Raw genomic sequence first — 111,608 nt, forward strand, 5'->3', positions numbered from 1 at the left:
GCGAGTGCTGTGCGGTGAGGTCGGGCTCCTCGACGCAGCTCGTCAGCAGTGTGGTGGGGGGGGGGGGGGGGGGGGGGGGGGGGGGGGGGGGGGGGGGGGAAAAACCCCCCCCCCCCCCCCCACCCCCTCCCCGCCTACCGTGGCCTCATGACGACCACCCCCGCCGACATAGACGTACGCCGGATCACCGACGCCGAACTCCCCGCCTGGATGCGCACCGCGAAGACCGGCTTCCTCCGTGTTCCCACCGTGACGGAGGCCGACATCGCGGCCCGCCGCACCGCCCATGCCGGCTCCCGCACCTACGGCGCCTTCGACGCCGGCAGGTGCGTGGCCACCTTCCGCTCCTTCCCCCAGGAGCTGACGGCGGTCGGCGGCACCGCCGTCCCCGCCGACGCCATCTCCAACGTGGCCGTCCTCCCCACCCACCGCCGCCGCGGCATCCTCACCCGCCTGATGACCGAGGACCTGACCGCCGCGAAGGACCGCGGCGACGTCGTCGCCACCCTCATCGCCGCCGAGTACCGCATCTACGGCCGCTACGGCTTCGGCCCGGCGACCAGCGCCGCCGAGTGGACGATCGACGTGGCCCGCACCGGCCTCGACCCGAACTGGCCGGGCCCCGAGGACGGCGGCCGTGTCGACCTCGTCGACACGGAGGAGGTCCGCAAGATCGGCCCCGAACTGCACGAGCGACTGCGCCGCGGCCGGCCCGGCGCGGTCAGCCGTACCGACGTGTGGTGGGAGTCGGAGACCGGCGTGCTGCGTCTGTTCGGCGAGTGGAGCGAGCCGTTCTACGCCGCCTACCGCTCGGTGGACGGCGAGGTGCAGGGGTTGGTCTCCTACAAGGCGGACGACAACTGGGGCGACACCAAGCAGCCGTTGAACACGGTGACGGTGGACTGGCTGATCGCGACGACCCCGGCCGCGGAACGCGCCCTGTGGCGCTACCTCTGCTCGATCGACTGGGTGATGCGGGTCAAGTCGGGTCCTCGTTCCCCCGACGACCTGCTCCCGCACTACCTGCCGGACCCGCGGGCGGCGGGCATCACCACGCAGGCGGACTGGCTGTGGGTGCGGATCCTGGACGTCGTACGGGCCCTGGAGGCGCGTACGTACGCCGGGGCGGGCTCACTGGTGCTGGAGGTGACCGACCGTGCCGGGTTCACCGGGGGGCGTTTCCTGCTGGAGGCGGGCCCGGACGGGGCCTCCTGCACGCCGACCGGCCGTGGCGCCGACCTCACCATGGACGTGACGGCGCTGGCCTCGCTCTGGCTGGGCGACGAGTCGGCGGTGCGGCTGGCGGCCCTGGGGCGGCTGGGAGAGGAACGAGCGGGCGCCGCCCTGGAGGCCGACGCCCTGCTGCGGACGTCCAGGCGCCCTTGGTGCCCGGACATGTTCTGAGTGCTCCTCCCTGCCGGCTGCGAGGTCGTCCATCCGTAGCTGTTCAGTTGTGGCTGTGCTCGTACGGCTGTTCAGTTGTGGCTGTGCGGCGCTCTGAAGTTGTGGCTGTGCGTCGGTGTCGGCCGTCCGGACTCCCGGCTCCCCTCCGGAAGGGGGCCCGAGTGGCCAACCGTCTGAAAGTTTGACCATGTTGTGGAAGTTGGCAGCCAACTTCACTGTACTTATGTCCGCCGGCAAGCGGCCTATAACCATCTCTCCTTGAACTGCCGCAAGATGGCGGGAAGTTGTACTGTTTGGCCGTGGAGCCGGAACATGCCTCCGTCAATGGGCGGAAGAGGCCGGCGCGGTCGACGCGACCGCAGCGGTCCCCCCGTGACGTGGCCGACGAGCTGCGCGCCCGGATCAGGGCCGGTGTGCTGCGGCCGGGCGAGCGCATGCCCACCCAGGCCAGGCTCGCACAGGAGTTCGGTGTCGAGCGTGGCGCGGTCCGCCAGGCCCTGCGCATCCTCCAGTCGGAGCACCTGCTCACCAACGTCTCCAAGGGCGCACCGGCGACGGTCGCTCCCGATCTGGGCGCCGGCGCCCCGCTGACCGGCCCCGGAGCCTCGCCGCAGCCCACCATGGTGGCGCTGACGCCGCGTATCGCGGAGGCCTTCGCCGCCCCGCACGTCGAGATCGACGCCCTGTGCCTGACCGCCGTGTCGCTCACGCTGGCGATCGGTGAGCCGCTGCGCCGGATCCACGCCGGGGAGCTGAAACCGGCCAAGATCGATGTCCGGGTCCTGCTGCCGTCCCGTGACATCGACCTGGCCTTCCCGACGGCGGTGGACGGCGCGGCGACCGAGCGGCTGCAACGGCACTGGCTCGCCCACCGCAACGCGCAGGGCCAGGTGCTGCGGCACAACCTGCTGACGCTGCGCGCCACGCACGGCATCGACGTCCGGGTCAGCTTCCGCGCGCTGCCCTTCACCCCGCCGGTCAAGCTCTACCTCCTCAACGGGACGGAAGCGCTGTTCGCCTACTACACGGTCAAGCGGCACGAGCAGCAGATCGACCACGAGCAGCTCGAGATGTACGACGCCGAGGGCACGCGCTCGGTTCTGTTCGCCTTCGAGCAGGGCGCCGGCGCACGGGACACGACGTTCGTGGAGCAGTCGCTGCTGTGGTTCGACGCCCTGTGGGAGACGATCAGTTCGGAGCTGGTGCTCACGGGCTGAGAGCGGGGCCGGTGACCAGGAGGGCGAGGATCACGGCGCCCGCGGAGCTGAGGGTCGGCCGCCTGGCCCTGACGCCGACGGTGAGCAGGAGCAGGCCGATGGTCCCGGCGGTGCCGTACCTCCACTGGACGGCCTGTTCGAGGACGGCAAGGAGGAGGGTGAGGGCGGGCATGGTGTTCCTCCCTTCGGAGACGGGAAGCGCGGGGGAGGTGCGGGGGAGCGGCAAGTTCACCAACTGTGGCAAGTTGGCAACCAACTCTATTTGAGTTGTCCCCACTTGGCAGTAGTTGCTAAACAACTTGCCGGCAACTGCCGCCAGATGGATCGAAGTTGTAGCGTTTGGTCGTGACTCAGGAGAACGTGGCAGTGAACGGCAGCCCTAGGCTCTCGCCGCAGGAGATCGCCGATGTCCTGCGCGAACGCATCCGGACCGGCCAGCTGAAGGCCGGTGACCGGCTGCCCACACAGGCCGAACTCGCCGACGAGTTCGGCGTGGAGCGCGGAGCCGTGCGGCAGGCGCTGCGCGCCCTCCAGGACGACGGTCTCCTCACCGACGTGACCAAGGGCAGCCCGCCGCGCATCGCGGAACAGGCGCCGGTCCGGGACGAACCCCAGCCCACGATGGTGGGACTGGCCCCCCGGCTGACCGCGGCCTTCTCGGCCCGGCACGTCCGCATCGACGCGGCCTGCCTCACCGCCGAGAGCCTCATCCCGGCCCTCAGCGAGCCTCTACGGCTGATCCACGGCGGCAGCCTCCGCCCGGAGAAGATCGACGTCCGCATCCTGCTGCCGTCCCGCGACATCAACCTCGCCTTCCCGGTCCCCGTCGACGCCCGCGGCAGCGGCGACCCGGTCCACGAGCGCTGGCTGGCGATGCGCAACGCGCAGGGTCACGTCCTGCGCCACAACCTGCTCACGCTGCGCTCGCACGGCATCGACGTGAGCGTGTCCTTCCGGGCGCTGCCCTTCACCCCGCCGGTGAAGCTGTACCTGCTCAACGGACAGGAGGCGCTGATGGCGTACTACATGGTGGTGCGGCGCGAGGAGTCCACCGACGACGGGGTTCTCGACATGTACGACGTTCTGGGCACCGAGTCGCTCCTGTTCTCCTTCGAGAAGGCGACCGGCGCGCGTGACGCCATCTTCGTGGACGAATCCCAGAAGTGGTTCGACGCCCTCTGGGAAACCATCACGTCGGACCTGACACTCTCCTAGTGACTTCTGACGCGGCGCAGACCGAACAGGCGGCATTCAGGACCGAGAACGACAGGACCGTGGCGTTGGGCGCACTGCTCGCGCCCGTCCGCGTGGTCCTCTGGGACTTCGACGGGCCGATCTGCCGGCTGTTCGCCGGCCATTCGGCGGAGCGGGTGGCCCTCGGCCTGGTCGAGTGGCTGGAGGCGCAGGGCCTGCGCGGACTGCTGACCGAGGGCGAGCGGGAGTCCCCCGACCCCCATGCCGTCCTGCGCGCCGTGGACCGGCGCCACCCCGGCAGCGATCTCGTCGCGGAGCTGGAGGAGCGTCTCACCCAGGAGGAACTGAGGGCCACCGCCTCGGCGATGCCCACGGCCTGGGCCGACCCGCTGATCCGCACCCTGACGGCGGTGGGCCGGCGCCTGGCGGTCACGACGAACAACTCCCCGCGCGTCGCCACCAAGTACCTGACGAGCCGCGGCCTCGCCTCCTGTTTCGTCCCCCACGTCTACGGCCGCACCCGCGATCTGCACCTCCTCAAACCCGACCCGGACTGTCTGAACCGGGCCCTGCGCGCCGTGGGCGCCGCTCCGCCCGCCGCCCTGATGATCGGTGACACCCCGTCGGACTGCTTCGCCGCCCGGCAGGCCGGTGTGCCCTTCCTCGGCTACGCGCGCAACAAGAAGAAGGAGGAACTGCTCAGGGACGCGGGCGCGACGAACGTGGTGGACTCGCTGGAGCCGGTGCTGAAGGCGGTCCGGCGTCAGGCCTGAGCCATCGTCGTCACCAGCACGACGGCGGCCCGGACGGCCGGGCCGTTGTGCCGGGTGCGGGCGCACGCCGACCTGGACAGAGGCACCACGCCCAGCGTGCCCGGTCCCGCCCGCGCCAGGACCGCCGCCGTGAGACCGGGCAACTCCCGGATCGCCGACGACGCGAGCGTGTCCCTCCCCCGGTGTGCCCTTGCGTCCGCGCCGAGGCGCTCCGCGCGTCGTACGAGGTGGCCGAGCGGGACATCAGGCTCCAGGGCGGCGAAGTCGTGCCCGTCCCGGACGTGCCGTGTTCGGGGGTGACCCTCACCCGCCACGTCCGGGACGGGAGGACGGCGAGTCACCCGGCTCCGTCTTCGTCGACGGCCGGCAGGACCGGTCCGACCCGGTGGGGAAGGACATCGCCGGGCGGGCCGCGGGCGTGCGCGGGATCCCTCTCACCCCTCCGTACGAGACGGCGATCCGGACACGGCGACCAGGACCTGTCGGGACGATCGGCGGACGAAGCTCTTGACCACCCGTTGGGCCATTTCGCCGCGCCCCCGTTCGTTGGGCGCCCGTCGCGGCACTTAACGTTTGCCTTACCCATCCGATCGAGTGTGAGTAACCGGAGCGGCCAGTGGTCGAGCCCTTCGTTCCCCGTGACCTTCTCGGGGTTCGACCCGCCGATGACCGGTCGGACGCGCTGCTCCGGCGGTTCGTGGCGGCCGCCGAGGCCACCCCCGCGACGAGCGGACACCACCACCACAACCATGTGCTGCCGCTGACGGCGGACGTGGCGGCGCTGTTGGGGCGGGAGGCCGGAACTCCGGTGACCGTGCGGATCCCGCGCTCCGACGCCCTGCCGGTGGTGATCAGGACCTGGCGGGACGAGGCCGCGATCCTCGACGCGGTCCGCGGGGTCCTTCCCCATGTGCCCGAGTGCCTGGTCAGCCGACCGGACTTCGCCGTCCACAGTCATGTGCGAGGCGTTCCGCTCTCCGCCGTCTGCGGGAACGGCAAGCCCGTCGACGCCCTGCTGACGGAGGCACTGGCCGAGCTGCTGTGCCGGATGACCGAGGTGCGCCGGTCGGCCCTGCCGCCACTGCCGGCCGACTGGCCGGGCAACCGCACCGACAGCCAGGGCTTCCTGAAGTCCCTCGCCCACCTCGCGGACCGGCAGATCCGACGCCCCGACTGGGAGCGGTTCGGCGGCCTCTTCACGGCGCTGGGCATCCCCGAGGACGCCCTCCTCGACCTCGCCGACCGGATTCCCCCGATGGCGCGGCGGCCGTACGGTCTGCTCCACACGGACCTGCACCGGGACAACCTGATCATGCCCCACGACGGTTCCCCGCCGCTCGTCTGCGTCGACTGGGAACTGGCCAGCTACGGCGATCCCCTGCACGGACTCGCCACCCACCTGGTGCGGATGCGGTACCCCGCCCACCAGTGGCCCGAGGTGGTCGACACGTGGGCGCGGACCATGGGGCGCCACCGCCCGGCCGCGGTCAACGGTCTGTCCAGGGACCTGCGGCACTACCTCGACTTCGAGCGGGCGCAGTCCGTCTACCCGGACGTCATGCGGGCCGCCCGCGCCGTCCAGGGACCCTTCACCCAGCAGAGCCTGGACGAGGTGACCGCCGAGGTGGGCCGGGCCCTGGAGGCGGCGGCGGAACCCCTGCGGCTGAGGAGCGTGCCGGACCGCGGAGAGATCGAGGGCGCCCTCTTCCGCTGGCTGGCGTCGCGCGGCGACGTGAGCGGCCGGTCCTGGGCCGCGAAGGCCTACGACTGGCGGCCCGACCCGCGCCTGCCCGAACGCGACGACTTCCCCGCGGCCGCCGTCCGCGAGGCCCTGCTCGCCGAGGGGGCCGCCCCGGCCGACCGCGTGTTCAAGGGCACCGCGCACCTCAACTCCGTGGTGTGGGCCGGGAATCCGCGCGTCCCCGTGGTCGTACGGCGCAAGCTGCCGAACGTCACGCGGCGGGAGCCGAGCTACCTGAGCGAGCACAGCGTCCTGGAGGCCATCCAGCAGTCCGGGGCGAAGGTCGCCGCGCCACGGGTCCTCGCACTGGGCGAGAGCTACCCCAACGAGCCGTTCGCGATCCACACCTACGTCGGACCTCCCAGGCATCCGGTGTACGGCCTGCTCCCGCACGAGGCGGACGCCCTCGTCGACCAGCTGTGCGAACTGACCACGGTGGACCACCGCCTGTTCGATCCGGGAGCCGACAACCTCGACTTCCACCGGTGGCTCACGGAACAGCTGGTCGGCCTGGTGCGCAGCCTGCCGAAGGAGTCCCTGCAACTCGCCCGGACCCTCGGACTGCCCGGCGACGAGAGGCTGCGGCAGCTCCTCTCCCGGCACCGGCTGAGCCGCCGGGAGCCCGCCCTGCTGCACGGTGACCTCAACCCGTGGAACCTGGTCCGGCGCCAGGACGAGCTGGCGCTCACCATCATCGACTGGGAGATGGCCCTCGTCGGCGACCCCCTGTACGACCTGGTCCGGCACATGCACCTCACGCCGACCAGGCCGGAGATCAGGCAGCGCATGTTCGCGCGGTGGGAGAGCAGGCTTCCCGCGAAGCACACGCGGGACTGGCACGCGGACTGGCGGGTCTACCGGTGGACCGAGATCGTCCGCTCGGCCTACATCGACCTCGACCGGTTGTGCACCGGCGCCGGCCTGGACGCCCCCAACGTCCGCCGCGCCGTCGACTCCTACTCCGAGACACTCGCCGCCGCGACCGCCTCCCTGGGACTGCCCCTGCCGGCCACCGCCAACCCCTTCCTGGCGCGGGCGCTGGCGTAGGGGGCCAGTGTCGGCCGCCGGAGCCTCAGGATCTCAGACCTTCAGGAGCACCTTGCCGACGAGCTGCCGGCCCTCGACCGCGGCGTGTGCGGCCGCCGCCTCCGCCAGCGGGAAGACCCGGCCGACCACCGGTCGCAGCCGTCCGGCCGCCGCCTCCCGGAGGGCGGCCGTCCGCAGCCGTCGTACGTCGGCCTCGTCGAACTGCACGTCGGCGATGCCGAAGAGGGTGATGTCCCGCCGCTCGGCCTCTGCCGGGTCGACGGGGGCGAAGCCGCCGGTCGGGGCGCCGTGGGCGGAGAAGCGCCCGCCGTCGGCGGCCAACGCGAGGGAGCGTGCTCCCGGTTCGCCCCCGACGCCGTCGAGGACGACGTCCGCGCCGGAGCCGCCGAGGGCCGCCCGGGCCCTCTCGGGCCAGCCCTCGGCCGAGACGTCGACGACCGCGTCCGCGCCCAGGTCCCGCACCAGCGCGACCTTCCGCTCCCCGCGCGCGCAGGCGACGACCCGGGCACCGCGCGCCTTCGCCAGCTGCACCAGCAGTGTCCCCATGCCACCCGAGGCGCCCAGGATCAGCACCCGGTCGCCCGCGCGCACGCCCGTGACGTGGAGGACGCCCTGCGCGGTCACCCCGTCGTGCACCAGCGCCGCGGCCGTGCGCGCGTCGAGGCCGTCCGGGACCCGTGTGAGGGAGGTGACGGCGGCGGCCGCCCGCTCGGCGTAGCCGCCTCGCACGAACGCGGTCACCCGCCTGCCCGTCCAGCGGTCGTCCACCCCCGCGCCGACCGCGGTGACCGTGCCGCAGACGCCGCCGCCGGGGACGTAGGGCGGCTCGGCGTCGAAGTAGTCGCGCCCCCAGCCCGCGCGGATCTGGGTCTCCACGAAGATCGTGTCCACGTGGTCGACCTCGATCACGACCTCGCCGGGTCCGGGAACCGCGTCGGGGAGGTCGACCGTCTCCAGGACCTCCGGCCCGCCGAACGCCTTCGCCTGCACCGCTCGCATGACAACTCCTCGCTGTGTACCGGACGCGTGTGCGTGCACAGCCTTCGACCTCGACTGGGGTTGAGGTCAAGGGCCGTCCCGTCCGGTCGTAGGCTCGGCCCATGAGCGAGACCGGGCTGCGCGAGCGCAAGAAGCGGCGGATGTACCAGGCGGTGTCGGACATCGCCGTCCGGCTCTTCGTCGAGCGGGGCTTCGACGCGGTGTCCGTCGCGGAGGTCGCCGCCGCGGCCGAGATCTCCAAGCCGACGCTCTTCCGGTACTTCCCGGCGAAGGAGGACCTCGTCCTGCACCGGTTCGCCGACCATGAGCGGGAGGCGGCCGAGGTGGTCGCCGCGGGGCGGGCGGAGGGGATCGCGCCGCTGACCGCCCTGCGCCGGAACTTCCTCGACGGCATCACCGCGTCCGACCCGATCACCGGTGTCAACGACCACCCCGAGGTCCGCTCCTTCTGCGCCCTCCTCTACGGCACCCCTGCCCTGGTCGCCCGCCTCCACGCCTACCTGGAGCGGTCGGAGGCCGCGCTGGCGGAGGTCCTCGGCGGCGACCTCCCCGCGCGGCTCGCGGCGGGGCAGATCGTCGCCGTCCGGCGGATCCTCGCCCAGGAGAACTGGCGGCGGATCGAGGCGGGGGAGCGGGTGGCCGACGTACGGCCGCAGGCGCTGGCGGCGGCGGAGCGGGCGTTCGCGGCGCTGGAGGCGGGGCTTCCGGCCCTGACCTGAGGCGCGGGCCCCGGCGCCGAAATGAGTTCGGGTAATAAATTTAACTCAGTTGCATATTCGGGTAGTCTCGCCCGCATGACGTCACCCGACCCCGCCCCCGAGGACCTGGCCGAGCCCCTCCGCGACTCCCTCCACCAGGAACGCGCCCACCACGACGCCTGCCGTGCCGCGCTCGCCGCGATGCGCGAGGGCGCCGACCTCCAGGTCGCCACCGGCGAGGACGTCTCCGCCTCCGGTGCCGACGCCGAGGTCCTCGGACACCGGCTGCGCAGTCAGGCCAAGGCCCTGCGCGAACTGCCCGACGGGCCGCTCTTCTTCGGCCGGCTCGACTTCGCCGAGGGCGGCGGCGAGAACGCCGGCCTCTCCCACCACATCGGCCGGGTCCGCATCAGCGAGCACCCGGCGCTGCCGCCCCTCGTCGTCGACTGGCGCGCGCCCGTCTCCCGCGCCTTCTACCAGGCGAGCGCCCGCGACCCGCAGGGCGTCGCCGTCCGCCGCCGGTTCGGCTGGGCGCCGGGCAGCCGGGGCGACTCCGCATCCCTCACCGGCCTGGAGGACGAACACCTCGGCCGCGGGGAGACGCGGGACAGCGTCCTCGTCGCCCGCGACATCGAACGGCCCCGCGTCGGCCCGATGCGGGACATCGCCGCCACCATCCAGCCCGAACAGGACGACCTCGTCCGCGGCGAGCCGTCCGTGTCGGTGTGCGTGCAGGGCGCGCCCGGCACCGGCAAGACCGCCGTGGGCCTGCACCGGGCCGCCTACCTCCTCTACACCCACCCCCAGCGCGTCCGTCGCGGCGGACTGCTCATCCTCGGTCCCAACCGCACCTTCCTCTCCTACATCGCCGAGGTGCTGCCCTCCCTCGGCGAGACCGGCGTACGGCAGTCGACCCTCGCGGACGAGATCGCCCGCCACCCGGTCACCGGCACCGATCCCGAGCCGACGGCAGCCGTCAAGCACGACGCCCGCATGGCGGAGGTGCTGCGCCGGGGCCTGTACGGCAGGGTGAACGCGGCCGCCGCGGCCGATCTCACCGTGACCGAGGGCTCCCACCGCTGGCGGGTCGCCGGTGACGAGATCGCGCGGATCGTGACGGACGTGCTCGCGGAGCGGCCGCCGTACGACGTGGGGCGCGAGCGGGTGCGCGGCCGGATCGCCCGGCGCCTCCAGGAACGGGCCGAGCGCCACAGCGGGACCCGCCCGGCCTCCTGGCTCCGCCGCACGGAACGCTCGCGGCCGGTCAGTGCGTGCGTGGACGCCGTATGGCCCAGGGTGCGGACCGAGGAGGTCGTCGCCGCACTCCTCGGCGACCCGGCCGCGCTGGCGACGGCCGCGGACGGCCTTCTGGACCCCGGCGAGCGGGACGTCCTGTGCTGGGCTCGCCCGCCGCGCTCGTACCGCTCCGCGCGCTGGTCGTCGGCCGACCTCGTCCTCCTCGACGAGGTGGCCGGCCTGCTGGCCCGTCCGCGGGGATACGGCCATGTCGTCGTCGACGAGGCGCAGGACCTGTCCCCGATGGAGTGCCGGGCCATCGCCCGCCGGGTGCCGTTCGGTTCCCTGACGGTCCTCGGCGACCTGGCGCAGGGCACCACGCCGTGGGCCGCGCGCTCCTGGCCCGTCCAACTCGCCCACCTGGGCAAACCCGACGCGAGCGTGATCCCGCTGACCACCGGCTTCCGCGTCCCCGGCGCGGTCCTCGCCCTCGCCAACCGCCTCCTGGCCCGCCTCGACACCGACGTACCGCCCGCCCGCTCCCTCCGCCGCGACGGCCGGCTCCGCGTCCGGCGGGCCGACGGCGACCTCCTCGCCGCGGTCGTCTCCGCCGTACGCGACGCCCTCACCCACGAAGGCTCCGTCGGCGTCATCGGCGCGGACGCGGACACCCCCCGCATCCGCCACGCCCTCGCCACTGCGGGCCTCGACACCGATCCGCGCCTGACCGTCGTCCCGGCGACGCTCGTCAAGGGACTCGAGTACGACCATGTCGTCGCCGTCGAACCGGCCGCCATCGCGGAGGCGGAGCGACGCGGGCTGAACCGCCTGTACGTGGTCCTGACCCGAGCGGTGTCCCGCCTCGACGTGGTGCACGGGCGGGAGCTTCCCTGGCAGGGGTGAGTCCGGGTGTCCACCGCGAGCCGCGGCCATCATCCTGGGCGGCGGGGCATCTGCGTCCGGCTCGACGACGGGATCATGCCCGTCGGCCGCCGGCATGCCGGCGCCGCTCTCCGGCCCTCCCCGGCCGGAGAGAGCCGGTGGAGTCCCCCGTGGGCGGCATGTGACACCACTGCCGTTGAGCGGATCGGGTGGTTCTCCCCGTGGCGTGACGCACTTTTGCAAGCGGGTGCTTGCAATTGTTAGCGAGGGTGGGGCACTGTGGAGCCATGGCATCGCTCAACGTCGGCAATCTCGGTGAGTACCTGCGCGAGCAGCGGCGGAACGCCCAGCTCTCGCTGCGGCAGCTCGCCGATGCCGCCGGGGTGTCCAATCCGTACCTGAGCCAGATCGAGCGCGGGCTGCGCAAGCCGAGCGCGGAGGTGTTGCAGCAGGTCGCCAAGGCGCTGCGGATCTCCGCCGAGACGTTGTACGTCCGGGCCGGCATCCTCGATGCCGAGCGCGACCGGGACGACGTCGGGACGCGGGCCGTCGTCCTCGCCGATCCCACGCTGACCGAGCAGCAGAAGCAGGTGCTGCTCCAGATCTACGAGTCCTTCCGCAAGGAGAACGGATTCGCGGGCGGCGACGGAGCGGTGGACGCCCGGCAGGGCGAGGATGCCGCGCCCGGCGCCCGCACGACCGGCGGCACCGACGCCGATCCGCAGCAGACGGCCAGTTGACCGGACCAGGGGACCGGCCGCCGACTGCGGACCCGCACCGACCGACATCGACGAACGCGACGAACGCGAATACCGGAGGAACATCACCATGGCCATCTCCGACGACCTGCGCAAGACCCTCAGCGACCCCACCCCGCTCTACTTCGCCGCCGGCGCGGCCGACCTGGCCCTGAAGCAGGCGAAGAAGGTGCCGGGCCTGGTGGAGCAGCTGCGCACCGAGGCGCCCGCCCGCTTCGAGGCCGTCCGCAACACCGACCCGAAGGTCGTCCAGGAGCGGGCCGCCGCCCGCGCCAAGGAGGCCGGCGCCAAGGCGAAGGAGACGCAGGAGACCTTCCAGACGAAGGTCACCGAGTTCATCTCCTCCCTCGACGGCGACATCAAGAAGCTCAGCGACACGCTCGACGCCGATCTGAAGAAGCTCGGCGAGTCCGCCCAGGACATCGCGCTGCGCGGCGTCGGCGTCGCCGCCGAGTACGCCGTCAGGGCCCGCGAGACCTACGAGAAGGTCGCCCAGCACGGCGAGCAGGCCGTGAAGACGTGGCGCGGCGAGGCCGCCGAGGACATCGAGGAACTGGCCATCGCGGTCGAGGGCCGGATCGAGCCGAAGCCGGAGCCGGAGCCGGTCGCCGTCCAGGACCGGCCGAAGCCGGTCGTCGTCCAGGACGAGCCGAAGCCGGTCGTCGTCCAGGACGAGCCGAAGCCGGTCGTCGTCCAGGACGAGCCGAAGCCCACCATGGCCGACGCGGACGCCGCCCTGGGCAAGGCCGCCGCCAAGAAGACGCCGGCCGCCCGCAAGGCCACCGCGAAGAAGGCGACGCCCCCGGCCAAGTGAGACCGGCGGCGTAGACGCGGTACGGACACGAAGACGGCGACGGGCCGGGCACTCGGGGAGTGCCCGGCCCGTTGTACGGGTGACGCGGACGCCGTTGCGGGTACGGTGACCGCGTAAGGACGAGCGATGTGCCGAGTCGGGTGGTGGACGTAGTGCTGATGCAAGGTTTCGCCGGGTTCATGTCTCTGCTGAGCCTGGCCCTGATCGTGTTCAGCGGCTTCGCTCTGCTCGACGCGGCGATCCGCCGTGAGGACGGCTACCGGGCCGCCGACAAGCAGACCAAGCCGTTCTGGATGATCATCCTCGGGCTCGCCTTCGTGGTGAACCTGATCTTTCCCATCCTGTCGTTCCTGCCGATCGTCGGCCTGATCGCGACCATCGTGTACATGGTCGACGTCCGGCCCGCCCTGCGCTCCCTGCCGGGGGGTGGCCGCAGCAGCAGAGGCGGCGGCTCCAGCAGCGACGGACCGTACGGGCCGTACAACGGCGGCCGCTAGCCGCGCCGGACGGGCTTACGGCACCCGGTCCAGCAGGACCACCGCCACGTCGTCGGTCAGCTCGCCGCCGTTCAGGTCGCGGACCTCGTTGACCGCGGACCGCAGCAGATCCTCGCCGCGCAGGCCCGCCGCGAGCTGGCGGCGGATCATCTCCACCATGCCGTCCTGGCCGAGCCGCTCCCGCCCCTCGCCGACGCGTCCCTCTATCAGCCCGTCGGTGTAGAGCATCAGGCTCCATTCCGCGCCCAGCTCGACCTGCGTCCGCGGCCAGCGGGCGCCGGGCAGCAGCCCCAGCGCGGGCCCGTTGTTGTCGTACGGCAGCAGCCGGGCCGGCTGGTCGGGCCGGGCGATCAGCGGCGCCGGATGCCCGGCCAGGCACAGGCCGGCGCGTCGGCCGTCGGGCGCGATGTCCACCGTGCACAGCGTCGCGAAGATCTCGTCGTCGTCGCGCTCGTGCTCCAGCACCTGCTGAAGCGTGCTCAGCAGCTGGTCGCCGCACAGCCCGGCCAGCGTCAGCGCCCGCCAGGCGATCCGCAGCTCCACGCCGAGCGCCGCCTCGTCCGGGCCGTGCCCGCAGACGTCGCCGATCATCGCGTGGACCGTGCCGTCCGGGGTGCGCACGGTGTCGTAGAAGTCGCCGCCGAGCAGCGCGCGTGAGCGGCCGGGGCGGTAGCGGGCGGCGAAGCGCAGCGCGGAGCCCTCCAGCAGCGGCGTCGGCAGCAGGCCGCGCTCCAGGCGGGCGTTCTCCCGCGCGCGCAGCTTGCCCTCGGCGAGCCGCCGCTCGGCGGAGTCCGAGCGCTTGCGCTCCACGGCGTACCGGATGGCGCGGCTCAGCAACCGTCCGTCCAGCTCGTCGCGGAACAGGTAGTCCTGGGCGCCGACGCGCACGGCCTCGGCGCCGCGCTCGGCGTCACCGGACGCGGTCAGGGCGAGCACGGCGTGCCGGGGCGCCAGCTCCAGGACATGCCGGAGTACGGCCAGCTCGTCGTCGGTGTGGCCGGGTGCCGGCAGGGCGAGGTCCAGCAGGATGCAGTGGACGTCGTCGGTGAGCAGGCGCCCGGCCTCGGTGAGGTTGCGGGCGGTGCGCACCCGGATCGGCCTGCCGGCCGAGTCGAGCAGGTCGGGCACGATCGGGGCGGCCGTGGGGTCGTCCTCGATCAGCAGCAGTGTGAGGTTGGTGTGCGTGGGGCTCACGCCGTGGGGGACGCCGTCGCGGGGTGTGGCGTTGTTCTCGACCGTCGCTTCCTTGCGATCGTCGGTCCGGTCGTCCGTGCGGGGAGCCACTTCGGTGGCGGGACCCCCGGCTGCGGGCGCGGCCTGCGCCTGACCACACTCCACGGCCGGGATCGCTCTCTGCCGCGGTACGGGTACGGGCATCGTTTCGGGTTCCTTCCCTCCCCCCGAGGGCATGGCGGGGACGAGGGACCTCGACCCACCGACGGGGACCATAGCGGCAGAAGGCTCCGCAACGGAATGGTGTACACCACGTCTCTTGAACTCTGGCCAGTGTCATATGCCGCGATCCGTACCGCAGTTGGGCAGGGCGGTACGGGGACGGGGATGACGAAGGTCACGTCCGCACGGGGGTCGGCGCCAGGAGGCGTGCCGCGCGTCACGTGGCCGTGGTCACGCGGGCGGGACGGGTGCCACGACGACCCCCGGTTCCGTGTACCGGGCGACCGCCCGGTACCGCGCACAGGTCGCCCAGTCGGCAATTGCACGCGGCTCTTCCGGCGGCCGATGCGGCCCTTCCGGCGTCCCATGCGGTCCAGCCGGCGGCCGGTGCGGCCCTTCCGGAGTCCCCCCTACGCGTCGGGCCGCACCACTCCGAGGATCGGCATCGAACCCGCTCCCGCGAGGGTGACCGTACGGCCGGGTCGCGGGGCGTGGACCATCGTGCCGCCGCCGACGTACATCGCGACATGGCTGGCGTCGTCGAAGTAGATGATCAGGTCACCGGGGCGCATGTCCTTGACGGCTACCTGCTTCAGCCGCCGCCACTGCTCCTGCGAGGTGCGCGGGATGGTGAGGCCGGCGTCCGCCCAGGCCTGGGAGGTCAGGCCGGAGCAGTCGAAGGAGTCGGGACCCTCGGCGCCCCAGACGTACGGCTTGCCGACCTGCGCGGTGGCGTACCGGACGGCCCTCGTGCCCTGGACGGTGCCCTTGCCGGCGGTGGCGCCGTCGAGTATCCCGGTGTCCAGCCAGGCGGTCTGCGCCTTCTGCGCGGCCTGTTCCTGGAGCCGGGCGAGGCGTTCCTTCTCCTCCTTCTCCAGCGCGGACTCGAGCTTCTCGGCCGCCGCGATCTGCTTCTCGATCTTCTTCTGGGCGGCGGCCCTGGCCTTGCGGTTGGCTTCCAGCTTCTGCCACTGGGCGGAGGCGTCCTTGGCGTACTGCTCCAAGTCCTCCTGGGTGCGGGTCATTTCGGCGAGCAGGCCCTTGGTGGCGCGCTGACCCTGGATCACCCGGCCCGCGCCGTCGAGGAAATCGCCCGGATCGTCGCTGAGCAGCAGTTGTGCCTCGTCGGGCAGGCCGCCGCCGCGGTACTGGGAGCGGGCCGCGGCACCGGCGCGGTCCTTCAGGTCGTCCAACTTCTCGCGACCGCTGACGATCTTCTTCGCCAGTTCGACCAGCTCCGCGGACTGCTTCTTCGCCTGCTCCTCGGCCGCGTTGTAGGCGTCGGTGGCGACGGCGGCGTCGTGGTACAGCGTGTCGAGCTTCTCGCGGACCGCCTCGAGGTCCTCGTTGGTCGCGGGCGCCGGAGTCAGGTCGGGGGCGGTCGTCGGGGCCGGGGTGGGGCGCGGGCTCGCGAACGCCGTGCCCGGTACCGCCAGGACGGTGACCGCGCAGACCACGGCCACGGCCGCCGCGAGCAGGCCGCGCTTGCCCGAACCCATAACGCCCCCAAAGCTGATTTACCGTCAGTAACTTACGGTACCCGGGGGATCGTGCCACGTCGTGACGGAAAACGACAGAGGCAGTCCTTCCCCCGGCTCCAGTGTCGGCATGACGCTCTCCCGGTCATTGTGACGAACGCCTCACGGAGATCGTTCCCGAGGGTGGGGGCGGTCGGCGGTGCCGGAGGCGAACGAGGCGTTCTCGGGGGAGGGTTCCGTCCGCTTTCCGCCAACGTTTCGTCGGCGTGTCGGCGTGTCGGCGTGTCGGGCGATGCCTCGCCGGTTCGTCCCACCGTGCCCGCGCCCGGCGTGGCGGACGGATCCCGGCGCCCGGACCCACCTTTGAGATCCCCCGTCCGTCGCCCGCTGCCCCGGGCGCCGACCGCTACCCGACCGGCGCCAACGCCCCCCAGGCCACGGTCGCCTCCCCCTGCCGCCACCGCACCGGCCCGTCGGTCACCGGCCAGTCGGCGGCCAGCGCCCGCACCGTGCGGATCCACCGCTGGCGGGCGCCGTAGGAGGCGTAGGGCGCGGCCGCGGCCCAGGCGCGGTCGAAGTCGCGCAGGAAGGCGTGCACGGGTTCGCCGGGGACATTGCGGTGGATCAGCGCCTTCGGGAGCCGTTCCGCCAGGTCCGAGGGGCGTTCCAGGGATCCCAGCCGGGCCGCGAAGGTGACCGTGCGCGGCCCCTGCGGCCCGAGCGCGACCCACACGTGCCGCCGCCCGATCTCGTCGCACGTCCCCTCGACGAGCAGTCCGCCTCGGGACCCCCGCTCGGGGTCGGCCGGCGCGAGCCGGGAGCACAGCCGCTCCCAGACCGCGGCGACCTCGTCCTCGTCGTACTGGCGCAGCACGTTGGCGGCGCGGATGAGGTGCGGGGGCCGCGCCACCGGGACCTCGAAGCCGCCGTGCCGGAAGACCAGACCGTCGCGCTCGTACGGCTTCGCGGCGGCGACGCGCCCCGGTTCGATCTCGACGCCCACCACGCGCGCGTGCGGCGCGACCGACCGCAGCCGGGACAGCAGCTCGACGGCGGTCCAGGGCGCGGCGCCGTAGCCGAGGTCGACGGCCACGGGCTCGGCGGCACGGCGCAGCTCGGCACCGTGGACCGCGGCGATCCAGCGGTCCATACGGCGCAACCGGTTGGGGTTGGTGGTCCCGCGTGTGACCGTGCCCACGGGGCGGGACGGCGCGCGGGGGGACATGCCTACGAGGGTATGCGGTGGCCGGGAAGCGAGGCCCCACCGTCCCCGGCCGCCCCGGACGCCCTCCGTCATCGAACGGTTGAGCGACAGACGGTAACGGCGAGGCAAAAACCGCCCCGCGGGCGCGGCCGTACGGAATGGGGACACCTCGCTCCGGCGTTGCCTCCCCTTGGAGGGCGCCCCACACCCTCCGTCCGGCATGCCCGCAGCAAGGAGGAAACGCCACGTGAGCCAGTACGTCAGCAGGCTCGGGCGTCGCTCTTCGGCGGCACCCTCACGACTGCGACTGCACCGCCGTCCCCGGCGTGTCGCCATGCTCTCCGTGCACACCTCGCCCCTCCACCAGCCCGGCACCGGTGACGCCGGCGGCATGAACGTCTACATCGTGGAGCTGGCGCAGCGGCTCGCCGCGATCAACATCGAGGTCGAGATCTTCACCCGCGCCACCGCCGGCGGCCTCCCCTCCACCGTCGACCTGGCGCCCGGCGTCCTCGTCCGGCACATCGACGCCGGCCCTTACGAGGGCCTCGCCAAGGAGGAGCTGCCGGCGCAGCTGTGCGCCTTCACGCACGGCGTGATGCAGGCCTGGGCCGGCCACCGCCCCGGCCACTACGACCTCGTCCACTCGCACTACTGGCTCTCCGGCCACGTCGGCTGGCTCGCCGCCCAGCGCTGGGGCACGCCCCTGGTGCACGCCATGCACACCATGGCCAAGGTCAAGAACGCCAACCTCGCCGACGGCGACACCCCCGAGCCCGCCGCCCGCGTCATCGGTGAGATGCAGATCGTCGCCGCCGCCGACCGTCTCATCGCCAACACCGCGGAGGAGGCCGGCGAACTCGCCCGGCACTACGGCGCCGACCCCGGCAAGATCGCCGTCGTCCACCCCGGCGTCAACCTCGACCGCTTCCGCCCGGCCGACGGCCGCGCCGCCGCCCGCGCCCGCCTGGACCTCCCGCAGGACGCCCTGATCCCGCTCTTCGCCGGCCGAATCCAGCCCCTCAAGGCCCCCGACGTGCTGCTGCGCGCCGTCGCCGTGCTCCTCGACCAGCGCCCCGAGCTGCGGTCGCGGATGGTCGTACCGATCGTCGGCGGCCCCAGCGGCAGCGGCCTCGCCAAGCCGGAGGGTCTCCAGAAGCTGGCCGCGCGCCTCGGCATCTGCGACGTCGTACGGTTCCGGCCGCCCGTCGGTCAGGAGCAGCTCGCCGACTGGTTCCGGGCCGCGTCCGTGCTCGTCGTGCCGTCGTACAGCGAGTCGTTCGGGCTGGTCGCCATCGAGGCGCAGGCCGCCGGCACACCGGTGCTCGCGGCGTCGGTCGGCGGCCTTCCGGTGGCCGTCCGCGACGGCGAGACCGGCTTCCTGGTGCAGGGCCACGAACCGGCCCGCTACGCGCGCGTGCTCGCCGAACTCGCCGACCACCCCGAGCTGCCCGCCCGCATGGGCGCGGCCGCCGCCCGGCACGCCCAGTCCTTCGGCTGGGACACGGCGGCCGCCGCCACCGCCGACGTCTACACGGCCGCCGTACAGTCCCACCGCCGTCACGTACGCTCCCAGCATGGGTGAGACCAGCATGGGTGGTGCCGGCATGGGCGAGGCGGAGAAGACGGCCGCGGGGGTCATCGAGGACGTCCTGAAGGACGCCGAGCTGGAGTGGGAGAGCCCCGAGCCGGGCAGCTACGTCGTCCAGCTCCCCGGCACCCGCAAGCTGAGGACGACCGTCTCCCTGATCGTGGGCCGCCACTCCCTGTCGCTGAACGCCTTCGTCATCCGCCACCCGGACGAGAACGAGGCAGGCGTCCACCGCTGGCTCCTGGAACGCAACCTCAAGCTGTACGGCGTGAGTTACGCCGTCGACCCCCTCGGCGACGTCTACGTCACCGCCCGCCTCCCGCTCTGCACGGTCACCCCGGAGGAGACCGACCGGCTCCTCGGGCAGGTCCTGGAAGCCGCCGACGGCGCCTTCAACACCCTGCTGGAGCTGGGTTTCGCCTCCGCGATCCGCAAGGAGTACGCCTGGCGCGTCTCCCGCGGCGAGTCCACCCGCAACCTCGACGCGTTCCGCAACCTGACGCGAGGACCCACCGACTAGACCCCTCCTGACCCGTTGTCAGCCTGCCGCGACCCGAGCCCCGCCGGAAGAAGAGGTCGCGCATGCGCGGGCAGATCCACCACCGTGGCCGCGGGTCGCCGGAGCGCTCGCCCTGACGGCGTTCGCCGCCCCGGCCGCGGAGGCGGCGGACACCGGCGTCACGGTGTCCACGTCGTCAACGGCGGGCGGAGGCGGGGGCCGAGCCGTACCGTCCCGGTGGCACCCCCACCAGTCGGCGGAAGTGCCGGCTGAGATGGGCCTGGTCGTAGAAGCCCGCGGCCACCGCGACCTCGCCCGCCGGCAGCCCGTCGAGCAGCAGCCGACGGGCCCGGTCCACCCGGCGGGCGGTCAGATACTGGTGCGGCGCGATGCCGTAAGCCCCGCTGAACGCCCGCACCAGATGCGCCGGATGCGCCTGGAGCAGCCCGGCCGCCGCGGCCAGCGTCAGCCCCTCCGCCACGCGCGCGTCGAGCAGTTCTCGCAGCCGGCGCGCCAGGACGGGGTCGCGCGACGCGGGCCGTTCGGGCCGGCCGGTCCGCAGCAGGCCGCGCAGCCGCTCGCCGATGAACGTCAGCCGGCTGTCGGCCTCCAGCTCCTCGCCGGGCCGGGACAGCGCGCCGTGCAACTGGCCCACCCGCCGCCGCAGCACCGGATCCCGCAGATCGGGTCCGTCCACGGCCGGCCCGATCAGCTCCTCGCCGAGCACGCTCGCGTCCAGGTACAGCACCCGTTTGCGGAAGCCGTCCGGAGTGACGGCGGACCCGTTGTGCGGCACGTGCGGCGGCAGCAGGGAGACGGTGTCGTGCGGGGTGCCGTGCTCATGCCGGTCGAGGTCGTACCGCACGGCCCCGTCATCGACGATGAGCAGCGTCCACGCCTCGTGCACGTGCATCGGATAGGCGTATCCGGTGAAGTGCGCGTGGAAGACCTCCACGACACCCGGGACCCGCGGACGCCAGGCGGAGACGTCGGCGGTCGGCCGCGGGGCCGGGCGGGAAACGGCCATGCAAAGAACGTACAAGACGCCGCCGTACGCCGGACGGCAGTCTCGTGGCATGAGCACTGAACCCCTCCGCTTCGACACGAAGATCGCCCTCCTGCTGCGCGAGGACCTGGAGACCTGGCAGCGCCTGAACGTCACCGCCTTCCTGGTCAGCGGCCTGGGCACCGAGGTGCCCGAGGTGATCGGGGAGCCGTACGAGGACGCGGACGGCGTCCCCTACCTGTCGATGTTCCGCCAGCCGGTGCTGGTCTTCGAGGGCACCAAGGAGACGCTGGCGGCGGCCCACGCGCGCGTGCTCTCCCGTGCCCTCCCGCGCGCGGTCTTCACCGGCGACCTCTTCGCCACCGGCAACGACCGCGACAACCGCGCGGCGGTACGGGCCGTACCGACCGGCGACCTGGACCTGGTGGGACTGGCGGTGTACGGACCGCGCAACGCGGTGGACAAGGTCCTCAAGGGGGCGCGGATGCATCCGTGAGGGGCGCGGACGGGGAGGGAGGGGCGAGCCGCTCAGGCGGTCGTCGGCACTTCCGCCGGAGTCTCGGCCGGGCGCTCGGCGGTGGGCTCGACCCGGGACCCGAGGGTCGGCTCGGCGCCGGACTCGTCCGAGGGCTCCTCGGCGGGCAGGCGCCGCATCAGCACCGCGTACCCGACGCCCGCGACCGTCCCGACGACCGCGCACAGTCCCCACAGCCACTCCGCGCCGTACCGGTCGATGACGACGCCGGACATCAGCGGGGCGACGAGCGAGGCCACCGCCCACGACATGGTGTACATGCCCTGGTAACGGCCTCGTCCGTGGGCGGGGGAGAGACGGACCACGAGGCCGGTCTGGGTCGGCGCGTTGACGATCTCGGCGAGCGTCCACACGCAGACGGTGAGCGCGAACACGCCGACCGATCCGGCGAAGGCGGTGAGTCCGAAGCCGTACCCGGCGAGCACGGACGAGATCACCAGCAGCCGGCCAGGATCGCGGTGCTGGATGAAGCGCGTGACGGGAATCTGGAGCGCGACGATGAGCACGCCGTTGACGGCGATCGCCATGCCGTAGTCGGCGGGGGTGAAGCCGGCCGCGCCCATCGCCACCGGCAGGCCGATCGCACCCTGCTGGAAGACGAACGCGACCAGGAAGGAGAGCCCGACCACCCCCATGAACCGCCGGTCGCGCAGCACGGTCCCCAGGCCGACGGCCGCCTCCTGAGCGCCCCTGCCGTGCGCGCCCTCCTTGCCGCCCTGCTCCGGCCGGGACTCGGGCAGCTTCAGGAAGACGACGATCGCGCAGGCCAGCGTCATGCCGGCCTCGATCAGGAACCCGGCGAGATAGCTGAACTCGGCGATGAATCCGGCACCCATGGACGAGACGGCGAAGCCGAGGTTGATGGCCCAGTAGTTCAGGGAGAACGCCCGGACCCGGTCCTCGGGCCGCACGATGTCGGCCATCATGGCCTGCACCGCGGGCCGGGAGGCGTTGGAGGCCATGCCGACGAGGAACGCCACCCCGGCGATGGCGAGCGGGTGGTGCACGAAACCGAGGGCCGCCACCGACAGCGCGGTGGCGACCTGTGCGACGAGCATCGTGGGCCGCCGCCCGAGCCGATCGGCCATCACACCGCCGCCGAGGGACGAGACGACCCCGCCGAGCCCGTGCAGCGCGGCGACCAGACCGGCGTAGGAGGCGGAGTAGCCCCGGTCGAGAGTGAGATAGAGCGCCATGAAGGTGGCGACGAAGGCGCCCAGCCGGTTCACGAGGGTGCTGGTCCACAGCCACCAGAACTCGCGGGGCAACCCGCCGACCGTCTCCCGGGCGGCACGCCGGAAGGATCGGACGGAGACGACGGACGGCATGGCTGATCCCCCGATGTAAGTGGCGCAGGCGGTGGCTACAACTTACGAGGGGCCCGGCTCCGACGACCACTCGATTAACAGATCCCGTCAACTGTCCGCCTGCTGTCCGCTCCTCGGGCGGGGGCACCGGCCCCCAAAACCTTGGATTACGCTCATAGCCATGGCCGACGCACCGTACAAGCTGATCCTCCTCCGCCACGGCGAGAGCGAGTGGAACGCGAAGAACCTGTTCACCGGCTGGGTGGACGTCAACCTCAACGAGAAGGGCGAGAAGGAGGCGGTCCGCGGCGGTGAGCTGCTCAAGGACGCCGGCCTGCTGCCCGACGTGGTCCACACGTCCCTCCAGAAGCGCGCGATCCGCACCGCGCAGCTGGCCCTCGAGGCCGCCGACCGCCACTGGATCCCGGTCCACCGCTCCTGGCGCCTGAACGAGCGTCACTACGGCGCCCTCCAGGGCAAGGACAAGGCGCAGACGCTCGCCGAGTTCGGCGAGGAGCAGTTCATGCTCTGGCGCCGCTCGTACGACACCCCGCCGCCGCCGCTCGCCCGCGACGCCGAGTACTCCCAGTTCGACGACGTGCGCTACGCGACCCTGCCGCCGGAGCTGCGCCCCCGGACGGAGTGCCTCAAGGACGTCGTCGTCCGCATGCTCCCGTACTGGTTCGACGCCATCGTCCCCGACCTGCTCACCGGCCGCACCGTCCTGGTCGCCGCCCACGGCAATTCGCTCCGTGCCCTGGTCAAGCACCTCGACGGCATCTCCGACGCCGACATCGCGGGCCTGAACATCCCCACGGGCATCCCCCTGTCCTACGAACTGGACACCGACTTCAAGCCGCTCACCCCCGGCGGCACCTACCTCGACCCGGCCGCCGCAGCGGCGGCGATCGAGGCGGTCAAGAACCAGGGCAAGAAGAAGTAACCCGACACCGGTAAGCCCCCGACCTGCGAGTTTCTCGCGGGGCGGGGGCTTTCTGGTGAGGAGATGGACAACGGAGCCCCGTTGGTAGGGTGCGCCGATGTCATCGATCAAACAGTTCCAAGTCACCTTCGACTGCGCGGAACCCGAGCGTCTCGCCCGCTTCTGGTGCGAGGTGCTGGGGTACGTCGTACCGCCGCCACCGGAGGGGTTCGCCACATGGGACGACTACAAGCGCTCGCTGCCACTGGAGCAGCGGGACGCGTGGTTCGCGTGCGTCGATCCCTCAGGTGTGGGCCCTCGACTGTTCTTCCAGCGCGTTCCCGAAGGGAAGGCCGCCAAGAACCGGGTGCATCTCGACGTGCGCGTCGCCACCGGCCTCGTGGGAGCGGAGCGCCTCGCCGCGCTCGAGGCCGAGTGCGCGCGACTGGTCCCCCTCGGCGCCGTGCACGTGCGAACGCTGTACGACGGCAATGACGCGTGCATCCCGATGCTGGACATCGAGGGCAACGAGTTCTGTCTCGACTGAGCATCCTCGCTGCTGTCGGGTCGCCGTGCTCACACCGACAGCGGCACCGCGTGGATCTCGTCCGCCTTGTGGCCCGCGCGTTCGTGGATACGCTGGACCGCGTCCGCGGAGGGCGCCTCGGAGAGGCAGTAGACGGTGCCGGACTCCGGGTGCCTCAGGCGCTTTCGAAGTGCACGCCCTCCTCCGCCTCGATCGCGAGGTCGGCCTGGTGGAGTTGGTCGGCGGTGGCGCCCTCCATGCCGTGATGGACGTCCATGAACCGGGTCATGGCGGCATCCCCTTTCTCCCGCAGGCAACCCAACTGGGGGAGTGCTGCCGGCCGTTGTCCCCTTCCATGCTGCGCCTGTGCGCACGGGTTCGCGGCAGGGGGACACGCCGACGCCATGGGAAGAGGGGCCCGGCGCACATCGCGTCCGGCCCCTCTCGTCGCAGCGTCTCAGCCGCACTGGCAGGGGCTGCCCGACTGGCAGCCGCAGCCGCAGCCCGAGCCGCAGCCGCACGCCGCGATCAGGGGCAGCTTCCTGATCTCGGCGGGCTGCTCGGTCGGGCGTTCCCGGGTGGGGTCGGGCTTGCTGGGGGCTTCGGCCATGGGTTCCTCCTGGAGGCCTGGAGGCAGGAGCGCCTGTGCCCATCTCATGCCCGTTCGGGTAGGCGCATCAACGGCGCACAGGGGCTCCCAGAAGCCTTCGGCCCGTCCCGGAGCGGGCGGCCCACGCCCCCTCCGGGACGGTGAGGAGCCGGACCAGGCCTTGCGCCGTCCCGTCGCCGGGACGGACCGTGCCACGTCCGGCTCCCTCACCGGCGAGGCAAGGCGACACGGAGGATGCCGCGCCCCTTCCGCCCCTTCACCGAGGCAGACCGCCCCGCCTTACGCCCCCTTCACCGGCGCGCGGGTCGTCCTGCCTTCCGCTCCGGCACCGGCGCAGGCCGCCCCCCCCGCCTACCCCCCTTCACTGGCGCGGGGCCGCCCTGCTTCCCGTCCCGTCACCGAGGCACACCAGGCGGCCTTCCGGTCCCCCGGCCCCGCCCCCGGCCCGCCGCCACCCCCGAGCACGGAGCTGACTAGGCCCCCTCCGCCCCTGTGACCGGCGGGATCTCCGTCGGCAGGTCATGCTGGAGGTTGTCCGCGTGTTCGCCCGTCACCAGGAACACCACCCGCTTGGCGACCGCCACCGCGTGGTCGGCGAAGCGCTCGTAGTAGCGGCCGAGCAGTGTCACGTCCACGGCCGTCTCGATGCCGTGCTTCCAGCGGTCGTCGATCAGGTGCTGGAAGAGCGTGCGGTGCAGCAGGTCCATCGCGTCGTCGTCGGTCTCCAGCTGGAGCGCGAGGTCGACGTCCTTCGTGATGATCACCTCGGCCGCCTTGGCCATCAGGCGCTGCGCGAGCTGCCCCATCTCCAGGATGGTGGCGTGCAGGTCCTGCGGCACCGCCCGCTCGGGAAAGCGCAGCCGGGCCAGCTTCGCCACGTGCTGGGCGAGGTCGCCGGAGCGCTCCAGATCGGCCGACATCCGCAGCGACGTGACGACTATGCGCAGGTCCGTCGCCACCGGCTGCTGGCGCGCGAGCAGCGCTATGGCCCGCGCCTCGAGGTCGTGCTGAAGTTCGTCGACCTTCTTGTCGGCCTCGATCACGCTCTCGGCCAGCTTCAGATCGGCATCGAGGATGGCGGTCGTGGCGCGCCCGATCGCCGACCCCACCAGCCGGGCCATCTCCACCAGACCGTCGCCGATCGAGTCCAGTTCCTCGTGGTACGCGTCCCGCATCAGGGTTCCCTCTCGTACGTCGTTCTCGGGGGTTCCGGGGGCCGGGACCGGCCATGGAACCGGCGCTGCGAACCCCACGGTGCCACGGTCCGCCCCGTACGCGTCGGATTCCGTCCCCCCAAATGAACCGCCCCTGGCTCCAAGGTGAACTCTGGGCGACGAGTGTTCGAGGTCGCACCTCGATGGCTGTGGCCAGGGCGTATCGCATGCCTAACCTGGACGCATGGACGTGAACGCGGCGGTCGCCGCAGCAGCAGCGATCGCCGGGGTGCTCACCGGTGTGATCGCCATGCTGGCGTTCCGTTGGAGTGAGCGCGACCAGAACCGACCCACCAGGACCTCCTTGCACACCGATCCCGTGCTTCCGCCGGGCGTGGACACCGTCCTGTCCGTGCTCCGTTCCTCGGCCGTCGTCCTCGACGAGGCCGACGCCGTCGTCAAGGCGAGTTCCGCCGCGTACGCCCTCGGGCTGGTCCGCGGCGGGAAACTCGCCGTCGAACCGATGCTCCTGATGGCCCGGGACACCCGACGTGACGGCGAGATACGTCAGGTCGAACTGGACCTGCCCCGGCGCGGCACCGGCCGGGGCGAGGCCCTTGCCGTGTCGGCCCGGGTGGCCCCGCTCGGCTCCCGGCTCGTCCTCCTGCTCGTCGAGGACCTGACCGAGGCCCGCCGCATCGAGGCCGTCCGCCGCGACTTCGTCGCGAACGTCAGCCACGAGCTGAAGACCCCGGTCGGCGCCCTCTCCCTGCTCTCCGAAGCTGTCATGGACGCCTCCGAGGACCCCGAGGCGGTGGAGCGCTTCGCCGGCCGCATGCAGATCGAGGCGACCCGCCTGACCAACCTGGTCCAGGAACTCATCGACCTCTCGCGGGTCCAGAACGACGACCCGCTCGAGGACGCCGAACCGGTCCGCGTCGACGAACTCGTCGCCGAGGCCATCGACCGTTGCCGGCACCAGGCCGGTGCCAAACAGATCACCATGGCCGCGAACGTGGCGGCGTCCCCGGCACTGGAGCCGGGTGGTGATGGGCGACGGGCGGCCGACGCCGACGACCTGCGGATCTGGGGCAATCGAGGCCAGCTGGCCGCGGCCCTCGGCAACCTGGTCGAGAACGCCGTCAACTACTCCCCCGCCCGCACCCGCGTCGGCATAGCCGCCCGCAGGGTGACCATGCACGGCGGGGAACTGATCGAGATCGCCGTGACCGACCAGGGCATCGGCATCTCGGACACGGACAAGGAGCGCATCTTCGAACGCTTCTACCGAGTCGACCCCGCCCGTTCCCGTGCCACCGGCGGTACGGGCCTCGGGCTGGCGATCGTCAAACACGTGGCCGCCTCGCACGGCGGGGAGGTCACGGTGTGGAGCGCGGAGGGACAGGGCTCCACGTTTACGCTGCGACTGCCGGAGGCGGGCGCCGCCCGTGACCGCGCCCAGCAGCACCCCGGCCTCGACGACGACGTGGAGGGCGGGTCCGCCGCCGGCACCCCCCATGCCTCACCCCCCGACTCAGCCGCGTACCAGACGCTTTCCGCCCCGGAGGTCCTTCCGTGACCCGAGTGCTCGTCGTCGAGGACGAGGAGTCCTTCTCCGACGCCCTGTCGTACATGCTCCGCAAGGAGGGCTTCGAGGTCGCCGTCGCGACCACGGGTCCCGATGGGCTCGACGAGTTCGAGCGCAACGGCGCCGACCTCGTGCTTCTCGACCTGATGCTGCCGGGCCTGCCCGGCACGGAGGTCTGCCGCCAGCTGCGCGGCCGCTCCAACGTCCCCGTGATCATGGTGACGGCCAAGGACAGCGAGATCGACAAGGTGGTGGGTCTCGAAATAGGAGCCGACGACTACGTCACCAAGCCGTTCTCCTCCCGCGAGCTGGTGGCCCGCATCCGGGCGGTGCTGCGCCGCCGCGGCGAGCCCGAGGAGGTCGCTCCGGCGGCCCTGGAGGCCGGCCCGGTGCGGATGGACGTCGACCGTCATGTCGTCACCGTCTCCGGTTCCAAGGTCGATCTCCCCCTCAAGGAGTTCGACCTCCTGGAGATGCTGCTGCGCAACGCGGGCCGCGTCCTGACCCGCATGCAGCTCATCGACCGAGTCTGGGGCGCCGACTACGTCGGCGACACCAAGACCCTCGACGTGCACGTCAAGCGCCTCCGCGCGAAGATCGAGCCCGACCCCGGTGCCCCGCGGTACCTGGTGACAGTGCGCGGCCTGGGCTACAAGTTCGAGCCGTAGGCCGTGAGCCCCCGGTGACACACGACGGAGGGGCGGCACCCCACGCGGGGTGCCGCCCCTCCGTCGTTCCCACGTGCCAGGGGTACGGCGCTCAGTGGCCGGCCGTCTCCGACTGCGAGGCGCTCGCGGAGGCCGTGTCGCTCGGGGAAGCCGTGCTCTCGCCCTCGGCGCCCGGGGCCCCGGAGGCGGACGCGCCGGCGGACGGCGACTCGGAGGCGGACTCCGCAGGGGCGCTCGGGATGTCGCTCGGGCCCCACTCGGCGAAGTAGTGCTCGGCGGGGACCACGAAGGCGCGCAGGCTGACCTCGCCGGTCTCGCTGAAGGTGAAGGTGACCTTCTGGGCGTTGCCGTCCTGCATCGCCTCAGGAGTGTCGGAGAGGCTGGCGGTGGCGTTGTTCCGGCCGCCGATGACGACGGAGCCGCCGGCCGGGACGGTCAGCTTGCCGTCTCCCTTGGCGGGCTTGATCTCGACGGTGCCGTCGGCGCCGTCCACGGAGATGGACTCCAGCGTCTGCGCCTTCCTGCTGCTGTTGAAGACGGTCGCGGAGATCGCGGCGGGGCCCGTGGACTCCGGGTCGGGCTGGGTGATGATGACGACGTTCTGCAGCTTGATGTCGCCGACGCTGGTGGCGGCGTTGTCCGGCTTGATCTCCAGCGTCTGGGCGTCGTTGCCTGCGCCGCAGGCGGCGAGCGTGGCGATCGAGAACACGAGGGCGGACGCGGCGAGGGCGCCGCGTCGAAGGCTGCTGCTCACGGCGGCGGCAACTCCTTGGGAACGCAGGGGCAGCTCTCCTTGGATAAAGCCGCCCTAAGGGTCTGTCGGCGGCCTTAGGTTACCGAGCCGTCCCCACGGCACCGCACCCGACCCGCCTCTGCGGCGATCCGGCCCCCGTCGGTCGCCGCGAGACGTCCGACGGCGGACGTGCCGCGGCACACCCGTCCCACCTGTCCCGGCAGCCACAAGTGACCGGTGAGTCACATTGGCTTCCGATGACCGCCAGGACGTCGTCGCGCATTCACATAAGCGCCGCTCACCGGGGGTGGGGCATTTTTCGTGAGGGAATGCGCGGCCGTCGCGGGAATTGATCACCGCGTGTTCGGCCGACCGTGTGATCAATTCCGGAAACGGCGCGGATCCGGCTCGGGACACCGAACGGAGTAACGGAAGTCGCACACATGGAAGCGGACATTTGGGGATGTTCGGACCCACGCCAGGGCTTCCGGGGGTGTGTGACGTGCGTGTTTCACTCCCCATGGAGAGCCGCTCCGACCTGCGAATACCTGCTTCCACCGGCCGGTCGCAGCACGTCCCTGTTGCTGTTGTCAAGCCCCGAGATATGCCCTGACCTGCGAAAACGCCATTCAGAACCCGCAGTTTCCGTGTTACTCTGGATAGCCACGGAAGGGGTACCTGTCACATGACGTTCAAGGTTGGCGACACCGTGGTCTATCCCCATCACGGGGCCGCGCTGATCGAGGCCATCGAAACTCGCCAGATCAAAGGCGTGGACAAGACCTACTTGGTGCTGAAGGTCGCCCAGGGTGACCTGACGGTACGTGTGCCAGCGGACAATGCGGAGTTCGTGGGCGTGCGTGATGTGGTCGGTCAGGACGGGCTGGACCGGGTCTTCGAGGTGCTGCGCGCGCCGTATGCCGAGGAGCCCACGAACTGGTCGCGTCGTTACAAGGCAAACCTGGAGAAGCTCGCCTCCGGCGATGTCATCAAGGTCGCGGAAGTCGTGCGTGACCTGTGGCGTCGTGAGCGTGAGCGCGGACTCTCCGCCGGTGAGAAGCGCATGCTCGCCAAGGCCCGCCAGATTCTGGTGAGCGAGCTCGCGCTCGCGGAGAACACGAACGAGGACAAGGCCGAGGCCCTGCTCGACGAGGTCCTCGCGTCCTGACGCCGAGACCGACCGGCCTCAGCTCAGCTCGCTCAGCACAGTGAAATGCCGCGGTGCCCGATGACGCTTTCCCGTCGCCGGGCACTGCGGCATATTCATGCCCAGACGCCGACGCGCGCACCACCCGCGCGGGTACCCGCGCAGCCAGGTACAGCTGTGCGTGTTCACCTCGGACGCAGCCCCCGCAGTCTGTCGTGCCGCCGTGCCGCTCGCCGCCTCGACCGGTGTCACGGAAGGGTCCGTTCAAGGCGTCGCGCCCGGCACGCTGTCTCCGTACCCACGTAGGCCGAGCATACAAACCTGACAGGAACCGATGTCTGACGATTCGCTGCCCACCCCCGTCCCCGTCCGCACGGCCGCGGTGATCCCGGCCGCCGGCCGGGGCGTACGCCTCGGTCCGGGCGCCCCCAAGGCGCTCCGCACACTCGGCGGGACCCCCATGCTGATCCACGCGGTGCGCGCGCTCGCCGCTTCCCGTGCCGTCTCCCTCGTGGTCGTCGTGGCACCGCCGGACGGCGCCGCCGAGGTCAGGTCGCTGCTCGACGCGCACGCCCTGCCCGACCGCACCGACTTCGTCGTCGTCCCCGGCGGCGAGACCCGCCAGGAGTCGGTGAAGCTCGGCCTGGACGCCCTGCCGCCCGGCCACGACATCGTGCTGGTGCACGACGCCGCCCGGCCGCTCGTACCCGTCGACACCGTCGACGCCGTGATCGAGGCCGTCCGTGACGGCGCCCCGGCCGTCGTGCCGGCGCTGCCGCTCGCCGACACCGTCAAGGAGGTCGAACCGGCAACGGACCCCGGCGGGCCCGAACCGGTCGTCGCCACGCCCGAGCGGGCGCGGCTGCGGGCCGTGCAGACGCCGCAGGGCTTCGACCGGGCCACCCTCGTGCGCGCCCACGAGACCGTCACCCGCGACGTCACCGACGACGCCGGCATGGTCGAGCAGCTAGGCCTGACCGTCGTGGTCGTCCCCGGCCACGAGGAGGCCTTCAAGGTCACCCGCCCGTTGGACCTCGTCCTCGCGGAGGCGGTCCTCGCCCGCAGGAGGCTCAACGATGGCTTCTGAGACGACCCCCGTGCCGCCGCCCGTGCTGCCCCGGGTCGGCATCGGCACCGACATCCACGCCTTCGAGGAGGGCCGCGAACTGTGGTGCGCGGGCCTGAAGTGGGAGGGCGAGGGGCCGGGCCTGGCCGGTCACTCCGACGCGGACGTCGTCGCGCACGCCGCGTGCAACGCGCTGTTCTCCGCAGCCGGACTGGGTGACCTCGGGCAGCACTTCGGCACCGGCCGCCCCGAGTGGTCCGGCGCCTCGGGCGTGACCCTGCTGACGGAGGCGGCCCGGCTCGTCCGCGCCGCCGGCTTCGTGATCGGCAACGTCGCCGTCCAGGTCGTCGGTCCCCGCCCCAAGATCGGCAAACGCCGCGAGGAGGCGCAGAAGGTCCTCTCCGACGCGGCGGGAGCCCCGGTGTCGGTGTCCGGAGCGACGACGGACGGGCTGGGCTTCCCCGGCCGGGGCGAGGGCCTGATGGCGGTGGCGACGGCGCTGGTGGTGCGGCGGGGCTGAGGGACCGTCGCGAGGGGCGCGACGTCGTGTCCGCGCCGGCCCGGGCGCAGGGGTGTGGAGCCGGGTTTCCCGGCCCGGTCGTGGCGGCGCCCCCACCCGGCCCCCACCGGTCCGCGGACACCGCACGGCCAAACCGGTGGAAGGTGCCGGGCACTCGCCCACGCCCACTACCCTGGGGTGGTGACTATTCGCCTGTACGACACCAGCGCCCGGCAGATTCGTGACTTCACCCCGCTCACTCCGGGTTGCGTCTCGATCTACCTGTGTGGTGCCACCGTGCAGGCGGCCCCGCACATCGGGCACATCCGCTCCGGCCTGAACTTCGACATCATGCGCCGGTGGTTCGCCCACCGCGGCTACGACGTCACGTTCATCCGGAACGTCACCGACATCGACGACAAGATCATCGCCAAGTCGCGCGACCAGGACCGCCCCTGGTGGTCCATCGGGTACGAGAACGAGCGGGCGTTCGACGACGGCTACCAGGCTCTCGGCTGCCTCCCGCCGACGTACGAGCCGCGGGCCACCGGGCACGTCCCCGAGATGATCGAGATGATGCGCGGGCTCATCGAGCGCGGACACGCCTACGAGGCCGACGGCAGCGTCTACTTCGACGTGCGTTCCTTCCCCGGCTATCTGGCGCTGTCCAACCAGGACATCGACGATCTGCGCCAGCCGAGCGAGGAAGGCATCACCGGCAAGCGCGACCCGCGCGACTTCGCGATGTGGAAGGCCGCCAAGCCGGGCGAGCCCGACTGGGAGACCCCGTGGGGCCGCGGCCGGCCCGGCTGGCACCTGGAGTGCTCGGCGATGGCCCACAAGTACCTCGGCTCCGCCTTCGACATCCACGGCGGCGGCCTGGACCTGATCTTCCCCCACCACGAGAACGAGATCGCCCAGGCCAAGGCCTACGGCGACGAGTTCGCGCGGTACTGGGTGCACAACGCCTGGGTCACCATGAGCGGCGAGAAGATGTCCAAGTCGCTCGGGAACAGTGTTCTGGTCTCCGAGATGGTCAAGCAGTGGCGCCCGATCGTGCTGCGCTACTACCTGGGAACCCCGCACTACCGCTCGATGATCGAGTACAGCGAGGAGGCCCTGCGCGAGGCCGAGTCCGCGTTCGCGCGGATCGAGGGCTTCGTGCAGCGCGTCGTCGAGAAGGCGGGGGGTGCCGTCGAGCCCGCGGCCGAGGTGCCGCCCGCCTTCGCCGAGGCGATGGACGACGACCTCGGAGTCCCGCAGGCGCTGGCCGTCGTGCACACCACCGTCCGGCAGGGCAACTCCGCCCTCGCCGCCGACGACAAGGAAGCCGCCGTGGCCCGCCTCGCCGAGGTGCGCGCCATGCTCGGCGTCCTCGGCCTGGACCCCCTCGACCCGCACTGGGCCGGGGAGGACGACCGGGGCGAAGCCGTGCTCGGCAAGAGCGCGCACGGCGTCGTCGACACCCTCGTCCGCATGGTCCTCGACCAGCGGGAGGCCGCGCGCGACCGCAAGGACTGGGCCACCGCGGACGCCATCCGCGACCAGCTCAACCAGTCGGGGCTGACCATCGAGGACGGCCCGCAGGGACCGCGCTGGACGCTCGGCCCGCGCTGAGCGCCCCCTCGGTCGACTCTTGACGCAATCTTGATCGATTGTGCCGCCCGGGTGTCCGGGCGGCACACTGCATTACGTACACACACACGCTTCACGACAGACGGGTAGGTCATGGCAGCCAACAACCGCCGCATGTCCGGCAAGAAGGGCGCGCAGGTCGGCAGTGGCGGCCAGCGGCGCCGGGGCCTGGAGGGCAAGGGTCCGACCCCGCCCGCCGAGATGCGCAAGGGGCACAAGAAGAACCGCCTCGCCACCTCCAAGGCCAAGCAGAGCGCGCGCCGTCCGGTGCCGCGCGGCCGCGGCGGCAAGTCGCCCTCCGAGCTGGTCGTCGGCCGCAACCCGGTCGTCGAGGCGCTGCGCGGTGGCGTACCCGCCTCCACGCTGTACGTCCAGCAGTTCATCGACAACGACGAGCGGGTGCGCGAGGCGCTCCAGCTCGCGGCCGAGCGCGGCGGCATCAACCTCATGGAGGCGCCGCGCCCCGAGCTGGACCGCATGACCAACGGCCTCAACCACCAGGGCCTGGTCCTCCAGGTCCCGCCGTACGAGTACGCGCACCCCGAGGACCTGGCGAGCGCGGCCTACGACGACGGTGAGGACCCGCTGATCGTCGCCCTCGACGGCGTGACCGACCCGCGCAACCTCGGCGCGGTCGTCCGTTCGGTCTCCGCCTTCGGCGGCCACGGCGTCGTCGTCCCCGAGCGCCGCGCGGCCGGCATGACCGCCGGTGCCTGGAAGACGTCCGCCGGTGCGGCGGCCCGCACCCCGGTGGCCCGCGCCACCAACCTCACCCGCGCCCTTGAGGCGTACAAGAAGGCCGGCATGACGATCGTCGGTCTCGCCGCCGACGGCGAGACCGAGATCGGTGAGCTGGCCGCCCTGGGCGGCCCGGTCGTCATCGTCGTCGGCAGCGAGGGCAAGGGCCTGTCCCGTCTGGTCGGCGAGACCTGCGACCACCGGGTGCGGATCCCCATGCCGGGCGGCGCGGAGTCGCTCAACGCCGGTGTGGCGGCGGGGATCGTCCTGTACGAGGCGGCTCGCCGCAGGGTCTGAGGCTGACGACGGGCGGGTCGTGCACCCGTCCGTCGGCTCACCCGTGTGGGGTGATTGCGGCGTGTGGGGCAACCTTGACGCTGTCCGGACAGATCCGGCGGGTCGAGGCAGTGTCCTAACCACACATCACTCGGTTAGATGAGTGTGGACACCAGAACACCCCGCACACCTACGGGGGACCTCTCGTCGGGCTTCGACGACGCTCCCGCGCTGAGCATGGTGAAGGTGCCGAGCGACCCGGCGCAGATCATCGTCAATCACGCGAGTTTCCGCGTGCAGCTGGGGGCGTCGGCACGGCGCAGTCAATCCCCGCGGATCGCCCGGCACGCGAGCGCCGCCGAGAACACCGCGCGCGTCCCCGCCGCCGGAACCGCTGCCGCCCGTCGTCGGCCGGTCGTCTGGAGCGGCCGGTCCGCACCGGACGACACCGGCGCGCACCGGCTGCTCCAGGCCGTGCGGGCAGGCAGCGTCGGCCACGGCGAACCGCCCGCGGCCGACGCCGGAGCCACCCAGGTCATCCCCCGCGTGGGGATCGACGACGGCTACGACGGAGACCTCACCGCGCAGACCCTCGAAACTCCCTTCGTGGGCGCCCAGCGCACCCACGGCGACGGCGAACAGCGGCTCGTGCCGCAGATGCGCCCGGTCGGCAGCGCCTACGACGAGCCCGGTGACGGCAGGCCCCGCCACGGCGACTCCGGTCACGACCGACCGGCCTACGACGACGGCGGGCTCGAGGAGTTCGCCGAGGCGGCCGCCGCGGCGGACACCGGCTCGCGCGGCAGACGGCACAGCGCCGACCCGGCCCGGCACGCCTACTTCCCCGGCCGCCGGATGAACCTCGGCGTCGTCCTGCTCCCGCTGCGGGTCCTCCTCGGCTTCATCTCCCTCTACGGCGGCATGGGCAAGCTGTGCGACCCCGTCTACTTCGACGGCGGCAAGCGCGGCTCCATGGTGAAGTGGCTCAACACCCTGCATCCCTGGGAAGTCGCCGAGCCGCTGCGCCAGTTCGCCCTGCACCACCCCGTCGGCTCCGGCCTCGTCATCGCCTTCCTCCAGGTCGTCGTGGGCGTTCTCACGGTGCTGGGCTGCTGGCAGCGGGTCGCGGCCTGCTTCGGCGCCATGCTCTCCGCCGCGCTCATCGTCACCGTCAGCTGGAAGACCGTCCCGGTCTACGAGACGCCCGACATCATCTACCTCGCCGCCTGGTCACCGCTGATCATCGCCGGCGCCCCCGTCTACTCCGTCGACGGCCGTCTCGCCGCCGGTGCCTGGCGGCGGCTCGGGCCGCGTTCCGACCTGTGGGAGCTGCGCCGGTACGTGCTGCGCCGCGGCGCCCTCGTCACCGCGATCGTCGTCGGGCTCACACTGCTCATCGGCTCGCTCCTCGGCGGTGCCGTCCGCGACGCCGACCGGGTCGTCGTCCCCGGTCCGGGTGAGGCCCCGCGCAACGAACTGCCCGGATCGCCGCTCCCCGAGGAGTCCGACGGGCACCGGCCGAGCAGGACGCCGTCCGCGTCCACCTCGCCGACCCAGGGCAGCACGTCCGAGGCGCCGACGCGGGACGAGGAATCCGCTCCGGGCTTCACACGGGACACCGAGACCGCCACGAGCGGCCCCAGCCAGACCCAGGGCACCGGCGGCGAGGCCCCGCGGGAACAGTCCAGCCCGATCGAGGAGGCCCCCAGCAGCACGTCGGGGCCCACCGCCGGTGGGGCCAGCGGCACCGGATCCGGGGGCTCCACCGGCGGCTCGGACGGCGGCTCCCCGCCGGCGGACCGCCCCGGCCTGGTCGGCGGCCTGCTGGGCTAGGGCGGGTGGCGAAAGTCGCGTCTGCCCCTCGACGCCGGGCACGCACTCCCCCAGAGGGGGCGCCCCCGGCCGCGTTGCCGGGATCGCCCCGACACACCCGGTGTCGGGGCGGCCCTCCGCCGTGCGATCCCACGCACCGGAGCCCGCCGGGCGGACGACGCCACCTCCGCGACGCCTCCAGGCACCCCACGGGACGACGACGGGGCCCCACTGGCCTTCGCAGGCGAGCGGGGCCCCGTCGTCGTGGCGGGATGTCCGGCCGTCAGCGACCCAGCGCCGCCAGCTCCTTGGCCGCCTCCGTGAGGTCCTTCGCCGTGTCGATGGCGCGCCAGTAGGCACCCTGGGGGATCGGGAACCCGGCCAGCCGCCGCTCGCGGGCCAGATGCGGGAACGTGGTCCGCTCGTGGTCCCCGCGCTCGGGCAGCAGCCCGGCGAACTCGGGGGAGAAGACGTAGACGCCGGCGTTGATCTCGTACGTCGTCGGCGGGGCCTCGATGAAGTCCGTGATGTGGCCGAAGCCGTCCGTGCGCACGGCCCCCCACGGGATGCGCGGCCGCGCCAGCGCGAGGGTCGCGACCGCGTCGCGCTCGGTGTGGAAGTCCGCCATGTCGCGCAGCGAGAAGCGGGTCCAGATGTCGCCGTTGGTGGCGTACCAGGGCCGCTCGGGGTGGGGGAGATGGGCGGCGGCGTACTTCAGGCCGCCGCCGCGGCCGAGGGGTTCGGTCTCGACGACCGTGGTGACCTTCAGCGGCAGGTCGGCGGACTCGAGCCAGGTCTCCAGGACGTCGGCGAGGTGGCCGCAAGAGACCACGGCGTCCGTCACGCCCTCCTCGGCGAGCCAGCCCAGCTGGTGGCCGATGATCGGCGTCCCCGTCCCGGGGATCTCGACCATCGGCTTGGGCCGGTCGTCGGTGTAGGGACGCAGCCGCGACCCCTGGCCACCGGCCAGGATGACGGCTTGCGTGGGTCGGGACGCGGCGTGCGGATCGGTCATGCCCGAACTGTACGCGGCGCCCCGTTCCCGTCGGCAGGCTCCCCTGAAGGGGGCCGGCGCCCTAGCTGTGCGCCGCCAGGACGCCCGAGGCGAAGGACGTGTCGCACACCGGGCGGGCGTACGACTGGGCGCGCGAGGGGCCGTAGACGCGGACGGCGGCGCGGCCCAGGGCGCGGGCGATGGAGGTGCAGTGCTTCGCCAGGGACGGCCTGCCGTTCACCGCGGCCTGGAGGTGCGTCAGCGCGGTGCCCGGGTCCTTCTCCTGGAGTTCGGCCAGCAGCTGGTCGCGCAGGACATCCTGCGGGGCCCTGGCGGCGCCGTGGGCGGTGCGGTGCACGGTGGAGACGTCGGAGGCGGTGAGCACCGAATCCGAGGGGTTCCCCGACCAGTTGACCCGGGTGACCGCGAGGGTCCCCGAGAGCACCATGACGACGGGCAGGACGAGGGCGAGCGAGCGGCCGATCCGTCGGGCGGGGCCCTGGCCGCGTCGCGACGGTTGGGTGGCGGAGTGCTTCACGGAGTGCTTCACGCGTGTGAGGGTAGCGCGCGGTAATGATTTGGCGACATTCAGTCACCCGGTCGGGGGATGAAGGAGTGCCTCATTTTGGGTAAGGGGTTGACGTTTCCCGCTCGAGGCGCCCGTCGTGCCGGGGTTTCTGGCGTCCGGAGGGCGTGCGCGAGAAGGGCCCCGCGGCGGCTGCCGCGGGGCCCTTCTCGTTGCGTGCGGGTGGCTCACCCGGTCGTGGTTCGGCCCGCCGCGCGGCCGTCGCTCAGTCGGAGAGGCGCGCGCCCGTGGAGGTCGAGAACACGTGGGTCTCGCCGGCACGCGGCACGACGTGCAGGGTGCTGCCCTTCTCCGGGACGTTGCGGCCGCCGACGCGGACGACGAGGTCCTTCGACTCGTCGCCGACCGTGGCGGTGCCGTAGACGAAGGCGTCGGAGCCCAGCTCCTCGACCACGTTCACGACGACCGCGAGACCCTGCTCGGTGTCGGCGCCGGCCACGTCGAAGTGCTCGGGACGCACGCCGACGGTGACCGTCTTGTCGGTGGTGGCGGCGAGCGCGTCACGCTGGACCGGCACGACCGACTTGCCGAACTTCACGCCGCCGTCGGCGATCGGGACCTCGACGAGGTTCATCGCCGGCGAGCCGATGAAGCCGGCCACGAAGAGGTTCGCCGGGCGGTCGTACATGTTGCGCGGGGTGTCGACCTGCTGGAGCAGACCGTCCTTGAGGACCGCCACCCGGTCACCCATGGTCAGGGCCTCGACCTGGTCGTGGGTGACGTACACGGTGGTGATGCCGAGACGGCGCTGGAGCGAGGCGATCTGCGTACGCGTCGACACGCGGAGCTTGGCGTCCAGGTTGGACAGCGGCTCGTCCATGAGGAAGACCTGCGGCTCACGCACGATGGCGCGGCCCATCGCGACACGCTGGCGCTGACCACCGGAGAGGGCCTTCGGCTTGCGGTCGAGGTACTCGCTCAGGTCGAGGATCTTCGCGGCCTCCTCGACCTTCTGCCGGATCTCCGCCTTGTTGACGCCGGCGATCTTGAGCGCGAAGCCCATGTTGTCGGCGACGGTCATGTGCGGGTACAGCGCGTAGTTCTGGAACACCATGGCGATGTCCCGGTCCTTCGGCGGCAGGTGCGTGACGTCGCGGTCACCGATGCGGATGGCGCCGCCGTTCACGTCCTCGAGCCCCGCGAGCATGCGGAGCGAGGTGGACTTGCCGCAGCCCGACGGGCCGACCAGGACGAGGAACTCGCCGTCCGCGATGTCGATCTCGAGTGCGTCGACGGCGGGCTTGGTGGAACCCGGGTAGATCCGGGTCGCCTTGTCGAACGTGACAGTGGCCATGGTGATGGGCCCCCTTCTACCGGCAGGAACGTGCCGGACGATCCGTTGTAGGAAGGTGGTGAGCCTCCCGGACAGTGCCCGGGAAGGTTTAGTCCACATGAGTGAACCGGTTCTGGACGGTACCTGGCGTTCACCTGGTCTGTCAGTACCCGGAGGCAGGTGAACTTCGCGGGAATTTTCGACAGGGGCCCCCGGCGACCTGGGTACACTGCTCGGGCGCGTCCGCCGCACGCGAGCGCGCACGCCTCCTTAGCTCAGCTGGTAGAGCACCGCTCTTGTAAAGCGAAGGTCGTCGGTTCGAGTCCGACAGGGGGCTCTTCCTCTCCCGAAATTCTGCCGCGGTCCTTCCGGCGCGCCGCCGGTCCGTCCGGGGTGCGGGTGTGCCGCGGACGTACGCCCCCACCACGCGCGGGAACCCGCTCACCCCGGCGCCCGACCCCGGGACGAGCTGCGCGCGGGCCGGGGTCGTCGCGGCGCTCGCCCACCGGATCCGCTCGCGCTGGACGTACCCCTGGGTCGAGGCGGTCCGCGCCCGCTGTGCCGGCCCGAGGCCGGCGGACCGACCCGGCGCCGACGTCGCGCTTCGTGTCCGTGCCCCTCGGGCCGGGCTGCTGTCCGCTGGTTCACAGGGCGTGCGAGACGACGGAATCCGAAGGAGACAGGGGCCGCTCGGGCGGGTTAGCGTCCGGCCATGAGCAGCGGTGTCGTGAACGGCGGGATCTCCTTCTGGTACGCGGACGACGGCCTCCCCGCGGCGCGGGAGCCGCTCCCCGGCGACGCCTCCGCGGACGTCGTGATCGTCGGCGGTGGCTACACGGGCCTGTGGACCGCGTACTACCTCAAGCGGGCCGCGCCCTTCCTGCGGATCACCGTCCTGGAGCAGCGGTTCTGCGGCTACGGCGCCTCCGGGCGCAACGGCGGCTGGCTCTACAACGGCATCGCGGGCCGCGACCGGTACGCGAAGCTGCACGGCCGGGACGCCGCCGTACGCCTCCAGCGGGCGATGAACGAGACCGTCACCGAGGTGATCCGGGTCGTCGGCGAGGAGTCGATCGACGCCGATGTGCATCGCGGCGGCGTGATCGAGGTGGCCCGCACGCCGGCCCAGTTGGCCCGGCTGAAGGCCTTCCACGCGCACGAGCTGGAGTACGGCGAGCAGGACCGTGAGCTGTACGGCGCCCGGGAGACCGCCGAGCGGATCCGGGTGGCCGGAGCGGTCGGCTCGACGTGGACGCCGCACGGGGCACGGGTGCACCCGGTGAAGCTGGTCAAGGGTCTGGCGGCGGCCGTCGAGGCGCTGGGCGTCGTGGTGCACGACTCGACACCGGTCACCGAGATCCGGGCCGGGCACGCGGTGACGCCGTACGGCACCGTGCGGGCGCCGTACGTGCTGCGGTGCACCGAGGGGTTCACGGCCTCGCTGAAGGGCCAGCGGCGGACCTGGCTGCCCATGAACTCCTCGATGATCGCCACTGAGCCGCTGACCGACGAGCAGTGGGCGGCGGTCGGCTGGGACGGCCGCGAGACGCTGGGCGACATGGCGCACGCCTACATGTACGCGCAGCGCACCGCCGACGGGCGGATCGCGCTGGGCGGGCGCGGGGTGCCGTACCGCTTCGGGTCCAGGACGGACAACGACGGGCGGACGCAGGAGGCGACCGTCGAGGCGCTGCGCGAGATCCTCGTCGGGTTCTTCCCCGCGCTGGCCGGAGTGCGGGTCGCGCACGCCTGGTCGGGGGTGCTGGGCGTGCCGCGCGACTGGTGCGCGACGGTCACCCTGGACCGTGCGACCGGCCTCGGCTGGGCGGGCGGCTACGTCGGCTCGGGTGTCGCCACCGCCAACCTGGCCGGGCGCACGCTGTGCGACCTGGTCCGGCTGGACTCCGGGCAGGCCGGGCGGACGCCCCTGACGGAGCTGCCCTGGGTCGGCCACAAGGTCCGCCGGTGGGAACCGGAGCCGCTCCGCTGGCTGGGCGTGCAGGGCATGTACGCGACGTACCGGGCGGCGGACCGCCGGGAGACGGAGACCCACAGCGCGGGGTCGTCGCGGCTGGCCCGGGTGGCGGACCGGGTGGCGGGGCGGCACTGAGCGGATTCGGTGGCGCCCACAGCGGGCGAGGTCGCGTCCGCCGGTCGGGCCGGCCGGGCGGTTCCGGTCGCGTGTGCGGGGCGGACCCGGTCGCGTGTGCGGGGCGGACCCGGTCGCGTGTGTCGAGCGGTCCGCCGAGCGGTACCGAGCGGGTCGGCTGAGTGGCCCGGTCGGGCGTGCCGAGTGGTCCCGGTCGCGTGTGCCGGCGGGCCTGCCGGGCGGTTCCGGTCGTGTCAGGGTTCCAGGACGACCTTGCCGGTCGTCCCCCGGTTCTCCAGGGCGCGGTGGGCGGCGGCCGCCTCGCGCAGGGGGAAGCGATGGACGGCCGGGGTGAGGCGGCCGGTGGCGGCCTCGGTGAGGGCGCGCAGTTCCAGGGGGCGCAGACCGCCAGCCTTCTCCAGCATCACCGGGCCGAGGACCGACTGCGAGACGCCGTCCACGAAGTGGCCCCTGCCGTCCCCGACGCCCTCCGCCGACCAGCCGAAGACGAGGTGGCTGCCGCCGGGGCCGAGCAGTGCCACCGCCTCGCGGGCGACCTCGCCGCCGACGCCGTCGAAGACGACGGTGGCGGGCCGGCCGCCCAGGAAGGCGCGGACCTTCTCCGGCCAGGCCGGGTCCGTGTAGTCGACGGCGAGGTCGGCGCCGTTCCCCCGGACCAGGGCCGTCTTCGCGGGCCCGCCCGCGAGACCGACGACCGTGGCGCCCGCGTTCTTCGCGTACTGCACGAGCAGGGTGCCGATGCCGCCCGCGGCGGCCGGGACGACGGCCACCACGTCGGGTCCCACCTCGGCGAACTGGAGGATCCCCAGCGCCGTACGGCCCGTGCCGATCATCGCGACCGCCTGGGCCGCGTCCAGGTTCGCCGGGATCTCGTGGACGCGGTCGAGGTCGGTGACGGCCAGTTCGGCGTACCCGCCGGGGGCGAAACCCAGGTGGGCGACGACGCGCCTGCCGAGCCATCCCGCGTCCACCCCCTGGCCGAGGGACTCGACGACCCCGGCGACCTCCCGGCCGGGGACGGTCGGCAGCGCCGTCGGCTGCTTCCGCGGGCCCTGGAATCCCTCGCGCAGGGCGGTGTCCAGCAGGTGCACACCGGCCGCCTCGACGGCGACACGGACCTGGCCCGGCGCCGGTCGGGGGTCCTCGACCTCCTCGTAGGTGAGGTTCTCGGCCGGGCCGAAGGCGTGCAGGCGGATGGCGTGCATGGGGTCTCCCGGAGTCGTTCTCGTGGGTCGTCGACGCGTCGGGGCGTCGCCCTGTAGGCACACTCTTCGACCTCAAGCGGGCTTGAGGTCAAGGCTGTGCCGGCCGAGGGCGAGGGAGACGGCGGTCAGGGCGCTGGTGAATGAAGGACACCTCGGACAGCACGCCCGGCGAGCCACCTGTCCGCCCACCAGACAGACACCGGCGGCGGGGTGCGGCGCGGGGCGCCCCGGTGGCGCAGGCGCAGCCGGGCGGCCTCCAGGGGCGGGAGCGGGGCGAGCGCTCCGATGAGGTCGCGCTGCCGGAGTCAGGCCCGGTGCGGGCCGCCGCGGTAGAGGGCGTGCGGGCCCTCGTCGGTCCGGTAGGGGTCCTCCGCGGTCCGGGCCCGCCCGGCGAGGGTGTGGTGGGCCTCGTGCGGGGTGACCTTGGCGCCCGCCTCGGCGGCGGCGGTGGGGCCGGCGAAGCCGCCGCCGAACACGGTGATGTGACGCACGGGTTCTGCTCTTCTTGATGTCTCGGGAGGTCTCGGGACGCCTTGCGGACGTGTGGCCGCGCTGATGAACGGCGTCTTCGCGGACAGGACTGTCGCCGGGCCCGGATGTGTGACATGGAGGGCGTTCGCACTGGTCAGTGGGGTTGTCAGTGGCGGGGTGCAGCATGGGGGCATGGCGAGGACGGGTGCGGGTGGCGGCAGCAGGGCGAGGACGGCCGGCGGCAGTGCCGACCGGGTGAAGGGCGCACGGCGGCCGGAGCTGCGGCTGCCGCCCCTGGAGCCGTACGGCGGCGGTGGGCTGGAGCCCGACGGGGACTACGACGGTCTGGAGTTCCGGGAGTCGGATCTCTCCGGGCAGGACGGCGGAGGCGCCCGCTTCATGGACTGCGCGCTGTCGGCCTGCGCGCTGGACGGGACGCGCCTGCACCATGCCCGCCTGCTCGACTCGGTGCTCACCGGCGTCCGCGGCGTCGGCACGAACCTGGCCGAGTCGACCCTGCGCGACGTCGAGCTGGTCGACGCCCGCCTGGGCGGGACGCAGTTGCACGGCGCGGTTCTGGAGCGGGTCCTGATCCGCGGCGGCAAGATCGACTATCTCAATCTGCGCCAGGCCAGGCTGCGGGACGTCGTCTTCCAGGGCTGTGTGCTGGTCGAGCCGGACTTCGCGGGCGCCCGCCTGGAGCGCGTGGAGTTCGTGGACTGTGCCCTGAGGTCGGCCGACTTCACGGCGGCGACCCTGACGGACACCGACCTGCGCGGGGCGACGGAGCTGGGCATCGCGGGCGGCCTTGACCGCCTGTCCGGCGCGGTGATCAGCACGGCCCAACTACTGGACCTGGCGCCCGTGCTGGCGGCGGAGCTGGGGATCAGGGTGGCGGACTGAACCGCCCGGCACCACGGCGTCACGGCCCGCCCGGCACCACGGCGTCATGGCCCGCCTGCGTCGGGCCGCGGGCCGACCGACCACGGGGTGCGTCCACGTGGCCCGGAGGCACCTGCTCGGGTCCTCGGTGGAAGGACGGACGGTGCCGGGCGGTGCGGCGCGGCCGGCGCCGGTCGGGTGCGGCGGGGGCCGGTCGGTCGGCGTGGGGGCCGCTCAGCCCAGTCGGGGGAAGCGGGCCAGGAGGGTCCAGATCGCCGGGTTCTCGTCCAGGTCGTCGTGCAGGTCGACCAGGTCGGCGATCAGGTCGTGCAGGAAGTCCCGGGCCTCGCGGCGCAGTTCGGCGTGGGAGAAGGTCAGCGGGGGCTCCTCGGCAGGCATCCAGTCGGCCTCGATGTCGACCCAGCCGAAGCGGCGTTCGAAGAGCATGCGGTCGGTGGACTCCGTGAAGTCCAGTTCGGCGTGCTGGGGGCGGGAGGCGCGGGAGCCCCTGGGGTCCCGGTCGAGCCGCTCCACGATGTCGCACAGCGCCCACGCGAAGTCGAGCACCGGCACCCATCCCCAGGCTGTGGACACCTCCCGGTCCGCCTTGGTGTCGGCCAGGTAGACGTCCCCGCAGAACAGGTCGTGCCGCAGCGCGTGGACGTCCGCGCGGCGGTAGTCGGTCTGCGGGGGGTCGGGAAAGCGGTTGGAGAGGGCGTAGCCGATGTCGAGCACGTAGGTGATGGTGTCACGGCTCCGGAGGGGCGGGCGTCCCCGAGATCCCTGCCCTGTTCCGCCCCCGCGCGGCTCCTGGACCCCGGTATGTTCCGACCCGGCGCGGGTCCTGGATCTGCGGCAGGTCGTGACTCCGTGCGGCCTTCCGGATCTGCGGCAGGTCGTGACTCCGTGCGGGTCCTGGATCTGCGGCAGGTCGTGACTCCGTGCGGCCTTCCGGATCTGCGGCAGGTCGTGACTTCGCGCGGGTCCTGGCTCTCCGGCAGGTCGTGACCCGGCGCGGCTCCTGGGTCCCGGCGTGTTCCGGCCCGGCGCGGGTCCTGGATCTCCGGCCGGTCGTCACCCCGCGCGGCTCCCGGATCCCCGCCATGGCGCGACTCGCGCAGTCCCCGGACTTCTGACATGTCCTGATCCGCGCGCGCCTAAGATCGCTCACATGTCCCGATCCGCGCGCCCTGTGACGGCCGTCGCCGCGGCCGCCGTCTGGGGCCTCGCCGTGCCCCTCGCCCTCGCCGGCTGCGGCGGGGGCGGGCCGGACGACGCCGGGGGCGCGAGGGCCGGGGCCGCGGGGGTCGGCGACCCGTACTTCCCGAAGGCGGGCAACGGCGGCTACGACGTCGGCCACTACGGCCTCGACCTCGCCTACGACCCCGCCGGCCGCCGCCTGTCCGGCACCGCCCGCCTGACCGCCCGCGCCACCGAGGCCCTCTCCGCTCTCGACCTCGACCTGAAGGGCATGGAGGTCGAGAAGGTCACCGTCGGAGGCAGGGCGGCGTCCTTCGACCGCGACGGACAGGAGCTGACCGTCCGCCCGGAGGACCGCCTCGCCGAGGGCGAGACCTTCGAGATCACCGTGCGCTACTCCGGCCGCCCCGAGACGATCACCGACCCGGACGGCTCGAAGGAGGGCTGGCTGAGGACCGCGGACGGGGCGCTGGCGCTCGGCCAACCGACCGGTTCCATGGCCTGGTTCCCCGGTAACCACCACCCCTCGGACAAAGCGTCCTACGACATCACGGTCACCGTGCCGCAGGGCCTGACGGCCGTGTCCAACGGGGAGTTGAGGAGCCGGCGCACCACCGGCGGCAGTACGACGTTCGCCTGGCGCACCGCTGAACCCATGGCGAGCCATGTCGCCACGCTCGCGATCGGCCGCTACACCGTCACCCGGTCCAGCACCGGGGACGGCCTGCCGGTGTACGTCGCCGTCGATCCCACCCAGGCCGCCGCGAGCCGCGCCACGCTGGCCCGGCTGCCCGAGGTCATGGAGTGGGCGGTGTACAACTTCGGCCCGTACCCCTTCTCCTCCACCGGCGCGATCGTCGACCGCCCGAGCGACTCCGCGTACGCGCTGGAGACCCAGAACCGGCCCGTCCTCCCCGGCGCCCCCGAGGTCGGACTGCTCGTCCACGAACTCGCCCACCAGTGGTTCGGCAACTCCGTCACACCCAGGACCTGGCGGGACATGTGGCTCAACGAGGGCTTCGCGACCTACGCCGAGTGGCTGTGGACGGAGGACGAGGGCGGCCCCACCGCCGAGGAGACCTTCACCGAGATGTACGACCACGGCGAGGACACCTACGAGGATCTCTGGGACTTCCCGCCCGCGAGGCCCACGAACGCCCGGCACGTCTCCGCCGACCCGGTCTACCAGCGCGGCGCGATGGTCGTCCACAAGCTCCGGCAGGCCCTCGGCGACGACGCCTTCTACGACCTCGTACAGGGCTGGACCGCCGCCCACCGCCACGGCAACGCGGACACCGACGACTTCACGGCGTACGTCGAGCAGCAGGCCCCGGACAAGGACTTCAAGCCGGTCTGGCGCGACTGGCTGTACGGGAAGGGCAAGCCGGAGCGGCCCTGACACGCCGTCACCGCTCGCGCGAGGCCTCCCACGCGTCGAGCAGCCCGGCAAGGCCCCCCGGCCACACCCGCTCCGCCTCCTCGGCCAGCTCCTCGCGGGTCCACCAGCGCCAGGTGAGGAGTCCGTCGGCGGTGTGCGCGGCGGCCGGCCCGAGGTCGGCGGGTTCCCGGTGCGGGCCGGGGGTGACGTAGATGTGCTCGTGCTGGCGGACCGGGATTCCGGAGTGCGTGACGTCGTGCTCCCAGGTGCGCAGCAGCTCGCCGGGCTCCAGGTCCGTCCACCCCGTCTCCTCGGCCAGCTGTCGCAGGGCGCCCTCGCGCGGGGACTCGCCCTCCTCCAGTCCGCCGCCCGGCAGCGCCCAGTGCACGCCGACCTCGACGTCGTCGTACCGGAAGAGCAGGACCGCGCCGTCCGGGTCCACCACGGCGACGCGGGCGGCGCGGCGCGGGATGCGCAGGCTCTTGCGCAGTACGGCGCAGGGGCGGCCGAGCCGGAGGTCGGGCCGGTGGCCGATCACCTCGTAGCCGAGGGCCTTCCAGAAGGCGAGGCCCCCGGGGTTGGCGTCCAGGACGGCGAGCCGTACGCCGCCGCGGCCCGCCGCGCGGAACCGCGCCTCGACGGCCTCGGCGATCCGCCGCCCGTAGCCCTGCTCCCGCACGGCCACGTCGACCATCAGCAGCCCGATCCACGGGTCCGGATCGTCCGGGTCGGGATGCCGCGCCAGGGTGACGACCACCCCCACGAGCCGCCCGCTCCCACGCGCGAGCAGCACCTCCGCCCCCGGATCGGCCAACTCGTCGGCCAACGCCTCGGCCACCTGCTCGGGCCGGATGTCGTCGGGGTCCGGGAAGTCCCCGCTGAGCGCCTGGAACTCCCGGTCGGAGGCGTAGAGCGCGGTGAGTTCGGCGAGCAGGGGTGCCGGGATGTCGTGGTCGCTGGTGAGCGGGAGCGGGTCGAGGCGCATGGGCGGCAGGTTAGCCGTGCCCCTCGGAGTGCGAATCGCCACGTGCTCGCCGTCGGCGGTGCGGGGGCGCGGGGGTGCGCCGACGACGAGCACCTGACCCCACGCCACGCACGCACCGACTCCTGTGATGAGCGATCGACGCAACGCCTTGGACCGGCGGCGGCTGGTGCCGCGCCGACCAGGGAAAGCGGCGCGTTCTCCCGGTGGCTGCGACGAGTGGTGACCCCCGGCCGTTCCCGCTCCCAGGAGGCCGTGGCGGCGGTCGCGGCGGCACCCGTCGCGGACGCGTTCCCGTCGACGGCGGGGCCGTGTGCGCGGTGTGGCCCGGGCCGTAAGATCGGTGATCTCGTGGGGGAGGTGGTCATGGGCAAGCGACGCCCTGGCACGCCGACGCTGGAGGAGGTGGCCGCTCACGCAGGTGTGGGACGGGGCACGGTCTCCCGCGTCATCAACAACGCGGCGGGGGTGAAGGCGTCGACGCGGCGTGCCGTGCAGCAGGCGATCGAGGAGCTGGGCTACGTCCCCAATCTCGCCGCGCGCTCCCTCGCCGGGCACGGTGCCGACGCCGTCGCGCTCGTCATGACAGAGCCGGACTGGCGGCAGTTCGCCGAGCCCTTCTTCTCCGAGATCGTCAGCTCGCTCGGGGACGCGCTGGCCCACACCGGGATGCAGCTGCTGCTGACCCTGGTGCGCTCCGGCGACGAGCGGCGGCGCTTCCTCGAGTACGCGCGCGGCGGCCGGGTCGACGGGGTGCTCCTGATGTCCGTGCACGCCGACGATCCGCTGCCCGACATGCTCGCCGAGGCCCGGCTGCCGACCGTGCTGCTGGGACGCCGCTCCGGTGACGAGTACGTCAGCTACGTCGACGCGGACAACGTCGGCGGGGCCCGCACCGCCGTCACCCACCTGCTGGAACGGGGCCGTACGGCGATCGCCACCATCACCGGGCCGTCCGACATGTACGTCGCCCAGTGCCGACTGCGCGGCTACCACGAGGCCCTGGTGTCGACCGGCCTGCGCGCCAAGCCGTCATGGGTCGCCGAGGGCGACTTCACCGAGGAGAGCGGGCGCCACGCCATGGCCCGGCTCATCGAACGCCATCCCGAGATCGACGGTGTCCTCGCCGCGTCGGACACCACGGCCGCCGGTGCCCTCCAGGCGCTGCGCGCGGCGGGGCGCAGGGTGCCCGAGGACGTCGCCGTGGTCGGTTTCGACGACTTTCCGCTGGCGCAGCAGACGGTGCCGCGGCTGACGACGGTCCGCCAGCCGCTGGAGGAGATGGGACGGGCCATGGTCCGCCTGCTTCTGGAGGAGATGGAGGAGCCCGCCGTGGCCTGGCGGCACGTGATCCTCCGGACGGAACTGGTGGTACGGGAGTCGACCTGAGTGTCGTCGGCCCCCCGCCGGTCCGGTGCCGGGAGCGCTCCCAACAACTCTCGCTCCGGCGGTCGAGGGCCGTGGCGCTCCGGAAATCCCTCCTCCTGACCTGGGCCTTCGAAATCGCTCCGACACGTTCGCGTCCGCAGCCTTGTCAGGGACATGAACCCATCTCTACAGTCCCAACCGAACCGATGAATGGGAGCGCTCCCATCGCCATCGCGTGGGAGCGCTTCCACAGAGACTTCGCCGTCCCTTCGGAGAGGACCGCATGCGACCGTCAAAGCACCATGCCCGTGGAGCGCGTGGCCTGTTCGGCGCGCTGCTCACCGCCCTCGCCGTGCAGGCGGCGCTGTTGACCACCGCCTCGGTGGCACAGGCCGACACGGCGATCTGCGAACAGTTCGGGTCGACCACGATCCAGGGCCGCTACGTCGTCCAGAACAACCGCTGGGGAACCAGCGAGACCCAGTGCATCAACGTCACCGACTCGGGATTCACGGTCACCCGGGCCGACGGCTCGGTTCCCACGAACGGAGCCCCGAAGTCCTATCCGTCCGTCTACGACGGCTGCCACTACACCAACTGTTCGCCGGGCACCCGGCTTCCGGCCCGGCTGAGCACCATCTCCAGTGCCCCCACGTCCATCGCGTACACGTACGTGAGCAACGCCGTGTACGACGCCGCGTACGACATCTGGCTCGACCCGACGCCCCGCACGGACGGCGTGAACAAGACCGAGATCATGGTGTGGTTCCACAAGGTGGGCCCGGTCCAGCCGGTCGGTTCGCAGGTCGGCACCGCCACGGTCGCCGGGCGCCCGTGGCAGGTGTGGTCCGGCAACAACGGCTCCAACGACGTGCTGTCCTTCGTCGCCCCGTCGGCGATCACCAGCTGGTCCTTCGACGTCATGGACTTCGTGCGGCAGGCCGTCTCCCGCGGACTCGCGCGCAGCGACTGGTACCTGACGAGCGTTCAGGCCGGCTTCGAGCCCTGGCAGAACGGGGCGGGACTCGGGGTGTCGTCGTTCTCCTCGACGGTCGACACGGGCGGCTCCACTCCGGGCGACCCGGGCAACCCCGCGGCGTGCCGGGTGACGTACGGGACGAACGTCTGGCAGGGCGGCTTCACGGCCGACGTCACCCTGGCCAACACCGGCTCCACGCCGCTGAGCGGCTGGAATCTCGGGTTTACCCTGCCCGGCGGGCAGCGGATCACGGGCTCCTGGGGCGCCACCGTCTCCCCGTCCTCGGGCGCGGTCACGGCGAGCAACCTGGCGTACAACGGGCAGATCGCACCCGGCGCTCAGGCGACCTTCGGCTTCCAGGGCACCTACGGCGGTACCTTCGCCAAGCCCGCCGGCTTCACCCTGAACGGCACGACCTGCGCCGTGGCGTGACGTGTGGTGCGGTGCGCGCGGCCCGCGAGGCCGCTCGGGCCGCGCGGTCCTGAGCCAGGCCGCCGCCTCCGGGGCCGCTCGGTCCCGGCAGGTCCGCACCCCGCGCCGTACCGCACCCGCACCCCCACTGCGCCGGGGCCCGCCCTCCTCGATCCCGCGCCGATCCGGCGGGCGGGTCCCGGTCCTCGCTCAGCGCCGCCCCCATCCTGGAACGTTTCCCGGAAAGGCCCGTCCGCATGAGCCTTCTGCTCACCCGCCGTCGCCCGGTGACGGCCCTGGCCCTGTGCGTCACGGCGCTGGTCCTCACCGGTCCGGCCGTCGCGGCCCCGGAGCCGGCGGGCACCTCGTCGGCCGCCGCACTCCCCTACCAGGACGCCTCGTTACCCGTGGCCGACCGTGTCGACGACCTGCTGTCGCGCATGACGCCGGACGACAAGCTCGGCCAGATGACGCAGATCGAGAAGGACGCCCTCGTGCCGCTGTCCGACCTCGCCACCTACCGCATCGGTTCCGTGCTGTCCGGCGGCGACTCCACCGTCAGCCCCAACAACGCGCGGACCTGGGCCGACACCTACGACTCCCTCCAGCGCACCGCCCTGACCACACCGCTCGGCATTCCGATGATCTACGGGATCGACGCCGTGCACGGCCACAACGCGGTGCGCGGGGCCACCCTCTTCCCGCACAACATCGGCCTCGGCGCCACCCGTGACCCCGCACTGGTCCAGAACATCGGGCGCGCGGTGGCCGAGGAGGTGTCGGGAACCGGCATCGACTGGGACTTCGCACCGTGCCTGTGCGTGGCGCGCGACGACCGATGGGGCCGCACCTACGAGTCGTACGGCGAGACGCCCGGACTGCCGTCCGCGATGACGTCGTTCGTCACCGGCCTACAGGGTGAGACGTTGGGGGCCGGCCCCGCTTCGGTGCTCGCCACCGCCAAGCACTACATCGGCGACGGCGGCACCACCGGCGGCGTGGACCAGGGCGACACCCAACTGTCCGAGGCCGAGCTGCGGGCGGTCCACCTGCCGCCGTTCAAGGAGGCGGTGCGTCGTGGGGTGGGTTCCGTGATGCTGTCGTACAGCAGCTGGAACGGCGTCAGGTCCCACGCGAACGAGTACCTGGTCACCGAGGTCCTCAAGGGCGAGCTGGGCTTCACGGGGATCGTCGTCTCCGACTGGGCCGCGGTGGACCAGCTCGACGGGCGGACCGGCTTCACCGGGGCCGAGATCGCCACGGCCGTCAACGCGGGCGTCGACATGGTGATGGTGCCGCACGACTACAAGAAGTTCCTCACGCTGCTGCGCGGAGAGGTCACCGCGGGCCGTGTCCCGCAGGCCCGGATCGACGACGCCAACCGCCGCATCCTCACCGAGAAGTTCCGGCTGGGCCTCTTCGAGAAGCCGTTGACCGACCGCTCGTACACCGCCACGGTGGGGTCGGCCGCGCACCGGTCCCTGGCCCGTCAGGCGGTGCGTGCCTCGCAGGTGCTGCTGAAGAACGACGGCGGGATCCTGCCGCTGCCGAAGTCGGCCAGGCTGTTCGTCGCCGGCAAGTCGGCCGACGACATCGGCAACCAGAGCGGGGGCTGGACCGTGGGCTGGCAGGGCCGCAGCGGTCCGGTCACCGACGGCACCACCGTCCTCCAGGGCATCCGTGCCGCCGTCACCGACCCGGCACGGATCACCTACGACCGCTACGGCAACGGCATCGACTCCCGTTACGCCGCCGCCGTCGCCGTCGTCGGTGAGACGCCCTACGCCGAGGGCCGGGGCGACCGGCCGAACGGTCTGGGACTCGACCAGGAGGACCTCCAGACGCTCAGCCGGCTGAAGGCGAGCGGCGTGCCCGTCGTGGTGGTGCTGGTCTCGGGCCGTCCGCTCGACATCGCCGACCGACTCCCGGACTGGAAGGCGCTGCTGGCCGCATGGCTGCCCGGAACCGAGGGTGCCGGCGTGTCCGACGTCCTGTTCGGTGACTACGCCCCCACCGGCGAACTGCCGGTGACGTGGATGCGGAGCGCATCCCAGGAGCCCATCAACGACGGTGACGGCAAGACGCCACTGTTCCCCTACGGGTACGGGCTGACCTACGGCGGCACCGGCCCGACGCCCACCCCGACCCCGACGGCGTGCACCGCGCAGTTCCGCACCGCCTCGTCGTGGCAGGGCGGTTACCAGGCGGAGGTCACCGTCAAGAACACCGGCTCCACCGCGCTGACGGGCTGGTCGGTCGCCTGGGACCTGGGCGGCTCGACCGTCACCAGCCTGTGGAACGGTTCGCTCACCACGGCCCAGGGCCGGGCCACGGTCCGCGACGCCGCCTTCAACGGCTCGCTGCTCCCCGGCGCGACCACTGCCTTCGGTTTCACCGCGAACGGCACCGCCGGCGCACCCGCCCCACGCTGCTCCGGCAGCTGACCGCATGCCGGGCGGGACCTCGCGGCGCCCCTCGAACGCGCCCCCGGCGTCCCGTCCGGCGCCACGCCCCCTCACCACGCGGCGTCCCCGTACCCATGCCGCACCACGCAGGCCCCCCTCCCGCACCACGAGGGACCACCTCGCACCACCTCGCACCACCCGCCGGGTGTGCCCGCGCGCGGTCCCGCGTCCTCGCCCGCCCGGGTGGCGCCTTCCTCGGGCGGGCGAGGCCCTCACCGTCGGGCCCTCACCGCGCCGCCCCCGCACCGCACGACAGACCCACCGTGCTCCACACCCCCTCACGTGGGACAAGGGAAGGAGAACAGCTCATGGCTCGACGAAACGTCTACGCGTCAGTGGCGGCGGCTCTGGCCACCCTGCTGACAATGCTCGGTCTGGTCTTCCTGAGCCAGGGAAGCGCACAGGCCCACGGGGTGGCGATGCTGCCCGGATCCCGCACCTACCTGTGCTCCCTGGATGCCCGCACGGCCACCGGTGGCCTGGACCCGACCAACCCGGCCTGCCGGGACGCGCTGGCCCAGAGCGGTGCCACCGCGCTCTACAACTGGTTCGCCGTCCTCGACTCCAACGCCGGTGGCCGCGGCGCCGGTTACGTCCCGGACGGCACCCTGTGCAGCGCCGGCAACCGGTCGCCGTACGACTTCAAGGCGTACAACGCGGCCCGTTCCGACTGGCCGCGGACCCACCTGACCAGCGGCGCGACGATCCAGGCGAAGTACAGCAACTGGGCCGCGCACCCGGGTGACTTCCGGGTGTACGTCACCAGGCAGGGCTGGTCGCCGACGTCACCGCTGGGCTGGAACGACCTGGAACCGGTCCAGACGGTCACCGACCCGCCGCAGCAGGGCTCGCCGGGCACCGACGGCGGCCACTACCACTGGGACCTGAAGCTGCCCTCCGGCCGCTCCGGTGACGCCGTGATCTTCATCCAGTGGGTCCGCTCCGACAGCCAGGAGAACTTCTTCTCCTGCTCCGACGTGGTCTTCGACGGAGGCAACGGCGAGGTGACCGGCATCCGCGGCTCCGGCGGCACGCCGACGCCCACCCCCACCCCGACCCCGACGCCCACCCCGACCCCGACGCCCACCCCGACGGACCCGCACACCGGTTCCTGCATGGCCATGTACACCGTGCAGAACTCCTGGAGCGGGGGGTTCCAGGCCTCCGTCGAGGTCATGAACCACGGCACGGCACCGCTCAACGGCTGGGCCGTGGCCTGGAGGCCGGGGGCGGGCACCAGGGTCGGCAGCGTGTGGAACGGTGCGCCGTCCACGGCGCCGGACGGCACGGTGACGGTCCGCAGCATGGACTACAACCGCGTCGTGCCCGCCGACGGCAGTGTCACGTTCGGCTTCACCGCCACCTCGACGGGCAACAACCTTCCCGTCGGATCGATCGGCTGCGTCACGCCGTAGCCCCGCACCCCGCGCCCGCCCGCCGCCGGGCCGTCACCGGACCGGCGGCGAGCGGTTCGCACGCCAGCCGGTCCCGCCCCGGCCGTACGACAGCGGCGCCCCCGGCCGGGTGGCCGGGGGCGCCGCTGAGGTGTGCGTGTGACTCAGACGTTCACACCGAAGTCCTGGGCGATGCCGACGAGGCCCGAGGCGTAGCCCTGGCCCACGGCGCGGAACTTCCACTCGGCGCCGTTGCGGTACAGCTCGCCGAAGACCATGGCCGTCTCGGTGGCCGCGTCCTCCGACAGGTCGTAGCGGGCGATCTCCGCACCGCCGGCCTGGTTGACGATGCGGATGTAGGCGTTGCGGACCTGGCCGAAGTTCTGCGAGCGGTTCTCCGCGTCGTAGATGGAGACCGGGAAGACGATCTTGTCGACGTCGGCGGGGAGGCCGGCCAGGTTGACGTTGATCGCCTCGTCGTCGCCAGCGCCCTCGCCGGTGCGGTTGTCACCGGTGTGCACGATGGTCTGGTCCGGCGTCTGCTTGTTGTTGAAGAAGACGAAGTGGGCGTCGGAGTACACCTTGCCCTGCGGGTTGACCGCGATCGCCGAGGCGTCGAGGTCGAAGTCCGTGCCGGTGGTGGTGCGGACGTCCCAGCCGAGGCCCACGGTGACGGCGGTCAGGCCCGGAGCCTCCTTGGTGAGCGAGACGTTGCCACCCTTGGACAGGCTTACAGCCATTGTGGGGAGTCCTTCCCTTGTTGTGTAACGGGCACGAAACTACAGCTACCCCTATGAACGCCGCGAGGGGGCGCCAAGGTTCCCCGTGTCTTTACTTTCTTTGCCAAACCCTAAATCGCGTGACGTGGACGGGTCAGGCGAGGGAACATGTACGGCATGTCCGGTCCCCATGTCATCAGAGGCTCCGTCTCCCTTCCCGAGGCCGAGCTGGTGTGGCGTTTCTCGCGGTCCTCGGGGCCCGGCGGGCAGCACGTCAACACCACCGACTCGCAGGTGGAGCTGCGCTTCGACCTGGCGCGCACCGAGTCCCTGCCCGAGGTGTGGAAGGCGCGCGCGCTGGAGCGGCTCGCCGGCCGTCTCGTCGACGGCGTCGTCTCCGTCCGCGCCTCCGAGCACCGTTCCCAGTGGCGCAACCGGGAAGCCGCCGCGGTACGCCTGGCGTCGCTCCTCGCCGAGGCCACGGCCCCGCCGCCCAAGCCGCGCCGCCCCACCCGCATCCCGCGCGGGATCAACGAGCGCCGGCTGCGGCAGAAGAAGCAGCGGTCGGACACGAAGCGGGGGAGGACGGGCCGGGACTGGGGGTGAGGGTGGCGGGGAAGGGAAGCGGCCGTTCCCCCCGCCTTCCGGCCGGCCGGCTTCACGCTCGTACACGGTCCAGCTTCAGCACCCCGACCGTCTCGCCCTCGCTCCGCTCTCCCGTGTCGCGGAAGCCCAGGCCGAGGTAGAAGTCCTCCGGGCCGTGGTCGCCGGGGTGCCAGGTGACGTACAGCTCCTCGCCGCCGCGGTCGCGGATCCGTTCGGCGACGGATGCGACGGCGAACCGCCCGTAGCCGCGGCCCTGTTCGCCCGCCGCGATGTTCAGCCGCCACAGGCCGGAGCGGATGAGGCTGCCGTCCCCGTCCCAGTCGATGTCGAAGAAGGCCATCAGGAAGCCGACCGGCCGCTCGCCGTCGACGATCAGGCGCGGCCAGGCGACCCCGGGATGCACGTACGCCTCGGCGAGGGACTTCATCACGGGGGAGACCGCGAATTCCTGCTCGGGGCGGACCCGAATGCCGAGAGCGGCTTCCAGATTTGCGGCGGTTATTTCTTCGAGGTGAAGGGCGGAAGTCGCCTGCGGGGAGGTCATGGGGGGAGCGTAGGAAGGGAGTTCAGCGTGCGGCCACTGAATTACCGTTCAGTTCAAGTGGCGGTAACGGCCCTTGAAATAGAGCAGCGGTCCGCCCTCCGTGCTCGGTACGCGCGCGTGCAGCACCCGGCCGATCACCAGGGTGTGGTCGCCGGCCGCCACCCGCTGTTCGGTACGGCACTCCAGCGTGGCCAGCGCGCCGCCGACCAGGGGTGCGCCGGTGGCCTCGCCGCGGGTGTACGGGATGTCCTCGAAGAGGAGCCGGTCGCTGAGTCTGCCCTTCATCGCGAAGCGTCCGGCGATGTGCCGCTGGCTCTCCGAAAGCACCGACACCGCCCACAGGGGCTGCTCGTCGATCAGGTCGTCCATCCGGGAGCCCGTGCGCAGGCTGACCAGCACCAGGGGCGGTTCCAGGGAGACGGACAGGAACGCCGTGGCCGTCATTCCGGCGTTCTCGCCCTCCGGCGACCCGGGGTCGTCGGGGTCCAGCGGGGCCTCCCGCGCGGTCACCAGGACCACACCGCCGGCCAGCCGGGACATGGCGGCTCGGAACTCGTCGTTGCTCACCCCCACAGCATGCCCGGAGGGGCCGGCCGGGGCGGGCACGGTGGTTGAGGTCTTGAGCAGGTCGGGAAGCACGCTCCGCACGCTAGTCGTCGGGCGGGCCGCTCCGCATCGGACCTCCGCCCGAGCGCGGTCGTAGGTCCCCGGACCGATTCCCGTACGCTCTCCGCCAGGGGAGTCGTACGCTCAGTAAACGCACAGGAGAAATGCAGAAACCCCACGCAATTGTTCATGTTCTCCTGTGACTTGAGTCACAAGAGCCGGGAATTGTTGACCCTGTGTACCGAGTGGGCAGCGCGCTGTGATTCAGTGGCGGAGGCGTCACAGGTACAGACACCACGACATGCGCAACGACAGAAACGACGTTACGCCGAAGACAACCCTTGATTCGCTGCGAAGTCTCGGGGGGAGGGCGAGCATGGAGGCCGAGTCGGAGCCTTACGTCCGTCTTGCGTCCCTGCGACAACTGCACCAGGTCATGGCCGACATGAATACGGCCCGCAGCCTGGCCGACACGCTGCAGACGGTCGCCAACGGCGTCGTGACCGCACTCGGATACGAACTGGCGTGCGTCAACCTCGTACGCCCCGACGGCGACCTCGTCGTCGCCGCCTTCTCCGGGAACCCCGCCGCCGAGGCCCTCATCACCGGCCGCGTCGGCTCCCGCGAGTCCTGGGAGCGCCGGCTGACCATGGGGGAGACCTGGGGCGACCTGATCTTCATACCCCACACCGAGGGCTGGGTCCTCGACGACGACGACGTCCCGCAGTGGTACACGGACGGGCCCGCGCCCCGCTTCGAGGACGAGTGGCACCCCTCCGACCGGCTGTTCGCCCCCATGTACACGCCCGCCGCCCCCGGTGGCAACGGCGCCTGCGGCGAACTCATCGGCGTCCTCTCCGTGGACCGTCCGCGCAACGGCCGGCGGCCCGGCGCCTGGGGCCGCGAAGCCCTCCAGATGTACGCCTTCCAAGCCGCGATCGCGATCAGCAACGCACGTCTGCGCTCCAACATGCAGCGCGCCCTGGTCCGCCTCGAACGCGAACAGCAGGCCCTGCGCGCCTCCGAGGAAAGCTTCCGCCAGGCCTTCGAGTACGCCCCGTCCGGCATGGCCATCGCCGAGATGGGCGGCGACCAGCACGGCCGGATCCTGCGCACCAACGACGCCCTGTGCCGCCTGCTGGGCCGGCCCGCCTCCGCGATGCGCCGCTACTCCTTCTCCGACCTCGTCCACCCCGAGGACATAGGCACCCTGCTGCGGACCTCCGCCGAGGGCGGGCGGGCGGAACTGCGCCTCGGCCGTCGCGACGGGACGTACGTCTGGGTGTCGCTGCGCAACTCCGTCGTCGCCGACGCCGCCGACGGACCCCGCTTCCTCCTCACCCACGTCGAGGACATCGAGGACCGCAAGCGGCGGGAACTCCAGCTCGCCCACCGCGCCTCCCACGACTCCCTCACCGGCCTGCCGAACTCCGCCGAGCTGCGCTCACGCCTGTCCTCCCGGCTCTGCAAGCGCCCGCAGTCCACCCACCCCGCCGCGGTCGACGCGATGGACGCCCAGGGGCACCCCGCCTTCGACACCAACGGCCACGGCTTCGACTTCCGGTCCGACGGCGCGGAGACCCTCGACGCCTACGACCACCACGTGCACACCATCGCCCCCACGGACGGCGCCCGCGACGACGGCACCAAGGGGCTCGCCGTCCTCTTCTGCGACCTCGACGGCTTCAAGTCGATCAACGACCGGTTCGGACACAACGCCGGTGACGCGGTCCTCATCGAGGTCGCCCGCAGGCTCTCGCGCGGCGTCCGCGACGGCGACACCGTCGCCCGGCTCGGCGGCGACGAGTTCGTGATCCTCGCCGACGGCCTCGGCAGCGCCGACGCCCAGGACCTCGCCGTGCGCCTGCGCAACGAGATCATCCAGCCGATCCGGGCCGAGGGACGGGCCGTCCGGGTGGGCGCCAGCTTCGGCATCGGCTGGGCCCACTGCGGGATGACCGCGGACGAGGTGCTGAAGTCCGCCGACGAGCGGATGTACGTAGAGAAACGATCTCGTCCCAAACAGCACCGACGCGCGGGATGATCAGCAGGTCAGCGCCCCGACCCCCGCAGCCAGGCGATCCGGGTCACCCGTTCGGCGGGTCGGGAGCGGGTAGGCTCGCTCTTCTCCGCACGTATGGACGCGTAGGCATACGCGGACCGCATCCGCCCCGCACCTGTTGAGGAGTACGAAGGGATGACGCCCGGCAACAACGGCGCGAGCACGCCCGAGGACGACGACCCGTTCGGCTACCTCTACGCCGACGGCCAGGCCAACGGAGCACAGCCTCCGTCCGGCGGTGGCTACGGGTACCCGTCGGTCAGCCGCGTGCGCGCGGTCGGCGAGCGCCAGTACGGCCAGCAGCAGACCGCGCAGTACGGCCAGCAGGCGGTGCCGCCGCAGCAGGGCGCGTACGGTCGGCCGAACTCCAACCCCGCCGGGCCCGAGAACTTCGCCGGCGGCGCCGGCACGCTCACCGGAAACCGGCAGCAGGGCACCGGCGGTGGCCGGGGCCGCGGTCCCAACACCAAGGGGCTGCTGATCGGCGCGGTCGCGGTGGTCGCCGCCGTCGTGATCGGCATCGCCGTGGCGATGGCCAACGGTGACTCCGGCGACGACAACAAGGCCGGCGACGAGGTCTCCACCGCGCCCACCGTCTCCCAGAGCGCCTCGCCCAGCGCGTCCAGCGGCGGCGACGCCGAGGACGAGGTCGAACTGCCGAAGGCCGACGCGAAGACCATGCGCCTTGGCGGCAGCGCCGCACTGGCGTCCGACGTCCAGGGCGCCCAGGCGGACGGCGGCATCTACGTGGCCCTGAACCAGGTCGGCAACTCCGTGACCTGGAGCGTCGACGGCATCCCCGAGGAGGGCGCGTACACGCTGTTCGCGCACTACAGCACCGCCGGCGAGGACCAGTCGATGACCCTCACGGTCAACGGCAAGAAGTTCGGCCAGCCGCTCAGCATGAAGAACTACGCGCATGCCGCCGCCGGCGACTTCGCGAAGGGCTGGACCACCACCTTCGCCTGGCCCACTCTCACCAAGGGCACCAACACGGTCAGCCTCTCCTGCGAGAACGGCGACAAGTGCAATGTGCTGCTGGACCAGTTCTGGCTGAAGAAGGGCCAGGTCGAGGACTGACCCCGCTCAGGCGGCGGTGACCTCCCCGGTCACCGCCACCCTGTCCACCAGGTCCTCGTAGGCGGCCCGGTCGACATCGCCGGCCGTCGGGGACAGGACCGTCGCCGCGGACAGGGCGACCGCCCGCGCCAGGGTCCGGGACCACGGGAGGCGTTCGACCAGGCCCGAGAGCAGGCCCGCGGCAACCGCGTCGGCGGCGCCCGTCGGGTTGCCGCGCATCCGGGCCGGCGGGGTGGCCCGCCAGCGGCCCTCCGGGGTCGCCGCGACCAGGCCCCGTGCGCCCAGTGACGCCACCACCGACCGGGCACCGCGTCGCCGCGCGTCCTGCGTGGCGCGCAGGGGCTCGTGCGAGCCGGTCAGTTCGGCCAGTTCCTCGGCGTTCGGTGTGATCAGGTCGGGGCGCGCCGCCACCGCGCGGCGCAGCGCCTCCCCGCTGGTGTCCAGCAGCACCGGTACGCCCGCGGCCCGCGCGGTGCGCACCAGGCCCGCGTAGGCGCCCACCGGCACCCCCGGCGGCAGGCTGCCGCACAGGGCCACCGCGTCGGCGCCGGCCACCAGACGCTCGTACGCCTCCTGGAAGGCGGACCACTCGGCGGGGGTGATGACCGGGCCGGGTTCGTCGAACCGCGTCGTGTCGCCGGTGCGTTCGTCGACGACCGCGAGCGTACGGCGGGTGGGGGCGGCGCACGGGACGAGCGCGTCGGTCGCGCCGGTGAGCCGCTCCCGTACGACGCGGCCGGCGGGGCCGCCCACGAAACCGGTGACCGTCACCTCGTGCCCGAGCGCGGCCAGGACGCGCGCCACGTTCAGTCCCTTGCCGCCGGGGCGCTCCGCCACGTCGGTCACCCGGTGCGTGGCGTGCGGAAGCAGGACCGGGACGCGATAGGTGACGTCGAGCGCGGTGTTGAGCGTGACCGTGAGAATCACCTGCCCCGACCTCCCCCGATCACCGGCGTTCCCCTTCCGTTCGCGTGAATCCGTCCTTCCGGACGGCCTGATCATGCCAAAGGGGCGGCGGCCGGCCCAGTCCCGGGTCGGCCACCGCCCCTCGACGGGTGCTCCGTCGGCGGACGAATCAGCCCAGTTGGGGATCCACCACCCAGACTCCCTGCCGCATCACGCCCTTGAGGTCGAAGTTCTCGTCCAGCAGCACCAGGTCGGCGTCCTTGCCCGGCTCCAGGGAGCCCACCCGGTCGTCCATGCCCAGCAGCCGGGCCGGGTTGGCGGACAGGGCCGCGACCACGTCCTCCACCGGCAGCCGGTCCACCGTGACCGCCCGCTTGAAGGCGCGGTCCAGGGTCAGTGTGGAACCGGCGATCGAACCGCCCTCCACCAGCCGGGCCACGCCCTCGCTGACCTCGACCTCCAGCGGGCCGAGCAGGTAACGGCCGTCACCGGTGCCGGCCGCGTCCATCGCGTCCGTGATGAACGCCACGCGGCCCGCACCCGCCCGGTGGAACGCCAGCTCCAGCGCGGCCGGATGCAGGTGGACGCCGTCGTTGATCAGCTCGACCGTCACCCGCTCGTCCTCCAACAGCGCGGCGATCGGGCCCGGCGCGCGGTGCCCGAGCGGCGGCATCGCGTTGAAGAGGTGCGTGGCGACCGTCGCGCCCGCCTCGATCGCCTCCACCGTCTGCTCGTAGGTGGCGTCCGTGTGGCCGACCGCTGCGATCACCCCGTGCTCGACCAGCAGCCGTACGGAGTCGATGCCGCCCGGCAGCTCGGTCGCCAGCGTGAGCATCTTCGCCCTGCCGCGCGCCGCGTCGATCAGCTTGCGCACCTCCGCCGGATCCGGGTCACGCAGCAGCCCCTCCGAGTGCGCGCCCTTGCGGCACGGCGAGATGAACGGGCCCTCGAAGTGGATACCGGCCAGGTCGCCCTGCTCGGCCAGCTCACTGAGCAGGCCAGCCTGGCGGACCAGGACGTCCATGTCGTCGGTGACGGTGGACGCGACAAGGGTGGTGGTGCCGTGGCGGCGGTGCGTGAGGATCGCCTTCCGCACGTCTTCGGCGGTGCCGGAGAAGGAGGCTCCGCCGCCGCCGTGGTTGTGCAGGTCGACGAAGCCGGGGACCAGCCAGTGGTTCGTCACGTCGATCACCCGGGCGGTCCCCTGCGGGGCTTCGGGGGCGATCCGGGTGCCGTCGATGGTCACCCGGCCGTCGGCGATCGTGCCGGTCGGCATGACGACCCGGGCGCCGACCAGCGTCTGCCTGGGTGCGCCGGTCGCGGGCTGCGGGTGCGTCGTGGCTTGTCGCGCCCACGCGGCGGAGCCGCGTGATGTGGCGTCCCGCGCCCCTGGGGGGGTGGCCATCAGGTCGATACCTCCGTGCGGTCGGTGGATTCGAGCAGATCCCAGGCCAGTAGTCCCGCGCCCCGGCATCCGGCGGTGTCGCCCAGTGCCGCCGGGACGATGTGCGGGAGTCTCTGGAAGGTGACCCGCCGGCGGACGGCGTCCCGTAGCGGTGTGAACAAGGTTTCCCCCGCCTCGGCCAGGCCGCCACCGATGATGAGGGTGCGGGGGTCCAGCAGGGTGAGGGCGGTGACCAGGCCGTCGGCGAGCGCGTCGACCGCCCGCTGCCAGATCCGGACGGCGTTCGGGTCTCCGGACGTGACGGCCTTCGCGCAGTCCGCGGCGTCCGCCTCCGGATCCCCGCAGGCCGCCGCCCATGCCTCGCTGACCGCCGCCGCCGACGCGAAGCGCTCCAGACAGCCGTGCTGTCCGCAGGGACAGGGTGTGCCGCCGGGACGTACGACGATGTGGCCGATCTCGCCCGCGAAGCCGTGCGCGCCCGCTTCCACCCGGCCGTCCACGCCGATGGCTCCGGCGATGCCCGTGCCGAGGGCCACGAAGAGGAAGCGGTCGGCGCCCTGACCTGCGCCGATGCGCCCCTCCGCGAGTCCACCGGTGCGGACGTCATGGCCGAGGGCCACCGGGATGCCGCCGAGCCGGCCGGTGAGCAGCCGGCGCAGGTCGACGTCGCGCCAGCCGAGGTTGGCGGCGTAGACGGCGACGCCGTTGGCCTCGTCGACGATGCCGGGGACCGCGACTCCCGCAGCGGCCGCGCTCCCGCCGAGGTGCTCGACGCCGTAGGCGCGCAGCTCGGCGGCGAAGTCGAGGATGCCGGCGACGACCTCGTCGGGGCCGCGCTCGCGGCCGGTGGCCCGGCGGGCCCGGTGCAGCAGCGTGCCGTCCGCCCCGACGAGGGCGGCCTTCATCCCGGTGCCGCCCACATCGAGGGCGATGACATGTCTCACGGGAACAGTGTGGCCCGCGGACCCGCAAGAGGTCTAGTCCACTTGCGTGGTGTAGACCTTGATCCGAATAACGGGTTCATTGGTCCGAGCATTTATGTGCGGGTTGTGTGTGCACACGGCACGGCCACCAGGGGAGCGGGAGAACACAGTGCAGCGGCGGGCAGCGAAGTCCGGAACGATCGCGGTGGCAACCGCCCTGAGCGTCACGGCGGTCCTCGCCGGCTGCGGGGTCACCGGTGGCTCCGACGACGTCACCCTGAGACTCGTGGCGGCCGACTACGGCGACAGCAGCGCCAACAGCTCGAAGAAGTACTGGGAAGACCTGGTCGACGCCTACGAGAAGGACCACCCCGGCGTCACGGTCGAGGTCACCGTCCACTCCTGGAACGACGTCGACCGCGAGGTCAAGAAGCTGGTCGACGACGGCAGGGCCCCCGACATGGCGCAGATCGGCGCCTACGCCGACTACGCCGCCGAGGACCTCCTCTACGAGGCGGGCGACGTCCTCTCGATCCCGGTCCAGGCCGATTTCGTGCCGCAGCTCGCCGACGCGGGCGAGGTGCATGGCGTGCAGTACGGCATGCCGTTCGCCTCCTCCACGCGACTGCTGTTCTACAACAAGACCCTCTTCGCCAAGGCCGGCATCACCGCGCCCACCACCTGGGCGGAGCTGGCCGAGGACGCGGAGGCGCTGAAGGCCGACGGCGTGAAGTACCCGTACGCCCTGCCCCTCGGCCCCGAGGAGGCGCAGGCCGAGACCATGCAGTGGCTGCTCAGCGGCGGGGGCGGCTACACCCAGAGCGCCACCGGCTACAGCCTCGACTCCACCGAGAACGTCCACACCTTCACCTGGCTGAAGAACGAGCTGGTCGGCAAGGACCTCACCGGGCCGGTGGCGCCGGGCAAGCTCAACCGGGCCGACGCGTTCGCCGCGTTCGCCGCCGGGCAGGTCGGCATGCTCAACGGGCACCCCTCGCTGATGAAGACGGCCCAGAAGAAGGGCGTCAAGGTCGGCATGGTCCCCATGCCCGGCGTCGACGGGCCGACCAAGGTCTCCATGGGTGTCGCCGACTGGATGACCGCCTTCAGGCAGAACGGCCACGCCGAGCAGATCAAGGACTTCCTGAACTTCGTCTACAGCGAGGAGAACGTCCTCGACTTCTCCCGCGAGTACGACCTGCTGCCCGTCACCAACTCCGCCTCCCAGACCATGACCGCCGCCTCCCAGGACGCCGACCTCAAGCCGTTCCTCGACCAGTTGCCGGTGTCCGAGCTGTACCCGGTGGGGCGCACCTCCTGGGCGGCGGTCAGCGCGGACGTGAAGAAGCGGATCGGGCAGGCCGTGCAGCCCGGTGCCAGTCCGGCCGATGTCCTCGGCCAGCTCCAGACGACGGCCACGACCGTGGAGAGCGGCTCCGCCGGCTGAGCCGGATCACGGCCGACCCGGCTCCGCCGGCTGAGCCGGGTCACGGTCGGTCCGCTGCGCTACCGTGCGGGCATGGAGCGGGCAGCGGATGACGAGGGGCTCGGGGCGAGGGAGCGGGACATCCTCGCCCTCGAGCGGCGTGGGTTCTCGGGGCCCGGCGCGAAGGAACGGGCGATCCGTGAGGAGCTGGATCTGTCGCCGGTGCGGTACTACCAGCTGCTGAACGCGCTGCTGGACGACGCGAGGGCACTGGCGCACGATCCGGTGACGGTCAACCGGCTCCGCCGGGTGCGGGAGGCGCGCCGGGCGGAACGCTGAGCCCGTGCGGACGGGCGGTGGGATCCCGTGGCCCGGGCCCTTCCTCTGGGGGCCGGGGGACGGGACCGTGCCCTGAAGGGGCCTCGCCTTGAGGTCTCCCGGAGGGGGTGCCCCCGGACGGGCCGAGTGGTACCGCTCTTGGCTATCGTCAGGCGGTATGGGCACCAAAGAGACGCACTCCCCGGACTCCCACTCCTCCCTCCCCACCCCCCTCACCCCCCACGGCCGCGAGGCGCTCGCCGCGATTCTCGCCACGCCGCGCAGCACCCTCGTCGGGCTCGACTTCGACGGGACGCTCGCGCCGATCGTGGAGAACCCGGAGGACGCGCGGGCGCATCCGGACGCTCTCCCCGTGCTCGCGGAGCTGGCGCCGAAGGTGGCCTCCGTCGCCGTGGTGACCGGGCGACCCGCCGCGGTGGCCGTGCGCAACGGCGGATTCGCCGGGGTGCCCGGGCTGGAGCGGCTCACGGTGCTCGGGCATTACGGGGCCGAACGGTGGGAGGCCCGGACCGGGACCGTCTCCGCGCCCGCCGCGCACCCCGGTGTCGCGGCGGTGCGGGCCGAGTTGCCCGGCGTGCTGGAGGCGGCCGGGGCATGGCGCGGGACCTGGGTCGAGGAGAAGGGGCGGGCCGTCGCCGTGCACACGCGCCGGGCGGAGGACCCGCAGGCCGCGTTCGAGGCGCTGCGCCGGCCGCTCGCCGACCTCGCCGCCCGGCACGGACTGATCGTCGAGCCCGGCCGGATGGTGCTGGAGCTGCGGCCACCGGGCGTGGACAAGGGCGTGGCCCTGACGGAGTACGTGCGCGAGATCGGCGCCGAGACGGTCCTCTACGCCGGCGACGACCTCGGTGACCTGCCCGCCTTCGCCGCCGTCGAGAAACTCCGCTCCGACGGTGTTCCCGGTCTGCTGGTGGCCAGCGGAAGCTCCGAGGTGACCGAGCTGTCGGAGCGCGCGGACCTCGTCGTCGACGGTCCCGCAGGGGTCGTGGGACTGCTGCGGGCGCTCTCGGGCCGGCTGCGGTGAGCGGCCCGGGGCGGGCGTGACGGGGGTCGCGGTCCCCCCGGGGTGGCGGGACCGCCGCGGACGCTCTCGGGTCGTTCAGCCTCGCTGGACCGCCTGGAGGGCCCGCAGCTGCTCCAGGAACCACTGGGCCGGGGGCAGCGCGGTCGCGGCCGCCGTCAGCCTCTTGGCGCGCTCCGCCCGCTCCTCCGCCGGCATGGTCAGCGCCTCGTGCAGGGCGCGGGCGGTCTCCAGGACGTCGTAGGGGTTCACCACGATCGCGTCCTCGCCCAGCTCCCAGTACGCCCCCGCCTCGCGTGACAGCACCAGCGCGCAGCCCTGGTCGGAGACGATCGGGACCTCCTTGGCGACCAGGTTCATGCCGTCCCGGACCGGGTTGACCAGCGCCACGTCGGCGAGGCGGTACGCGGCCAGGGAGCGGGCGAAGTCGTCCTTGACGTGCAGGACCACCGGGGTCCAGCCCGGTGTGCCGTACCGCTCGTTGATCTCGCGCGCCACCCGCTGCACCTCGGCGGTGTAGTCCCGGTAGACGGCGAGGTCCTGACGGGAGGGGTAGGCGAACGCCACGTGGACGACACGCTCACGCCACTCGGGGTGGTCGTCGAGGAGCTGGCGGTAGGCCAGCAGACCGCGCACGATGTTCTTCGACAGCTCGGTGCGGTCGACGCGCACGACGGTCCTGCGGCCCTCGCCGATCTCCTCGCGGAGGGCGACGATCCGCTCCTCGACGTCGCTCTCGTGGGAGCGGGCGCGCAGGAAGTCGGCGTCGGCACCCAGGCCGTGCACCCCGATCTCGGTGCTGCCGAGGCCGCCCACGAACTCCGTGCAGCAGGCAGCGAACGCGTCCGCCCAGCGCCGGGTCAGGAAGCCCAGGCGGTCCGCGCCGAGCATGCCGCGCAGCAGTTGCGCGCGGATGTCGGTGGGGAGCAGCGCGAAGTAGTCCACCGGGGCCCACGGCGTGTGCGAGAAGTGGCCGATGCGCAGGTCGGGGCGCAGCTCGCGGAGCATGCCGGGCACCAGGCAGAGGTGGTAGTCCTGCACCAGGACCGCCGCGCCCTCCCCGGCCTCCTCGGCCAGCGCCTCCGCGAACGCGCGGTTGTACGACTCGTACGACGCCCACTGGCGCCGGAACTCCGCGTCGAACACCGGCTCCAGCGGGGTCTGGTACAGCAGGTGGTGGATGAACCAGAGCACGGAGTTGGCGATGCCGTTGTACGCGTCGGCGTGCACGTCGGCCGGGATGTCGAGCATCCGCACGCCGTCCTCGCCGACTCCGCGCCGTACCGCCTCGCGGTCGTCGTCGGAGAGCGCCGAGCACACCCACAGGGCGCCCGCGTCCGGACCGATCGCCGACAGACCCGAGACCAGTCCGCCGCCACCCCGCTTGGCGTGCAGCGAACCGTCCTCGCGCACCTGGTAGGAGACCGGGCCGCGGTTGGAAGCGACCAGCACCTGAGCACCCTCAGCAACAGCACCACGCGTAAAAGCCATACGCCACAACCTAGCCCGGTCCGGAAACGCTCAAACGTACGGATGCGTTCCGTGGGCGGCGCGTGTCCCGCCGTGTCCGCCGGCCGGAAGTGCGCAGACGGCGGACGGACCGGCCCACGATCGGCGTCCTGTGCCCCGCCGGGCCCGCCCCGCGGGCGGAGGACGCCGCTTCGGCCGCCCTAGGCGACCTTGTGTTCCGCGTACTCCGCGATCTCCGCCATCGGCGGGCGCTCCTCGGTGTCCACGGAGTAGGTGCGCGGCTCGAAGCCGTCCGCACCCCGCTCGAACTGGGTGAGGGACGGGCGGATCATGTGCCCTCGGGCCAGTCGGAGCTGGGCGGTGCGGTAGATCGCCGCCGCCATCCGGCCGAGCGCCTGCCCGTCCTGGTGGCGGTGCTTGCGCACGCCGACGTCGACCTGGGCGAGGGCGTCCAGGCCCACCAGGTGCAGGGCGTCCACGAGCATGCCCAGCTCCACGCCGTAGCCGACCGGGAACGGGAGCTGTTCCAGCAGGCTGCGGCGGGCCGCGTACTCGCCGCCGAGCGGCTGCACGAATCCGGCCAGCTGCGGCCAGTGCATGTTGAGCAGGGGGCGGGCCATGAGTTCCGTGACCCGGCCGCCCTGGCCCGCCGCGCCGCCGAGCGGACGGTCGTACATGGCCTTGACCAGATGCACGCCGGGGTCGGTGAGCAGCGGGCCCACGATCCCCGAGACGAAGTCGGAGGAGAACTCCCTCAGGTCCGCGTCGACGAAACAGACGATGTCCCCGGTCGTGACGAGCAACGATCGCCACAGCACCTCGCCCTTGCCGGGGACGGCGGGTATCCGGGGCAGGATCTCGTCCCGGTGGACGACGCGCGCCCCGGCCGCCGCGGCGACCTCGTGGGTACGGTCGGTGGAGCCCGAGTCGACGACGACGATCTCGTCGACCAGCGGGACCTGCTGCATCAGGTCGTGGCGGACGATCGCGACGATGTCACCGACCGTCTCCTCCTCGTTGAGGGCGGGCAGCACCACGGAGACCGTCTGACCCGAGGCGCGTTTCGCGGCCAGGACGCGGTGCAGCGGGCGGTCGGTCACGGACCAGGAGCGGGTGGCCAGCCAGGCTTCGGCTTCTTTCAGCACGGTCTGCGGCTCCTCACTGTCGTGATCACACCCGGTGCGCAGGGGGTGACGGTGTGATCCATCTCGCGGTTCGGACGTCTATCTCAACTGTCCTGGCCTTCGGTTACAGTCTTGAACAACGCGGATGACCATCGCATGTCCGAGGTCGCCGCCGTTCACAACTTCATACCGCTCATCCAGAGGGGCAGAGGGATACGGCCCGATGAAGCCCCGGCAACCCTCCAGCTGGTCCTGTCACGTCGACGTGGCGAGGCTCCCGGCTAGGGAAGGTGCCAAATCCGTCTCACGGCGAGATGCGTCGTGAGGAAGATGAGGAGAAAGGGCCTCGCCTCACATGGCTGCGCAGACAGTTGCAAGCACCACGAACTCCGTCGATCTCGGACCCGCCGCGGCGCTCTCCTGCCGCGAGTGCGGACACCGCGTGCCCCTCGGTCCGGTCTTCGCCTGCGAGGAGTGTTTCGGCCCGCTCGAGATCGCGTACGACTTCTCGTCCTATGAGACCGAGGAGCTCCGCAAGCGCATCGAGGCGGGCCCCGCGAACATCTGGCGCTACGCGCCGCTGCTGCCCGTCCCGGCCGACGTGGCGGACAAGCCGAACATCAACCCCGGCTGGACCAAGCTCGTGCAGGCCGACAACCTCGCCCGCGAGCTGGGTGTCGACGCCGGCAAGCTGTTCGTCAAGGACGACTCGGGCAACCCGACGCACTCCTTCAAGGACCGCGTCGTCGCCCAGGCCATCGAGGCCGCCCGCGCCTTCGGCTTCACGACCCTCTCCTGCTCCTCCACGGGCAACCTGGCCGGTGCCGTCGGTGCCGCCGCCGCTCGCGCCGGCTTCCGCTCCTGCGTGTTCATCCCGCACGACCTGGAGCAGGGCAAGGTCGTCATGGCCGCGATCTACGGCGGCGAACTCGTCGGCATCGAGGGCAACTACGACGACGTGAACCGCTTCTGCTCCGAGCTGATCGGCGACCCGGCCGGTGAAGGCTGGGGCTTCGTCAACGTCAACCTGCGGCCCTACTACGCCGAGGGCTCCAAGACGCTGGCGTACGAGATCTGCGAGCAGCTCGGCTGGCGGCTGCCCGAGCAACTCGTCGTGCCGATCGCCTCCGGCTCGCAGCTCACGAAGATCGACAAGGGGCTCCAGGAGCTGATCAAGCTCGGTCTCGTCGAGGACAGGCCGTACAAGATCTTCGGCGCCCAGGCCGAGGGCTGCTCGCCGGTGTCCGTCGCCTACAAGGCCGGCCACGACGTCGTCCGGCCCCAGAAGCCGAACACCATCGCCAAGTCCCTCGCCATCGGCAACCCGGCGGACGGGCCGTACGTCCTGGACATCGCGCGCCGCACCGGTGGCGCGGTGGAGGACGTGACCGACGAACAGGTGGTCGACGCGATCAAGCTGCTGGCGCGGACCGAGGGCATCTTCGCCGAGACGGCGGGTGGCGTGACCGTGGGTGTGACGAGGAAGCTGATCGAGAACGGTCTCCTCGACCCGACGAAGACCACCGTCGTCCTCAACACGGGGGACGGCCTCAAGACCCTCGACGCGGTGGCCGGCACCGGCCTGACCGCCACCATCCGCCCGAACCTGGACTCCTTCCGAGAGGCTGGCCTCGCATGAGCGTGACCGTCCGCATCCCCACCATCCTGCGCACCTACACCGGTGGCAGGGCCGAGGTCCCGGCCGAGGGCGTCACCCTCGGCGAGGTCATCTCCGACCTGGAGAAGAACCACACCGGCATCGCCGCCCGCGTCCTCGACGACCAGGGCAAGCTGCGCCGGTTCGTCAACGTGTACGTCAACGACGACGACGTCCGTTTCGAGCAGGGGCTGGACACCGCGACACCGGACGGCGCCGGTGTCTCCATCATCCCGGCCGTGGCCGGCGGCTGACCGGTGTTCCGTACCCGCCGGTAGTAACCGTCGGTAAGGGTAATTACCGAGAGTTCATCCAATTGCCTCCTCCGCGAGAGAAGCGGAGGGGGCAATTCAGTGTGGTTGAGCGCGGTACAGTTGGGGAACGCGCCGCCCATTGCATGCCGGTCGCATATGAGGCCCGTCGGCGCGGACGATGAGAAGTAGCCAAAGTGTGCATGCCTTTTGCGCCTTTCATTACCTTTGCGGGGCCCGACTTGCCCTGAATTCGGACGAATGCTCACTCTTCCCCGGAGCCTTCGCGTCCAGATTTCTCGTCCGATTGACCTGTTGCAGAGGGCAGTTGGACAGATACATTCGGCCGCGGTCGACGCGTTCCGGCGCACGCCCCCAACCAACTGGGGGGTGAGGTCTGACCCGGATCCGCGAAGTGCGGGTCTGTGCAAGGGCCAGTAATAGGGGAGTTAGGCATGGCTCAGGGCACCGTCAAGTGGTTCAACGCGGAGAAGGGGTACGGCTTCATCGCGGTCGACGGTGGTGCGGATGTTTTCGTCCACTACAGCGCGATCCAGATGGACGGATACCGCACCCTGGAAGAGGGCCAGCGGGTCGATTTCGAGATCTCGCAGGGTCAGAAGGGGCCGCAGGCGGACATGGTCCGGCTCGCGACCGGCTGAAGCACGCGCCGACTTGCAGCGACGTTCTTCTGTTCCATCGCGAAGGGCTCGCACCTCCCGGGGTGCGGGCCCTTCAGCATGTCCGGGGCTGCTCCCGCCCGTCCGGCCGGCACCCTTCGACGATCCCGCCGCAGGGGTTCCGGTCGTCCGAGTGCCGCCCCCTCGACGAGGCCGCCGCGCGGGCGCACCTTGCACTCGGACGTGTCGAGTGCTAATCATTGGCGTTAGCACTCTGAAGGTGAGAGTGACAACGAAGGACCGGGTCGGTGAGGCCCGCAGGCCAGGTGGGGCAAGGAACCACGGGGCAGGCGAGCCGTCCGTCGCGGGCGCGGGCGCGGTCCGAAGGAATCACCCCCAGTCCTGGAGGGACCACTTCACATGGCCAAGATCATCGCGTTCGACGAGGAGGCGCGGCGCGGCCTCGAGCGCGGCATGAACCAGCTCGCGGACGCCGTGAAGGTGACGCTCGGCCCCAAGGGCCGCAACGTCGTCCTCGAGAAGAAGTGGGGCGCCCCCACGATCACCAACGATGGTGTCTCCATCGCCAAGGAGATCGAACTCGAGGACCCGTACGAGAAGATCGGCGCCGAGCTGGTCAAGGAAGTCGCCAAGAAGACGGACGACGTCGCCGGTGACGGTACGACCACGGCCACCGTGCTGGCCCAGGCGCTGGTCCGCGAGGGCCTGCGCAACGTGGCCGCCGGCGCCAACCCGATGGCCCTCAAGCGCGGTATCGAGAAGGCCGTCGAGGCCGTCTCCGGTGCCCTGCTCGAGCAGGCGAAGGATGTCGAGACCAAGGAGCAGATCGCTTCGACGGCCTCCATCTCCGCCGCCGACACCCAGATCGGCGAGCTGATCGCCGAGGCCATGGACAAGGTCGGCAAGGAAGGCGTCATCACCGTCGAGGAGTCGCAGACCTTCGGGCTCGAGCTGGAGCTCACCGAGGGCATGCGCTTCGACAAGGGCTACATCTCGGCGTACTTCGCGACCGACATGGAGCGTATGGAGGCCGTCCTCGACGACCCGTACATCCTGATCGCGAACTCCAAGATCGCCAACGTCAAGGACCTGCTCCCGCTCCTGGAGAAGGTCATGCAGTCGGGCAAGCCGCTGCTGATCATCGCCGAGGACGTCGAGGGCGAGGCCCTGTCGACCCTGGTCGTCAACAAGATCCGCGGCACGTTCAAGTCCGTCGCGGTCAAGGCCCCGGGCTTCGGCGACCGCCGCAAGGCGATGCTGAACGACATCGCCATCCTCACCGGTGGCGAGGTCATCTCCGAGGAGGTCGGTCTCAAGCTCGAGAACACCTCCCTGGACCTCCTGGGCAAGGCCCGCAAGGTCGTCATCACCAAGGACGAGACCACCATCGTCGACGGGTCCGGCTCCTCGGAGCAGGTCGCGGGCCGGGTCAACCAGATCCGCGCCGAGATCGAGAACAGCGACTCGGACTACGACCGCGAGAAGCTCCAGGAGCGTCTGGCGAAGCTGGCCGGCGGCGTGGCCGTCATCAAGGCCGGCGCCGCCACCGAGGTGGAGCTGAAGGAGCGCAAGCACCGCATCGAGGACGCCGTCCGCAACGCGAAGGCGGCCGTCGAGGAGGGCATCGTCGCCGGTGGTGGCGTGGCCCTGCTCCAGGCCACCTCGGTCTTCGAGAAGCTCGACCTCGAGGGTGACGAGGCGACCGGCGCCAACGCCGTGAAGCTCGCCCTGGAGGCCCCGCTCAAGCAGATCGCCGTCAACGGTGGTCTCGAGGGTGGCGTCATCGTCGAGAAGGTGCGCAACCTGCCCGTCGGCCACGGCCTGAACGCCGCGACCGGTGAGTACGTCGACATGATCGCCGAGGGCATCATCGACCCGGCGAAGGTGACGCGCTCCGCGCTCCAGAACGCCGCGTCGATCGCCGCGCTGTTCCTCACCACCGAGGCCGTCATCGCCGACAAGCCGGAGAAGTCCGCGGCTCCGGCCGGCGGCGGCATGCCGGGCGGTGACATGGACTTCTGAGCCTGATCGCTGATCAAGCTCGGTTCTCCAGCCGAGGGCGGCACTCCCTGCTGACGCGGGGGGTGCCGCCCTCGGGCGTTTCACGTCCCGCTCCCGTGGTGTTCGGGGGGGGGGGGCTCCTCGGTGACGGTCCCGGCCCCGTGGTCCGGATCACAGAAGTCGTGGGGGAGTGGGCGGAATGACGGGGGCGGCGCGGGTTGTTGAGGGGAGAGGGCGGTTCATGCATGTGCACATACCGTCCGGAATGTCCCACCGCTCGATGTCCGCCGTGACCCCCGAGGAGTCCCCTGTCGTGACTGCCACCCCCGCCGCCTCCCGCGCCGCCGAGATCCTCGCACGCCCCGTCTCCCTCAACGGCCTGACCGTCCCGAACCGCATCGTCATGGCGCCCATGACCCGCATGTTCTCGCCCGGCGGCATTCCGGGCGAGGACGTGGTGTCGTACTACGGCCGCCGCGCGGCCGCCGGTGTCGGCCTCATCGTCACCGAGGGCACGTACGTCGGCCACGACTCGGCCGGGCAGAGCGACCGGGTGCCGCGGTTCCACGGCGAGGAGCAGCTGGCCGGGTGGGCGAAGGTCGCCGAGGCGGTGCACGCGGGCGGCGGGACGATCGTGCCGCAGCTGTGGCACATCGGCATGGTGCGCAAGCAGGGTGAGCCGCCCGTCGCGGACGCCCCCGCCGTCGGCCCCTCCGGCCTGCGTCCGGACGGCACCGGGGGCACCGGCAAGGTGATGACCCAGCGCGACCTGGACGACGTCATCGGCGCGTTCGCCGAGGCCGCCGCGGCCGCGGAGCGTGTCGGCTTCGACGGCGTGGAGATCCACGGCGCCCACGGCTACCTCGTCGACCAGTTCCTGTGGGCGGGCACCAACCGTCGCACGGACGCCTACGGCGGCGACCCGGTCGCCCGCACCAGGTTCGCGGCGGAGATCGTCGCAGCGGTACGCCAGACCGTGTCGGCGGACTTCCCCGTCATCTTCCGCTACTCGCAGTGGAAGCAGGATGCCTACGACGCGCGCCTCGCCGAGACCCCGGAGGAGTTGGAGGCCATTCTCGCCCCGCTCGCCGCGGCCGGTGTCGACGCCTTCCACGCCTCCACGCGCCGCTACTGGGTCCCGGAGTTCGACGGCTCCGACCTGAACCTCGCGGGCTGGACGAAGAAGCTGACCGGCCGGCCCACCATCACCGTCGGCTCGGTCGGGCTCGACGGCGAATTCCTCAGGTCCTTCCAGGGCGAGGGCTCCAAGGTCAGGAACTTCGACGACCTCCTCGACCGGCTCGAGCGTGACGAGTTCGACCTGGTGGCCGTCGGCCGCGCACTGCTCCAGGACCCGGAGTGGGCGGCCAAGGTCCTGTCCGGCCGCCTCGACGAGCTGAAGCCGTACGACGCGGCGGCGCTGAAGACGCTGAGCTGAGACCGGTCGGACCTGGGCGCGGGACGGCCGTCCGGCGGCGACCTCGGAGGGAGCGCGGGAGGCCCACGTCGGCCAGGCGTCACCAACTGCCCTGCCGCCGGCGGCCGTCACCCACACGAGGGGTGGCGGCCGCTTCCGGCACTTCGCCCGAGCACCGTCCGTTCCACGAACAGCCGCCCACCGAGGAGTGATCGATGACTACCGCCGCCGCCGAGCCCGTGGTCCGCACCGCCGCGGGAGCCGTTCGCGGACGCCGGGAGGACGGGCTGGCCGTCTTCCGCGGCATCCCCTTCGCCGCACCCCCGGTCGGGCGGGCCCGCTTCCAGGCCCCGCACCCGCCCCGGCCGTGGGACGGCGTCCTGGACGCGCACGCCTTCGGCCCCCCGCCCCCGCAGGAGGCCGGCATCCAGGGGCGTACGGCCGTGGCCGTGCCCACCGGCGACGACTGGCTGACGGCGAACGTATGGACACCGGATCCAACGCCCGCCGCCGCCCGCCCCGTCATGGTGTGGATCTACGGCGGCGCCTACAAGCTCGGCCACGCGGGCAGCCCCGGCTACGACGCGCAGCACCTCGCCCGCGCCGGCGACCTGGTCGTCGTCACCTTCAACTACCGTGTCGGCATCGAGGGGTTCGCCCGGTTGGAGGGCGCCCCCGCCAACCGGGGGCTGCTCGACCAGGTCGCCGCCCTGGAGTGGGTGCGGGACAACATCGCGGAGTTCGGCGGGGACCCCGGCCGGGTGACCGTCTTCGGGGAGTCGGCGGGCGCCGGGTCGGTGGCGGCGCTGCTGGCCATGCCGGCCGCGCGGGGGCTGTTCGGGCGGGCGATAGCGCAGAGCGTGCCCGGCACGTACTTCTCCGACGAGCTGGCCCGGGACCTCGCCGCCGCCATCGCCGCCGAGGCGGGACTGCGGCCCACGACCGCCGATCTGGCCGCCGTCGACCCGCGGGAGCTGACCGAGGCGGGAGCGGCGCTCGCCGCGAAGATGGGCGAGCGGGTGGACCGATGGGGGCAGGTCGCACCCACGGTCACACCGTTCTCTCCCGTGGTCGACGGTGAGGTACTGCCGGTCACCCCCTGGCAGGCGTTGGCCTCGGGCGCCGGCCGCCACGTGGAACTGATCGTCGGGCACAACGCGCAGGAGTACCGCCTGTTCGTGGCCCTGGCGGGCCTGCTCGGCAAGGTGACGCGGGAACAGGCGACGGGCGTGCTGCGGCTGTTCGGGCCGGGCGGCGGCGAGGCCGGCGAGCTGGCCTACCGAGCGGCCTATCCGCAGGCGGGGCCGGGGGAGCTGTTCGAGCGGGTGCAGTCCGACTGGCTGTTCCACATGCCGTCCCTGCGTCTGGCCGAGGCGCAGGTCGCGGGCGGCGGCCGGGCCCACGTCTACGAGCTGACCTGGCCCGCCCCCGGCATGGGCGGCTCCCTGGGCGCCTGCCACGGCCTGGACGTACCCCTGCTGTTCGGCACCTTCGACGCCGACCTGGGCAACCTGCTGTTCGCCGGCGCCGAGGTCACCGAGGAGGCGCGCGCTCTGTCCGCCCGCCTGCGCGCGTCCTGGACGGCGTTCGCCCGCACCGGCGACCCGGGCTGGCCGCCGTACGACACGGGGGAGCGGCTGGTGCAGGTCCTGGACGCGGAGCCAGAGGTCCGCCCGTACCCGGAGGAGACGGCACGCCGACTGTGGGAGGGGCACGACTTCCCGCCGTTGCCCTTGCTCGGCTAGATGTTGCCCATGGGCTCGATGTCGACCTTCACCGGGGTGCCCCACACACGCAGCACCTCGTAGTCGGTGAACTCGTGCACCAGGCGGTAGGCCATGGCGGGGCGGGAGCCTCGGCGCAGGGCGGCCAGGTACAGCTCGGCCTCGTGGCGGTCGCGCCTCGGGGTGCCGCACAGCTGCCACTCCTGGCCGTTCCACAGCTCCGGCAGCCAGCGCTGCTGGGGCTGGGGGCGGTCGCCGCGGGTGCCGTAGCGGGACGGGGCGGTGGCGTGCGGGGTCCGCGGGGCGGGCCCGTTGAACTCGGCGCGCCTGGCCGCCCGCCGCCGGGTCTCGCACAGCAGGCACAGGTCGGGGGCGGCCGTGTCCACGGGGCCGTTGGGGTGTTCGGCGCACCGGGTGCTGGGCGCGGCCGAGGTCACGCCCTCGTCCAGCAGCTCCAGAGCGCGCCGCAGGTCGGCCTTGACCTCGTGCAGCTTGGTGTCGGGGGTGTCGGCGGTCAGGGCGTCCCCGTGCTCACCGAGCAGCCGCAGGGCACGGCCCAGGTGGGTGAGCTGGGCGTGGTTCATGGCGAGCGTCTCCGTTTCCTGCGGCGTGCTTCGTGCGGGCGCTTCCCGCGGGGGCGCCACCCGCAGTGTGATCTGCGGCGGCCCGAGCGCGGTCGCGCGGACCCTGGTCCCTCAACGGTCGCACACACCACCGACAGCCGGGGTGTGCCCGGGCCCCGGCCGCCGCTCTCCCGCCGGGACGGCGGCCACGGTGCCGGCCAGGACCCGGCGGGCGCGTCACCCGGATCGCGAAGGCGTCGGGCCGCCGGACGGGTCGGCGGCCGGGCGGGTGCCGGCGGCCGCCACGACACGGTCGGTGACACCGAAGAGATACGTCGTGGCGAAGCCGACCGCGTATCCCGTCAGCAGCCCGCCCCCGTAGATCGCGAGGAGGGTGCCCCAGCCCCGGTTCCCGGCGAGCAGGGGGAAGAGGGCCCAGCCGGACGGGCCGATCGCCGTCGCCCCGACCTGGTGGCCGAGCATCGCGAAGAAGCCGACGAAGGCCCCGCCGGCCGCCCCGCCCACGCACGCCGTGAGGAAGGGGCGGCCCAACGGGAGCGAGACGCCGTAGATGAGGGGTTCGCCGACGCCCAGCAGACCCGCCGGGAGCGCCGACCTGATCGTCGTGCGCAGCGAGGTGTCGTGGCGCAGACGGACATAGACGGCGAGGGCCGCGCCCACCTGGCCCGCGCCCGCCATCGCGAGGATCGGCAGCAGCGCGGTGTGGCCCTGCTGTTCGATGAGCGTGGTGTGGATGGGGATGAGCGCCTGGTGCAGGCCGAGCATCACCAGGGGCAAAAACAGCCCGCCGAGGACCAGCCCGGCGAACGCGCCCGTCGTCGACAGCAGCCAGTTCGCCGCCGTGCCGATCGCCGTCGACACGGCACCGGCCGCCCACATCAGGCCGTACAGCGTCGCCAGGCCCGCCACGAGGACCGTCAGCGTCGGGGTCAGCAGCACGTCCAGGGCCGCCGGGAACCGGCCCCGGCACCACTTCTCCACGTACGTCGCCAGCAGCGCCGCCGCCAGCGCGCCGAGGACCCCGCCCTGGCCGGGGGCGAGGGTCACCCCGAACGCGGTGACCTTCGCGACGCCCGGATGAACCACGATCGCCGCCACCGCACCGCCCAGCACGGGGGTGCCGCCGAACTCCTTCGCCGTGTTGACGCCGACGAACACCGCGATCAGCGCCATGAACCCGGACGCCACGGCGGCCAGCGCGGGCGTCAGCCAGGGCAGCAGGCCGGCGTTCAGCAACAGCCCGTTGACGCCCGCGAGGACACCGCAGCCGATCAGAGCGGGGATGAGGGGCACGAAAACCGCGGCGAGGCGGCGCAGGGCCGTCTTGACGGGCGTGGCGTTGCGCCGCTGCCGCTCCCCCTTCAACTCGGCGCCGCGCGCGGCCAGTTCCTCCGCCGCCGTCGGCCGGCCCACCAGCTCCTCGAACGCCGCCGTCACCGTCCCGACGACACCCGGTCCGAGCACCACCTGGTACGAACCGTCGTCCACGACGAGCCCCAGCACCCCGGGGACCGCTCGCAGCGCGCCCTCGTCCGCCCGGGACGGATCGGCGAGACCCAGTCTCAGCCGGGTCATGCAGTGGGCGACGGAGGTGACGTTCGCGGGACCGCCGACCAGGGGCAGGAGCGCGGCAGCGGTGGCACGGGCATCGATAGGCACCTGCTGAGCGTGCGGCTCAGGAGCGCGCGGCGGCGAGCGCGGCACGCAGATGACCGCCGGACTCCTCCAGAAGGCGGGCGGCGGACGGCCCGTCGACCCCGGCGAGCAGCACCAGGATCGCGTTCTTCACCTCGCCGCCGGCGGCCGTGAGGGCCCGCTCGATCTCCTCGTCGCCCGCGCCCGTCGCGAGGGAGACGATCCGCCGCGAGCGGGCCCGCAGCTTCTCGTTCGAGGCCCGCACGTCGACCATCAGGTTCCCGTAGGTCTTGCCCAACCGGATCATCGTGATCGTCGACAGCATGTTCAGCACCAGCTTCTGCGCCGTGCCCGCCTTCAGCCGGGTCGACCCGGTGAGCAGCTCGGGTCCGACGACGACCTCGATGCCGTGCTCGGCGGCCGCGGCCAGCGCGCTGCCCGGGTTGCAGGCCAGCCCGACGGTCAGCGCGCCGACCGAGCGCGCGTACTCCACCGCGCCGATCGCGTACGGCGTGCGCCCCGAGGCGGAGACACCGACCACCGTGTCCTCGGCACCCAGGGCGAGTGCGGCCAGATCCGCCCGTGCCAGCTCCGGTGAGTCCTCGGCGCCCTCGACGGACGTCACCATCGCCCGAGGCCCGCCCGCGATGAGGCCGACGACCTGGTCCGGGGCCGTGTCGAAGGTCGGCGGACACTCGGACGCGTCGAGCACGCCGAGCCGCCCGGCCGTCCCCGCACCGGCGTACACCAGCCGCCCGCCCCGACCCATCCGCGCGGCGATCGCGTCGACGGCACCGGCGATCTCGGGCAGCCGCGCGGCCACGGCCCCGGCCACCCCGGCGTCCTCCCCGTTCATGAGCCGGGCGATGTCGAGGGTGGGCAGCCGGTCGATCTCGGCGAGTTCCGGCCGGAAGGCTTCGGTGGTGAGCGATCCGAGCTGGGTGAGCAGGTCGTCGGGGCGGGAGGTGGAGGTCATGGGAGCGGCTCTCTCCGGTCGCTTTTCATCGGGGTCGGGGGCGGGTGCCCCAGGGGCGCGGGTCTGTATTCGTAGGCGGTTCCACCGCGCGGGCGCGACGAGCCACGACGATCCCGTGGCCGCCCACGGGCGATCAGCAGCCTTCCGGCCTACCGGTGCCGGTGAGCCAGGGCCTCGTAACTGGCGGCCAGCGCCGGTGCCGCCGTCTCGTACGTCCGTTGCGCCACCCCCACGAACAGGCAGTCCACCACCAGCAGCTGACTGGTCCGGGAGGACATCGCCGCCGGCCGCAGCTCACTCTCCCGGGCCGTCGACGTCGTCAGCACGTGGTCCGCGTACTGCGCGACCGCGCCGCCCGGCCGCCCGGTGACGGCGACGGTCGCGGCGCCCCGCTCGAAGGCGACCCGCAGCGGCTCGATGACGTCGCGTGTCGACCCCGAGTGCGTGATCGCGACGGCCACGTCCCCCGCCCGCAGCTGAACGGCGTTCGTCACGGCGAGATGCGGGTCGCTGTGGGCGTGGGCCATGAGCCCTATGCGCTGTAGCTTCTGCACGAGGTCCTGGGCGACGAGCCCGGACGCCCCGACGCCGTAGACGTCGGTCCTGCGGGCCGCGGCCAGGGCCGCCACCGCCGCCCCGAGCTGCACGGTGTCCAGACCTGCGGCGGTGTCGGCGAGGGTCTGCCGTTCGTCGTGGGCGAGTTTGGCGACGACGTCCGCGATCGGGTCGTCGACCGCGATGTCGGTGGTGATGGCGGGACCGCGGCCGGACTGCTGCTGCGCCGCGAGACCGGCGAGCGCGAGCCGCAGGTCGCGGTAGCCGGGGTAGCCGAGGAGGCGGGCGGTGCGGACGACGGTGGCCTCGCTGGTGCCGGTGCGTTCCGCGAGGCGCGTGACGGTGAGCGCCGCGCAGCCCGCGGGGTCGCTCGCGACGGTCTCGGCGACGCGTTGCATCGAGCGGGTCATGGAAGGGGCGAGCGCGCGGACCTTGGCGGCGAGAGCGCCGCCGAAAATTTCCTTCACGTCCTGGGACACCCGTGAAAGGTATTTTCGGCTCGGTGTCACGGTCAAGAGTGCGCACAATGGGTGCATGGATCCCTCCCACACCCCCATCAGCCCATTGGAACAGGCGTTGCACGCGGCGCGTGCCCTCGTGCTCGCCGACCTCGCCTCGGGCGAGGTGGCCGCGGCGGACGTGGTGTCCATGGTCGAGGAGTCCGTGACCCAGCGGCGATGGTGGGTCGAGCAGTGGCCGGAGGGCCTGCACTTCGTGGCCGGGCTGGTGGCGCAGGACGTGCAGGACGCCCTGTTGGACCGGTACGGCCGCTGGCCGATCTGTCCGGTGTGCGGCTCGGGCGACCCGCACGCCCTGGAGGTCGAGCCCGAACTCGGGCCCGACCCGCACTGGGTGTGCCACAAGGCGGGCGTGAAGGTCGCGGCGGTCGGGGCGCTGGGGGCGGCGCCCGGTGGGGCCGGGGCCCTGTGAGGCGCGCGTGACGGTCTACATCGATCCGCCGGACTGGCCGGGCCACGGACGGATGTGGTCCCACCTCGTCAGCGATGTCTCCTTCGACGAACTGCACGCGTTCGCCGACGGGCTGGGCGTGCCCCGGCGCGCGTTCGAACGCGATCACTACGACATTCCCTCGCACCGGTACCCGGACGTGGTCGCGGCCGGCGCGGTGGAGGTCAGCAGCCGCGAGGTGGTGCGGTTGCTGACGGCTTCGGGACTGCGACGGCCCAAGGGCCGCCCCCACGCCTAGGGTGCGCGGGTCACTACGCGCGACGCGTGTACAGCCGTAGCGTCCCGTCCTCCAGGAGGGGCTCCGCCAGCACGTCGGCCCTGACGAACCCGGCGCGGTTCAGGACGCCCTGCGAGGGGATGTTCGCCTCCTCCGCCGCCGCGTACAGCAGGCGTACGTCGCCCCGCGCGAGCGCCCACTCCGCGAGGACGTTCAGCGCCTCGGTCGCGTAGCCGTGGCCTCGGGCGGGCTCCACGAGGTCGTAGCCGATCTCGGTCCGGCCCTCCTCGTCGGGCATCCCGTGGAAGCCCAGGCTGCCGACGGCCCGGCCGTCCTCCCGCCGGACGAGCACGAACGCCCCGAACTCGGGCCGGTGCACTCCGGTGTCGTACGCCTTGAGCAGGCTGGTGGCGACCTCACGCGTGCCCTCGAAGGGGGCGTCACCGAGCCAGACGAAACCGCCGTCGCCACCCGCGACCAGGTCGGCGGCGGCGGCCGGGGTGATGCCCTCGAGGACGAGGCGCTCGGCGGGCAGGACCATGGTGTTGTTCCAGCGCCAGCCGGTGACCGAGGCGCGGCCGGGCAGGTCGCCGCGGCCGGTGGCCCACAGCAGGGTCGGCCAGGGCTCCGGACCCGGCCGCACGTGCGGGAAGATCCGGGTGAGGACGGCCTCGCACAGCTCGGCGGGTGGCTCGTACGCCAGGCCCAGGCCCTCGGCGATGTCGTGGGTGTGCAGGAGGACCTCGGCGATCCCCATCGCGGCGAAGCCCTCACGGTTCGCGCTGCGGAAGGGGTACGGGTGGAAGGCGCGGACCCCGGGCGGGGTGGTGCGGACGGTGGCGGCGAGCAGGGCGCCGGTGGTCTCGATGACGTCCAGGACGCCCGCCTGGTCGGTGCCCTCCTCGAAGCCGAGTTCGAAGGGCACGTAAGCCGTCTGCGCCCGGCCCGCCAACTGACCGGCGTAGGCGATCAGATCGCCCGCCACGTGCTCCGCCGTCTGCCGGCAACTCCACTCCAGCCGGCCGGCCTTCACGTCCGTCCAGTCCCTGTCCGTCACCGTCCGCAGCAGCTCCACGCTGCCCGCGACGGCCTCCGTCACCTGATCCCCGCCCCATGCGCGCATGCCGGGCAGCGTAGGCGGGGGCGGGGCTCAGATCGACAGCATTTCCAGCTCCGCGCGCATGTTGTAGCGGGCGGTCGCCTCCCACTCGTCCGCCCCGTGCGGGGTGCGGAACAGGCGGGGCAGGCCGAGGAGATGACGCAGTACGGCGGCCCGGCCCTCCCGGAAGGCGTCGTTCGGGACGAAGTGGTACTCCTCGCGGATCTCGGCCGTGTAGGCGGCGTACGCCGACGGCGGCGCGGCGAGGATCGCGAGGTCGGCGTCGCACAGCACCTGGCCGTCGCGGTCGTCGTCGGCCGGGTCGTGGGAGACGGTGAGCCGGACGAGGCGGGCCACCTCGGCGGTCTTCGCCTCCGGCAGGCCGGCCTCGGGCAGCGCGCGCTCGGCGAGGCGGGCGGAGCGGTCCTCGTTCTCGGAGCGGTCGGGGAGGTAGACGGCGTCGTGGAACCAGGCGGCCAGGCGGACGACGTCCGGGTCGTCGGCGTACTCCTGGAGCGTGTCGATCCGGTCGAGGACCGCGGTCAGGTGGGTGAGCGTGTGGTAGCGGCGCTGCGGCTCCTGCCAGCGGCGGATGAGGTCGTCGGCGTAGGGGAGGGGGTCCGGGGCGGACTCGGGGGCGGGGCCGCGGGCGGCTTCGAGGGTGCGGGCGAAGCGGGTGCGGAGGGTTTCGGGGGCGCGGCGGGTGGTGGCGGGTTCGGGGTGGTCGGCCATGCGGTCATTCTCGCGCGGCCCGGCGGGTACGCGGGGGTGAGTGCGGCGGCTCACAGGCGTACCCTGGAATTGGACTAGACCTGTAGAGCCGTCGACGAATGGGGTCCCATGAGCAAGCGTGCAGTCCTGGAGGTGATCGCCCTCGACGCGCAGGACGCGGTCGCCGCCCAGGCCGGAGGCGCGGACCGCCTCGAAGTGGTCACCGACATCGCGGCCGACGGGCTCACCCCGCCCGTCGCGACCTTCGCCGCGATCCGGGCCGCCGTCGACATCGATCTGCGCGTGATGCTGCGTCTGACCGACGGGTTCGCCGCCGGGGACGGCGGACGGCTCGTCCGGGCCGCCGGGGAGCTGCGGGCGGCCGGAGCGGACCAGTTCGTGCTCGGCTTCCTCGACGCCGAGGGCGGGGTGGATCTGGCGGCCGTCGAGCGGGTGGTCGCGGAGCTGGACGGCTGCCCGTGGACCTTCCACCGGGCCATCGACCACACAGCCGACCGTGACGCCCTGCGCAAGCAGTGCGAGGGGCTGCCCGGACTGGACACCTACCTCACGGCCGGATCGGCGGCGGGCGTCGACGACGGGCTGGCCGTGCTGGTCGCGGAGGCGGGGCGGCGGGGGGAGCAGGGGTACGAGCAGGAGGTCCTGGTCGGGGGAGGACTGCGGCTCGGCCATGTGCCGGTGCTGCGGGCGGCGGGGATCGACGCGTTCCACATCGGCGGGGCGGCCCGGCCGGACGGCTGGGAAGGGACGGTGTCGGCGGGGGCCGTGCGGGAGTGGCGGCGGGTGTTGGACGCGGGGTAGGCGGGCTCAGCCGCGGGCGATCGTGCCGCCCGGTGGTGGCGGTCCGGCCGAGGGCGCTCCGCAGCGGCCCGAGCCCGCCGAGCCGCGGGCGGTCGTACTGCCGGGGGCGGCACGGGTGGGCACGGTCGGCGACCCGCGAGCGCCGGGCCGCGCCCCCGGCACCGGCCTCGTTCAGCTGATCTCGGGGGGCAGGGGTCTCCCGTGCGCCACCACCAACCCCGACACCGCTCGGGTCAGCGCCACGTACAGCCGTCGTAGGCCCGTCCGTTCGTCCGGTTCGGCGTCCACCACCGCGCTCGGCTCGTCCAGGACGACGTAGTCGTACTCGAGGCCCTTGGCCAGGGAGGCCGGGACCAGGGTCAGGCGGGTTTCTCGGGTGGTCTCCTCACCGGGGGACAGGTAGGCGATCCCCGCGGCCTTGAGGGCCTCCGCCAGGACGGGCACGCGCGCGTCGGCCGCGATCAGGCCCGTCGACCCCTCGTTGCGCAGCAACTCCTCGCAGGCGGAGACCACTTCCCCGTCCTCGGTCACCGCGCGGACCTCGAAGAAGCCGGGGTTCTCGCGGACCGAGGCGACCGGTGTCAGGCCCGGTGCGATGTGGGGCAGCAGCCGGGAGGCGTAGGTGATGACGTCCGTCGGGACGCGGAAACCGGCCGTCAGTTCCTCGATCACCGCGTCGGCCTTGCCGAGGTGCGTGAGGGCCTCCTGCCAACTCCGCGTCGCCCAGGGCGTGGTGCCCTGCGCCAGGTCGCCCAGGACGGTCGCGCTGCCGGTGGTGCAGCGGCGGCCGACCGCCCGGTACTGCATGGGGGACAGGTCCTGGGCCTCGTCGAGGACGACATGACCCAGGGAGTGCGTCCGCTCCACGAGGTCGGTGGCCTCGTCGATCAGCACGGCGTCCGCGGCCGACCACCTGGCCGACTTCACCGACCGCACCGGCTTCGCCCACAGGATCGTCTTCCGCTCGTCCTCGGTGAGGATCCCCTCCGCGTGCTCCGCGAGGAACTCCGCGTCCGTGAGCAGTCGCAGCACCAGCTTCGCCGGGTCGACGGGCGGCCAGACCGCCTTCACGGCCGCCTTGACGGCACTGTTGCGGGCCACGGCGTCCTGCACCCGGTCGTCGGGCGCCTCCCCGGCCCGCTCCATCTGCACCAGCACGGCGTGCGCGACGCGCTGCGGGAGGGCGTCACGGGCGGCGCCGTAGCGGATGTCACGGGCGAGCAACTCGCGGACGATCTCCTCCAGTTCGTACGCGGGGATCCGCCAGCGACGCGACCCGCGCACGACGACGACCGGCTCGGTCGGCAGGCTGACGTGGGAGTACAGCGCCCGCCGCAGCACCTCGGCCATCCGCGCGTCGCCCTTGACGACCGCCGCGGGGGCCTCGTCCGTGCCCCGTACCTCTACCCGCGCGACGAGGTCGTCGACGGTGGCCTGTCGGACCGCCAGCTCGCCGAGGGCGGGCAGCACTTGTTCGATGTAGTGGAGGAACGACCGGTTCGGCCCGATGACCAGCGTTCCGGTGCGGGCCAGCCGCTCGCGGTGGGCGTACAGCAGATAGGCCACCCGGTGCAGGCCGACGGCCGTCTTCCCGGTGCCGGGGCCGCCCTGGACGCACACCGAGCCGCCCAGCCCGCTGCGGACGATCTCGTCCTGCTCGGGCTGGATGGTGGCGACGATGTCCCGCATCGGACCGACACGCGGCCGCTCGATCTCCCGCTGGAGCAGTTTGCTGGTGGTGGCCGCCTCGGCCGGGTCGGAGAGGTGCTCGTCCTCGTACGCGGTGAGGTCACCGCCCGTGTACCCGAAGCGGCGCCGGAGGCCCACGTCCATCGGGTCCTTCTTCGAGGCCCGGTAGAACGGCTGCGAGACCGGCGCGCGCCAGTCGATGACCATCGGGTCGCCGTCGGAGTCGTGGACGTGCCGGCGCCCGATGTAGAAGCGTTCCCCTGCCGCGCCCTCGGCCCGGTCGGCGCCGGGCGCGTGGAGGTAGTCCAGCCGGCCGAAGAACAGCGGGGTGTCGCTGAGGTCGGCGAGCGCCTTGACGCGGTCCGCGATCTGGCGTTCCAGGATCTGTGCGTTGACCCAGTTCGCGGTGACGTCGCTGATGTCGAGGGACTGGACGTCCTCGCGCATGGCGCGCAGCGCGGCACGGGAGGCGGCGAGGTGGGTGCGCTCACGGGAGAGCGGGTCGTCGGCGGACACGGGCGTGGACAAGGGGGTGCCTCCGGGCCTGCGGAAAGGGATGACTGCGGGAAGCCGCCCGGTTTCCGTCCGGGTGGCGGCGCTCCGTGGGGAGGCGGGCAAGAGCGGAGATTCTAGGACCTGGGGGCCCCGTGAAGCCAACGGGTTTTACCTCCCCCTTCCGTGCCGCTTCCCGACCCCCTGCTTCCCCCCACCCCTGTCCGCCTCCCGCGCCCTTCTCGCGCGCCCTCTTTCCGGCCGTCCCCTAGGGGACGGGGCCCTCTCCCCGGAGGAGCCGCTCCGCCCGCGGGTGGACATGGAGTCCACCCGAACTGGCTCCCCGGACCGATGCCACCCTTATGTCCCCGATCGCACCATGGAGGCATGAGCGCAGCGACCTTCACCCCAGCCCCCGCCCCGGGCCGTCCGTCCGGCGCGACCTCCGTCGGCGGCACCCACCACCACCGCCTCGGCGACGCCCTGCACGCGATACGCGTCTTCGCGGGCGCGGCCTTCGACGTCGTCGTCCTCGGCGAGTACGGCGAGGAGGTGGGCGTCCGCCGGCACGACCTCGCTGTGCCTGATCCACGGCACAGCGAGGAGGTGGGCGTCCGCCGCAGGTGACCGCCGGCACGACCTGGCTGTGCCTGATCCACGGCACAGCGAGGAGGTGGGCGTCCGCCGCAGGTGACCGCCGGCACGACCTGGCTGTGCCTGATCCACGGCACGATCCCCTGACCGTGACGGATCAGGCGTCCTCCGCCAACAGCTCGTCCGCGTCCAAGATCCGGTACGCGTAACCCTGTTCGGCGAGGAAGCGCTGCCGGTGGGCGGCGAAGTCCTGGTCGAGCGTGTCGCGGGCCACGACCGAGTAGAAGTGCGCCTGGTGCCCGTCGGCCTTCGGCCGCAGCACCCGTCCCAGCCGCTGTGCCTCCTCCTGGCGCGAGCCGAAGGTGCCCGACACCTGGATGGCCACCGTCGCCTCGGGCAGGTCGATCGAGAAGTTCGCGACCTTCGACACCACGAGCACGCTGATCTCGCCCTGCCGGAACGACTCGAACAGCTTCTCCCGCTGGGCGTTGGACGTCTCACCCTTGATGACCGGCGCGTTCAGGTGCTCGCCCAGCTCGTCGAGCTGGTCGATGTACTGGCCGATGACGAGGATCTGCTGCCCGGCGAACCGCCGCACGATCGCCTCCGTCACCTTCCGCTTGGTCTCGGTGGTGGCGCAGAAGCGGTACTTCTCCTCGGCCTCGGCGGTGGCGTACGCGAGCCGCTCGGAGTCCGTGAGGTTCACCCGGACCTCGACGCAGTCCGCGGGTGCGATGTAGCCCTGCGCCTCGATCTCCTTCCACGGAGCGTCGAACCGCTTCGGCCCGATGAGGGAGAACACGTCCGACTCGCGGCCGTCCTCACGCACCAGCGTGGCCGTCAGGCCCAGCCGCCGGCGCGCCTGGAGGTCGGCGGTGAACTTGAAGACCGGCGCCGGCAGCAGGTGCACCTCGTCGTACACGATCAGCCCCCAGTCGCGGGAGTCGAACAGCTCCAGGTGCGGGTAGACGCCCTTCCGCTTGGTCGTCAGCACCTGGTACGTCGCGATGGTGACGGGGCGGATCTCCTTCCGGGTGCCGCTGTACTCTCCGATCTCCTCCTCGGTCAGCGACGTCCGCTTGATCAGCTCGTGCTTCCACTGCCGGGCGGAGACGGTGTTGGTGACGAGGATCAGCGTGGTCGACTTGGCCTGCGCCATCGATCCGGCCCCGACCAGCGTCTTCCCGGCGCCGCAGGGCAGTACGACGACCCCCGACCCGCCGTGCCAGAAGTTCTCCACGGCCTGCTTCTGGTACGGCCGCAGCGCCCAGCCGTCCTCCGCCAGCTCGATCGGATGCGCCTCGCCGTCGACGTATCCCGCGAGGTCCTCGGCGGGCCAGCCCAGCTTCAGCAGCGTCTGCTTGATCTGCCCGCGCTCGGAGGGGTGCACGGCGACCGTGTCGGGGTCGATCCGGGCTCCGACCAGCGGGGCGACCCGCTTGGACCGCAGGATCTCCTCCAGGACCGGCCGGTCCGTGGTGGTCAGCACGAGGCCGTGTGCGGGGTGCTTGCTGAGCGTCAGCCGCCCGTAACGGTCCATCGTCTCGGCGATGTCCACGAGCAGCGCGTGCGGCACCGGATACCGGCTGAACTCCACGAGCGCGTCCACCACCTGCTCGGCGTCGTGCCCGGCGGCGCGCGCGTTCCACAGGCCCAGTGGGGTGAGCCGGTAGGTGTGGATGTGCTCGGGCGCCCGCTCCAGCTCCGCGAACGGCGCGATGGCCCGACGGCACGCGTCGGCCAGCTCGTGGTCGACCTCCAGGAGCAGGGTCTTGTCCGACTGGACGATGAGTGGACCATTCACGCGCGGCACCCTTTCCTTCACGGCCGTGGAACGCGGCCAAACGTCCAGTGTGCCCTACCGGCCACGACGGGTGCGGGGGTGCGCGGCAGTGGCCTTCCTGACAGCCACGGGCGAGCGGATCGAACGGGTCGGCGGGCGGGACCGGGTGTTCGGGGCGGTGGACCGGGCCGAGGCCGCGGGAACCACAGGCCGCACCGCGTCGCGCGACGTCCGCCGGCGGGCACGCCGCCGGCGGCCGGATCCCGCTCCGAGGGCCTGGCGTCCGGATCGTGCCGGATCGGCCTGTCCGGACGGATGGCCCGAGAACCAGGGTCTGTCGTGTGGATCAGCCTGGCCGTGAGCTGCGGCGCCATTCGGTCGACCCGAGCGGGGTCCAGATGCACGTGCCAGACCCCGCGACGCCGGGATGATCCAAACGGCAGGCCCTAGTCGTCCGCCAGCTCCGCCACCCCCGTGATCCGGTGCAGCGGGTACGTCCTGACCTCGTCCGCCGTGTGGTCGTACGCCGTCACGAAGCCGCCCTCCACCCGCACCGGGGCGATGACGCGCTGGCTGGCGGCCCCGTCGGCGTTGACGTAGCCGATCCACACCGCCTCGCCGGTCAGGACGGCGGCCTGCAGCGTGGCGAGGGTCTCCGCGGAGGAGGTGCGGGGCAGTTCCCCGGGCGCCTGGGCCGCGGCGTCGTCGGTCGGCTTGCGGGGGGCCGTGGACGCCAGGTCACCGGCGCGGATCGCGCGGATCGCGGCTGACAGGAGCGTGCCGTCGGGGACGGGCGGCCCCTCCGGGACCGGTTCCGGGGCCGTGCGGGGCGGGCTGCGGTGGGCGTCGGCGCGGGTGATCAGGACATCGCCCTCGGCGGACTCGGCGGCGGGCGCGAACCCCATCGCCCGCAGCCCGTCGAGAAGGGTCGCCGGATCGGCCTGGGCCGCCAGCACGGTCGGCGCGAGGCGGCGCAGCCGCAGGGCGACGGCACGCTTGTCGGCGAGGATCTCGTTCAGCATGGCGTCGTCGTCACAGCGGACGTACGCGGAGGCCGCGCCCACCCGCAGATGTCCGTGTCGGCGCGCCACGTCGTCGATCAGGTAGGTCAGCGGCTGCGGGACCGGCGTGCGGGAGTGCTCCGCGAGGAAGGCGTGCAGGTCGGAGGCGGTACGACCGGCGTCGAGAGCGCGGCGTACGGAACCGGGCGTGAAGCGGTAGACCGTCGCCCCGCCCTTCGACTCGACGTCGGCGAGCACGCCCAGCATGTCGGCGAGCGGCCGGTGCAGCGGGCCCGGCGCGACCGCGGTGAGGTCCGCCTGGAGCAGCACGTGGTCCAGCGGCTCGGGCAGCAACGGCGCGAGCAGCCGCACGGCGGCGGCGGAGGCGACTGCCTGTTGGGCGGCGGAAAGCGGGCCGGGGGTGAGGGCGGTCGCGGTGGTGGGCGCGGTGTGGTGGTGGAAGGGGAGCTTGTCACCGGGTCCTCGCGGGGAGTCCGCGGCCTGCCGGGCGCCGAGGTCCGGCGCGCTGCCGTGGGCGTCGCCGGAGCCGCCCGCTCCCGCCGGGCCGTCCACGCCGGCGCCGTCTCCCGCGCCCCTTCCGCCGCTCCGGCCGGCGGTGCTCCCGCCCGCGCCGGGCGCCTCGCCCCCCGGGGAGGCCGGCGGGTTCGCCACCGGGCCGAGGAGGGCCCGTCCCTGGGACGCGAGAGCACCTCTGCCCGTGATGCCCAGCAACTCCGCCTCCGACAGGGTCCAGCGGGCCAGGCGGGCGCGCAGGTCGTCGTCGCGCTGGGGGCCGCGCAGGGGGTGCTCCCAGCTCAGGCGGGCGAGTACCGACCCGGCCGTCGGCGCGGTGCCCTCCGGCAGCCCCGCCAGCAGCGCCAGCACCCGGCGGCGGACCTCCGGCGCGGCCGAGCGGTCCAGGCCCGGTCCGAGTGCCGACAGCGTCCGCTCCTTCATGTCCCGCCCGCCGACGAGTCCCGGCGTGCGGGTCCCCGCCAGCCAGGCCTCCGCCAGCCGGACCCACCGCTCGGCGGCCGGACGCTCCCGCCACTCGTCGTAGGCCGGGGTCGCCGCGTACCGCTCGTCGGCCTCGCCGTCGGAGGCGATCAGCCCGGCGGCGTACGCCAGCTCGACCCAGAACGCGGCCATCGGCTCCGACACGTCCAGGGCGACGGCCGTCCGCTTCAGGTCCCGCAGGCTCAGGCCGCCCGCGCGCAGCACCGCGGGGCCGCCCCCGTCCCACTCCTTCAGCAGTTCCTCGACGGTCGCCAGCGCGGTGTAGGCCTGCCCGGCCGCGGCGGCGTCCACAACCTGTGGACGGTGGGTCGCGGCCGGCTCGACGGTGGGCGGCACCGGCTCGGGCGTGCGATGGGCGCGGCCCGCCCGCAGGTGCAGGGCCACCTCGCGAGGCAGGACGACCGTGCCGGGCGCGGTCGGCAGCAGCAGCCCCCGGTCCAGCAGCCAGCGCAGCCGAGCCGCCGGATCGGCGGTGACCTGCCCGTACGGCGGACCCCACACCAGCCGGTCCAGGACCTCAAGGGACTCGGCGGGAGCCTCGTCGAGCAGCGCGCCCATCCTCCGGCGGTCGCCGAAAAGGTCGGCCAGCGCGGTGGCCGCGGAGACGGAGTCATGGGTGGACGGCAGCCCGGCCGCCGTCACGATCTCCTGGATCCGGCCCGGCGACATGCCCGCGGTGGCCTCCCGCACGGACGGGCCGAGCCCGGTCGGCGAGGGGTGCTGCGGGGACGGGGCGAGCAGCTCGCGCGCGGTGCGGACCAGCCGGAGCCGGTCGGGGTCGCCCCAGACCAGGGCCTGCTCGCGCAGCACGGCCACCGCCCGGGGGAGGGCGGCGGCGACGGCCGCGTCCCGCGCGTCGCCGGCCATCAGCTCCAGCAGCTCGTCGTAGGCCGCCGGTTCCGCCGCCACGGCCAGCGCCTCCGCCGTCTGGAGCGTGAACCGGTCCAGGCGCTCCAGGGCCCGGACCACCGACGCGCGGGTCCCGGCGCGGGTGGCGAGCTGGGTGAGGTCGGTGGGCACCGGGGTGATGAGGTCGGGGCGGGCGCGCAGGAGCGCGGCCAGGGACGCGTCGTCCCGGGCACGGAGCGCCTCCGCGAGGGAACGCGGGGCCGAGGGCTTCTCGTCGCTGCTCATCCGCTCAACGGTAGCGGGTGACGGACTCCCGGAGGGGCGCCGCGGGGACCGGGCCCCGCAGTGCCGGGCGCGCGGAGGGCGAACGGAACGTTTCTCGGCGACTCCGGACCGGACTCCCTGCGGCGCAACGCCGCAGTCCGGCCGCGCTTCGCCGCACTCGTCGCCCTGGGCTCCTTGTCAACCGCCGAGAAGCGGGCCCGGGAGGACGAGAGCTCCGTCCAGAACACCGACGCCGGCCGGCGGGGCCTGGCTCGACGGCGTCGGGAACGGCGACCGCTCCTCCGGGCAGAGCGAGTCGGCCGCGGCCACGGCCCCCCGGTCGGCTCCCCCGTCGCCCCGCCGCCTTCCTGACCTACCGCGTCGAACGGGGCGGCAGCGACGTCCTCCCCGTGTACGGCCCCCCACCGCCCGGCGGTGGAGAACCGCCGCGTGTACGAGCCGTCCTGAGCGCCGGTGCGGCGGCCACGCTGCGCTAACGTCGTGTCACGGGGAATCCAAGGCACCGGCCCCGGAGGGGACTTCGTGGGTATCGAAAGCGATCAGGTCGTCTACGAGTATCTGAGCCGCGTCGGCGACGTGGCTCAGCAGCGGCAGTTGTCGTCCGCCACGCGCATGCGGCTCGTGTCCGGGCTGCGCGACGAGATCGACCGGCGCCGTGCCAGGGCGCCCATCGACAGCCCGGCCGCCGTCCGCCGCATCCTCGACCGGCTCGGCAGCCCCGACGAGGTCGTCTCGGCGGTGGGCCACACCCGAAGCGACGCCGTCCCGCAGGCCCCGCCCGCCGCGGTGCCCGTCCAACGGCAGCAGGAGCCGCCGCCCGCCGCCGGGCGCCTGCCCAAGGGGCTGCGGCGGATCGTGCCCCGCCCCCGGTCGCGCCCCGACGCGCCCGCCTCCTCCCCGGACGTTCCGTCGCCGCCGCACCGTGCGGGGGCGCACGAGCTGGGTGACGTCGGGGAGGCCCCGGACTGGTGGCGCCGCGGGGCGACCCCGTTCGGGCCCAGGGAAGAGGTGCCGGGGTTCGTCGGCGGGGTGGAGATCGCGGAGATGCTGAGGCCGCCGGCGCCTCCGGCGACGAAGGCGGAGGCGGAAGCGGAGGAGTCCGTCGCGGAGGAGCCCGCCGCCGTCCGACGCCGCTTCCTCCCGGCGCTGCGCCCGGGCCGCTGGACCAACCCGCTCCTGCTCCTGGCCGCCGCCTGCCTGGTCGCCGGCGCGGTGACCGGGGAGTGGCTCGCACTGCTCGTCGGCTGGGCCATCGCCTACACCTCGCGTCGGCTGTCCGACCGCGAGACCAAATGGGCGGTCATGATCCTGCCCGGTCTCGCGGTCACCGCGGGCGTCGTCTGGCTCTGGGGCCGCACAGCCGGCCACTGGGGCACCCCGATCCCCGAGGGCCACCTGAACGAGGCACTGGCGCAGACGTGGCCGTGGGTACTGCGGGGGGCGGCGTCGGCCTCGGCCCTGTTCCTGGTGTGGCGATCCCGCCGGAGCGGGTAGCGGGCCGGTCGCCGCAGGCCGGCCGGGGCCGGAGCCGGGGGCCCGGGGATGTCGGGGGGCGCGGGGGCTCGGCACAATGGGGGCATGACCTCGCCGCGCTCCGTCGCTCCCGTCGTCGGGTTCGATCTCGACATGACCCTTGTCGACTCCCGGCCCGGCATCCACGCCGCCTATGGGGAACTGGCCGCCCGGAGCGGGACGTACATCGACGCCGATCTGGTGGTGACCAGGCTGGGGCCGCCGCTGGAGGAGGAGTTGGCGCAGTGGTTCCCGGCGGAGCGGGTCGCGCAGATGGCCGATCTCTACCGGGAGATCTACCCGGCCTACGCCGTGACCAGCACGTCCGCGATGCCCGGCGCCCGGGAGGCGGTGGCCGCGGTGCGGGCGGCCGGCGGGCGGGCGATCGTGGTCACCGCGAAGTGGGAGCCGAACGCCAGGCTCCACCTGACGCACCTCGGCATCGAGGCGGACGCCGTCGTCGGCAACCTGTGGGCCGAGCGGAAGGCGGTGGCGCTGCGTGAGCACGGCGCGACCGTCTATGTGGGCGACCACGTCGGAGACGTCCGCGGCGCCCGTACCGCCGGCGCGCTGTCGGTGGCCGTGCCGACGGGCCCGTGCAGCGCGGACGAACTGCGCGAGGCCGGCGCCGACGTGGTCCTCGCGGACCTGACGCGCTTCCCGGTCTGGCTCGCGGAGCACCTGGTGGCCGGGGCGGCCTGACCGGCGGCTACCGCCTCGCGCGCGCCTGCCGGCGCCCGGCCGCGGCGGACCGCAGCACCCCCGCGCCCGCAATCAGGAACCCGACGCCCATGAGCATGCTCAGGCCGAACATGTACGTCGGAAATGGCGTCGCGTCGAGGAACAACGGGGCCACGGTGACCAGTGTGGCCAGGGCACCGATGAAGAACACGATGGCACCGGCACGGATCAGTCGGTCACCGGGCGCGGCCGAATTCGTTTGGGTTTTGTCTCGCACTCGACCAGGGTAGTTCCCAGCGCGAAGGAACAACCGGGGGACGTCTTGTCACCCGGGCGAAGACCATTAGCCTTGGTAGCGGCGGGTCGAGGTCGACCCGCCTCGGTGTTATCAAGAGCCGTTTTCCCATGCGGTTTCCGACGAGTACGAGGACGAGGACAGACGTGCCTACCGGCAAGGTCAAGTGGTTCAACAGCGAGAAGGGCTTCGGCTTTCTCTCCCGCGACGACGGCGGTGACGTCTTCGTCCATTCCTCGGTCCTCCCCGCCGGAGTCGAGACGCTCAAGCCGGGCCAGCGAGTGGAGTTCGGCGTCGTGGCCGGACAGCGCGGTGACCAGGCGCTTTCGGTCGTGGTCCTCGATCCGACGCCTTCGGTCGCGGCGGCCCAGCGAAAGAAGCCGGACGAACTCGCCTCCATCGTCCAGGATTTGACGACCCTTCTCGAGAACATCACGCCGATGCTGGAGAAGGGCCGTTACCCCGAGAAGACCTCCGGCAAGAAGATCGCCGGCCTGCTGCGCGCGGTCGCCGACCAGTTGGACGTGTGACCGGAAGCGTCACCCGGAACCACTGATCGGGCCGCGCGACCCGGTTTACGGGAAATCGAGTGACCGTGGGCCGAGGGGCGGTACCAGCCCCTCGGCCGCCGCGCGGGTGAGCAGTCCGCGTACGGCCGCGTAGCCGTCCTCGCCGAGGTCGGCCGTGAACTCGTTGACGTACAGCCCGATGTGCTGGTCGGCGACGGCCGGGTCCATTTCCTGCGCGTGTTCCATGACGTACGGGCGGGAGACCTCGGGGTCGTCCCAGGCGGCCCGCACGGAGGTGCGGATGGAGTCGGCGAGGTGGGTCAGCGCGGCCGTGCCGAGCGAGCGCTTCGCGATGATCGCGCCGAGCGGGATCGGCAGCCCGGTGGTGGACTCCCAGTGCTCGCCCATGTCCGCGAGCTTGTGCAGCCCGTAGTTCTGGTACGTGAACCGTGCCTCGTGGATGACCAGGCCCGCGTCGACCTTCCCGTCGCGCACGGCCGGCATGATCTCGTGGAACGGCATGACGACGATCTCGCCGACCCCCTCGGGGACCGTGTCCGCCGCCCACAGCCGGAACAGCAGGTAGGCCGTCGACCTCTCGCTCGGCACGGCGACGGTCCGGCCGGCCAGTCCCCCCTTGCCGAGAGCGTGGGAGGCGCCCCCGAGCCCGGCTTCCTTGGTCAGCACCAGCGGTCCGCAGCCGCGCCCCAGCGCACCCCCGCAGGGCAGCAGCGCGTAGTCGTCGAGGACGTACGGCAGCACGGCGTACGACACCTTCAGCACGTCGTGCTCGCCGCGTTCGGCCATGCCGTTGGTGATGTCGATGTCCGCGAACGTCACGTCGAGCGCGGGCGCGCCGGGGACGCGGCCGTGGGCCAGGGCGTCGAAGACGAAGGTGTCGTTCGGGCAGGGGGAGTACGCGATCTGCAACGGGTCACCGGTCATGTGGGCTCCAACTCTCCAGGACGGGCGTGAGCTTCCCGAAGGCCTTCGTCAGGGCGCCGAGCGCGTCGCCGATGCGCCAGGCGGCCCGGTCGCGCGGGCCCACCGGGTTGGACACCGCGCGGACCTCCAGCACGGGCACACCGTGCGCGGCGGCCGCCTCGGCCACCCCGAAGCCCTCCATGGCCTCGGCGAGGGCCCGCGGATGGCGTTCGCGCAGGTCGGCGGCGCGGGCGGCGGTCCCGGTGACCGTGGAGACGGTCAGGACCGTGCCGGTACGCGCGCCCGTGGCGGTCGCGGCCAGCCGTACGAGGGCGGCGGGCGGACGGTGGGTGACGGTGCCGAAGCCCAGCTCGGTCACCGGCAGGAAGCCCTCGTCGGTCTCCGCGCCGAGGTCGGCGGCGGTGATCTCGTCGGCGACGACCAGGGAGCCGAGCGGCGCCTCGGGCGCGAAGCCGCCGGCGATCCCGGCGGACACCACGAGGTCGTAGGGGGCGCCGGAGAGGGCGGCCGCGGTGAGGGCGGTGGCGGTGCGGGCGGCGGCGAGGGCGGGGCCCACACCGGCCGCGAGGAGGTCGTACGCGCCGTCGGGGCGGAGCAGGGTCAGCGCGGTGCCGGGCAGGCGCACCTCGGGGGCGGGCTCCACGAACGCCCGTGCCACCGCGTCCCGTTCGGCGGGGACCGCGGTGGCCACGAGGATGCGGGCGGGGGACGTGATCAGTCGTCCTTCTTCAGCTTGAACGACCACAGGCCGGTCGCGGCCTGGCTGTCCTTCTTGCCGTCGCCCGCCTTGATGGTGACGAGGGTGGAGTCGCCCTGGGCGCCGTACTGGGCGTTGAAGAAGACACTGCCCGGGATGGTGCGGTACGTCTTCTCGCTGTCCTCGGTGAGCGGCTGACCGTTCATCAGGATCGTCCACCGCTGGTCGGCGACATCCGGGTCGACTCCGAAGCGGACGGTCTCGTCCGGGTCGACGGTGATGGACTTGACGTCCTTGTCCGCCAGGCACTTGTTCAGCTCCGCGGGCTTCAGGACGCTGTCCTCACCTCCGCAGGTGGCCTCCGAGCTGACCGAGGAGGAGCCGACGGTGATCGTGGACAGCGGAGTCGGCTTGTCACACGCCGACAGGACGAGCAGTCCGGCGGAAACGGCGCCGGCGGCGGCGACGGCGCGGCGGCGTCGCACAACGGATCGCATCGAGGTCATGGGGCGAAGGCTATCTGGCACGTCCGGCGCTCTCTCTACGTGGGGTACGGCGCGGCCGCGGGTTACGCCACGCGGGCTCGGGCGCGCCTGGCTCGGCCACCTTCGTCCGGGACGTGCCCCCCGCCGTGCCGGAGCGGGCTCGTCGGGTGACTGCCGTCCGGTTGGGCCGTCGTGCCGGGCGGGGCGGGCGAGGCGGCTTCCCTCCGGGGCGCGCTCCCGCCGTGCCGGGCCCTGATCGTCGGGCGACTTCCGCTCGGGCGGGCCGTCGTGCCGGGCGGGGGCGATCAGGTCGGCGTCCGGTGAGTCGCCGTGCCGGGCGGGCCCGTACGTCCGGGCTCGCCGACCGGCTCACGGCCTCCGTGCGGGACGGTCGGGCCGCCGCCGTCCGGTGAGTCGCCGTGCAAGGCGGGGCCTGGTCGGGCCGCCGGCGTCCGGTGGGTCCCCGTGTCGGGCGGGGCCCGGTCAGGCCACCTTCGTCCGGGGTGAGCCGCCGTGCCGGGCGGAGCCGATCAGGCCCCGGGCGGTGGTCGCCCAGCCGGTGGCGACGACGAGGGCGGCCACGGAGAGCCCCAGGGCGCCGTTCAGCGGCATCACGATGCCGGCCGCGCCGCCGAACACCCACGACACCTGCAACAGCGTCTCCGAGCGGGCGAACGCGGAGGTGCGCACCAGCTCGGGGACGTCCCGCTGGATCAGCGCGTCCAGGGACAGCTTGGACAGCGCCTGTGAGAAGCCGGCGACGGCCGCGAGGCAGGCCACCAGGAACGCCCCGAAGAAGATCGCCGCCGTGATCGCCGCGCCCAGCACGACCGCGACCACGGTCACGATGATCAGTTCCGGGGCGCGTGAGCGCAGGGCGGCACCCACGGAGGTGCCCAGCGCGTTGCCCACGCCCGCCGCGACGGCCACGATGCCCAGCGACACCGCCGCGCCCTGTCCGGTCAGCGGGTGCTCGCGCAGCAGGAACGCCAGGAAGAACGTCAGGAACCCCGACAGCCAGCGCAGGGCCGCGTTGGCACCCAGGGCGTGGATGACGGCGCTGCCGACCGTCCTGAGGCCGGGACGCTTGACCGGGCGGATGTGCGGGCCGTGCAGGTGCTCCTCGTCGGAGGCGAGCAGCGCTCTGTCCTCGCCCTTGGCCGAGTCGACCTTCGGGGGCAGCGAGAAGGACAGGAACGTACCCGCGACGAAGATCACGAAGGCGCCGTAGAGCGGATAGCGCGGGCCGAGGAGCTGGAGACCGCCGCCCACGGGCGCCGCCAGACCGGTGGCCAGGAGACCGCCCAGGGTGACCCGCGAGTTGGCCTTCACCAGCGAGAAGCGCGGTGGCAGCAGACGTGGCACGACGGCGCTTCTGACCACGCCGTACGCCTTCGACGCCACCAGGACGCCGAGCGCCGCCGGATACAGCTCGATGCTGCCGGTGGCGACCGCGCCGGACAGCACCAGGGCGAGGAGGGCCCGCGCGACCATGGCGCCCGCCATCGCCGCGCGGCGGCCGTGCGGCAGTTTGTCGAGGAGCGGGCCGATCACCGGGGCGAGGACGGTGAACGGGGCCATCGTGATGGCGAGATAGAGCGCCACCCGGCCGCGGGCCTCGTCGGTGGGCACCGAGAAGAACACGGTCGAGGCGAGCGCGATGGTGATCATCACATCGCCCGCGCCGTTCACGGCGTGCAGCTCGATCAGTTTGCCGAGCCCGGACTCGCCCGCGCCGTGCGCGTGCGTGGCCTTGCGGATGCCACGGGCGGTTCCGGTGAACGGCAGGTGCAGGGCACGGCCGATCGCGCGGACGGACCCGTTCCTTCGGCCCGAACCGCTCACCTGGCCCCTCCCCTTGTGTCCCTTTGCCCCACCGGACCCGATGGCGCCCTGGGGTGTCCTCGCGCCTGCCACTCCGCCATAGTGCCCCGAGAAACCTGGATCTAGCGTGGTTGCCGCACGTATGGGGCGCACTTTCCGGCTCGTGGGCAGCGCGTAGGCCGGCGCGCGGGCAGGTCGTGGGCGGCCTGTGGGCGGCTCTCGGGCGGCCCGCCACCGCGTCGGGGACGCCTCGGGACGGGCCGGGACGGCGGCCCGGCAGGGGGACGAGTGCGCGGAAACTCGGCGCGGAATGCCGTAGAAGCACCGTCGGTGTGGGATGAGCGGCCGCGAACAGGTAGCGTGCGTATCTCAGCCATCCCCCACAATGGATGGCACAGGTGCGCCCGAGCGCGATCGGACGCGGACGTCGACGCGGCCCACTGGTCCGCTCCGTCCGCTCCGCCGCCGGTGGCAACCGCACCCGAGTGACGGCGTAGGAGAGAAGCGATACCTGTGAGCGCAGCGACCACGCGAAGCCGCACCCCCGACCGCCTGTGCGCCGAGGCCGTAGACCTCGCCCGCGCGGCGGCAGAGGAGGCCGCCGCGCCCGGCGTGGTCGGGGAGCACGTAGGGGTCCTCTCCGAGGGCGACCGGGTGGTGACGCACTTCTTCGAGTGCGGGGAGCTGGGATACCGGGGCTGGCGCTGGGCGGTGACTGTCGCGCGGGCCTCGCGGGCGAAGACCGTGACGCTGGACGAGGTGGTGCTGCTGCCCGGTCCGGACGCGGTCCTGGCACCCGAGTGGGTCCCGTGGAGCGAGCGCCTGCGCCCCGGTGACATGGGCCCCGGTGACCTCCTGCCCACGGACGCGGACGACCTGCGTCTGGAACCGGGCTACACCGGCGAGGACGCCCCGCTGCCCGGTTCGGCCGTCTCCGAGGACATGGCGGAGCTGGTGGAGGCGGAGGACGCCGAGGTGACGGCCGCCGCGCCACCGGCGAAGCTGCCGGCCGTCCCGTCCCGCGGGTCCGTCGCCGCGGTGGCGGAGGAGCTGGGCATGCGCCGGGCGCGCGTCCTGTCGCGGTACGGCCTGCACACGGCCGCCGACCGCTGGGACGAGGCGTTCGGGGCGAAGACGCCGATGGCGCAGGCGGCGCCGGCGTCCTGCGTCAGCTGTGGCTTCCTGACGCCGATCGGCGGCTCCCTGGGGCAGGCCTTCGGGATCTGCGCCAACGAGTTCTCCCCGGCCGACGGGCGCGTGGTGTCGCTGGCGTACGGCTGTGGCGGGCACTCGGAGGCGGCGGTCATGCCGAAGCCCCCCCGGCCGGCGCTGCCGGTGATCGACGAGAACCGGGTGGACCCCTTCCCGCTGCGGCCCGCCCCGGACTCCGGGTCGGTTCCGGCGGTGACGGACGAGGAGTCGGCGGAGCTGGGGCACTCCTAGCGGGGCGGTTCTCCCGCGCCCCTACCCGTTCCCGCCGCCCCCGCACCCGTTCCCGCCGCCCCCGTTCCCGCCGCCCCCGCTCCCGTTCCCGCCGCCGCCTCTTCCCGCCCGACCACCCCAGGGGGCTGCCGCCCCCGGACCCCCGCTGCCGGTCCTGAACCGGCCGCGTCCTCGGACTCCCCGGCGGGGGTGCCCCGGACGGGCCGAGATGTCCGACCGGGGGCTGCTCAGCTCGCCGGGCCGGGATCGGCCGGCGCGAGCGCAGCCGAGGGTGGGTCCCAGGGGCGGAGCCCTCTGGACGGGACGGGGAGGGGCCGCCCCTGGTGCTGGGGAACCGGCGGAGCCGCCTCGCGGTACCTTCGAGCTCACGGCGAAGAGGAGAGTGAACCGACGTGAGCAAGTTGGTGCGGCCCGCGGTCGAGGGGGCCGATCCGTTCGGAACGGCCCGACTGCGGCGCGGAGTGCTGGACGCCTGGGCCACGAGTCCCGCCCGTTTCCGGGAGGACGCGAACGCCGAGGAGGATCTGGTCCTCGGCGGCTACCGGGACCGCCTCGTCGTCGAGCTGGCGCAGAACGCCGCCGACGCGGCGGCCCGCGCGGGTGTGCCCGGCCGGCTGCGCCTCACCCTCCGTGAGGGCGTCCTGGTCGCCGCGAACACCGGCGCCCCGCTGGACGCCGCCGGGGTGGAGTCCCTCTCGACCCTGCGTGCCTCCGCGAAGCGCGAGACCCACCAGTCGGCGGTCGGCCGTTTCGGCGTCGGCTTCGCCGCCGTTCTCGCCGTCACGGACGAGCCCGCCGTCGTCGGCCGGCACGGCGGTGTCCGCTGGTCCCTGGCGGAGGCCCGCGTGCTGGCCTCGGAGACGGCCCGCCACAGTCCGGGCCTGGGCGACGAGATCCGCCGCCGCGACGGCCACGTGCCGCTGCTGCGGCTGCCCTTCGCCGCCGAGGGCACCGCCCCGGAGCCGTACGACACGGCCGTCATCCTGCCCCTGCGCGACACGGCCGCCGCCGATCTCGCGGAACGGCTCCTCACCGCCGTCGACGACGCCCTCCTCCTCGCCCTGCCGGGCCTGGAGGAGGTCGTCGTCGAGGTCGGCGACGCGGCCCCCCGTACCCTGCGCCGGGACACCGACGGCGCCCTCACGGTCGTGGCGGACACGCGGGACGGGACGACCCGGTGGCGGATCGCCGCCGCGCACGGGCCCCTCACGCCCGACCTGCTCGCGGACCGGCCGGTGGAGGAGCGGCTGCGGCCCCACTGGTCGGTGACGTGGGCCGTACCGGTCGACGCGGACGGGTCCCCGGCCCGGCCCCGCACCAGCCCCGTCGTGCACGCGCCCACCCCCAGCGACGAGCCCCTCGGCGTGCCCGCGCTGCTCATCGCCTCCTTCCCCCTCGACACCACCCGGCGGCACGCGGCGCCCGGCCCGCTCACGGACCACCTCGTGCAGCGGGCGGCGGACGCGTACGCCGGGCTGCTGGCCGGCTGGCGCCCGGTGACCGCCGGCATCATCGACCTCGTGCCGGGACCGCTGGGCAAGGGCGAACTGGACGGCGCGCTGCGGCAGGCGATCCTGGAGCGGCTGCCGCGTACGGCGTTCCTGCCGCCCGCCGCCGACCCGGTGGAGGGCGACGACGAGCTGCCCGAGGCGTTGCGGCCCCGGGACGCGGAGGTCGTCGAGGGCGCGGGCGCCGACACCGTACGGGTGCTCGCCGAGGTGCTGCCGACGCTGCTGCCCGCCGGGCTGGAACGCCGGGTGGAGCTGCGCACGCTCGGGGTGGCCCGGGTTCCGCTCGCCGACGCGGTCGACCGGCTGGCCGGGCTGGAGAAGGACCCGCAGTGGTGGTACCGGCTCTACGAGAGCCTCGCCGGGGTCGACCCCGAACGGCTCTCCGGGCTGCCCGTGCCCCTCGCCGACCGAAGGACGACGATCGGCCCCCGCCAGGTGCTGCTGCCCACCCCGGACGCGGCCCATGTCGACGCCGACGTCCTGGCCCGCCTGGGCCTGAAGGTGGCGCACCCGGACGCCGCGCATCCCCTGCTGGAGAAGCTCGGGGCGCTGCCCGCGACACCGCGAGCAGTCCTGACGACCCCGCAGGTGCGGGCGGCGGTGGCCGCGTCCCTGGACGACGACGGCGGGGCCTGGGACGACCGGGACACCCCGGACGCGGAGGAGTTGGCCGACACCGTCCTCGCGCTCGTCCGCGACGCGGGCCTGGAACCCGGCGAGGAGCCCTGGCTGGGCGCCCTCGCGCTGCCCGACGAGGAGGGGGAACTGGTCCCGGCCGGGGAACTCGTCCTTCCCGGCAGCCCGTTCGCCCAGGTCATCCGCGAGGACGAACTCGCCTTCGTGGACCGTGAGACGGCCGAGAAGTGGGGTGAGCAGCCCCTCGCCGCCTGCGGTGTCCTCGCCGACTTCGCGCTCGTGCGGGCCACGGACGTCGTCCTCGACCCGGACGAACTGGAACCCCGCGAGGGCGACTTCGCCGAGCCCGACGACGCCGGACTGCTGGACGCGGTGGACGTGTGGGCCGAGGACATCCTCGACCGCTTCCCCGACACGCCCGTCCCGCCGGTCGCCACCGAGCTGGTCGCCGTCCGCGACCTCGACCTCGTCGACGACGACCACTGGCCGCAGGCCCTCGCCCTGCTCGCCCGGCCGCCCCTGCGCGACGCCCTCACCCAGCCGGTCCGCATCCTCCTCCCGGACGGCACGCACGAGGTCGTACGGCCCTACACCGCGTGGTGGTTGCGCGGTCACCCCGTCCTCGACGGCCGCCGCCCGGCGGGCCTGCTCGCGGCCGGCGGCGATCCCCTCCTGCACGGTCTGTACGACCAGGCCGACGCGACCGGCTTCGACGACGAGCAGGTGCTGCGGGCCTTGGGCGTACGGACGTCCGTGGCCGCCCTCCTCGACGAGCCGGGCGGTGCGGCCGAGCTGCTCGACCGCCTCGCGGACCCCGACCGTCCGGTGGGCGCCGCCCAACTGCACGGTCTCTACAGCGCGTTGGCGGAGCTGGATCCGGATCAGGTGACGCTGCCGGACGAGCTGCGGGCGGTCGTCGACGGCCGGGTCGAGGTCGTGGACGCGGCCGACGCGGTCGTCGTCGACTCACCCGACCTGCTGCCTTTCACGGCGGGCGTACCGCTGCTCCCCGTACGGCCCGCGCGGGCAGCGGAGTTGGCCGAACTGTTCCAGGTCCGCCGCCTCAGCGAGTCCGTGACGGGCGAGATCCACTCCGAGGGCACCGAACACGATGTCCCGGCCCCGGTGCGGACCCTGCTCGGCCCGCGCACCCCCGGCTCCTACGTCGAGCACGGGGAACTCGTCGTCGACGGCGTGGAGATCGACTGGCGCCTGACCGGTGACGGCGTCCTGCACGCCGCCACCCTGGAGGGCGTCGCCGCCGGGCTGGCCTGGGCGGCCGGTCAGTGGCCCCGCCGCTTCGAGGTGGCGGCCCTGCTGGAAGACCCCTCCAGGACCGACGAGTTGGCGCGGGACCGCTGGTTCGACTGAGGTGACGACCCCACGGGCGCCCCGGACTCGTCGGGGCGCCCGCGCGGGTCCGTCCGCGCGCCCGCACCCAGGGGCGCGGGCCTGCCCGCGCGGGCCTGTACGTCCGTGCGGCCGTGCCCGCGGGCGCCGGTCCCCCGTCCGGCAAATCTCCACCACTCTCGTACAACCTTTCACATCCGTCGTGCATCTGATCATGTGAGCCAACAGGCTCCGTGATCATTTGGGCCCTGGGCGAAGACGAGCCGTAGGGAACGACGACTGTCAGGGCCCCTTTCTCCATCGAGGGGAATGCATGCGCATCCGCGCCACCGTGGCCGCCGTCTCCGGCGCCCTGGCCCTCTCCGCGCTCGCCGTGCCGGCCGCGAGCGCCGACGACACCGCGCCGACCAAGGCCGATCTCTTCCAGGCCGCGCACCGCGCCACCTCCGGCAAGACCGCGTTCACCGGTTCGACCACCGCGGCCGCCCCCTACGCCCTGAACCTCAAGTTCTCCGGCGTGAAGGTCAACAACGGCAGGCCGATCGTCGTCGGGACCACCGGCAAGGTGACGGCCCCCGTGACGTTCCGGATCACCCACGCCGCGGACATCGACCTGAGCGCGGAGGACATCGAGTTCGACGTCCTGCTGTACCGCGGTTCGCTCAGTGACCCGAGCAACCTCCTGTTCGGCGACAACTGGCCGAGCTGCACGAACGTCTCCGCGACTGTGGCCGACTGCAAGGCCACCATCGACATCCGTCCCGCCGAGGGCGAGCTGATCAACGCTGACGCCACCACCTTCAAGGCGCTCGGGTACGCGTACGACTGGAACGACCAGGATCCGTACGCCGACGACGACATCGACTGGAGCAAGGTCGGCTACACCGAGGCCGACGCCCTGACGCTCGCCAAGCTCCAGCGCGCCTCCAAGCTGACCGTCAACGCCGCCCCCGAGCCGGTGAAGAAGGGCAAGACCGTCACCGTCACGGGCAAGCTGTCCCGCGCGAACTGGGAGGACAACCAGTACCACGGGTACTCCGCCCAGCCGGTGAAGCTCCAGTTCCGTAAGAAGGGCAGCAGCACCTACACCACGGTCAAGACCATCAAGACGACCACGACCGGCGCCTTGAAGACGACCGTCAAGGCGACCGTGGACGGCTACTTCCGCTACAGCTTCGCGGGCACCTCGACGACCCCGGCGGTCAGTGCCGCGGGCGACTTCGTCGACGTGCGCTGACGCGACCGACCCGGCGCAGGAGTGGCCCGGCCCCGCACCCGGCGGGGAGCGGGCCTCTCCCCTCACCGACTCGCACGCCACACTTCTACGTTCTCCGAGGAACCCCCATGCGCGTACGCGCCACCACCACCGTCGCCGCCGTCATCGGCGCCGTCGCCCTCTCCGCTCTCGCCGTGCCGGCCGCGCAGGCCGCGCCGGCCGGTCCCGCCGTCACCTTCTCCAACGTGAAGGTGAACAGCAAGGCCGTCGTGATCGGCCCCACCGCGAAGGTCACGGTCTCCGCGAGCTACACGGTGACCAAGCCCGCGAACCTGAGGGCCGACTCCTTCGACAGCGGCCCGGTCCTCTACCGCGGCAGCACGCTGAACGTGGAGAGCCGGATCCTCGCCGGCGACGACCCCGGTACCTGCACGGCCGCCTCCTCCACGGTCCTGAAGTGCACGGCCAAGATCCAGTTCCGGCCGGCCGAGTCCGAGGACTACGACGACCTGGTCAACTCCGACGCCGGCACCTGGAACATCGGCGCCCTCGCCATCGGCGACGGCGGTTTCACCACGAAGGGCGGCTTCGGCACCGTCAAGCTGCTGCGCGCCTCGAAGCTCACCGCCGACGCCACCCCGGAGCCGGTGAAGAAGGGCAAGACCGTCACCGTCACGGGCAAGCTGTCCCGCGCGAACTGGGACAGCAACGCCTACGCCGGGTACTCCACCCAGCCGGTGAAGCTCCAGTTCCGTAAGAAGGGCAGCAGCACCTACACCACGGTCAGGACCATCAAGACGACCACGACCGGCGCCTTGAAGACGACCGTCAAGGCGACCGTGGACGGCTACTTCCGCTACACGTTCGCGGGCACCGCGACCACCCCGGCCGTCAGCGCCACGGGCGACTTCGTCGACGTGCGCTGATCCGACCGACCGACCGGCAGGAGGCCCGGCCCCGCAACCAGCGGGGTCGGGCCGCTCCCGTCCGCGGGGACGCGGCGCGGCGGAACCGCGACCGCGGGTGCGCCGTCGGACCAGGGCCCGTCCGGCACGATCCGCCGGACAGCACACCCAGGGCCTGTCGTCCGGATCGTCCCGGCGTCGCGCCGCAGCTCACGGCCAGGCTGATCCGAACGACAGACCTGAGGAACTAGGCCGGCACGCGGCGGTCGACCTTCCGCCACAGGAGTTCCAGGACGGCCGCCGCTACCGCCGCGACGCCCACCGCGATCCACGGCATCGTCATGCCGACCAGCTTCAGCGCGAAGAAGTCCTGGAGCCACGGCACCGCCAGCACGACCATGAAGGCCGCTCCCATGGACGCCACCAGCAGGACCCGCCACCAGGTGTAGGGCCGGGCGATGATCGCCAGCACCCACATCGAGATCAGGAACAGGGTCAGCGTCGCCGCGCTCGTCTCGGCCTCCAACGACCCTTCCCCGGTGTAGTGGTGACGGGCGATCAGGTAGGTCACGAAGGTCGCCGCCCCGGCCAGCACCCCGCCCGGGATCGAGTACCGCATCACCTGCCGTACGAAGCGGGGCCGCGCCCGTTCCGTGTTGGGGGCGAGGGCGAGGAAGAACGCCGGGACGCCGATCGTCAGCGTCGACAGCAGGGTGAGATGGCGGGGCAGGAAGGGGTACTCCACCTGCCAGCACACCACCAGCAGCGCCAGCAGCACCGAGTACACGGTCTTCACCAGGAACAGCGTGGCCACCCGCGTGATGTTGCCGATGACCCGCCGGCCCTCCGCCACCACCGACGGCAGCGCGGCGAAGCTGTTGTTCAGCAGCACGATCTGCGCGACCGCCCGCGTGGCCTCCGAGCCCGCCCCCATCGCCACGCCGATGTCCGCGTCCTTCAGCGCGAGGACGTCGTTGACGCCGTCACCGGTCATCGCGACGGTGTGCCCGCGTGACTGGAGGGCGCCGACCATGTCCCGCTTCTGCTGCGGGGTGACCCGTCCGAACACCGTGCCCTCGTCGAGCGCCGCCGCCATCGACTCCCGCTCGACGGGCAGCCGGCGCGCGTCCACCGTACGGCCCTCCAGGCCCAGCTTGGCGGCCACGGCGCCCACGGACACCGCGTTGTCGCCGGAGAGCACCTTGGCCCGGACGCCCTGCTCGGCGAAGTAGCGCAGTGTGTCGGCCGCGTCGGGGCGCAGCCGCTGCTCCAGGACGACCAGGGCGGTGGCGCGGGCGCCGCGTGCGACCTCGGGGTCGTCGAGGTCGCGCAGGGCGCGGGCGAGCAGCAGCACGCGCAGACCCTGCTCGTTGAGCCGTTCGGTCTCACCGAGGGCCGGATCGTCGGCGGCCAGCAGGACGTCGGGTGCGCCCAGCAGCCACGTACTGCTCCCGCCGTCGCCCTCGCTGAAGGCGGCGCCACTGTACTTGCGGGCGGAGGAGAAGGGCAGGGCGTCGGTGCAGCGCCAGTCGTCGGCGTCCGGGTAGGCGTCGATGATCGCCTGGAGGGAGGCGTTGGGCCGCGGGTCGGACTCGCCGAGCGCGCCGAGCACCTTGTGTACGTAGGCGGCGTCACCGCCGTCGAGGGCGCGGACCTCGGTGACGTCCATGCCGCCCTCGGTGAGGGTGCCGGTCTTGTCCAGGCAGACGGTGTCCACGCGGGCGAGACCCTCGATGGCCGGCAGTTCCTGGACGAGGCACTGTTTGCGGCCGAGCCGGACGACGCCGATGGCGAAGGCGACGGAGGTCAGCAGGACGAGACCCTCGGGGACCATCGGCACGATCCCGCCGACGGTTCGCGCGATCGAGTCCTTGAGGTCGTTGTCCTTGACGAACAGCTGGGTGACGACCAGGCCGATCGCTGCCGGGAGCATCATCCACGTCACGTACTTGAGGATGGTGGAGATGCCGGTGCGCAGCTCGGAGTGGACGAGGGTGAAGCGGGACGCCTCCTCGGCGAGCTGGGCGGCGTACGCCTCGCGTCCGACCTTGGTGGCCTGGAAGGCGCCGCCGCCGGCCACCACGAAGCTGCCGGACATCACCTGGTCGCCTGGTCGTTTGACGACGGGGTCGGCCTCGCCGGTGAGCAGCGACTCGTCGATCTCCAGGCCGTCGGCCTCGACGCACACCCCGTCCACCACGATCTTGTCGCCGGGTCCGATCTCGACGAGGTCGTCCAGGACGAGGGAGGCGGTGCCGACCGCGACGGCGACCCCGTCGCGCCGGACGGTCGGGCGGGCCTCGCCGATGACCGCGAGGGAGTCGAGGGTCTTCTTCGCCCGCCACTCCTGGACGATGCCGATGCCGGTGTTGGCGAGGACGACGAACCCGAACAGGCCGTCCTGGATCGGGGCGACGAACAGCATGACGACCCAGAGGGCGCCGATGATCGCGTTGAACCGGGTGAAGACGTTCGCCCTGACGATCTCGCCGACCGAGCGACTGCTGCGGACGGGTACGTCGTTGACCTGACCGCGCGCCACGCGCTCGGCGACCTCGGCGGTGGTGAGCCCGGTCGCCGTGGGGGCCGGGGCGGCGGCGTCGGTATGGGTCATGCAATCGACGGTACGTGCGGACGGGGGCCATCACCCGTCGGCGGGCCGGAAGATCCGACCTGGGGAGGACGGACCTCGTGCGGCGGTATGACGCACCGTTCAGGGGCACCCCGGACGTCCGCCCGCGGGTATCGGGTGCCGTAGGCCCGGCGGTACCGCGCTACTCCCGGTCGGTGGCGCTCCGCCTGAGGGCCGCGTCCCGCCTGCGGACGTACCAGATGCCGATGAAGCCGAGACCGCCGCCCGCGAGGCAGGTCCACAGCCACCACAGGTGGCCGTGGTCGTCGAACCAGCCGTAGAAGGGCAGCTGGACGAGGAAGAGGACGAACCAGAGGATCGTGCCGCCGGTGATGGTGGCGACCACGGGGCCCTCCAGGGGCTCCGGCGCCTCGTGCTTGGGGGTCCACTTCGCCATGGGGGACAGCCTACGAGGCGATCAGGTCTACGCGCGGAGATGGTGTTCACCGATTTATGTGTTCATACTGAATCCGTTTGCCTTTGACCACTTTCGCTCGTAGGAAGCACCAAAGCGGCATGGGGGATGTCCGCCGGTGATGAGGTTCCCCATGTCCACCTCGGCCTCCGCCAAGGTTCCCGCGCCCCAGGACGGCGCGCTCGACCGCTTCTTCCGCATCTCCGAACGGGGCAGCACGCTGTCCCGCGAGATCAGGGGCGGGTTCGCCACGTTCTTCGCGATGGCGTACATCATCGTGCTGAACCCGATCATTCTCGGCAGCGCGAAGGACATGTACGGGCACCAGCTCGACAACGGCCAGCTCGTCACCGCCACCTGCGTCACGGCCGCGTTCACCACGCTGCTGATGGGCGTCATCGGCAACGTGCCCATCGCGCTGGCCGCCGGTCTCGGCGTCAACTCCGTCGTCGCGCTCCAGCTCGCTCCCCGGATGGCCTGGCCGGACGCCATGGGTATGGTCGTCCTCGCCGGTCTCGTGGTCATGCTGCTGGTGGCGACCGGCCTGCGCGAGCGCGTCATGAACGCCGTGCCCTTCGGCCTGCGCAAGGCCATCAGCATCGGTATCGGCCTGTTCATCATGCTGATCGGCCTCGTCGACTCCGGCTTCGTCACCCGCATCCCGGACGCCGCCCAGACCACCGTCCCGCTCCAGCTCGGCGGCGACGGGCACCTCAACGGCTGGCCGGTTCTCGTCTTCGTCCTCGGCTCGCTGCTGACGCTCGCGCTGATCGTCCGCAAGGTGCCCGGCGCGATCCTCATCTCGATCGTCGCGATGACCGCGCTCGCGCTGATCATCAACGCCGTGGCCACCGTGCCGTCGTGGGGCCTGACCACCCCGGAGTGGCCGGGCAACCCCGTCGCCACCCCCGACTTCGGGCTCCTCGGCGAGGTCAGCCTCTTCGGCGGCTTCGCCAAGGTCGGCGTGCTGACCGGCGTCCTCTTCGTCTTCACCGTGCTGCTGTCGTGCTTCTTCGACGCGATGGGCACGATCATGGGCGTCAGCGACGAGGCCAAGCTGACCGACGCGCAGGGCCAGATGCCCGGCATCAACAAGGTCCTCTTCGTCGACGGTCTCGCCGTGGCCGCCGGTGGCGCCAGCTCCTCCTCCGCCACCACCGCCTTCGTGGAGTCCACGGCCGGCGTCGGCGAGGGCGCCCGCACCGGTTTCGCGAACATCGTGACCGGCGGTCTGTTCACGGTCGCCCTGTTCCTGACCCCGGTCGCCACGATGGTCCCGTCCCAGGCGGCCACCCCGGCCCTGCTCGCGGTGGGCTTCCTGATCCTGGCCGGCTCGGTGAAGGAGATCGACTGGGCCGACCACACGATCGCGATCCCGGCCTTCGTCACGATGGTGACGATGCCGTTCACCTACTCGATCACCAACGGCATCGGCATGGGCTTCATCACCTTCGCGGTGCTGCGCCTGGCGGCCGGCCGCGGTCGGGAGGTCCCGGTCCCGATGTACGTGGTCTCCGCCGTCTTCGCCTTCTACTACCTGATGCCGGCCCTGGGTCTGACCTGAGCCGCGGGCCGCGCCCGAGCCTCGCCCCACGGCTCAGGCGCGGCCGTAGAACTCCTCCGTCTCCTCGACGGCGGTCTGGAACCGCTCGTCGAAGTCATCGCGAACGAGCGTCCGGACGACATAGTCCTGGACGCTCATTCCTCTTCTGGCGGCATGGTGCCGGAGCCGTTCGAGCAGGTCGTGGTCTATTCGCAGGCTGAGCACATCGGTCCCCATGGCTACGAGGGTCCCGGCACGGTCGCCGATGGCGCGTGACCTTCCGCGCCCGCGCCACCCATATGAGTGATATTCGGATGGTGTGGTGGTTCAGTGGCGCGCGTCACGGGAAGCGGGACACCCCCGAGGTGGTCCTTAGCGAGGGTAATGAGTTACTCTAAATACATGCCGGACCTTACCCATGGCGACGACGCTGCCGCCGTGAACTCCCTGCGATCCGCCGTCATGCGGTTGTCCCGACGCCTCAAGCACCAGCGCGTCGACGAGTCACTGAGCCCCACCGAGATGTCGGTGCTCGGCACCCTCTCCCTGTGCGGCAGCGCCACCCCCGGTGAGCTGGCCCGCAAGGAACACGTCCAGCCGCCGTCGATGACCCGCATCGTGGCGCTCCTGGAGGCCAAGGGCCTGGTCCGGCTGGAGCCGCATCCGGAGGACCGCCGCCAGAAGGTCGTCACGAAGACCGAGCAGGCCGAGGCCATGCTCGCGGAGAGCCGCGCCAAGCGGAACGCCTTCCTGGCCACCCTGGTCGACGGTCTCGACGAGGACGAGTGGGCGAAACTGCGCGCCGCCGCCCCCGTCCTGGAGAAGCTCGCACATCTGTAGGCACTTCCCGAGGAGGCGACTTTCTTGAGTACGGGACCCGGAGCAGACTCCGCCCCCGCACCGACCACCCACGACTCTCCCCCCGGCCCGTCCGGGGGCACCCGCAGGTCCTCGATGTTCAGCTCCCTGAGCGTCAGGAACTACCGGCTGTTCTTCGCCGGCCAGGTCGTCTCCAACATCGGCACCTGGATGCAGCGCATCGCCCAGGACTGGCTGGTGCTCAGCCTCACCGGCTCCGCCACCGCCGTCGGCGTCACGACGGCCCTCCAGTTCCTGCCGATGCTCCTGTTCGGCCTCTACGGCGGCGTCCTCGTCGACCGCCTGCCCAAGCGCCGCACCCTGGTCTTCACCCAGCTGGCCATGGCCGTCACCGGCATCGCGCTCGCACTGCTCACCCTCTCCGGACACGTCGAGGTCTGGCACGTGTACGTCGCCGCCTTCGCCGTCGGACTCGCGACCGTCCTGGACAACCCGGCCCGCCAGTCCTTCGTCTCCGAGATGGTCGGCCCGGACCAGCTCCAGAACGCGGTCAGCCTCAACTCCGCCAACTTCCAGTCCGCCCGACTGGTCGGCCCCGCCGTCGCCGGACTGATGATCACCGGGGTGGGCACCGGCTGGGCGTTCCTCGCCAACGGGCTGTCCTTCGTCGCGCCCATCGCCGGACTGATGCTGATGCGGGGCCGCGACCTGCACGCCGTCCAGCGCGCCCCGCGCGGCAAGGGCCAGCTGCGGGAGGGCCTCCACTATGTCGCCGGACGCCCGGACCTGATCTGGCCCATCGTCCTGGTCGGCTTCGTCGGCACCTTCGGCTTCAACTTCCCCGTCTACCTCTCCGCCTTCGCCGACGACGTCTTCCACGCGGGCGCCGGGTCCTACAGCCTCTTCAACACCCTGATGGCTGTCGGCTCCCTGATCGGCGCGCTGCTCGCCGCCCGCCGGGGGACCTCCCGGATGCGGGTGCTGATCGCGGCGGCGGTGGCGTTCGGCGCGATGGAGCTGGCGGCGGCCCTGGCCCCGTCCCTGTGGCTGTTCGCGCTGCTCATGGCGCCGATCGGCATGTTCGGCATGACGGTCAACGTCACCGCGAACACCACCATCCAGATGGGCACCGACCCGGCCATGCGCGGCCGCGTCATGGCCCTCTACATGATGGTCTTCCTCGGCGGCTCTCCGGTCGGCGCCCCGATCGCCGGCTGGATCACCGACGCGTACGGCGTCCGCGCGGGCCTCGCGGCGGGCGGCGCGGTCTCCGCCCTCGCCGCGGCGGTCATCGGCCTGGTCCTGGCCCGCGTCGGCGGCCTGCGCCTGTCGGTCGGCTGGCGCCACGGCCACCCGACGCTGCGGTTCGTACCGCGGGAACGGCGGGAGGAGCTGGCGGCGGCGGCATGACCCGCGGTTCCCGGGCGGAAGCCGGGGCGGCCGGCTCCGTCGGGCGTCGGTGACGGAAGGCACACTGTCCCCATGAGACTCTTCACCGCCGTGCTGCCCCCGCCGGAGGTGATCGGCGAACTCGCCGCCGAGGTGGCCGCGTTGCGGAAGCTGCCCGGCGCGGACCGGCTGCGCTGGACCGGCCGCCCCGGCTGGCACCTCACGCTCGCCTTCTACGGCGAGGTCGACGAGGA

General features: G+C 72.6%; 99 protein-coding genes, 1 tRNA gene, 2 pseudogenes and 1 riboswitch (1 of these 103 running past the window's edge). Of the genes and pseudogenes, 58 read left to right on the forward strand and 44 right to left on the reverse strand.

What is annotated here, in order from left to right; translation table 11 throughout:
- The first annotated feature begins 147 nt into the window (after positions 1-147).
- Entirely contained in the window at positions 148-1,404 is a 1,257-nt protein-coding gene (locus ACZ5Y0_RS11735; RefSeq protein WP_469128485.1) for a GNAT family N-acetyltransferase, read from the forward strand.
- Positions 1,405-1,697: 293 nt separating this feature from the next.
- Entirely contained in the window at positions 1,698-2,621 is a 924-nt protein-coding gene (locus tag ACZ5Y0_RS11740) for a GntR family transcriptional regulator (RefSeq protein WP_469128860.1), read from the forward strand.
- Here ACZ5Y0_RS11740 and ACZ5Y0_RS11745 read toward each other — a convergent pair.
- Positions 2,611-2,793, reverse strand: a complete 183-nt coding sequence (locus ACZ5Y0_RS11745; RefSeq protein ID WP_469128486.1) for a hypothetical protein — start codon at positions 2,791-2,793, stop codon at positions 2,611-2,613. The genes ACZ5Y0_RS11740 and ACZ5Y0_RS11745 overlap by 11 nt on opposite strands.
- 167 nt (positions 2,794-2,960) lie before the next feature.
- On the opposite strand from ACZ5Y0_RS11745, the gene ACZ5Y0_RS11750 reads away from it, so the two are divergent.
- Both ACZ5Y0_RS11750 and ACZ5Y0_RS11755 read left to right on the forward strand, forming a co-directional pair.
- Positions 2,961-3,836 (forward strand): winged helix-turn-helix domain-containing protein, encoded by an 876-nt coding sequence (locus tag ACZ5Y0_RS11750; RefSeq protein WP_469128487.1) that lies wholly within the window; start codon positions 2,961-2,963, stop codon positions 3,834-3,836.
- Positions 3,836-4,588, forward strand: a complete 753-nt coding sequence (locus ACZ5Y0_RS11755; RefSeq protein ID WP_469128488.1) for an HAD family hydrolase — start codon at positions 3,836-3,838, stop codon at positions 4,586-4,588. The genes ACZ5Y0_RS11750 and ACZ5Y0_RS11755 overlap by 1 nt, the downstream gene beginning before the upstream one ends.
- On the opposite strand, the gene ACZ5Y0_RS11760 is transcribed toward ACZ5Y0_RS11755, so the two are convergent.
- Positions 4,579-4,929 carry a hypothetical protein gene (locus ACZ5Y0_RS11760; RefSeq protein ID WP_469128489.1) on the reverse strand — a complete coding sequence of 117 codons (351 nt, stop codon included), beginning with the start codon at positions 4,927-4,929 and terminating at the stop codon, positions 4,579-4,581. The genes ACZ5Y0_RS11755 and ACZ5Y0_RS11760 overlap by 10 nt on opposite strands.
- Positions 4,930-5,204: 275 nt before the next feature.
- Between ACZ5Y0_RS11760 and ACZ5Y0_RS11765 the strand changes: the two genes are divergently transcribed.
- On the forward strand, positions 5,205-7,376 hold the full coding sequence (locus ACZ5Y0_RS11765; RefSeq protein WP_469128490.1) for a phosphotransferase: 2,172 nt from the start codon (positions 5,205-5,207) through the stop codon (positions 7,374-7,376).
- A gap of 33 nt (positions 7,377-7,409) precedes the next feature.
- On the opposite strand, the gene ACZ5Y0_RS11770 is transcribed toward ACZ5Y0_RS11765, so the two are convergent.
- Complete coding sequence (locus tag ACZ5Y0_RS11770) at positions 7,410-8,375, reverse strand: zinc-binding dehydrogenase (protein WP_469128491.1); 966 nt, start codon at positions 8,373-8,375, stop codon at positions 7,410-7,412.
- A gap of 101 nt (positions 8,376-8,476) precedes the next feature.
- On the opposite strand from ACZ5Y0_RS11770, the gene ACZ5Y0_RS11775 reads away from it, so the two are divergent.
- The 5 genes from ACZ5Y0_RS11775 (at position 8,477) to ACZ5Y0_RS11795 (ending at position 13,260) form a co-directional block, all read left to right on the forward strand.
- Complete coding sequence (locus tag ACZ5Y0_RS11775) at positions 8,477-9,094, forward strand: TetR family transcriptional regulator (protein WP_469128492.1); 618 nt, start codon at positions 8,477-8,479, stop codon at positions 9,092-9,094.
- Positions 9,095-9,169: 75 nt separating this feature from the next.
- A complete protein-coding gene (locus ACZ5Y0_RS11780) occupies positions 9,170-11,212 on the forward strand; it encodes a HelD family protein (RefSeq protein ID WP_469128493.1) in 2,043 nt (680 codons plus the stop codon).
- Positions 11,213-11,478: 266 nt separating this feature from the next.
- Positions 11,479-11,931, forward strand: coding sequence for a helix-turn-helix domain-containing protein (locus ACZ5Y0_RS11785; RefSeq protein ID WP_469128494.1), 453 nt, complete (start codon positions 11,479-11,481; stop codon positions 11,929-11,931).
- A gap of 88 nt (positions 11,932-12,019) precedes the next feature.
- Positions 12,020-12,763: a hypothetical protein gene (locus ACZ5Y0_RS11790; protein WP_469128495.1), complete on the forward strand. Its 744-nt coding sequence runs from the start codon at positions 12,020-12,022 to the stop codon at positions 12,761-12,763.
- A 158-nt stretch (positions 12,764-12,921) separates the two neighbouring features.
- Positions 12,922-13,260 carry a DUF2516 family protein gene (locus ACZ5Y0_RS11795; protein WP_469128861.1) on the forward strand — a complete coding sequence of 113 codons (339 nt, stop codon included), beginning with the start codon at positions 12,922-12,924 and terminating at the stop codon, positions 13,258-13,260.
- Between the two features lie 15 nt (positions 13,261-13,275).
- On the opposite strand, the gene ACZ5Y0_RS11800 is transcribed toward ACZ5Y0_RS11795, so the two are convergent.
- From ACZ5Y0_RS11800 to ACZ5Y0_RS11810, 3 genes are all read right to left on the reverse strand, one after another.
- Positions 13,276-14,637 (reverse strand): PP2C family protein-serine/threonine phosphatase, encoded by a 1,362-nt coding sequence (locus ACZ5Y0_RS11800; RefSeq protein ID WP_469128496.1) that lies wholly within the window; start codon positions 14,635-14,637, stop codon positions 13,276-13,278.
- Positions 14,638-15,065: 428 nt separating this feature from the next.
- Positions 15,066-16,154, reverse strand: a complete 1,089-nt coding sequence (locus tag ACZ5Y0_RS11805) for a C40 family peptidase (protein WP_469128497.1) — start codon at positions 16,152-16,154, stop codon at positions 15,066-15,068.
- A 385-nt stretch (positions 16,155-16,539) separates the two neighbouring features.
- Entirely contained in the window at positions 16,540-17,358 is an 819-nt protein-coding gene (locus ACZ5Y0_RS11810; protein ID WP_469128498.1) for a class I SAM-dependent methyltransferase, read from the reverse strand.
- Positions 17,359-17,584: 226 nt separating this feature from the next.
- Here ACZ5Y0_RS11810 and mshA point away from each other — a divergent pair, with 226 nt between their 5' ends.
- Both mshA and ACZ5Y0_RS11820 read left to right on the forward strand, forming a co-directional pair.
- Positions 17,585-18,922: a D-inositol-3-phosphate glycosyltransferase gene (mshA, locus tag ACZ5Y0_RS11815; RefSeq protein ID WP_469128499.1), complete on the forward strand. Its 1,338-nt coding sequence runs from the start codon at positions 17,585-17,587 to the stop codon at positions 18,920-18,922.
- A gap of 22 nt (positions 18,923-18,944) precedes the next feature.
- Positions 18,945-19,448, forward strand: a complete 504-nt coding sequence (locus ACZ5Y0_RS11820; protein WP_469128862.1) for a type III secretion system chaperone family protein — start codon at positions 18,945-18,947, stop codon at positions 19,446-19,448.
- Between the two features lie 175 nt (positions 19,449-19,623).
- Here the strand turns inward: ACZ5Y0_RS11820 and ACZ5Y0_RS11825 are convergent, their stop codons facing one another.
- Positions 19,624-20,454: an AraC family transcriptional regulator gene (locus tag ACZ5Y0_RS11825; protein ID WP_469128500.1), complete on the reverse strand. Its 831-nt coding sequence runs from the start codon at positions 20,452-20,454 to the stop codon at positions 19,624-19,626.
- A 49-nt stretch (positions 20,455-20,503) separates the two neighbouring features.
- Here ACZ5Y0_RS11825 and ACZ5Y0_RS11830 point away from each other — a divergent pair, with 49 nt between their 5' ends.
- On the forward strand, positions 20,504-20,929 hold the full coding sequence (locus ACZ5Y0_RS11830) for a DUF2000 family protein (protein ID WP_469128501.1): 426 nt from the start codon (positions 20,504-20,506) through the stop codon (positions 20,927-20,929).
- A gap of 32 nt (positions 20,930-20,961) precedes the next feature.
- On the opposite strand, the gene ACZ5Y0_RS11835 is transcribed toward ACZ5Y0_RS11830, so the two are convergent.
- A complete protein-coding gene (locus tag ACZ5Y0_RS11835; protein ID WP_469128502.1) occupies positions 20,962-22,296 on the reverse strand; it encodes an MDR family MFS transporter in 1,335 nt (444 codons plus the stop codon).
- Positions 22,297-22,456: 160 nt separating this feature from the next.
- Between ACZ5Y0_RS11835 and ACZ5Y0_RS11840 the strand changes: the two genes are divergently transcribed.
- Entirely contained in the window at positions 22,457-23,218 is a 762-nt protein-coding gene (locus ACZ5Y0_RS11840) for a phosphoglyceromutase (protein WP_469128503.1), read from the forward strand.
- 97 nt (positions 23,219-23,315) lie between these two features.
- On the forward strand, positions 23,316-23,744 hold the full coding sequence (locus ACZ5Y0_RS11845; protein ID WP_469128504.1) for a VOC family protein: 429 nt from the start codon (positions 23,316-23,318) through the stop codon (positions 23,742-23,744).
- 29 nt (positions 23,745-23,773) lie between these two features.
- On the opposite strand, the pseudogene ACZ5Y0_RS11850 reads toward ACZ5Y0_RS11845, so the two are convergent.
- From ACZ5Y0_RS11850 to phoU, 3 genes and pseudogenes are all read right to left on the reverse strand, one after another.
- A pseudogene (locus tag ACZ5Y0_RS11850) lies at positions 23,774-24,012 on the reverse strand (SCO4226 family nickel-binding protein).
- Positions 24,013-24,180: 168 nt separating this feature from the next.
- Positions 24,181-24,333 (reverse strand): hypothetical protein, encoded by a 153-nt coding sequence (locus tag ACZ5Y0_RS11855; protein ID WP_469128505.1) that lies wholly within the window; start codon positions 24,331-24,333, stop codon positions 24,181-24,183.
- A 473-nt stretch (positions 24,334-24,806) separates the two neighbouring features.
- Positions 24,807-25,508: a phosphate signaling complex protein PhoU gene (gene phoU / locus ACZ5Y0_RS11860; RefSeq protein ID WP_469128506.1), complete on the reverse strand. Its 702-nt coding sequence runs from the start codon at positions 25,506-25,508 to the stop codon at positions 24,807-24,809.
- A 223-nt stretch (positions 25,509-25,731) separates the two neighbouring features.
- Here phoU and phoR point away from each other — a divergent pair, with 223 nt between their 5' ends.
- Positions 25,732-27,066, forward strand: coding sequence for a two-component system sensor histidine kinase PhoR (gene phoR, locus ACZ5Y0_RS11865; protein WP_469128507.1), 1,335 nt, complete (start codon positions 25,732-25,734; stop codon positions 27,064-27,066).
- A 5-nt stretch (positions 27,067-27,071) separates the two neighbouring features.
- Positions 27,072-27,743 carry a two-component system response regulator PhoP gene (phoP, locus tag ACZ5Y0_RS11870; protein WP_466214042.1) on the forward strand — a complete coding sequence of 224 codons (672 nt, stop codon included), beginning with the start codon at positions 27,072-27,074 and terminating at the stop codon, positions 27,741-27,743.
- Positions 27,744-27,834: 91 nt separating this feature from the next.
- On the opposite strand, the gene ACZ5Y0_RS11875 is transcribed toward phoP, so the two are convergent.
- On the reverse strand, positions 27,835-28,497 hold the full coding sequence (locus tag ACZ5Y0_RS11875; protein ID WP_469128508.1) for a copper chaperone PCu(A)C domain-containing protein: 663 nt from the start codon (positions 28,495-28,497) through the stop codon (positions 27,835-27,837).
- A 664-nt stretch (positions 28,498-29,161) separates the two neighbouring features.
- Between ACZ5Y0_RS11875 and ACZ5Y0_RS11880 the strand changes: the two genes are divergently transcribed.
- From ACZ5Y0_RS11880 to ACZ5Y0_RS11905, 6 genes are all read left to right on the forward strand, one after another.
- Positions 29,162-29,644, forward strand: coding sequence for a CarD family transcriptional regulator (locus ACZ5Y0_RS11880; protein WP_003953493.1), 483 nt, complete (start codon positions 29,162-29,164; stop codon positions 29,642-29,644).
- Positions 29,645-29,957: 313 nt separating this feature from the next.
- The gene (gene ispD / locus ACZ5Y0_RS11885; protein WP_469128509.1) at positions 29,958-30,710 is read left to right on the forward strand and encodes a 2-C-methyl-D-erythritol 4-phosphate cytidylyltransferase; all 753 of its coding nucleotides are present in this window, start codon (positions 29,958-29,960) and stop codon (positions 30,708-30,710) included.
- On the forward strand, positions 30,700-31,209 hold the full coding sequence (gene ispF / locus ACZ5Y0_RS11890) for a 2-C-methyl-D-erythritol 2,4-cyclodiphosphate synthase (RefSeq protein ID WP_469128510.1): 510 nt from the start codon (positions 30,700-30,702) through the stop codon (positions 31,207-31,209). Before ispD ends, ispF begins: the two co-directional genes overlap by 11 nt.
- Before the next feature lie 180 nt (positions 31,210-31,389).
- Positions 31,390-32,805, forward strand: a complete 1,416-nt coding sequence (cysS, locus tag ACZ5Y0_RS11895; protein ID WP_469128511.1) for a cysteine--tRNA ligase — start codon at positions 31,390-31,392, stop codon at positions 32,803-32,805.
- A 111-nt stretch (positions 32,806-32,916) separates the two neighbouring features.
- The gene (gene rlmB, locus ACZ5Y0_RS11900; protein ID WP_469128512.1) at positions 32,917-33,858 is read left to right on the forward strand and encodes a 23S rRNA (guanosine(2251)-2'-O)-methyltransferase RlmB; all 942 of its coding nucleotides are present in this window, start codon (positions 32,917-32,919) and stop codon (positions 33,856-33,858) included.
- A gap of 138 nt (positions 33,859-33,996) precedes the next feature.
- The gene (locus ACZ5Y0_RS11905) at positions 33,997-35,670 is read left to right on the forward strand and encodes a DoxX family membrane protein (protein WP_469128513.1); all 1,674 of its coding nucleotides are present in this window, start codon (positions 33,997-33,999) and stop codon (positions 35,668-35,670) included.
- A gap of 262 nt (positions 35,671-35,932) precedes the next feature.
- On the opposite strand, the gene ACZ5Y0_RS11910 is transcribed toward ACZ5Y0_RS11905, so the two are convergent.
- From ACZ5Y0_RS11910 to ACZ5Y0_RS11920, 3 genes are all read right to left on the reverse strand, one after another.
- A complete protein-coding gene (locus ACZ5Y0_RS11910) occupies positions 35,933-36,664 on the reverse strand; it encodes a nucleotidyltransferase family protein (RefSeq protein ID WP_469128514.1) in 732 nt (243 codons plus the stop codon).
- Between the two features lie 61 nt (positions 36,665-36,725).
- Positions 36,726-37,181 carry a hypothetical protein gene (locus ACZ5Y0_RS11915; protein WP_469128863.1) on the reverse strand — a complete coding sequence of 152 codons (456 nt, stop codon included), beginning with the start codon at positions 37,179-37,181 and terminating at the stop codon, positions 36,726-36,728.
- Between the two features lie 253 nt (positions 37,182-37,434).
- Positions 37,435-38,523, reverse strand: coding sequence for an ABC transporter ATP-binding protein (locus tag ACZ5Y0_RS11920; RefSeq protein WP_469128515.1), 1,089 nt, complete (start codon positions 38,521-38,523; stop codon positions 37,435-37,437).
- A 243-nt stretch (positions 38,524-38,766) separates the two neighbouring features.
- Between ACZ5Y0_RS11920 and ACZ5Y0_RS11925 the strand changes: the two genes are divergently transcribed.
- Positions 38,767-38,839 (forward strand) — tRNA-Thr (locus ACZ5Y0_RS11925).
- Positions 38,840-39,214: 375 nt separating this feature from the next.
- A complete protein-coding gene (locus ACZ5Y0_RS11930) occupies positions 39,215-40,612 on the forward strand; it encodes an NAD(P)/FAD-dependent oxidoreductase (RefSeq protein WP_469128516.1) in 1,398 nt (465 codons plus the stop codon).
- Between the two features lie 233 nt (positions 40,613-40,845).
- On the opposite strand, the gene ACZ5Y0_RS11935 is transcribed toward ACZ5Y0_RS11930, so the two are convergent.
- Both ACZ5Y0_RS11935 and ACZ5Y0_RS11940 read right to left on the reverse strand, forming a co-directional pair.
- Complete coding sequence (locus ACZ5Y0_RS11935) at positions 40,846-41,817, reverse strand: zinc-binding dehydrogenase (protein ID WP_469128517.1); 972 nt, start codon at positions 41,815-41,817, stop codon at positions 40,846-40,848.
- Positions 41,818-42,020: 203 nt separating this feature from the next.
- Positions 42,021-42,308: pseudogene (locus ACZ5Y0_RS11940) on the reverse strand (FAD-dependent oxidoreductase); the annotation flags it as partial.
- A 172-nt stretch (positions 42,309-42,480) separates the two neighbouring features.
- On the opposite strand from ACZ5Y0_RS11940, the gene ACZ5Y0_RS11945 reads away from it, so the two are divergent.
- Positions 42,481-43,191, forward strand: coding sequence for a pentapeptide repeat-containing protein (locus ACZ5Y0_RS11945; protein WP_469128518.1), 711 nt, complete (start codon positions 42,481-42,483; stop codon positions 43,189-43,191).
- 213 nt (positions 43,192-43,404) lie between these two features.
- On the opposite strand, the gene ACZ5Y0_RS11950 is transcribed toward ACZ5Y0_RS11945, so the two are convergent.
- Positions 43,405-43,905, reverse strand: coding sequence for a hypothetical protein (locus ACZ5Y0_RS11950; protein ID WP_469128519.1), 501 nt, complete (start codon positions 43,903-43,905; stop codon positions 43,405-43,407).
- Positions 43,906-44,341: 436 nt separating this feature from the next.
- On the opposite strand from ACZ5Y0_RS11950, the gene ACZ5Y0_RS11955 reads away from it, so the two are divergent.
- The gene (locus ACZ5Y0_RS11955) at positions 44,342-45,769 is read left to right on the forward strand and encodes a M1 family metallopeptidase (RefSeq protein ID WP_469128520.1); all 1,428 of its coding nucleotides are present in this window, start codon (positions 44,342-44,344) and stop codon (positions 45,767-45,769) included.
- A 7-nt stretch (positions 45,770-45,776) separates the two neighbouring features.
- Here the strand turns inward: ACZ5Y0_RS11955 and ACZ5Y0_RS11960 are convergent, their stop codons facing one another.
- Positions 45,777-46,733, reverse strand: a complete 957-nt coding sequence (locus tag ACZ5Y0_RS11960; RefSeq protein ID WP_469128521.1) for a bifunctional GNAT family N-acetyltransferase/NUDIX hydrolase — start codon at positions 46,731-46,733, stop codon at positions 45,777-45,779.
- 363 nt (positions 46,734-47,096) lie between these two features.
- Here ACZ5Y0_RS11960 and ACZ5Y0_RS11965 point away from each other — a divergent pair, with 363 nt between their 5' ends.
- The 4 genes from ACZ5Y0_RS11965 (at position 47,097) to ACZ5Y0_RS11980 (ending at position 53,368) form a co-directional block, all read left to right on the forward strand.
- Positions 47,097-48,119: a LacI family DNA-binding transcriptional regulator gene (locus ACZ5Y0_RS11965; protein ID WP_469128522.1), complete on the forward strand. Its 1,023-nt coding sequence runs from the start codon at positions 47,097-47,099 to the stop codon at positions 48,117-48,119.
- A 262-nt stretch (positions 48,120-48,381) separates the two neighbouring features.
- Positions 48,382-49,509, forward strand: a complete 1,128-nt coding sequence (locus ACZ5Y0_RS11970; RefSeq protein WP_469128523.1) for a glycoside hydrolase family 12 protein — start codon at positions 48,382-48,384, stop codon at positions 49,507-49,509.
- A gap of 236 nt (positions 49,510-49,745) precedes the next feature.
- Positions 49,746-51,932 (forward strand): glycoside hydrolase family 3 N-terminal domain-containing protein, encoded by a 2,187-nt coding sequence (locus tag ACZ5Y0_RS11975; RefSeq protein WP_469128524.1) that lies wholly within the window; start codon positions 49,746-49,748, stop codon positions 51,930-51,932.
- 329 nt (positions 51,933-52,261) lie between these two features.
- Entirely contained in the window at positions 52,262-53,368 is a 1,107-nt protein-coding gene (locus tag ACZ5Y0_RS11980) for a lytic polysaccharide monooxygenase (RefSeq protein ID WP_469128525.1), read from the forward strand.
- Positions 53,369-53,511: 143 nt separating this feature from the next.
- On the opposite strand, the gene ACZ5Y0_RS11985 is transcribed toward ACZ5Y0_RS11980, so the two are convergent.
- On the reverse strand, positions 53,512-54,087 hold the full coding sequence (locus ACZ5Y0_RS11985; RefSeq protein WP_030946277.1) for a TerD family protein: 576 nt from the start codon (positions 54,085-54,087) through the stop codon (positions 53,512-53,514).
- A gap of 147 nt (positions 54,088-54,234) precedes the next feature.
- Between ACZ5Y0_RS11985 and arfB the strand changes: the two genes are divergently transcribed.
- A complete protein-coding gene (arfB, locus tag ACZ5Y0_RS11990; RefSeq protein ID WP_469128526.1) occupies positions 54,235-54,672 on the forward strand; it encodes an alternative ribosome rescue aminoacyl-tRNA hydrolase ArfB in 438 nt (145 codons plus the stop codon).
- A gap of 52 nt (positions 54,673-54,724) precedes the next feature.
- On the opposite strand, the gene ACZ5Y0_RS11995 is transcribed toward arfB, so the two are convergent.
- Both ACZ5Y0_RS11995 and ACZ5Y0_RS12000 read right to left on the reverse strand, forming a co-directional pair.
- Positions 54,725-55,216 carry a GNAT family N-acetyltransferase gene (locus ACZ5Y0_RS11995; RefSeq protein WP_469128527.1) on the reverse strand — a complete coding sequence of 164 codons (492 nt, stop codon included), beginning with the start codon at positions 55,214-55,216 and terminating at the stop codon, positions 54,725-54,727.
- Between the two features lie 48 nt (positions 55,217-55,264).
- On the reverse strand, positions 55,265-55,756 hold the full coding sequence (locus ACZ5Y0_RS12000; protein WP_469128864.1) for a flavin reductase family protein: 492 nt from the start codon (positions 55,754-55,756) through the stop codon (positions 55,265-55,267).
- A 442-nt stretch (positions 55,757-56,198) separates the two neighbouring features.
- Between ACZ5Y0_RS12000 and cdgB the strand changes: the two genes are divergently transcribed.
- Positions 56,199-57,866 carry a diguanylate cyclase CdgB gene (gene cdgB / locus ACZ5Y0_RS12005; RefSeq protein ID WP_469128528.1) on the forward strand — a complete coding sequence of 556 codons (1,668 nt, stop codon included), beginning with the start codon at positions 56,199-56,201 and terminating at the stop codon, positions 57,864-57,866.
- Between the two features lie 153 nt (positions 57,867-58,019).
- On the forward strand, positions 58,020-58,964 hold the full coding sequence (locus ACZ5Y0_RS12010; RefSeq protein ID WP_469128529.1) for a carbohydrate-binding protein: 945 nt from the start codon (positions 58,020-58,022) through the stop codon (positions 58,962-58,964).
- Between the two features lie 6 nt (positions 58,965-58,970).
- Here the strand turns inward: ACZ5Y0_RS12010 and ACZ5Y0_RS12015 are convergent, their stop codons facing one another.
- The 3 genes from ACZ5Y0_RS12015 to ACZ5Y0_RS12025 form a co-directional block, all read right to left on the reverse strand.
- A complete protein-coding gene (locus tag ACZ5Y0_RS12015; protein WP_469128530.1) occupies positions 58,971-59,891 on the reverse strand; it encodes a 1-phosphofructokinase family hexose kinase in 921 nt (306 codons plus the stop codon).
- A gap of 148 nt (positions 59,892-60,039) precedes the next feature.
- A complete protein-coding gene (gene nagA / locus ACZ5Y0_RS12020) occupies positions 60,040-61,146 on the reverse strand; it encodes an N-acetylglucosamine-6-phosphate deacetylase (protein ID WP_469128865.1) in 1,107 nt (368 codons plus the stop codon).
- Positions 61,147-61,274: 128 nt separating this feature from the next.
- Complete coding sequence (locus ACZ5Y0_RS12025) at positions 61,275-62,219, reverse strand: ROK family protein (protein WP_469128531.1); 945 nt, start codon at positions 62,217-62,219, stop codon at positions 61,275-61,277.
- A 148-nt stretch (positions 62,220-62,367) separates the two neighbouring features.
- Here ACZ5Y0_RS12025 and ACZ5Y0_RS12030 point away from each other — a divergent pair, with 148 nt between their 5' ends.
- From ACZ5Y0_RS12030 to otsB, 3 genes are all read left to right on the forward strand, one after another.
- The gene (locus ACZ5Y0_RS12030; RefSeq protein ID WP_469128532.1) at positions 62,368-63,645 is read left to right on the forward strand and encodes an extracellular solute-binding protein; all 1,278 of its coding nucleotides are present in this window, start codon (positions 62,368-62,370) and stop codon (positions 63,643-63,645) included.
- A gap of 72 nt (positions 63,646-63,717) precedes the next feature.
- Positions 63,718-63,963 carry a DUF3263 domain-containing protein gene (locus tag ACZ5Y0_RS12035; RefSeq protein WP_469128533.1) on the forward strand — a complete coding sequence of 82 codons (246 nt, stop codon included), beginning with the start codon at positions 63,718-63,720 and terminating at the stop codon, positions 63,961-63,963.
- A 157-nt stretch (positions 63,964-64,120) separates the two neighbouring features.
- Complete coding sequence (otsB, locus tag ACZ5Y0_RS12040; protein ID WP_469128534.1) at positions 64,121-64,987, forward strand: trehalose-phosphatase; 867 nt, start codon at positions 64,121-64,123, stop codon at positions 64,985-64,987.
- A 75-nt stretch (positions 64,988-65,062) separates the two neighbouring features.
- Here the strand turns inward: otsB and ACZ5Y0_RS12045 are convergent, their stop codons facing one another.
- A complete protein-coding gene (locus ACZ5Y0_RS12045) occupies positions 65,063-66,475 on the reverse strand; it encodes an alpha,alpha-trehalose-phosphate synthase (UDP-forming) (protein WP_469128535.1) in 1,413 nt (470 codons plus the stop codon).
- Between the two features lie 179 nt (positions 66,476-66,654).
- A complete protein-coding gene (locus tag ACZ5Y0_RS12050) occupies positions 66,655-67,599 on the reverse strand; it encodes a glucosyl-3-phosphoglycerate synthase (protein ID WP_469128536.1) in 945 nt (314 codons plus the stop codon).
- Positions 67,600-67,768: 169 nt separating this feature from the next.
- Positions 67,769-67,915: riboswitch (SAM riboswitch) on the forward strand.
- An 18-nt stretch (positions 67,916-67,933) separates the two neighbouring features.
- Between ACZ5Y0_RS12050 and thrC the strand changes: the two genes are divergently transcribed.
- The 6 genes from thrC to ACZ5Y0_RS12080 all read left to right on the forward strand — a co-directional run bounded on the left by thrC (position 67,934) and on the right by ACZ5Y0_RS12080 (position 75,290).
- A complete protein-coding gene (gene thrC / locus ACZ5Y0_RS12055; RefSeq protein ID WP_469128537.1) occupies positions 67,934-69,217 on the forward strand; it encodes a threonine synthase in 1,284 nt (427 codons plus the stop codon).
- On the forward strand, positions 69,214-69,489 hold the full coding sequence (locus ACZ5Y0_RS12060) for a MoaD/ThiS family protein (RefSeq protein WP_467512054.1): 276 nt from the start codon (positions 69,214-69,216) through the stop codon (positions 69,487-69,489). The genes thrC and ACZ5Y0_RS12060 overlap by 4 nt, the downstream gene beginning before the upstream one ends.
- 452 nt (positions 69,490-69,941) lie before the next feature.
- Positions 69,942-70,148, forward strand: a complete 207-nt coding sequence (locus ACZ5Y0_RS12065; RefSeq protein WP_007493268.1) for a cold-shock protein — start codon at positions 69,942-69,944, stop codon at positions 70,146-70,148.
- A 378-nt stretch (positions 70,149-70,526) separates the two neighbouring features.
- The gene (gene groL, locus ACZ5Y0_RS12070) at positions 70,527-72,149 is read left to right on the forward strand and encodes a chaperonin GroEL (RefSeq protein WP_356564937.1); all 1,623 of its coding nucleotides are present in this window, start codon (positions 70,527-70,529) and stop codon (positions 72,147-72,149) included.
- Between the two features lie 259 nt (positions 72,150-72,408).
- Positions 72,409-73,566 (forward strand): NADH:flavin oxidoreductase, encoded by a 1,158-nt coding sequence (locus tag ACZ5Y0_RS12075; protein WP_469128866.1) that lies wholly within the window; start codon positions 72,409-72,411, stop codon positions 73,564-73,566.
- A 194-nt stretch (positions 73,567-73,760) separates the two neighbouring features.
- The gene (locus ACZ5Y0_RS12080) at positions 73,761-75,290 is read left to right on the forward strand and encodes a carboxylesterase/lipase family protein (RefSeq protein WP_469128538.1); all 1,530 of its coding nucleotides are present in this window, start codon (positions 73,761-73,763) and stop codon (positions 75,288-75,290) included.
- Here the strand turns inward: ACZ5Y0_RS12080 and ACZ5Y0_RS12085 are convergent.
- The 4 genes from ACZ5Y0_RS12085 to ACZ5Y0_RS12100 all read right to left on the reverse strand — a co-directional run bounded on the left by ACZ5Y0_RS12085 (position 75,287) and on the right by ACZ5Y0_RS12100 (position 79,498).
- On the reverse strand, positions 75,287-75,853 hold the full coding sequence (locus tag ACZ5Y0_RS12085) for a hypothetical protein (protein WP_469128539.1): 567 nt from the start codon (positions 75,851-75,853) through the stop codon (positions 75,287-75,289). The genes ACZ5Y0_RS12080 and ACZ5Y0_RS12085 overlap by 4 nt on opposite strands.
- Positions 75,854-76,069: 216 nt before the next feature.
- Positions 76,070-77,512 carry a PTS transporter subunit EIIC gene (locus ACZ5Y0_RS12090; RefSeq protein ID WP_469128540.1) on the reverse strand — a complete coding sequence of 481 codons (1,443 nt, stop codon included), beginning with the start codon at positions 77,510-77,512 and terminating at the stop codon, positions 76,070-76,072.
- Between the two features lie 16 nt (positions 77,513-77,528).
- Positions 77,529-78,464 carry an N-acetylmuramic acid 6-phosphate etherase gene (murQ, locus tag ACZ5Y0_RS12095; RefSeq protein WP_469128541.1) on the reverse strand — a complete coding sequence of 312 codons (936 nt, stop codon included), beginning with the start codon at positions 78,462-78,464 and terminating at the stop codon, positions 77,529-77,531.
- Positions 78,465-78,613: 149 nt separating this feature from the next.
- The gene (locus tag ACZ5Y0_RS12100; RefSeq protein WP_469128542.1) at positions 78,614-79,498 is read right to left on the reverse strand and encodes a MurR/RpiR family transcriptional regulator; all 885 of its coding nucleotides are present in this window, start codon (positions 79,496-79,498) and stop codon (positions 78,614-78,616) included.
- 55 nt (positions 79,499-79,553) lie between these two features.
- Between ACZ5Y0_RS12100 and ACZ5Y0_RS12105 the strand changes: the two genes are divergently transcribed.
- Both ACZ5Y0_RS12105 and ACZ5Y0_RS12110 read left to right on the forward strand, forming a co-directional pair.
- Entirely contained in the window at positions 79,554-79,949 is a 396-nt protein-coding gene (locus tag ACZ5Y0_RS12105; protein WP_469128543.1) for a hypothetical protein, read from the forward strand.
- 7 nt (positions 79,950-79,956) lie between these two features.
- Positions 79,957-80,226, forward strand: a complete 270-nt coding sequence (locus tag ACZ5Y0_RS12110; RefSeq protein ID WP_469128544.1) for a DUF4031 domain-containing protein — start codon at positions 79,957-79,959, stop codon at positions 80,224-80,226.
- Between the two features lie 13 nt (positions 80,227-80,239).
- Here ACZ5Y0_RS12110 and ACZ5Y0_RS12115 read toward each other — a convergent pair whose 3' ends face one another.
- Positions 80,240-81,328, reverse strand: coding sequence for a GNAT family N-acetyltransferase (locus tag ACZ5Y0_RS12115; protein WP_469128545.1), 1,089 nt, complete (start codon positions 81,326-81,328; stop codon positions 80,240-80,242).
- Positions 81,329-81,355: 27 nt separating this feature from the next.
- On the reverse strand, positions 81,356-82,036 hold the full coding sequence (locus tag ACZ5Y0_RS12120; RefSeq protein ID WP_469128546.1) for an HD domain-containing protein: 681 nt from the start codon (positions 82,034-82,036) through the stop codon (positions 81,356-81,358).
- Between the two features lie 108 nt (positions 82,037-82,144).
- Here ACZ5Y0_RS12120 and ACZ5Y0_RS12125 point away from each other — a divergent pair, with 108 nt between their 5' ends.
- Positions 82,145-82,837 (forward strand): copper homeostasis protein CutC, encoded by a 693-nt coding sequence (locus ACZ5Y0_RS12125; protein ID WP_469128547.1) that lies wholly within the window; start codon positions 82,145-82,147, stop codon positions 82,835-82,837.
- Positions 82,838-83,008: 171 nt separating this feature from the next.
- On the opposite strand, the gene ACZ5Y0_RS12130 is transcribed toward ACZ5Y0_RS12125, so the two are convergent.
- A complete protein-coding gene (locus ACZ5Y0_RS12130; protein ID WP_469128548.1) occupies positions 83,009-85,054 on the reverse strand; it encodes a HelD family protein in 2,046 nt (681 codons plus the stop codon).
- Positions 85,055-85,405: 351 nt separating this feature from the next.
- Between ACZ5Y0_RS12130 and ACZ5Y0_RS12135 the strand changes: the two genes are divergently transcribed.
- Positions 85,406-85,645, forward strand: coding sequence for a hypothetical protein (locus ACZ5Y0_RS12135; protein WP_469128549.1), 240 nt, complete (start codon positions 85,406-85,408; stop codon positions 85,643-85,645).
- Positions 85,646-85,769: 124 nt separating this feature from the next.
- Here ACZ5Y0_RS12135 and ACZ5Y0_RS12140 read toward each other — a convergent pair whose 3' ends face one another.
- A complete protein-coding gene (locus ACZ5Y0_RS12140; protein WP_469128550.1) occupies positions 85,770-87,416 on the reverse strand; it encodes a DNA repair helicase XPB in 1,647 nt (548 codons plus the stop codon).
- 425 nt (positions 87,417-87,841) lie between these two features.
- The gene (locus tag ACZ5Y0_RS12145) at positions 87,842-90,547 is read right to left on the reverse strand and encodes a helicase-associated domain-containing protein (RefSeq protein ID WP_469128551.1); all 2,706 of its coding nucleotides are present in this window, start codon (positions 90,545-90,547) and stop codon (positions 87,842-87,844) included.
- A gap of 522 nt (positions 90,548-91,069) precedes the next feature.
- On the opposite strand from ACZ5Y0_RS12145, the gene ACZ5Y0_RS12150 reads away from it, so the two are divergent.
- Both ACZ5Y0_RS12150 and ACZ5Y0_RS12155 read left to right on the forward strand, forming a co-directional pair.
- On the forward strand, positions 91,070-92,041 hold the full coding sequence (locus ACZ5Y0_RS12150) for a hypothetical protein (RefSeq protein WP_469128552.1): 972 nt from the start codon (positions 91,070-91,072) through the stop codon (positions 92,039-92,041).
- 84 nt (positions 92,042-92,125) lie between these two features.
- A complete protein-coding gene (locus ACZ5Y0_RS12155; RefSeq protein ID WP_469128553.1) occupies positions 92,126-92,761 on the forward strand; it encodes an HAD family hydrolase in 636 nt (211 codons plus the stop codon).
- 7 nt (positions 92,762-92,768) lie between these two features.
- Here the strand turns inward: ACZ5Y0_RS12155 and ACZ5Y0_RS12160 are convergent, their stop codons facing one another.
- Positions 92,769-93,017: a hypothetical protein gene (locus ACZ5Y0_RS12160; protein ID WP_469128554.1), complete on the reverse strand. Its 249-nt coding sequence runs from the start codon at positions 93,015-93,017 to the stop codon at positions 92,769-92,771.
- Positions 93,018-93,181: 164 nt separating this feature from the next.
- On the opposite strand from ACZ5Y0_RS12160, the gene ACZ5Y0_RS12165 reads away from it, so the two are divergent.
- Entirely contained in the window at positions 93,182-93,565 is a 384-nt protein-coding gene (locus ACZ5Y0_RS12165) for a cold-shock protein (protein ID WP_073497962.1), read from the forward strand.
- Between the two features lie 45 nt (positions 93,566-93,610).
- Here ACZ5Y0_RS12165 and ACZ5Y0_RS12170 read toward each other — a convergent pair whose 3' ends face one another.
- The 4 genes from ACZ5Y0_RS12170 to ACZ5Y0_RS12185 all read right to left on the reverse strand — a co-directional run bounded on the left by ACZ5Y0_RS12170 (position 93,611) and on the right by ACZ5Y0_RS12185 (position 97,588).
- The gene (locus ACZ5Y0_RS12170; protein ID WP_469128555.1) at positions 93,611-94,489 is read right to left on the reverse strand and encodes a 1,4-dihydroxy-6-naphthoate synthase; all 879 of its coding nucleotides are present in this window, start codon (positions 94,487-94,489) and stop codon (positions 93,611-93,613) included.
- Positions 94,479-95,234 (reverse strand): futalosine hydrolase, encoded by a 756-nt coding sequence (locus ACZ5Y0_RS12175; protein ID WP_469128556.1) that lies wholly within the window; start codon positions 95,232-95,234, stop codon positions 94,479-94,481. Before ACZ5Y0_RS12175 ends, ACZ5Y0_RS12170 begins: the two co-directional genes overlap by 11 nt.
- On the reverse strand, positions 95,204-95,683 hold the full coding sequence (locus tag ACZ5Y0_RS12180; protein WP_469128867.1) for a DUF2771 domain-containing protein: 480 nt from the start codon (positions 95,681-95,683) through the stop codon (positions 95,204-95,206). The genes ACZ5Y0_RS12175 and ACZ5Y0_RS12180 overlap by 31 nt, the downstream gene beginning before the upstream one ends.
- A 471-nt stretch (positions 95,684-96,154) precedes the next feature.
- Positions 96,155-97,588 carry an MFS transporter gene (locus tag ACZ5Y0_RS12185; protein ID WP_469128557.1) on the reverse strand — a complete coding sequence of 478 codons (1,434 nt, stop codon included), beginning with the start codon at positions 97,586-97,588 and terminating at the stop codon, positions 96,155-96,157.
- A 420-nt stretch (positions 97,589-98,008) separates the two neighbouring features.
- Between ACZ5Y0_RS12185 and ACZ5Y0_RS12190 the strand changes: the two genes are divergently transcribed.
- The 4 genes from ACZ5Y0_RS12190 (at position 98,009) to ACZ5Y0_RS12205 (ending at position 104,577) form a co-directional block, all read left to right on the forward strand.
- Positions 98,009-98,938 carry a DUF3027 domain-containing protein gene (locus ACZ5Y0_RS12190; protein WP_469128558.1) on the forward strand — a complete coding sequence of 310 codons (930 nt, stop codon included), beginning with the start codon at positions 98,009-98,011 and terminating at the stop codon, positions 98,936-98,938.
- A gap of 392 nt (positions 98,939-99,330) precedes the next feature.
- A complete protein-coding gene (locus tag ACZ5Y0_RS12195) occupies positions 99,331-102,456 on the forward strand; it encodes a sacsin N-terminal ATP-binding-like domain-containing protein (protein WP_469128559.1) in 3,126 nt (1,041 codons plus the stop codon).
- A gap of 292 nt (positions 102,457-102,748) precedes the next feature.
- Complete coding sequence (locus ACZ5Y0_RS12200; protein ID WP_469128560.1) at positions 102,749-103,672, forward strand: hypothetical protein; 924 nt, start codon at positions 102,749-102,751, stop codon at positions 103,670-103,672.
- 107 nt (positions 103,673-103,779) lie between these two features.
- On the forward strand, positions 103,780-104,577 hold the full coding sequence (locus ACZ5Y0_RS12205; protein WP_469128561.1) for a hypothetical protein: 798 nt from the start codon (positions 103,780-103,782) through the stop codon (positions 104,575-104,577).
- A 226-nt stretch (positions 104,578-104,803) separates the two neighbouring features.
- On the opposite strand, the gene ACZ5Y0_RS12210 is transcribed toward ACZ5Y0_RS12205, so the two are convergent.
- Entirely contained in the window at positions 104,804-107,170 is a 2,367-nt protein-coding gene (locus ACZ5Y0_RS12210; RefSeq protein ID WP_469128562.1) for an HAD-IC family P-type ATPase, read from the reverse strand.
- A gap of 160 nt (positions 107,171-107,330) precedes the next feature.
- Entirely contained in the window at positions 107,331-107,585 is a 255-nt protein-coding gene (locus tag ACZ5Y0_RS12215; protein ID WP_469128563.1) for a DUF2530 domain-containing protein, read from the reverse strand.
- A gap of 151 nt (positions 107,586-107,736) precedes the next feature.
- On the opposite strand from ACZ5Y0_RS12215, the gene ACZ5Y0_RS12220 reads away from it, so the two are divergent.
- Positions 107,737-109,167, forward strand: a complete 1,431-nt coding sequence (locus ACZ5Y0_RS12220) for an NCS2 family permease (RefSeq protein ID WP_469128564.1) — start codon at positions 107,737-107,739, stop codon at positions 109,165-109,167.
- A gap of 33 nt (positions 109,168-109,200) precedes the next feature.
- On the opposite strand, the gene ACZ5Y0_RS12225 is transcribed toward ACZ5Y0_RS12220, so the two are convergent.
- Positions 109,201-109,383 carry a ribbon-helix-helix protein, CopG family gene (locus ACZ5Y0_RS12225; protein ID WP_469128565.1) on the reverse strand — a complete coding sequence of 61 codons (183 nt, stop codon included), beginning with the start codon at positions 109,381-109,383 and terminating at the stop codon, positions 109,201-109,203.
- A gap of 165 nt (positions 109,384-109,548) precedes the next feature.
- Between ACZ5Y0_RS12225 and ACZ5Y0_RS12230 the strand changes: the two genes are divergently transcribed.
- The 3 genes from ACZ5Y0_RS12230 to thpR all read left to right on the forward strand — a co-directional run.
- Positions 109,549-109,986, forward strand: coding sequence for a MarR family winged helix-turn-helix transcriptional regulator (locus ACZ5Y0_RS12230; protein WP_057579065.1), 438 nt, complete (start codon positions 109,549-109,551; stop codon positions 109,984-109,986).
- A gap of 24 nt (positions 109,987-110,010) precedes the next feature.
- A complete protein-coding gene (locus tag ACZ5Y0_RS12235) occupies positions 110,011-111,375 on the forward strand; it encodes an MFS transporter (RefSeq protein ID WP_469128566.1) in 1,365 nt (454 codons plus the stop codon).
- Between the two features lie 72 nt (positions 111,376-111,447).
- A protein-coding gene (thpR, locus tag ACZ5Y0_RS12240) for an RNA 2',3'-cyclic phosphodiesterase (RefSeq protein WP_469128567.1) crosses the window boundary here: on the forward strand, positions 111,448-111,608 show its 5' portion. It continues 412 nt past the right edge of the window; 161 of the gene's 573 nt are visible here — the first part of the coding sequence; its start codon is at positions 111,448-111,450; its stop codon lies off the right edge, out of view.

Source organism: Streptomyces sp. NPDC033216 (assembly GCF_055577115.1).

Excerpts from the sequence above, each read along its gene's own strand:
- ACZ5Y0_RS11735 (WP_469128485.1), top strand. The coding sequence starts at position 148 with ATGACGACCACCCCCGCCGACATAGACGTACGCCGGATCACCGACGCC.
- ACZ5Y0_RS11745 (WP_469128486.1), bottom strand. The coding sequence starts at position 2,793 with ATGCCCGCCCTCACCCTCCTCCTTGCCGTCCTCGAACAGGCCGTCCAG.
- ACZ5Y0_RS11770 (WP_469128491.1), bottom strand. The coding sequence starts at position 8,375 with ATGCGAGCGGTGCAGGCGAAGGCGTTCGGCGGGCCGGAGGTCCTGGAG.
- ACZ5Y0_RS11775 (WP_469128492.1), top strand. The coding sequence starts at position 8,477 with ATGAGCGAGACCGGGCTGCGCGAGCGCAAGAAGCGGCGGATGTACCAG.
- ACZ5Y0_RS11780 (WP_469128493.1), top strand. The coding sequence starts at position 9,170 with ATGACGTCACCCGACCCCGCCCCCGAGGACCTGGCCGAGCCCCTCCGC.
- ACZ5Y0_RS11785 (WP_469128494.1), top strand. The coding sequence starts at position 11,479 with ATGGCATCGCTCAACGTCGGCAATCTCGGTGAGTACCTGCGCGAGCAG.
- ACZ5Y0_RS11790 (WP_469128495.1), top strand. The coding sequence starts at position 12,020 with ATGGCCATCTCCGACGACCTGCGCAAGACCCTCAGCGACCCCACCCCG.
- ACZ5Y0_RS11795 (WP_469128861.1), top strand. The coding sequence starts at position 12,922 with ATGCAAGGTTTCGCCGGGTTCATGTCTCTGCTGAGCCTGGCCCTGATC.
- ACZ5Y0_RS11800 (WP_469128496.1), bottom strand. The coding sequence starts at position 14,637 with ATGCCCGTACCCGTACCGCGGCAGAGAGCGATCCCGGCCGTGGAGTGT.
- ACZ5Y0_RS11805 (WP_469128497.1), bottom strand. The coding sequence starts at position 16,154 with ATGGGTTCGGGCAAGCGCGGCCTGCTCGCGGCGGCCGTGGCCGTGGTC.
- ACZ5Y0_RS11810 (WP_469128498.1), bottom strand. The coding sequence starts at position 17,358 with ATGTCCCCCCGCGCGCCGTCCCGCCCCGTGGGCACGGTCACACGCGGG.
- ACZ5Y0_RS11820 (WP_469128862.1), top strand. The coding sequence starts at position 18,945 with ATGGGCGAGGCGGAGAAGACGGCCGCGGGGGTCATCGAGGACGTCCTG.
- ACZ5Y0_RS11825 (WP_469128500.1), bottom strand. The coding sequence starts at position 20,454 with ATGGCCGTTTCCCGCCCGGCCCCGCGGCCGACCGCCGACGTCTCCGCC.
- ACZ5Y0_RS11830 (WP_469128501.1), top strand. The coding sequence starts at position 20,504 with ATGAGCACTGAACCCCTCCGCTTCGACACGAAGATCGCCCTCCTGCTG.
- ACZ5Y0_RS11835 (WP_469128502.1), bottom strand. The coding sequence starts at position 22,296 with ATGCCGTCCGTCGTCTCCGTCCGATCCTTCCGGCGTGCCGCCCGGGAG.
- ACZ5Y0_RS11840 (WP_469128503.1), top strand. The coding sequence starts at position 22,457 with ATGGCCGACGCACCGTACAAGCTGATCCTCCTCCGCCACGGCGAGAGC.
- ACZ5Y0_RS11845 (WP_469128504.1), top strand. The coding sequence starts at position 23,316 with ATGTCATCGATCAAACAGTTCCAAGTCACCTTCGACTGCGCGGAACCC.
- ACZ5Y0_RS11855 (WP_469128505.1), bottom strand. The coding sequence starts at position 24,333 with ATGGCCGAAGCCCCCAGCAAGCCCGACCCCACCCGGGAACGCCCGACC.
- phoU (WP_469128506.1), bottom strand. The coding sequence starts at position 25,508 with ATGCGGGACGCGTACCACGAGGAACTGGACTCGATCGGCGACGGTCTG.
- phoR (WP_469128507.1), top strand. The coding sequence starts at position 25,732 with ATGGACGTGAACGCGGCGGTCGCCGCAGCAGCAGCGATCGCCGGGGTG.
- ACZ5Y0_RS11880 (WP_003953493.1), top strand. The coding sequence starts at position 29,162 with ATGACGTTCAAGGTTGGCGACACCGTGGTCTATCCCCATCACGGGGCC.
- ispD (WP_469128509.1), top strand. The coding sequence starts at position 29,958 with ATGTCTGACGATTCGCTGCCCACCCCCGTCCCCGTCCGCACGGCCGCG.
- ispF (WP_469128510.1), top strand. The coding sequence starts at position 30,700 with ATGGCTTCTGAGACGACCCCCGTGCCGCCGCCCGTGCTGCCCCGGGTC.
- rlmB (WP_469128512.1), top strand. The coding sequence starts at position 32,917 with ATGGCAGCCAACAACCGCCGCATGTCCGGCAAGAAGGGCGCGCAGGTC.
- ACZ5Y0_RS11905 (WP_469128513.1), top strand. The coding sequence starts at position 33,997 with ATGAGTGTGGACACCAGAACACCCCGCACACCTACGGGGGACCTCTCG.
- ACZ5Y0_RS11910 (WP_469128514.1), bottom strand. The coding sequence starts at position 36,664 with ATGACCGATCCGCACGCCGCGTCCCGACCCACGCAAGCCGTCATCCTG.
- ACZ5Y0_RS11920 (WP_469128515.1), bottom strand. The coding sequence starts at position 38,523 with ATGGCCACTGTCACGTTCGACAAGGCGACCCGGATCTACCCGGGTTCC.
- ACZ5Y0_RS11930 (WP_469128516.1), top strand. The coding sequence starts at position 39,215 with ATGAGCAGCGGTGTCGTGAACGGCGGGATCTCCTTCTGGTACGCGGAC.
- ACZ5Y0_RS11935 (WP_469128517.1), bottom strand. The coding sequence starts at position 41,817 with ATGCACGCCATCCGCCTGCACGCCTTCGGCCCGGCCGAGAACCTCACC.
- ACZ5Y0_RS11945 (WP_469128518.1), top strand. The coding sequence starts at position 42,481 with ATGGCGAGGACGGGTGCGGGTGGCGGCAGCAGGGCGAGGACGGCCGGC.
- ACZ5Y0_RS11955 (WP_469128520.1), top strand. The coding sequence starts at position 44,342 with ATGTCCCGATCCGCGCGCCCTGTGACGGCCGTCGCCGCGGCCGCCGTC.
- ACZ5Y0_RS11960 (WP_469128521.1), bottom strand. The coding sequence starts at position 46,733 with ATGCGCCTCGACCCGCTCCCGCTCACCAGCGACCACGACATCCCGGCA.
- ACZ5Y0_RS11965 (WP_469128522.1), top strand. The coding sequence starts at position 47,097 with ATGGGCAAGCGACGCCCTGGCACGCCGACGCTGGAGGAGGTGGCCGCT.
- ACZ5Y0_RS11970 (WP_469128523.1), top strand. The coding sequence starts at position 48,382 with ATGCGACCGTCAAAGCACCATGCCCGTGGAGCGCGTGGCCTGTTCGGC.
- ACZ5Y0_RS11975 (WP_469128524.1), top strand. The coding sequence starts at position 49,746 with ATGAGCCTTCTGCTCACCCGCCGTCGCCCGGTGACGGCCCTGGCCCTG.
- ACZ5Y0_RS11980 (WP_469128525.1), top strand. The coding sequence starts at position 52,262 with ATGGCTCGACGAAACGTCTACGCGTCAGTGGCGGCGGCTCTGGCCACC.
- ACZ5Y0_RS11985 (WP_030946277.1), bottom strand. The coding sequence starts at position 54,087 with ATGGCTGTAAGCCTGTCCAAGGGTGGCAACGTCTCGCTCACCAAGGAG.
- arfB (WP_469128526.1), top strand. The coding sequence starts at position 54,235 with ATGTACGGCATGTCCGGTCCCCATGTCATCAGAGGCTCCGTCTCCCTT.
- ACZ5Y0_RS11995 (WP_469128527.1), bottom strand. The coding sequence starts at position 55,216 with ATGACCTCCCCGCAGGCGACTTCCGCCCTTCACCTCGAAGAAATAACC.
- ACZ5Y0_RS12000 (WP_469128864.1), bottom strand. The coding sequence starts at position 55,756 with ATGTCCCGGCTGGCCGGCGGTGTGGTCCTGGTGACCGCGCGGGAGGCC.
- cdgB (WP_469128528.1), top strand. The coding sequence starts at position 56,199 with ATGGAGGCCGAGTCGGAGCCTTACGTCCGTCTTGCGTCCCTGCGACAA.
- ACZ5Y0_RS12010 (WP_469128529.1), top strand. The coding sequence starts at position 58,020 with ATGACGCCCGGCAACAACGGCGCGAGCACGCCCGAGGACGACGACCCG.
- nagA (WP_469128865.1), bottom strand. The coding sequence starts at position 61,146 with ATGCCGACCGGCACGATCGCCGACGGCCGGGTGACCATCGACGGCACC.
- ACZ5Y0_RS12035 (WP_469128533.1), top strand. The coding sequence starts at position 63,718 with ATGGAGCGGGCAGCGGATGACGAGGGGCTCGGGGCGAGGGAGCGGGAC.
- otsB (WP_469128534.1), top strand. The coding sequence starts at position 64,121 with ATGGGCACCAAAGAGACGCACTCCCCGGACTCCCACTCCTCCCTCCCC.
- ACZ5Y0_RS12045 (WP_469128535.1), bottom strand. The coding sequence starts at position 66,475 with ATGGCTTTTACGCGTGGTGCTGTTGCTGAGGGTGCTCAGGTGCTGGTC.
- thrC (WP_469128537.1), top strand. The coding sequence starts at position 67,934 with ATGGCTGCGCAGACAGTTGCAAGCACCACGAACTCCGTCGATCTCGGA.
- ACZ5Y0_RS12060 (WP_467512054.1), top strand. The coding sequence starts at position 69,214 with ATGAGCGTGACCGTCCGCATCCCCACCATCCTGCGCACCTACACCGGT.
- ACZ5Y0_RS12065 (WP_007493268.1), top strand. The coding sequence starts at position 69,942 with ATGGCTCAGGGCACCGTCAAGTGGTTCAACGCGGAGAAGGGGTACGGC.
- groL (WP_356564937.1), top strand. The coding sequence starts at position 70,527 with ATGGCCAAGATCATCGCGTTCGACGAGGAGGCGCGGCGCGGCCTCGAG.
- ACZ5Y0_RS12075 (WP_469128866.1), top strand. The coding sequence starts at position 72,409 with ATGTCCGCCGTGACCCCCGAGGAGTCCCCTGTCGTGACTGCCACCCCC.
- ACZ5Y0_RS12080 (WP_469128538.1), top strand. The coding sequence starts at position 73,761 with ATGACTACCGCCGCCGCCGAGCCCGTGGTCCGCACCGCCGCGGGAGCC.
- ACZ5Y0_RS12085 (WP_469128539.1), bottom strand. The coding sequence starts at position 75,853 with ATGAACCACGCCCAGCTCACCCACCTGGGCCGTGCCCTGCGGCTGCTC.
- murQ (WP_469128541.1), bottom strand. The coding sequence starts at position 78,464 with ATGACCTCCACCTCCCGCCCCGACGACCTGCTCACCCAGCTCGGATCG.
- ACZ5Y0_RS12105 (WP_469128543.1), top strand. The coding sequence starts at position 79,554 with ATGGATCCCTCCCACACCCCCATCAGCCCATTGGAACAGGCGTTGCAC.
- ACZ5Y0_RS12115 (WP_469128545.1), bottom strand. The coding sequence starts at position 81,328 with ATGCGCGCATGGGGCGGGGATCAGGTGACGGAGGCCGTCGCGGGCAGC.
- ACZ5Y0_RS12120 (WP_469128546.1), bottom strand. The coding sequence starts at position 82,036 with ATGGCCGACCACCCCGAACCCGCCACCACCCGCCGCGCCCCCGAAACC.
- ACZ5Y0_RS12125 (WP_469128547.1), top strand. The coding sequence starts at position 82,145 with ATGAGCAAGCGTGCAGTCCTGGAGGTGATCGCCCTCGACGCGCAGGAC.
- ACZ5Y0_RS12135 (WP_469128549.1), top strand. The coding sequence starts at position 85,406 with ATGAGCGCAGCGACCTTCACCCCAGCCCCCGCCCCGGGCCGTCCGTCC.
- ACZ5Y0_RS12145 (WP_469128551.1), bottom strand. The coding sequence starts at position 90,547 with ATGAGCAGCGACGAGAAGCCCTCGGCCCCGCGTTCCCTCGCGGAGGCG.
- ACZ5Y0_RS12155 (WP_469128553.1), top strand. The coding sequence starts at position 92,126 with ATGACCTCGCCGCGCTCCGTCGCTCCCGTCGTCGGGTTCGATCTCGAC.
- ACZ5Y0_RS12170 (WP_469128555.1), bottom strand. The coding sequence starts at position 94,489 with ATGACCGGTGACCCGTTGCAGATCGCGTACTCCCCCTGCCCGAACGAC.
- ACZ5Y0_RS12180 (WP_469128867.1), bottom strand. The coding sequence starts at position 95,683 with ATGCGATCCGTTGTGCGACGCCGCCGCGCCGTCGCCGCCGCCGGCGCC.
- ACZ5Y0_RS12200 (WP_469128560.1), top strand. The coding sequence starts at position 102,749 with ATGCGCATCCGCGCCACCGTGGCCGCCGTCTCCGGCGCCCTGGCCCTC.
- ACZ5Y0_RS12205 (WP_469128561.1), top strand. The coding sequence starts at position 103,780 with ATGCGCGTACGCGCCACCACCACCGTCGCCGCCGTCATCGGCGCCGTC.
- ACZ5Y0_RS12210 (WP_469128562.1), bottom strand. The coding sequence starts at position 107,170 with ATGACCCATACCGACGCCGCCGCCCCGGCCCCCACGGCGACCGGGCTC.
- ACZ5Y0_RS12215 (WP_469128563.1), bottom strand. The coding sequence starts at position 107,585 with ATGGCGAAGTGGACCCCCAAGCACGAGGCGCCGGAGCCCCTGGAGGGC.
- ACZ5Y0_RS12220 (WP_469128564.1), top strand. The coding sequence starts at position 107,737 with ATGTCCACCTCGGCCTCCGCCAAGGTTCCCGCGCCCCAGGACGGCGCG.
- ACZ5Y0_RS12225 (WP_469128565.1), bottom strand. The coding sequence starts at position 109,383 with ATGGGGACCGATGTGCTCAGCCTGCGAATAGACCACGACCTGCTCGAA.
- ACZ5Y0_RS12230 (WP_057579065.1), top strand. The coding sequence starts at position 109,549 with ATGCCGGACCTTACCCATGGCGACGACGCTGCCGCCGTGAACTCCCTG.